At 45.0% G+C, this 106,609-nt stretch carries 97 protein-coding genes and 1 pseudogene; 43 read left to right on the top strand and 55 right to left on the bottom strand.

The annotated features are described in order from the left end of the window. Positions 1-484 (top strand): DUF2807 domain-containing protein (locus ABIX36_RS24425; RefSeq protein ID WP_348084786.1); only part of this gene is annotated, 484 nt, incomplete at its 5' end. A 108-nt stretch (positions 485-592) separates the two neighbouring features. Here ABIX36_RS24425 and ABIX36_RS24420 read toward each other — a convergent pair. Genes ABIX36_RS24420 through ABIX36_RS24400 form a run of 5 tightly spaced genes read right to left on the bottom strand, consistent with a single transcriptional unit; the run spans position 593 to position 5,468 of the window. Then, positions 593-1,612 carry an asparaginase gene (locus ABIX36_RS24420; protein WP_348084785.1) on the bottom strand — a complete coding sequence of 340 codons (1,020 nt, stop codon included), beginning with the start codon at positions 1,610-1,612 and terminating at the stop codon, positions 593-595. Between the two features lie 28 nt (positions 1,613-1,640). Then, positions 1,641-2,408 (bottom strand): TatD family hydrolase, encoded by a 768-nt coding sequence (locus tag ABIX36_RS24415; RefSeq protein WP_348084784.1) that lies wholly within the window; start codon positions 2,406-2,408, stop codon positions 1,641-1,643. A gap of 47 nt (positions 2,409-2,455) precedes the next feature. After that, positions 2,456-3,424 (bottom strand): FKBP-type peptidyl-prolyl cis-trans isomerase, encoded by a 969-nt coding sequence (locus tag ABIX36_RS24410; protein ID WP_348084783.1) that lies wholly within the window; start codon positions 3,422-3,424, stop codon positions 2,456-2,458. A 50-nt stretch (positions 3,425-3,474) separates the two neighbouring features. Continuing rightward, a complete protein-coding gene (locus ABIX36_RS24405; protein WP_348084782.1) occupies positions 3,475-4,449 on the bottom strand; it encodes an FKBP-type peptidyl-prolyl cis-trans isomerase in 975 nt (324 codons plus the stop codon). An 8-nt stretch (positions 4,450-4,457) separates the two neighbouring features. Beyond that, positions 4,458-5,468 (bottom strand): DHH family phosphoesterase, encoded by a 1,011-nt coding sequence (locus tag ABIX36_RS24400; RefSeq protein ID WP_348084781.1) that lies wholly within the window; start codon positions 5,466-5,468, stop codon positions 4,458-4,460. 141 nt (positions 5,469-5,609) lie between these two features. Here ABIX36_RS24400 and ABIX36_RS24395 point away from each other — a divergent pair, with 141 nt between their 5' ends. Beyond that, positions 5,610-6,029 (top strand): nucleoside-diphosphate kinase, encoded by a 420-nt coding sequence (locus tag ABIX36_RS24395; RefSeq protein ID WP_348084780.1) that lies wholly within the window; start codon positions 5,610-5,612, stop codon positions 6,027-6,029. Between the two features lie 134 nt (positions 6,030-6,163). Next, on the top strand, positions 6,164-6,361 hold the full coding sequence (locus tag ABIX36_RS24390; RefSeq protein ID WP_128535409.1) for a hypothetical protein: 198 nt from the start codon (positions 6,164-6,166) through the stop codon (positions 6,359-6,361). Between the two features lies 1 nt (position 6,362). Here the strand turns inward: ABIX36_RS24390 and ABIX36_RS24385 are convergent, their stop codons facing one another. Continuing rightward, a complete protein-coding gene (locus ABIX36_RS24385; RefSeq protein WP_348084779.1) occupies positions 6,363-6,653 on the bottom strand; it encodes a DUF721 domain-containing protein in 291 nt (96 codons plus the stop codon). Then, a complete protein-coding gene (locus tag ABIX36_RS24380; protein WP_348084778.1) occupies positions 6,646-7,746 on the bottom strand; it encodes a DNA replication/repair protein RecF in 1,101 nt (366 codons plus the stop codon). Before ABIX36_RS24380 ends, ABIX36_RS24385 begins: the two co-directional genes overlap by 8 nt. Positions 7,747-8,138: 392 nt before the next feature. Here ABIX36_RS24380 and ABIX36_RS24375 point away from each other — a divergent pair, with 392 nt between their 5' ends. From ABIX36_RS24375 to ytxJ, 3 genes are all read left to right on the top strand, one after another. Then, positions 8,139-8,816, top strand: coding sequence for a tetratricopeptide repeat protein (locus ABIX36_RS24375; protein WP_348084777.1), 678 nt, complete (start codon positions 8,139-8,141; stop codon positions 8,814-8,816). Between the two features lie 235 nt (positions 8,817-9,051). Next, positions 9,052-9,549 carry a 6,7-dimethyl-8-ribityllumazine synthase gene (ribH, locus tag ABIX36_RS24370; RefSeq protein ID WP_348084776.1) on the top strand — a complete coding sequence of 166 codons (498 nt, stop codon included), beginning with the start codon at positions 9,052-9,054 and terminating at the stop codon, positions 9,547-9,549. 243 nt (positions 9,550-9,792) lie between these two features. Further along, positions 9,793-10,122: a bacillithiol system redox-active protein YtxJ gene (gene ytxJ / locus ABIX36_RS24365; RefSeq protein ID WP_348084775.1), complete on the top strand. Its 330-nt coding sequence runs from the start codon at positions 9,793-9,795 to the stop codon at positions 10,120-10,122. 58 nt (positions 10,123-10,180) lie between these two features. Here ytxJ and ABIX36_RS24360 read toward each other — a convergent pair whose 3' ends face one another. Further along, the gene (locus ABIX36_RS24360) at positions 10,181-10,642 is read right to left on the bottom strand and encodes a DUF4265 domain-containing protein (protein ID WP_348084774.1); all 462 of its coding nucleotides are present in this window, start codon (positions 10,640-10,642) and stop codon (positions 10,181-10,183) included. A gap of 110 nt (positions 10,643-10,752) precedes the next feature. On the opposite strand from ABIX36_RS24360, the gene lipA reads away from it, so the two are divergent. Genes lipA through ABIX36_RS24345 form a run of 3 tightly spaced genes read left to right on the top strand, consistent with a single transcriptional unit; the run spans position 10,753 to position 13,069 of the window. Continuing rightward, positions 10,753-11,631 carry a lipoyl synthase gene (gene lipA, locus ABIX36_RS24355; RefSeq protein ID WP_348084773.1) on the top strand — a complete coding sequence of 293 codons (879 nt, stop codon included), beginning with the start codon at positions 10,753-10,755 and terminating at the stop codon, positions 11,629-11,631. Between the two features lie 26 nt (positions 11,632-11,657). After that, a complete protein-coding gene (locus ABIX36_RS24350) occupies positions 11,658-12,209 on the top strand; it encodes a sigma-70 family RNA polymerase sigma factor (protein WP_348084772.1) in 552 nt (183 codons plus the stop codon). 2 nt (positions 12,210-12,211) lie between these two features. Next, a complete protein-coding gene (locus tag ABIX36_RS24345; protein WP_348084771.1) occupies positions 12,212-13,069 on the top strand; it encodes an anti-sigma factor in 858 nt (285 codons plus the stop codon). Positions 13,070-13,288: 219 nt separating this feature from the next. On the opposite strand, the gene ABIX36_RS24340 is transcribed toward ABIX36_RS24345, so the two are convergent. From ABIX36_RS24340 to ABIX36_RS24300, 9 genes are all read right to left on the bottom strand, one after another. Beyond that, the gene (locus ABIX36_RS24340; protein WP_348084770.1) at positions 13,289-14,788 is read right to left on the bottom strand and encodes an NAD(P)H-hydrate dehydratase; all 1,500 of its coding nucleotides are present in this window, start codon (positions 14,786-14,788) and stop codon (positions 13,289-13,291) included. Between the two features lie 44 nt (positions 14,789-14,832). Continuing rightward, entirely contained in the window at positions 14,833-15,090 is a 258-nt protein-coding gene (locus ABIX36_RS24335; protein WP_348084769.1) for a Txe/YoeB family addiction module toxin, read from the bottom strand. Further along, a complete protein-coding gene (locus ABIX36_RS24330) occupies positions 15,087-15,341 on the bottom strand; it encodes a type II toxin-antitoxin system prevent-host-death family antitoxin (RefSeq protein WP_348084768.1) in 255 nt (84 codons plus the stop codon). The genes ABIX36_RS24335 and ABIX36_RS24330 overlap by 4 nt, the downstream gene beginning before the upstream one ends. Before the next feature lie 69 nt (positions 15,342-15,410). Continuing rightward, positions 15,411-18,257, bottom strand: a complete 2,847-nt coding sequence (gene uvrA, locus ABIX36_RS24325; protein WP_348084767.1) for an excinuclease ABC subunit UvrA — start codon at positions 18,255-18,257, stop codon at positions 15,411-15,413. Positions 18,258-18,734: 477 nt separating this feature from the next. After that, on the bottom strand, positions 18,735-19,172 hold the full coding sequence (arr, locus tag ABIX36_RS24320; RefSeq protein WP_348084766.1) for an NAD(+)--rifampin ADP-ribosyltransferase: 438 nt from the start codon (positions 19,170-19,172) through the stop codon (positions 18,735-18,737). Positions 19,173-19,732: 560 nt separating this feature from the next. Beyond that, entirely contained in the window at positions 19,733-20,872 is a 1,140-nt protein-coding gene (locus tag ABIX36_RS24315; RefSeq protein ID WP_348084765.1) for an SIR2 family protein, read from the bottom strand. Positions 20,873-20,900: 28 nt separating this feature from the next. Continuing rightward, positions 20,901-22,145, bottom strand: a complete 1,245-nt coding sequence (locus ABIX36_RS24310) for a hypothetical protein (RefSeq protein WP_348084764.1) — start codon at positions 22,143-22,145, stop codon at positions 20,901-20,903. A 30-nt stretch (positions 22,146-22,175) separates the two neighbouring features. After that, on the bottom strand, positions 22,176-22,580 hold the full coding sequence (locus ABIX36_RS24305; protein ID WP_348084763.1) for a DUF559 domain-containing protein: 405 nt from the start codon (positions 22,578-22,580) through the stop codon (positions 22,176-22,178). Positions 22,581-23,122: 542 nt separating this feature from the next. Next, the gene (locus ABIX36_RS24300; protein WP_348084762.1) at positions 23,123-23,902 is read right to left on the bottom strand and encodes an NUDIX domain-containing protein; all 780 of its coding nucleotides are present in this window, start codon (positions 23,900-23,902) and stop codon (positions 23,123-23,125) included. Positions 23,903-24,025: 123 nt separating this feature from the next. Between ABIX36_RS24300 and ABIX36_RS24295 the strand changes: the two genes are divergently transcribed. Continuing rightward, complete coding sequence (locus ABIX36_RS24295) at positions 24,026-24,400, top strand: hypothetical protein (RefSeq protein WP_348084761.1); 375 nt, start codon at positions 24,026-24,028, stop codon at positions 24,398-24,400. Between the two features lie 174 nt (positions 24,401-24,574). Next, entirely contained in the window at positions 24,575-25,135 is a 561-nt protein-coding gene (efp, locus tag ABIX36_RS24290; protein WP_348084760.1) for an elongation factor P, read from the top strand. Positions 25,136-25,296: 161 nt separating this feature from the next. Here efp and ABIX36_RS24285 read toward each other — a convergent pair whose 3' ends face one another. From ABIX36_RS24285 to ABIX36_RS24270, 4 genes are read right to left on the bottom strand one after another with little or no spacing between them, the layout of a single operon-like run. Continuing rightward, a complete protein-coding gene (locus ABIX36_RS24285) occupies positions 25,297-25,536 on the bottom strand; it encodes an acyl carrier protein (RefSeq protein WP_348084759.1) in 240 nt (79 codons plus the stop codon). A gap of 5 nt (positions 25,537-25,541) precedes the next feature. Then, positions 25,542-27,263, bottom strand: a complete 1,722-nt coding sequence (locus ABIX36_RS24280; protein WP_348084758.1) for an HAD-IIIC family phosphatase — start codon at positions 27,261-27,263, stop codon at positions 25,542-25,544. Positions 27,264-27,279: 16 nt separating this feature from the next. After that, positions 27,280-28,212 (bottom strand): hypothetical protein, encoded by a 933-nt coding sequence (locus tag ABIX36_RS24275; protein WP_348084757.1) that lies wholly within the window; start codon positions 28,210-28,212, stop codon positions 27,280-27,282. 1 nt (position 28,213) lies between these two features. After that, entirely contained in the window at positions 28,214-29,644 is a 1,431-nt protein-coding gene (locus ABIX36_RS24270) for an MBOAT family O-acyltransferase (RefSeq protein WP_348084756.1), read from the bottom strand. Positions 29,645-30,086: 442 nt separating this feature from the next. Between ABIX36_RS24270 and ABIX36_RS24265 the strand changes: the two genes are divergently transcribed. Further along, entirely contained in the window at positions 30,087-31,385 is a 1,299-nt protein-coding gene (locus tag ABIX36_RS24265; RefSeq protein WP_348084755.1) for an esterase-like activity of phytase family protein, read from the top strand. 262 nt (positions 31,386-31,647) lie between these two features. Then, positions 31,648-32,787 carry a sterol desaturase family protein gene (locus ABIX36_RS24260; RefSeq protein ID WP_348084754.1) on the top strand — a complete coding sequence of 380 codons (1,140 nt, stop codon included), beginning with the start codon at positions 31,648-31,650 and terminating at the stop codon, positions 32,785-32,787. Between the two features lie 94 nt (positions 32,788-32,881). Here ABIX36_RS24260 and ABIX36_RS24255 read toward each other — a convergent pair whose 3' ends face one another. Then, positions 32,882-33,679 carry a lytic transglycosylase domain-containing protein gene (locus ABIX36_RS24255; protein ID WP_348084753.1) on the bottom strand — a complete coding sequence of 266 codons (798 nt, stop codon included), beginning with the start codon at positions 33,677-33,679 and terminating at the stop codon, positions 32,882-32,884. 233 nt (positions 33,680-33,912) lie between these two features. Between ABIX36_RS24255 and ABIX36_RS24250 the strand changes: the two genes are divergently transcribed. Beyond that, positions 33,913-35,400, top strand: a complete 1,488-nt coding sequence (locus tag ABIX36_RS24250) for a pseudouridine synthase (RefSeq protein ID WP_348084752.1) — start codon at positions 33,913-33,915, stop codon at positions 35,398-35,400. 230 nt (positions 35,401-35,630) lie between these two features. Next, complete coding sequence (locus tag ABIX36_RS24245) at positions 35,631-36,767, top strand: lactonase family protein (RefSeq protein ID WP_348084751.1); 1,137 nt, start codon at positions 35,631-35,633, stop codon at positions 36,765-36,767. A 156-nt stretch (positions 36,768-36,923) separates the two neighbouring features. Here ABIX36_RS24245 and ABIX36_RS24240 read toward each other — a convergent pair whose 3' ends face one another. From ABIX36_RS24240 to ABIX36_RS24180, 13 genes are all read right to left on the bottom strand, one after another. Then, positions 36,924-37,427: a hypothetical protein gene (locus ABIX36_RS24240; RefSeq protein WP_348084750.1), complete on the bottom strand. Its 504-nt coding sequence runs from the start codon at positions 37,425-37,427 to the stop codon at positions 36,924-36,926. 178 nt (positions 37,428-37,605) lie between these two features. Continuing rightward, on the bottom strand, positions 37,606-37,941 hold the full coding sequence (locus ABIX36_RS24235; protein WP_348084749.1) for a GNAT family N-acetyltransferase: 336 nt from the start codon (positions 37,939-37,941) through the stop codon (positions 37,606-37,608). Further along, complete coding sequence (locus tag ABIX36_RS24230) at positions 37,904-38,113, bottom strand: hypothetical protein (RefSeq protein ID WP_348084748.1); 210 nt, start codon at positions 38,111-38,113, stop codon at positions 37,904-37,906. Before ABIX36_RS24230 ends, ABIX36_RS24235 begins: the two co-directional genes overlap by 38 nt. 229 nt (positions 38,114-38,342) lie before the next feature. After that, the gene (gene bshA, locus ABIX36_RS24225) at positions 38,343-39,485 is read right to left on the bottom strand and encodes an N-acetyl-alpha-D-glucosaminyl L-malate synthase BshA (protein ID WP_348084747.1); all 1,143 of its coding nucleotides are present in this window, start codon (positions 39,483-39,485) and stop codon (positions 38,343-38,345) included. Positions 39,486-39,935: 450 nt separating this feature from the next. Further along, positions 39,936-40,346 carry a hypothetical protein gene (locus ABIX36_RS24220; RefSeq protein ID WP_348084746.1) on the bottom strand — a complete coding sequence of 137 codons (411 nt, stop codon included), beginning with the start codon at positions 40,344-40,346 and terminating at the stop codon, positions 39,936-39,938. Positions 40,347-40,520: 174 nt separating this feature from the next. Then, on the bottom strand, positions 40,521-41,210 hold the full coding sequence (locus ABIX36_RS24215; protein WP_348084745.1) for an SIMPL domain-containing protein: 690 nt from the start codon (positions 41,208-41,210) through the stop codon (positions 40,521-40,523). Positions 41,211-41,414: 204 nt separating this feature from the next. Next, the gene (locus ABIX36_RS24210; protein ID WP_348084744.1) at positions 41,415-41,627 is read right to left on the bottom strand and encodes a hypothetical protein; all 213 of its coding nucleotides are present in this window, start codon (positions 41,625-41,627) and stop codon (positions 41,415-41,417) included. Positions 41,628-41,879: 252 nt separating this feature from the next. Then, positions 41,880-42,635 carry a DUF4846 domain-containing protein gene (locus tag ABIX36_RS24205; RefSeq protein ID WP_348084743.1) on the bottom strand — a complete coding sequence of 252 codons (756 nt, stop codon included), beginning with the start codon at positions 42,633-42,635 and terminating at the stop codon, positions 41,880-41,882. Next, positions 42,632-43,366 (bottom strand): M23 family metallopeptidase, encoded by a 735-nt coding sequence (locus tag ABIX36_RS24200; protein WP_348084742.1) that lies wholly within the window; start codon positions 43,364-43,366, stop codon positions 42,632-42,634. The genes ABIX36_RS24205 and ABIX36_RS24200 overlap by 4 nt, the downstream gene beginning before the upstream one ends. A 79-nt stretch (positions 43,367-43,445) precedes the next feature. Beyond that, the gene (locus ABIX36_RS24195) at positions 43,446-43,934 is read right to left on the bottom strand and encodes an isoprenylcysteine carboxylmethyltransferase family protein (protein ID WP_348084741.1); all 489 of its coding nucleotides are present in this window, start codon (positions 43,932-43,934) and stop codon (positions 43,446-43,448) included. Positions 43,935-43,936: 2 nt separating this feature from the next. Then, positions 43,937-44,992, bottom strand: coding sequence for a 3-oxoacyl-[acyl-carrier-protein] synthase III C-terminal domain-containing protein (locus ABIX36_RS24190; protein WP_348084740.1), 1,056 nt, complete (start codon positions 44,990-44,992; stop codon positions 43,937-43,939). 195 nt (positions 44,993-45,187) lie between these two features. Continuing rightward, on the bottom strand, positions 45,188-45,754 hold the full coding sequence (locus tag ABIX36_RS24185; protein WP_348084739.1) for a hypothetical protein: 567 nt from the start codon (positions 45,752-45,754) through the stop codon (positions 45,188-45,190). After that, entirely contained in the window at positions 45,754-46,317 is a 564-nt protein-coding gene (locus tag ABIX36_RS24180; RefSeq protein ID WP_348084738.1) for a pentapeptide repeat-containing protein, read from the bottom strand. The genes ABIX36_RS24185 and ABIX36_RS24180 overlap by 1 nt, the downstream gene beginning before the upstream one ends. A gap of 694 nt (positions 46,318-47,011) precedes the next feature. Between ABIX36_RS24180 and ABIX36_RS24175 the strand changes: the two genes are divergently transcribed. After that, the gene (locus tag ABIX36_RS24175) at positions 47,012-48,559 is read left to right on the top strand and encodes a serine hydrolase (RefSeq protein WP_348084737.1); all 1,548 of its coding nucleotides are present in this window, start codon (positions 47,012-47,014) and stop codon (positions 48,557-48,559) included. 10 nt (positions 48,560-48,569) lie between these two features. Continuing rightward, the gene (locus ABIX36_RS24170; protein WP_348084736.1) at positions 48,570-49,163 is read left to right on the top strand and encodes a hypothetical protein; all 594 of its coding nucleotides are present in this window, start codon (positions 48,570-48,572) and stop codon (positions 49,161-49,163) included. A 64-nt stretch (positions 49,164-49,227) separates the two neighbouring features. On the opposite strand, the gene ABIX36_RS24165 is transcribed toward ABIX36_RS24170, so the two are convergent. The 5 genes from ABIX36_RS24165 to ABIX36_RS24145 are packed head-to-tail and all read right to left on the bottom strand — an operon-like array spanning position 49,228 to position 55,371. Beyond that, on the bottom strand, positions 49,228-49,749 hold the full coding sequence (locus ABIX36_RS24165) for a hypothetical protein (protein ID WP_348084735.1): 522 nt from the start codon (positions 49,747-49,749) through the stop codon (positions 49,228-49,230). A 52-nt stretch (positions 49,750-49,801) separates the two neighbouring features. Continuing rightward, positions 49,802-53,239 carry a methylmalonyl-CoA mutase family protein gene (locus ABIX36_RS24160; protein ID WP_348084734.1) on the bottom strand — a complete coding sequence of 1,146 codons (3,438 nt, stop codon included), beginning with the start codon at positions 53,237-53,239 and terminating at the stop codon, positions 49,802-49,804. 53 nt (positions 53,240-53,292) lie between these two features. Next, entirely contained in the window at positions 53,293-53,595 is a 303-nt protein-coding gene (locus ABIX36_RS24155) for a hypothetical protein (protein ID WP_348084733.1), read from the bottom strand. After that, the gene (locus ABIX36_RS24150; RefSeq protein ID WP_348084732.1) at positions 53,595-54,386 is read right to left on the bottom strand and encodes an SDR family NAD(P)-dependent oxidoreductase; all 792 of its coding nucleotides are present in this window, start codon (positions 54,384-54,386) and stop codon (positions 53,595-53,597) included. Before ABIX36_RS24150 ends, ABIX36_RS24155 begins: the two co-directional genes overlap by 1 nt. Position 54,387: 1 nt before the next feature. Further along, positions 54,388-55,371 carry an SDR family NAD(P)-dependent oxidoreductase gene (locus tag ABIX36_RS24145; protein WP_348084731.1) on the bottom strand — a complete coding sequence of 328 codons (984 nt, stop codon included), beginning with the start codon at positions 55,369-55,371 and terminating at the stop codon, positions 54,388-54,390. A 287-nt stretch (positions 55,372-55,658) separates the two neighbouring features. Between ABIX36_RS24145 and ABIX36_RS24140 the strand changes: the two genes are divergently transcribed. From ABIX36_RS24140 to ABIX36_RS24105, 8 genes are all read left to right on the top strand, one after another. Next, positions 55,659-55,994: a DUF6616 family protein gene (locus ABIX36_RS24140; RefSeq protein ID WP_128535453.1), complete on the top strand. Its 336-nt coding sequence runs from the start codon at positions 55,659-55,661 to the stop codon at positions 55,992-55,994. Between the two features lie 115 nt (positions 55,995-56,109). Beyond that, positions 56,110-56,667, top strand: a complete 558-nt coding sequence (locus ABIX36_RS24135; protein ID WP_348084730.1) for a hypothetical protein — start codon at positions 56,110-56,112, stop codon at positions 56,665-56,667. Positions 56,668-56,850: 183 nt separating this feature from the next. Continuing rightward, a complete protein-coding gene (locus ABIX36_RS24130; RefSeq protein WP_348084729.1) occupies positions 56,851-59,097 on the top strand; it encodes a CRTAC1 family protein in 2,247 nt (748 codons plus the stop codon). Positions 59,098-59,208: 111 nt separating this feature from the next. After that, complete coding sequence (locus ABIX36_RS24125; RefSeq protein ID WP_348084728.1) at positions 59,209-59,589, top strand: hypothetical protein; 381 nt, start codon at positions 59,209-59,211, stop codon at positions 59,587-59,589. 125 nt (positions 59,590-59,714) lie between these two features. Then, positions 59,715-60,659: a nitrilase family protein gene (locus ABIX36_RS24120; protein WP_348084727.1), complete on the top strand. Its 945-nt coding sequence runs from the start codon at positions 59,715-59,717 to the stop codon at positions 60,657-60,659. A 57-nt stretch (positions 60,660-60,716) separates the two neighbouring features. Further along, positions 60,717-61,223 carry a MarR family transcriptional regulator gene (locus ABIX36_RS24115; RefSeq protein ID WP_191190105.1) on the top strand — a complete coding sequence of 169 codons (507 nt, stop codon included), beginning with the start codon at positions 60,717-60,719 and terminating at the stop codon, positions 61,221-61,223. A 57-nt stretch (positions 61,224-61,280) separates the two neighbouring features. Continuing rightward, positions 61,281-62,192: a hypothetical protein gene (locus tag ABIX36_RS24110; protein ID WP_348084726.1), complete on the top strand. Its 912-nt coding sequence runs from the start codon at positions 61,281-61,283 to the stop codon at positions 62,190-62,192. After that, the gene (locus ABIX36_RS24105; RefSeq protein WP_348084725.1) at positions 62,193-62,693 is read left to right on the top strand and encodes a luciferase family protein; all 501 of its coding nucleotides are present in this window, start codon (positions 62,193-62,195) and stop codon (positions 62,691-62,693) included. It begins immediately after the preceding gene. On the opposite strand, the gene ABIX36_RS24100 is transcribed toward ABIX36_RS24105, so the two are convergent. Beyond that, a complete protein-coding gene (locus ABIX36_RS24100; protein ID WP_348084724.1) occupies positions 62,647-63,645 on the bottom strand; it encodes a diguanylate cyclase in 999 nt (332 codons plus the stop codon). The two genes, ABIX36_RS24105 and ABIX36_RS24100, sit on opposite strands and share 47 nt — an antisense overlap. A gap of 302 nt (positions 63,646-63,947) precedes the next feature. Here ABIX36_RS24100 and ABIX36_RS24095 point away from each other — a divergent pair, with 302 nt between their 5' ends. From ABIX36_RS24095 to ABIX36_RS24080, 4 genes are all read left to right on the top strand, one after another. Next, positions 63,948-65,051, top strand: a complete 1,104-nt coding sequence (locus tag ABIX36_RS24095; protein WP_348084723.1) for a PAS domain-containing sensor histidine kinase — start codon at positions 63,948-63,950, stop codon at positions 65,049-65,051. Between the two features lie 177 nt (positions 65,052-65,228). Then, the gene (locus tag ABIX36_RS24090; RefSeq protein WP_348084722.1) at positions 65,229-66,284 is read left to right on the top strand and encodes an Omp28-related outer membrane protein; all 1,056 of its coding nucleotides are present in this window, start codon (positions 65,229-65,231) and stop codon (positions 66,282-66,284) included. Positions 66,285-66,296: 12 nt separating this feature from the next. Further along, positions 66,297-66,776 carry a TlpA disulfide reductase family protein gene (locus ABIX36_RS24085; RefSeq protein WP_348084721.1) on the top strand — a complete coding sequence of 160 codons (480 nt, stop codon included), beginning with the start codon at positions 66,297-66,299 and terminating at the stop codon, positions 66,774-66,776. Between the two features lie 34 nt (positions 66,777-66,810). Beyond that, positions 66,811-68,382, top strand: coding sequence for a DUF6029 family protein (locus tag ABIX36_RS24080; protein ID WP_348084720.1), 1,572 nt, complete (start codon positions 66,811-66,813; stop codon positions 68,380-68,382). 45 nt (positions 68,383-68,427) lie between these two features. Here the strand turns inward: ABIX36_RS24080 and ABIX36_RS24075 are convergent, their stop codons facing one another. Then, positions 68,428-69,237, bottom strand: coding sequence for a lysophospholipid acyltransferase family protein (locus tag ABIX36_RS24075; protein ID WP_348084719.1), 810 nt, complete (start codon positions 69,235-69,237; stop codon positions 68,428-68,430). A gap of 180 nt (positions 69,238-69,417) precedes the next feature. Here ABIX36_RS24075 and ABIX36_RS24070 point away from each other — a divergent pair, with 180 nt between their 5' ends. Next, on the top strand, positions 69,418-70,626 hold the full coding sequence (locus ABIX36_RS24070) for a hypothetical protein (RefSeq protein WP_348084718.1): 1,209 nt from the start codon (positions 69,418-69,420) through the stop codon (positions 70,624-70,626). Here ABIX36_RS24070 and ABIX36_RS24065 read toward each other — a convergent pair whose 3' ends face one another. From ABIX36_RS24065 to ABIX36_RS24055, 3 genes are read right to left on the bottom strand one after another with little or no spacing between them, the layout of a single operon-like run. Then, complete coding sequence (locus ABIX36_RS24065; protein ID WP_348084717.1) at positions 70,627-71,526, bottom strand: alpha/beta hydrolase; 900 nt, start codon at positions 71,524-71,526, stop codon at positions 70,627-70,629. It lies immediately after the preceding gene. A gap of 6 nt (positions 71,527-71,532) precedes the next feature. Beyond that, positions 71,533-72,027, bottom strand: a complete 495-nt coding sequence (locus ABIX36_RS24060) for an SRPBCC domain-containing protein (protein WP_348084716.1) — start codon at positions 72,025-72,027, stop codon at positions 71,533-71,535. Next, a complete protein-coding gene (locus ABIX36_RS24055; protein WP_348084715.1) occupies positions 72,014-72,355 on the bottom strand; it encodes a metalloregulator ArsR/SmtB family transcription factor in 342 nt (113 codons plus the stop codon). Before ABIX36_RS24055 ends, ABIX36_RS24060 begins: the two co-directional genes overlap by 14 nt. 157 nt (positions 72,356-72,512) lie before the next feature. Here ABIX36_RS24055 and ABIX36_RS24050 point away from each other — a divergent pair, with 157 nt between their 5' ends. Then, positions 72,513-72,686, top strand: a complete 174-nt coding sequence (locus ABIX36_RS24050; RefSeq protein ID WP_348084714.1) for a hypothetical protein — start codon at positions 72,513-72,515, stop codon at positions 72,684-72,686. 58 nt (positions 72,687-72,744) lie between these two features. Here ABIX36_RS24050 and ABIX36_RS24045 read toward each other — a convergent pair whose 3' ends face one another. Continuing rightward, on the bottom strand, positions 72,745-74,415 hold the full coding sequence (locus ABIX36_RS24045) for an ATP-binding protein (RefSeq protein WP_348084713.1): 1,671 nt from the start codon (positions 74,413-74,415) through the stop codon (positions 72,745-72,747). 419 nt (positions 74,416-74,834) lie between these two features. Between ABIX36_RS24045 and ABIX36_RS24040 the strand changes: the two genes are divergently transcribed. Then, positions 74,835-75,224: a DoxX family protein gene (locus ABIX36_RS24040; RefSeq protein WP_348084712.1), complete on the top strand. Its 390-nt coding sequence runs from the start codon at positions 74,835-74,837 to the stop codon at positions 75,222-75,224. 90 nt (positions 75,225-75,314) lie between these two features. On the opposite strand, the gene ABIX36_RS24035 is transcribed toward ABIX36_RS24040, so the two are convergent. Both ABIX36_RS24035 and ABIX36_RS24030 read right to left on the bottom strand, forming a co-directional pair. Next, positions 75,315-76,916, bottom strand: coding sequence for an AGE family epimerase/isomerase (locus ABIX36_RS24035; RefSeq protein ID WP_348084711.1), 1,602 nt, complete (start codon positions 76,914-76,916; stop codon positions 75,315-75,317). 17 nt (positions 76,917-76,933) lie between these two features. Then, entirely contained in the window at positions 76,934-79,432 is a 2,499-nt protein-coding gene (locus ABIX36_RS24030) for a glycoside hydrolase family 9 protein (protein WP_348084710.1), read from the bottom strand. Positions 79,433-79,644: 212 nt separating this feature from the next. On the opposite strand from ABIX36_RS24030, the gene ABIX36_RS24025 reads away from it, so the two are divergent. From ABIX36_RS24025 to ABIX36_RS24010, 4 genes are all read left to right on the top strand, one after another. Beyond that, positions 79,645-80,037, top strand: a complete 393-nt coding sequence (locus ABIX36_RS24025) for a hypothetical protein (protein WP_348084709.1) — start codon at positions 79,645-79,647, stop codon at positions 80,035-80,037. Positions 80,038-80,150: 113 nt separating this feature from the next. After that, positions 80,151-80,606, top strand: coding sequence for a DoxX family membrane protein (locus ABIX36_RS24020; RefSeq protein WP_348084708.1), 456 nt, complete (start codon positions 80,151-80,153; stop codon positions 80,604-80,606). 269 nt (positions 80,607-80,875) lie between these two features. Continuing rightward, positions 80,876-81,043 carry an ROK family protein gene (locus ABIX36_RS24015; protein ID WP_348084707.1) on the top strand — a complete coding sequence of 56 codons (168 nt, stop codon included), beginning with the start codon at positions 80,876-80,878 and terminating at the stop codon, positions 81,041-81,043. 442 nt (positions 81,044-81,485) lie between these two features. Continuing rightward, a complete protein-coding gene (locus tag ABIX36_RS24010) occupies positions 81,486-83,120 on the top strand; it encodes a hypothetical protein (RefSeq protein WP_348084706.1) in 1,635 nt (544 codons plus the stop codon). 324 nt (positions 83,121-83,444) lie between these two features. On the opposite strand, the gene ABIX36_RS24005 is transcribed toward ABIX36_RS24010, so the two are convergent. The 3 genes and pseudogenes from ABIX36_RS24005 to ABIX36_RS23995 form a co-directional block, all read right to left on the bottom strand. Beyond that, complete coding sequence (locus ABIX36_RS24005; protein WP_348084705.1) at positions 83,445-85,481, bottom strand: alginate lyase family protein; 2,037 nt, start codon at positions 85,479-85,481, stop codon at positions 83,445-83,447. Between the two features lie 23 nt (positions 85,482-85,504). Next, a pseudogene (locus ABIX36_RS24000) lies at positions 85,505-85,720 on the bottom strand (family 43 glycosylhydrolase); the annotation flags it as partial. A 70-nt stretch (positions 85,721-85,790) separates the two neighbouring features. Further along, positions 85,791-87,272: a glycosyl hydrolase family 28 protein gene (locus ABIX36_RS23995; protein ID WP_348084704.1), complete on the bottom strand. Its 1,482-nt coding sequence runs from the start codon at positions 87,270-87,272 to the stop codon at positions 85,791-85,793. Between the two features lie 230 nt (positions 87,273-87,502). Here ABIX36_RS23995 and ABIX36_RS23990 point away from each other — a divergent pair, with 230 nt between their 5' ends. The 7 genes from ABIX36_RS23990 to ABIX36_RS23960 all read left to right on the top strand — a co-directional run bounded on the left by ABIX36_RS23990 (position 87,503) and on the right by ABIX36_RS23960 (position 101,676). After that, positions 87,503-89,401: a glycoside hydrolase family 97 catalytic domain-containing protein gene (locus ABIX36_RS23990; protein WP_348084703.1), complete on the top strand. Its 1,899-nt coding sequence runs from the start codon at positions 87,503-87,505 to the stop codon at positions 89,399-89,401. A 59-nt stretch (positions 89,402-89,460) separates the two neighbouring features. Beyond that, positions 89,461-90,525 (top strand): substrate-binding domain-containing protein, encoded by a 1,065-nt coding sequence (locus tag ABIX36_RS23985; RefSeq protein ID WP_348084702.1) that lies wholly within the window; start codon positions 89,461-89,463, stop codon positions 90,523-90,525. 396 nt (positions 90,526-90,921) lie between these two features. Then, on the top strand, positions 90,922-91,068 hold the full coding sequence (locus tag ABIX36_RS23980; RefSeq protein ID WP_348084701.1) for a hypothetical protein: 147 nt from the start codon (positions 90,922-90,924) through the stop codon (positions 91,066-91,068). 54 nt (positions 91,069-91,122) lie between these two features. Beyond that, positions 91,123-95,268 carry a two-component regulator propeller domain-containing protein gene (locus tag ABIX36_RS23975; protein WP_348084700.1) on the top strand — a complete coding sequence of 1,382 codons (4,146 nt, stop codon included), beginning with the start codon at positions 91,123-91,125 and terminating at the stop codon, positions 95,266-95,268. Between the two features lie 242 nt (positions 95,269-95,510). Continuing rightward, positions 95,511-96,092, top strand: coding sequence for a sigma-70 family RNA polymerase sigma factor (locus tag ABIX36_RS23970; protein WP_348084699.1), 582 nt, complete (start codon positions 95,511-95,513; stop codon positions 96,090-96,092). Between the two features lie 460 nt (positions 96,093-96,552). Then, positions 96,553-99,825, top strand: coding sequence for a TonB-dependent receptor (locus tag ABIX36_RS23965; protein ID WP_348084698.1), 3,273 nt, complete (start codon positions 96,553-96,555; stop codon positions 99,823-99,825). Positions 99,826-99,843: 18 nt separating this feature from the next. Beyond that, on the top strand, positions 99,844-101,676 hold the full coding sequence (locus ABIX36_RS23960) for a RagB/SusD family nutrient uptake outer membrane protein (protein ID WP_348084697.1): 1,833 nt from the start codon (positions 99,844-99,846) through the stop codon (positions 101,674-101,676). Positions 101,677-102,328: 652 nt separating this feature from the next. Here ABIX36_RS23960 and ABIX36_RS23955 read toward each other — a convergent pair. The 4 genes from ABIX36_RS23955 to ABIX36_RS23940 form a co-directional block, all read right to left on the bottom strand. Further along, entirely contained in the window at positions 102,329-103,219 is an 891-nt protein-coding gene (locus ABIX36_RS23955; RefSeq protein WP_348084696.1) for a helix-turn-helix transcriptional regulator, read from the bottom strand. Positions 103,220-103,281: 62 nt separating this feature from the next. Continuing rightward, entirely contained in the window at positions 103,282-104,697 is a 1,416-nt protein-coding gene (locus ABIX36_RS23950; RefSeq protein WP_348084695.1) for a coniferyl aldehyde dehydrogenase, read from the bottom strand. Positions 104,698-104,735: 38 nt separating this feature from the next. Next, on the bottom strand, positions 104,736-105,500 hold the full coding sequence (locus tag ABIX36_RS23945; protein WP_348084694.1) for an SDR family NAD(P)-dependent oxidoreductase: 765 nt from the start codon (positions 105,498-105,500) through the stop codon (positions 104,736-104,738). 32 nt (positions 105,501-105,532) lie between these two features. Then, positions 105,533-106,018, bottom strand: coding sequence for a DUF1569 domain-containing protein (locus tag ABIX36_RS23940; protein ID WP_348084693.1), 486 nt, complete (start codon positions 106,016-106,018; stop codon positions 105,533-105,535). Positions 106,019-106,609: the final 591 nt, after the last annotated feature.

The raw sequence follows: 106,609 nt of genomic DNA, 5'->3' as shown, positions 1-106,609 counted from the left end.
CCAGATCAACAAAATAGAGATCCGCGGTAATGTGCAACTGTTCGTATCAGATGGTACTGCCGACCAGGTAAAAGTTTACAACCGTTACTATGCTGAAAGTGCAATGGTTAAAAACGAGAACGGTGTACTGCGCATTGCGTCATACAACGCTAAAACATTAGTGGTTTGGGTTACAGCCGCCGACCTGCGCAGCATCTCTGCTTATGATAATGCCGAAGTAAAATCTTTCGGTAACCTGTCTAAGATAGACCTTGATGTTAACCTGTACAACAATGCTTCAGCAAAACTGAACCTTGACGCTTACAAAGCAAACATCACCGTAAACGACCGCGCTAAAGCGGATGTTACCGGTAACGTGAATGAGTACACATTGGTTCGTGACCAGTCTGCAACCGTTAACAACACCGATTTAGCTGCAACCAGCAAAACAGAAAAAATCACCAACAAGTTTACCCCGGCTAAAGCAGAAATAGCCGTCCTGTAAGTATACTTTTGCAAAAGTTCAACATATATTAAGTCAAAAGCCACCGCGTAAACGGTGGCTTTTTTGCGGATTAACAATAAATATTTTGGTTTGACAGTGGGGAAGGATTTACGACTCCGTTAATTCGCCTCTCAGATCTTTTTCCAAACAGCGTTTCACTTCCAGCGGGTCGTCTATTTCGCCGAGGAGGTACATCATTTTGGTAACTGCCGCTTCAAAGGTCATATCGAATCCGCTGGCTATGCCCATATCTTTGAGCTCCTTACTGGTTTCATAGCGGCCGAGTTCTACGGTTCCCACTTTACATTGGGAAATATCCAGGATAACTTTTCCGGCGTCTATCGCGGCTTTCAGCAGGTCGATGAACCATTGGTCGGTAGTGGTGTTGCCCGCGCCGAAGGTTTCCATTACAATGCCGCGTACATCCGCGCCTAAAATGGTTTCTACCACTTTGGGGCTGATGCCGGGATACAGTTTAAGTACGGCTACATCGCTTACCAGGTTGTTATGCACCTTTAGGGGGCCTTCGCCCGGCTGGCGGATGTCATTCGCGCTGAAACGCAGGTGCACGCCCGATTCGGCCAGGATAGGATAGTTGGGTGAGCGGAACGCCTCGAACTTGGAGGAGTTATATTTAAACGCGCGGTTACCACGGAACAATTTGTAATCAAAATAGATACAAACTTCGGGTACGCGGCTTTTATCGTTCTTTTTGGCTTTGGCAATTTCAATGGCCGTCATCAGGTTTTCCTTGGCATCCGTGCGTACGGCGCTAATGGGCAGCTGCGAACCGGTGAAGATTACGGGCTTATCTAAATTTTGCAGCATAAAACTCAACGCCGATGCGGTGTACGCCATGGTGTCCGAACCGTGCAGAATCACGAAGCCGTCCACCTCGTCGTAGCTGGCTTCTATCAATCCGGCCAACTCGCTCCAAACCTGCGGGTTCATGTTTGATGAATCGATGATCTGCTCGAACGAATGAACCTTAATTTTACAGTTAAGCTTCTCCAATTCGGGCACATTATCCATTATCTGCTCAAAATTGATGGGTACAAGTACTTTGGTTATCGGGTCGGTCATCATACCAATAGTGCCGCCGGTATAGATGATCAGTATTTGGCTCATTGCTCAGGTTTATACTTTTAATAAATAATTATACCCCGAAAATCCGTTTAGAATTTTCGGTGGTGGTGTTTGCCACTTCTTCTACAGTAACTTGATGCAGTTCCGCAACCTTTTGGGCTATGTATGTTAAATAAGAGCTTTCGTTAGGTTTACCTCGGTACGGAACAGGGGTAAGATACGGAGAATCAGTTTCTAAAACGATATGCTTTAGGTCAATTTGCGGTAAGAATTTGTCTAACCCTGCGTTTTTATACGTTACAACGCCGCCTATCCCCAAATAAAAACCGAGGGCAATAACCTTTTGGGCCTGCTCCAGCGTGCCACTAAAGCAGTGGAATATGCCGCGTAAGTGCTCGTCCTGCTCTTGCAGCAGCACTTCGTAAACTTCATCAAAAGCATCGCGGCAATGGATCACTATGGGTAACTTTAACTGTTTGGCCCACTTTATCTGGAGTTTAAAGGCATGAGTTTGCTCTGCCAGCAGGGTTTTATCCCAATAAAGGTCTATCCCTATTTCGCCAATAGCGTACATTTTATGCTGATGAAGTGCAGGTTGCATCAGCATAAGTTGGTGCTCCCAGTCTTCTTTTACCGAGCAGGGGTGCAAACCAAGCATGGCAAAGCAATTGTCGGGGTAAGCTTCCAGCAAGTCGGCTATCAGGGGGATGGAAGCTGCATCAACGTTTGGCAAAAACAGCCGGGTAACATCGTTGTCAAAACAGCGCTGCATCAAGGCCTGCCGTTTTGTATCGATAGTTTCGTAATACAAATGAGTATGCGTATCTGTTAATACCATGCTGCAAAAATAAAAAAGCCTCCGTTTCGGGAGGCGTTTTATGCTTATTAATTTTTCTTTTTTACAATTGGTCGCTTTTTAAGCGGTGTTTTACCTTTAGTGACAGCAGGTTTTACTACCGGATGTTTGCCCGGTGTAATATTAACCATCTCCACATCAAACACCAATGTGCTATACGGCTTTATAATACCACTGCCCTGCTCGCCGTAACCAATGGCCGATGGGATGATGAAGGTCGCTTTCGCGCCTTTGTTAAGCAACTGCAAACCCTCTACCCAGCCGGCAATTAACGGCTGCACACCAAGTACAAATGTAAGCGGTTGGTATGGTTTCCCTTGCTGGTAGGTACCGGCGGCTTTAGCTACTGCTTCAATGCTGGTATCAAACACCTCTTCGGTGGTTAAACGCCCGGCATAGTGTACCGCTAAGGAGTCGCCTTTACGCGCGTAAGGGCCAACACCTGCTTTGGTGATCACATAACGCAGCCCTGATGGGGTAACTTTTGTAACCAGGCCGTGTTTTTTAATGTAGGCATCGCCTTGGGTACCTTCGGCTGCTTTTAATTTAGCAACCCCTGCGTTACGCTCGGCAATCGCATCAGCTAATGTTTGGATCTGTACAATTTTTACGGTGCATAAAATGTTGCCGCCTTTAGCTAAAAAAGCCGGACGCTGTGCATCGTTACCTTTAAAAATGGTATCTACCGGTATTTTCACAATGGCGCTGTCGCCAACGGCCAGTAAAGGCAAAATATCCATCAGGTCACCGGGGTTGCGCGACGGTTGCGCCTGTACTTTAACAGGCTGCCCTATTTTGTAGCTGCTAAAAAGTATCGAATCTTTATCAGTGCGTTGGGTAACGTGGAAGGTAACCACATCGCTCGCTTTAACTTTTTCGCCGGTGTTTGGGGTAAGTATCTGGTACTGTACGCCGCTTGGAAGGGTTTTGAAGCCCTGTGCATTGGCTGTTACTGCGAAACCGGTAAGCAGCAACAATGTATAAATAGCTTTTTTCATAATAAAAAAGCCTTCCGTTTTAAAACGGAAGGCTGTATTGGGGTTAAATATTATCTAAATGTCGGCGGTTGTGGTGCCGCAGGTTTTGGAGCGTTCGGGTTTGCGTGAATAATGTCAACAACTTCTACAGTAAACACGGTAACTGCAAAAGCAGGGATCATTGGCGGCGCGCCTTGTTCGCCCCAACCAAGGTCTGATGGGATCACAAAAGTTGCTTTTGCACCTTTATTTAACAATAGCAAACCTTCGTCCCAGCCTCTTATTACTTTGCCTTCGCCTACTGCAAGGTGCATTGGCGCAAAAGGTCTGCGCGGGTCTGCAGGTTGCTTGGTGTCCTTGGCAATCTGAGCAGCATTCTCTTTCAGGCTGCTATCAAACATTTTACCGTTTAGTAATGTGCCGGTGTAATTTACAACAGCGGTATCGCCTTTTGCAATATTAGCACCTGTACCGGGGGTAGTTATCTGGTAGGTTAGGCCCGATGGTGTAACCTGGGTGGTTAGCTTATTGTCGGCAGCATACTTTTTAATTTTTGCCGGCTCTGCTTTCCTGATCACGTCAGACTGTGCTTTAACAAACTCGGATATACGGCCCTGGAAAACAACTTCGCTAAGGTTTCCACGTGCAATTACTTTATCTACTTTAACATTGTAAATAATGTATTTGCCTTTGACGCCGGGAGGTTTTGGCTGGCCTTTTTTAAATACTGAATCGATGTTCATTTTAAAGGTTGCGCTATCCCCTTCGCTAAGCAACAGGAAACCGGTAGTTATATCACCTTTTTTCTGCTCTTTTGGCATTGGTGCCAATACCGGGCGGCCGGTTTCGTAAGTGCTGTATACAACCGAATCGCCTTCAGTTTTCAATACAAGATTCAGGCTCATAAAATCGCCTGTTTTAATGGTTGGGCCCGATTTATCTACGGTTATATCATATAACAAACCACCTTCGGCCTGTTTAAATCCACCTTTACAACTTGCTAACCCTATAGTTGCAAGCGCGATAAGCATTACATTTTTCCTCATTTTAGTTTTTACTGTATTAATAGTTTTTTATAGTCTGGTAATATTGATTTAAATTTTTGTACTACGGCCTCAAAGCTCTCATTTGATTGCCCGCCGGCCGCGTTGCGATGCCCGCCTCCGTTGAAATATTTTTTACAAATTTCGTTTGCCGGGAACTCTTCTTTGCTTCGTAACGATAGTTTTACCATATCGTTTCGCTCTACGATGAACGCGCCCAGTTTTATACTGGCTATAGATAAGGCATAATTTACGATGCCCTCGGTATCGCCTGTATTAACATCAAACTTAGCAAGATCTGTTTTACTAACGGCAATTATGGCGGTATTGTATTCGGGCAGTATTTCCAGGCAGTTGGCCAGGCAATGCCCTATAAAGCGCAAGCGGTTTTCTGATGCGCTGTTGTATATCAATTCGTGGATGCGCCAGTTTACCGCGCCGCAGTCTATCAGTTCGGCAACTATACGGTGCACATCTGATGTGGTGTTTGGTAAACGGAAGGAGGCGGAATCGGTAAGGATGCCTGTATATAAGCAGGTGGCTACGTCTTTATCTATCAAATCTTTGCGGCCAAGCTCGTTTGCGATGAAGGTGTACACCAGCTGCGCGGTAGCACAAGCCTTAATATCCCAATAACGGTAATCATCAAAATCCTGTGGTTCCAGGTGATGGTCTATCATTACTTTATAGGCACTGCTTGCACCAACAAGTTCGCCCATTTGGTTGATGCGGCTGAGGCTGTTAAAATCGAGGCAGAAAATGATATCCGCGTCTGCAATCAAAACGGCAGCTTCTTCGGTATGCTCGGTGTAGATCATTACTTCTTCGTTACCAGGCATCCAGGTTAAAAAGTCGGGATAATCTGTTGGGGCAATAACAGTAGCGTGGTGCCCAAGTTGTATTAAATAATTATACAACCCTAACGACGACCCCATAGCATCACCATCGGGTTTGTGATGGGTAGTAATAACTATTTTTTGGGGCTGAGCTAAAAGTTCCGTAAGCGAGGCTAAATCCAACATCAATTTTAAAAAGAAGTGCAAAGCTAAATAAATTAATTAAATACAAACAGCTTATTTAGCAGTAAAAGCTTTATGTTTCAGTTGTAAAACGCTATTTTTGCGCCAATTTTAATAATCTAATTAAGAGATTAACTCCAAAAAATGAAAACCAACAGAACATTTACAATGATAAAGCCGGATGCAGTTGCCAACGGCCACATTGGCGCTATTTTAGATCATATCACCAAAGCAGGTTTTAAGATAGTAGCGCTAAAATACACAGCATTAAGCGCGCAAAAAGCCGGCGAATTTTACGCGGTACACAGCGAGCGCGGTTTTTATGCCGACCTGGTAAGCTTTATGTCATCGGGCCCTATCGTTGCGGCTATTTTAGAGAAAGATAACGCTATCGCGGATTTCCGTGCTTTAATTGGCGCTACCGATCCATCTAAAGCTGATAAAGGCACCATCCGTAACCTGTTTGCAAAATCTATCGAGGCAAACGCTGTGCACGGATCTGACTCTGACGAAAACGCTGAAATTGAAGGCAGTTTCTTCTTCTCGGCTTTCGAAAAATTCTAACAACTGGCATACTTCAACCGGCTGTAATACTGTTTATTACAGCCGGTTTATTTTTATTTGACCTTGCTTTGTACAATATTTGTTTTTAACTTTACGTTGTTACTCCAACACGCGCCAGTTAGCAGGTTCCAGTCATGAAAGCATTATTCAAGTACGTTGTATATTCGGTAATAATTGTGACTATTTTATTGGTGTCTCTGGATATTTTCAGATACCATCCCGAAGCGCAATTCGCGTTCATCTTCCCGGGGATCTTTCTTTTAGCTTTCTCGCATATTATGGATGACGCCCTGCGCGGCATCTCCTCTCGCATCCGCTTAGGCCGGAAGTAGTTTACAAAAAAACAATTTCTTCTACCAGTACCGTTTTAGCTTCATCGTTTATTTTGGCAATAATTTGGCTGCGCATCATCACCAGTTCATTTTTTATTACCGATGATTCTATCCGTAAAAAAAGTTTCTTATCCCTGATGAACAGCTCCTTGGTGCGGTTGGCTACCGATTTACCCACCAGGTCGGGCCAGGCGGTTACCACGTGGGTTTCGTCGTACTTACGTTTTATTTTGTAAACATTAAGCATTTGCTCAATAGCTTCCTTAAGCGATTTGTCGTTTGTTTTACGCATCGATGTTTCCCTCCGCTACTTTAAATAATTTTACGTCCACATTTATTGCCTCAAATATATTTTGCACCCGGCTAATGCTGGTATCGGTGATCAGCACCTGCCCAAAATCGTTATTGCTCACCATTTGCATCAGTTTGGTTACCCGGCCCTCATCCAGTTTATCAAATATATCATCTAACAGCAAAAGCGGTTTAAAGCCCTTTTTTTGGGTAAGGAAGGTGTACTGAGCCAGTTTAAGCGCTATCAGAAAAGATTTTTGCTGCCCCTGCGAGCCAAACTTTTTCATGGGCATGCCGTGGATATTAAACTGCAGATCATCCTTATGGATGCCGCTGGTGGTGCGCTCCAATATCCGGTCGCGCTCTATGGTCTTCTTCAGCAGGTTTGCCAGGTTATCATTTAATAACTGCGACTCGTACACCAGTTCCACCTCTTCGGCACCGGCGCTGATGAAGCTATAATGCTGGTTAAAAATAGGGGTGAAGCTTTCCATAAAGGCCCGGCGCTTTTCAAATATGCGGGTACCCGAGGCGGTTAACTGCTCATCCAGCACGGCCAGCAGGTCGGGGTCGTAGCGGCCGGTATCGGCGATCAGCTTCAGCATGGCGTTGCGGTTGGCCAGGAATTTATTGTAGGCGATCAGTTCGTCCAGATAGTGGTTGTCCGTTTGCGAGATCACGTTATCAATAAATTTGCGGCGCTCTTCGCTGCCTTCAATAATAATGCTGATATCATAAGGCGAGATCATTACCAGGGGAAGCAACCCGATATGATCGGCCAGGCGCTGGTAATCTTTTTTATTGCGCTTGAATTGCTTTTTCTGATTGCGTTTTACGCCGCAGGCTACAACCTCTTTGTTCCCGTTCTTCTCAAAAACGCCGTTGATCATAAAAAAATCGGCACCTTGTTTTATCTGCTGGCTATCGATGGGGTTGAAATAGCTTTTACACAGGCTGAGGTAGTGCACGGCATCCAGCAGGTTGGTTTTGCCAGCGCCGTTATTCCCTACAAAAGCATTAACGCCGGTGCTGAGGGTAAGCTCGGCTTCGGTATAATTCTTAAAATTTAAAAAGGAGAGCTGCTGCAGGTACATGGGATGGCAAAATTACGCAATTGGTTCATTAGTTTGGTAGTTCATTTGTTCATTAGTCATTGGTTCATTTGTGGGTGGGTTTGTTAGGTATGGGAGAAATGCGTTAGCGATAGAAGTGGAAAGCCCGTAAACGCAGCGCAGCGAAGTGCGGACTTGGAACGGATAGCGCGGGCCGAAGGCAACGCCATAATAATTGTAAGGAATCGGAATTTTCAGAATTAAAGAATTAACAGAATAATATTACTGAAATTCTGTTAATCTTAAAATTCTGTAAATTCTGATTCAGATAACCCCGCTCATAATCAATTAAATCAACAATTAACTAAGCGAAAATAATTATTTGTTAAAAGTTTTGAAAACCGTAGTTTTGCAAACTTAATTTTTAAATACAAATGTCAGCAACCGAGTTGAAAACAAAGGCTACGCCAGCAAATACCGAAACAGTGAAGAGTGGCAGCTTTGTTCAGGAGAACCAAAAAAGCTTATTATTTATAGCAGGCGCTATCGTGTTAATGGTAGTGATATACATAGCTTACACCAAATTTTACCTGGGCGACAGGGAAGTGAAAGCTGCCAACCAAATACATGTAGCACAAGATTACTGGGCTAAAAAGGAATGGGATAAAGCCATTAAAGGTGCTGATAGCTACCCCGGTTTAGAAAAAATAATTGCTGATTACAGCAACACCAAAACGGCTAACCTTGCTTACTTTTACTTAGGCGTTGCTTACTTAAACAAAGGCGAATACCGCAAAGCGATAGATAATTTTAATAACTACCGCGGTGATGATATGATGGTTGCAGCTGAAGCCTACGGCAACACAGGTGATGCTTATGTTGAATTGAAAGATTACGACAAAGCGGAAACCTACTTCAAAAAAGCGATTGATAAAGCTAACAACCAGTTCCTTTCTCCGGTTTACCTGAAAAAATTAGGTTTGGTTTACGAAGCTAAAAACGACAACAAATCGGCAGCCGATACTTACAAAAAAATAAAAACCGACTATCCAACAAGCACCGAAGCCCAAAGCATCGACGCTTACATTGCACGTACGGAAACAAAGTCGTAATTAGGTTACGAATAGTTAGAAAGGTTTTAAAGGTTGAAAGTGTTGTAAAGGTAAAACCGCAACACTTTCAACCTTTCTTTTTTGGGGAATGTTTTAAAAGTTAAAAAGGTTGAAAACGTTAGAAATCTAGAACGCCCTAACAACCTCTACAACCCTTATAACATTTGTAACCCTTCCAACTTTTTACAACCTTTACAACGTCTACAACCCTTTTAACTTTTCTACAACTAATACCATGTCTTCAGCATTAAAAAACCTTTCAGATTTTTCTACCGCTACCGAGATCCCTTCGGCAGAGGCATTCACCTTTGGTATTGTTGTTGCCGAATGGAATGCCGAAATTACCAATGCCTTATACCAGGGCGCATACAATAGCCTGGTAAAATATGGCGCTAAGGAAAAGAATATTCACAGCTACCCGGTACCCGGCAGCTTTGAGCTCACCAGCGGCGCCGAACTGCTTTTGCAAACCGGTAAATTTGATGCCGTAATATGCCTGGGCTGTGTAATACAAGGTGAAACCCGCCATTTTGATTTTATTTGCAATGCGGTTGCAAATGGCGTAAGCAATGTTGCTATAAAACATTCAAAACCTGTTATATTTGGAGTGCTTACTACCGATAACCAGCAACAAGCTGTGGATAGGGCAGGTGGCAAACACGGCAACAAAGGCGATGAGGCTGCTGTAACTGCCATAAAAATGGCTAAATTGGCTGAAACTTTGCAAGGCTAAAAGCGTATAAAACAGAGTTATTATAAACCCATAGAATGAAAAAGATAGTTTACATAATTGTTATGGCCCTTTTAGTTGGCATCAGCGTATCTTCATGCTCAAACAAATTATGCCCGGCCTACGGCTCTTACCCAAACAGGGGCAGGTAGTTAACAATTGTCATTTTTACCCTAAAGCTTAAAACTTTAAGCAGTTTTACATTGTATTTACTTTAAAGAGAGTTTATACAATTACTTTTGTGCTATGGAATGGATATCGTTGGAGTCGGCAGATCAGCTGAATAACATCAAACAACAGCAGGGTTATAGTTTAATATTTAAGCATAGCACCCGTTGCTCTATCAGTATGATGGCAAAAAGGCGCTTCGAGCTTGATTGGGAAGAACTGCCGGGAGATATGCCCCTTTACTTTTTAGACCTTATTAAACACCGCGATATTTCCGCAAAAATTGCCCAGGATTTTCACGTACATCACGAATCTCCGCAACTGCTGCTGATAAAAGATGGCGAATGTATATTAGATCAATCGCATGGCGGCATCTCGGTAGATGAAACAGTGAGCGTTTTAAATTAGAATCAAGAGACAAGACAAAAAAATATACCCCCTGCAGGTTAATAGCTTACGGGGCTTTTTAATAGGGATAATGCCCATCGGAGAGGCAAGGTTCTGAATAGCCAACAATTTCCTGTTGTTCCAGTTCTTCTAACCTGGCTTTCACAGGGCCATAGTCAACGGCAGCGGGAATGTTCATCGCAAAATAAACGCTATTCATTTTCTCTGACTTACATCCAAGGTCTTTTAACTCATTTCGTACCTGCTCAATATCGGTATCGTCCATTATTACTACTTGAACGGTTGAATTGCCCGATGGAGTAACAGTATGCCGGTAAGTTAACATGGTTTCATCTTCGTCGTACTCAGCAAAAATAATATCATCACAAGCAATTAACGGCGCATATATCGGGATGTTATCGAGCCGGTAAAGCCCCTTTTTCTCATCTACAATAATCGCCCACATGGTTTCTACAGTATCCTCTTCTAAAACATCGCTGTAAAATCGAAATAAAATTTTCTTGTATTCATCTTCTGGCATACACAAAGCTATTACTAAGAGTGAAGAATTACAACAGCCCACTTCCGTCAATCTTCTGTAAGCATTTCAACCCTTAGCACATTTATAACATTTTTAACTAATTTTGCGCTATGATTGATTTGCCTGTAGTGCCCGCTAATCAGCCGCAACGCAAGCCCGATTGGCTTAGAGTTAGGCTCCCCGTGGGGAAAGAATACGCTCATGTACGCGGTTTGGTGGATACCCATAAGCTGCATACCATTTGCGAAAGCGGTAATTGCCCAAATATGGGCGAGTGCTGGGGTGCAGGCACTGCGACATTTATGATATTGGGTAACATTTGTACCCGTAGCTGCTCTTTTTGCGCGGTAGCAACTGGCCGCCCGCTGGCCGTTGATACCGACGAACCCAACCGTGTAGCCAACTCAGTAAAACTGATGCAGGTAAAGCATTGTGTAATTACTTCGGTAGACCGGGATGATTTGAAAGATGGCGGCTCTATTATATGGGCGGAAACCATCAACGCCATCCGCCGCGAAAGCCCGGAGACAACTTTAGAAACTTTACTGCCCGATTTCCGTGGCAATTGGGATAACCTGGCCCGAGTGCTGGAAACCCGGCCGGAGGTAGTATCGCATAACCTGGAAACCGTTCGCCGTTTAACAAAAGAAGTACGCATCCAGGCCAAATACGATAGGAGTTTGGAGGCATTGCGCCATGTATCAGAAACCGGTTTACGAACCAAATCGGGTATTATGCTTGGCCTGGGCGAAAAGGAAGAAGATGTGCTGGAAGCCATGGACGATCTGCTGCAAGCCGGCGTACATATTTTAACGCTTGGCCAGTACCTGCAGCCAACCCGTAACCATCACCCTGTTATTGATTGGATCCATCCCGATCAGTTTGCCAGCTATAAAGAATGGGGATTGAAGAAAGGATTTAGATATGTAGAGAGCGGGCCGCTGGTTCGTTCGTCATATCACGCTGAAAAGCATTTGTTTGAAATGTAATTAATCCTGTCTATCTTTCGCCTCAGTTGAGCAGAAAACGAAAAATATCACTATCAGAGGAGGAGCTTGTATCAGCCCTTCGTAACCGCGAGAAGATCGCGGTAGAAGCGCTATACGATATGTATTCCGCATCGTTGTTTGGTGTGATATCCCGCATTATTATCGATACCCCGGTTGCCGAAGACGTTTTGCAAGAAACTTTCGTGAAAATTTGGAGCTCTTTTTCGGGCTACAGTGCCGAAAAAGGGCGCTTATTTACCTGGATGGTGAATATTGCCCGCAATTTGGCTATCGATAAGATCCGCTCTAAAGATTTTAAAAATCAGGCCAAAAACCATGAGCTTGAAAATAACGTAACTTTCATAGACGAACAAAGAAATACGGTTTACAAGCCCGAGCTGCTTGGTATCAGGGAATTAGTATCTACACTGAAACCCGAACAAAAGTCTATTCTCGATCTCGTGTATTTTAACGGTTACACCCATGTGGAAGCTGCCGAGGAACTTGGCGTGCCTCTGGGGACCATCAAAACACGACTACGGATGGCTATTCTGCAGCTCAGAAAACATTTTAATTGAAAGTGGAAAACATCAAGGAGTATATAGAATCGGGGATATTGGAACTTTATGTTCTGGGGCAATTAAGCCCGGAAGAAAAGTTGCAAGTGGAGGAGATGACCGCTAAGCATACCGCCGTTAAGGCAGAGATAGAGGATATTGAACGTTCGATGGAGTTATTTGCTGAGGAGCACGCCCTGGAGCCCTCAGAAGGTTTAAGGAGCAAGATCATGGGTAGTATGGTCACCAACTTAGGCGACGACAGAACATTTACAAAATCACATACCCGCACCGAAGAGATTTTTGAAGACGACGAACGCGATGCAGATAACGTGGTAATAATGCCGGCAAGGCAAACCACCTTTTTTAAATACGCGTTTGCGGCCTGCCTTACCTTATTGGTAATAAGCGTATATGGTTTGGTTACCATGTATAACAAACTGCAGGATACCAACACACAGCTTACCGCTATGCAGTTGGATAAGCAGAAGATTGCTAACGAGGCAAGCTTTAAGGATAAAGAACTGGATATATACCGCGATACCATTTACCGCGTGTTAAAGCTGAAAGGAACCGCCAAAGCACCTTCTGCAGCCATGACACTGGCTTGGAACACCGTTAACAAGAAAATTATACTGGATATGAAGAGCATTAAACTGCCCGATCATGATAAGCAGCACCAGTACCAGCTTTGGGCATTGTTAGGCGGCAAACCGGTAGACCTGGGTGTGTTTGATGCCGCTAACAGCGTTGATACATCAGGCATGAAAGAAATGAAAGCCATAGCCGCTGCTGATGCATTCGCGGTAACCATCGAACCGATGGGCGGAAGCGTTAACCCAACTATTACAGAAATGGTAGTTTCGGGTGCTTCGAAGTAGTTGAGGCCTATAAAAAAATTAAAAATCCCGATAGCCCAAAAGCACCGGGATTTTTAATTTGTTAAAATTTGTTAAAACTTTAAATAAATTGCACTGTTAAAGTAACTATTATGATTTTCCAACGTCATATACATACTTAGTTTGAAGTATTTAGTTCTTTATAAGATCAGTTAATAGTTAATAAGAAAAAAGGGATGTTTGATACTTACATCCCTTTTTTTATGCCTTTAATTTTGCCATGGTAATTGGCAACTGACTAATCACCTTATGGGGGAGCGTGACATACATCCGGTTTGGCAGGGCCAGTTCGTCGCCGGCTTTCCCGTGAATATAAATTCCTAATATACAGGCGTCCTTCGGCGAATATTTTTGTGCCATCAATGAGGAGATAATACCTGTAAGTACATCGCCCATACCTCCCGTTGCCATAGCGGCATTACCGGTAGAATTGAAACAAAGCTTGCCATCTGGTGTGGCAGTTATGGTGTAGTCGTTTTTAAGAACGATGTTGATATTAAATTCCGCAGCCTTTTCTTTAGCGGTTTGTAGGCGTTGCCACCAGTTGGTATGCGCACCAAAAAGCCTGTCGAACTCTTTCATATGCGGGGTAAGGATGCTACCTGCCGGGAGTTTTTGTAATAAAGTTTTATTGGCCGATAACAAATTGAGCGCATCCGCGTCAACTACAATCGGATTTTTATAATTTTTGAGAACAGCTTTCAGCAACTTCAAAGCAGCGGCATCGGTACCTAAACCGGGTCCGATGGCTATCGAACTGTATTTATCCCAACTTATTTCCGGCACCTTATTATTCGTTCTGGGAGAAGCCATAATTTCGGGCATCGAAGTGTTTAGCGCAACTAAGCCACTCTGCGGGATACAGGCGGTAGTAAGCCCCGCTCCTGCATGTGCGCAGGCGGAGGCAGATAGCAATGCCGCACCCATCGTTTCGTCTTTACCGGCTATAATAAGCGCATGTCCGTAAGTACCCTTGTTGCTGAAATGGTGGCGATGCCTGATCATTTTGCGGGCATCGGATTCTTCCACAAATAAATAAGGGGTATTAATAGAGTTAATGAATGTTTCGCTCAAACCTATCTTTACCACTTCACAGCAATCGATGTACGGTCCCGATTCGGGCAGCAGGAAGTTGATTTTTGGCTGTTGGAAGGTTATGGTGAGATCTGTTTTTAGAATGGCGGCATCTTTAGGTATCTCGCCATCTGTAAAAAAGCCCGTCGGTACATCTACCGCAACTACCGTTTTATTAAGGCTATTGAGGTATTCTACCAGCTTTTTATAATCACCGGCAAGAGGTTTATTTAAGCCACTACCCAGCATAGCATCAATCAGGATATCGCATTTTTCATCGGGGAATGTATCGCCCGACTTTATCTCTGCCAGCTTTATTTTGCCCAGGCGTTTAAGGTTGGCATTAAAATCATCACTCGCCTTATTGCTAAAGCGTATTATTTCAATGTTGATGAGGTTATAACCATGATCATCAAGCAGGCGCGCAATGGCCAGTCCGTCGCCACCGTTATTGCCCGTGCCGCAGTATACCGAAATGCTTTTCCGTTTATCCGGGAAGTGGTTAATAAACCAGCCCACAAAAGCTTTGGACGCGCGCTCTATCAAGTCAACAGAACTAATAAGCTCGTTGGCTATTGTGTAAGCATCCGCTTCGCGAATTTGGGAGGCAACTAAAAGAGGCAGCATATTAGATAAAGGTAGGGGTTTGGGGAATTGTTTTAGGAAGGGGTTTAATAATAATGATACCGACACTGTAAAATCACGATAGCCCCACCATCTATTTGATAAACTATTCTATGCTCTAAGTTGATTCGCCTCGACCACCAGCCGGCAAGATTGTGTCTCAAGGGGTCGGGCTTGCCACTGCCTTCAAACGGTGCTCTTTCTATTTCTTTAACTAAAGAGTTTATCTTTTTAAGAACGGCCTTATCCGTGTTTTGCCAATATAAATAGTCCTCCCATGCCTGGTCAAGAAAAACAATTTTCATTCTTCAATAAGGCTTCTTTCCTTACCTAAACCAGTTTTATAATCTTCAATACCCTGCAACAGGCGCAATGCGTTTTTTGGGCTTTTAAGCAGATAAAAGGTCTCTTCCATGCTTTCATAGTCAGCTTTAGAAAGCACTACCACATCCTCTCCATTTGCACTGGTAACAAAAAGTGGAGTATGACTATTACGCACCTTATCTAAGTAAGATTTGAGCTGCTGCCTAAATGATGTATAAGTGGTAACCTGCATGACGATTGAGTTTTACTAAAGATAAATAGAATAATTTATATGTACAAGTTTATGTACATCCTGATTTCTTTATTTGATCCCCATTTCCTTTTTCAAAAACTGACCGGTAAAGCTTTCTTTTACTTTACACAAACCCTCTGGCGTGCCGCTGTACAATATCTTACCACCGCCCGAACCACCTTCGGGACCGAGATCTATCACGTGGTCAACCGTTTTTATTACGTCGAGGTTATGCTCTATCACCAGTACTGTATTGCCTTTATCAACCAATTGATTGATAACGCCCAATAGTACGTTGATGTCCTCGAAGTGGAGGCCTGTAGTAGGCTCGTCCAGGATATAAAAAGTGTTGCCGGTATCTTTTTTGGAGAGTTCGGTAGCCAGCTTTACGCGTTGCGCCTCACCGCCGGATAGCGTGGTGGAAGATTGCCCGAGCGTGATATACCCCAAGCCCACATCAAACAAGGTTTTTACCTTGCGGTAGATGGCGGGGATATGCTCAAAGAACGGTGTGGCATCCTCAATGCTCATGTCCAGCACATCGCTGATGGATTTGCCGCGATAGCGTACTTCCAGCGTTTCGCGGTTGTAGCGGCGGCCTCCGCATTCTTCGCAGGGCACCTGTACATCCGGCAGAAAGTTCATTTCTATCACCTTTTGCCCGGCACCCTGGCAGGTTTCGCAACGCCCGCCCTTTACATTGAACGAGAAACGACCGGGTTTGTACCCCCTAATCCTCGACTCGGGCAGCGCCACGAACAGGTTACGGATATCCGAGAACACCCCTGTATACGTAGCCGGGTTACTCCTTGGTGTACGCCCAATAGGTGTTTGATCTATCTCAATTACTTTATCTACATTATCCAGCCCCTCAATTTTATCGTAAGGGAGCGGTGTTTTCTTGGCACGGAAGAAATGATGATTCAAGATCGGGTACAACGTCTCCGTGATCAGGCTGGATTTACCACTGCCCGATACGCCGGTTACACCAATCAGTTTCCCCAACGGAAAATCTACCGATACCTTTTTGAGGTTATGCCCGGTAGCTTTTTTAAGGCTCAGGGTTTTGCCATTGCCGTCGCGGCGTTTTGCAGGTATGGCTATTGCCCGCTCGCCGTTAATGTACGATGTAGTGAGTGTATGGCAAGCCATCAGTTCGGCAGGGGTGCCCTGGGCCACAATTTGCCCGCCGTGTACGCCGGCTGCCGGGCCCATGTCTATTACGTGGTCGGCCTCTAATATCATATCTTTATCGTGCTCAACCACCAGTACAGTGTTACCCAGGTCGCGGAGGTTTTTGAGGGCTTTTATCAGGCGCTCATTATCGCGCTGGTGCAAGCCAATACTCGGCTCATCCAAAATGTACATTACGTTCATCAGTTGAGAGCCTATCTGCGTAGCCAACCGGATCCGCTGTGCCTCACCACCCGAGAGTGTTTTTGCGGTACGATCGAGCGTTAAATAACTTAAACCAACATCCAGCAAAAAGCCGATGCGGGCGCGGATCTCTTTTAATATTTCCTTGGCAATAACGTTCTGGCGTTCGCTCAGGCGGTCTTCTAAGCCGTCGTACCACTTGCTGAGGGTTGTGATATCCATGGTGGCCAGTTCGAAGATGTTCTTCTCATCCACCTTAAAATGCAGCGATTCTTTCTTCAACCTCGCGCCATCGCAGGTAGGGCAGGTACGGAGTACGCGGTAGTTCTCCATATCGTCCATCCCCTCGTCGTTGCGGCGTTCCTGCTGCTCTTCCAGCATCCGGATGATCCCATCAAAGGTTATCTGGTAGTTCTGAACGTTCCATTTGTTGTACTCCACAGCTACCGAGATCATATCCGGCGAACCGTTCAGGATGATCTCCAGTTGCTCGCGGGTAAGTTTTTCTATCGGGGTGCTCAGGCTGAACTCATATTTTTTGGCCAGGGCTTTCAGTACCTGGAAGATCCAGGTTTCGCGGAATTCGCCGATGGGGGCAAGGCCGCCGTTCAGGATGCTCAGTTTTGGATTGGGGATAACCGAAGCTTCGTCCACCTCGAAGATGTAGCCCAGGCCGTTACACTTTTCGCAGGCACCATAGGGCGAGTTGAACGAGAAGGTGTTTGGCTGTGGCTCATCGTAAGAAATGCCCGATACCGGGTCCATTAGAAACTTACTGAAGTAAGCCACATTATTATCCTTATCTGAGATACGGATGATGCCCTTGGCTATTTTAAGTGCTTGTTGTACAGATTGGTAAAGGCGTTTGCTATCCGCTTCGCTCACTACCAGGCGGTCTACCACAATGTCAATATCGTGGATCTTATACCGGTCTACCTGCATTTTTGGTTCCACATCGGCAATGGCGCCGTCTATGTAAACTTTCAGGAAACCTTGCTTGCGGATCTGCTCGAACAGTTCGCGGTAGTGGCCTTTACGGGCTTTTACCACGGGCGCCAGGATGTTAACCGGCTGACCGTCAAATTTCTCCATAATGGTACGCAGGATCTGGTCTTCGCTCATGCGCTCCATTTTTTCGCCGGTGGTGTAGCTGTAGGCATCCCCCGCGCGGGCGAAGAGCAGGCGCATAAAATCGTAGATCTCGGTAATGGTACCAACGGTACTGCGCGGGTTTTTGCTGGTGGTTTTTTGCTCAATGGCAATCACTGGACTAAGCCCGCTCACCTTATCCACATCAGGCCGTTCCATGCCGCCCATGAACTGGCGCGAGTAGGCCGAAAACGTTTCCATATAGCGGCGCTGACCCTCGGCGTAGATGGTATCAAAGGCCAGGCTGCTTTTGCCGCTGCCGCTTAAGCCGGTGATAACCACTAGTTTATTGCGCGGGAACGACACATCGATATTTTTGAGGTTATGCACCCGGGCACCGTATACTTCCACTTCGCTTTGTTCGCCCAGGTCTATTGTTTTTTCGCTCATATATACTTTGGAAAACGTATAACCTGCGCCCCTGTTTGCGCGGGCAACGGTTATACTAAAATTTTTGGCAAATATACTTAAAACCCGCGGAGTTTCATACGGTTAGCACCGCCGCGAATAGTGGTTTATTGTAAAATTTTGCGGACCCCGGCAGGGGTGTACCATACAGAATGGGGCACGTAATGCAAAAAGGTGATATGACCGGTGAGGAGGATAACGAAAGTACTTACAGCAGCATTTATGCCACACCAGCCCGGCTTGAACCCTGTCCCGATGCAAATCGGGATGCAAGCCGCCGATAGAAGCGGGCTTTCCGTGCAATCGGGATTATGGGGGTGGGGATTATGGGGGTTAGCTGGAAGCTTATAGCATTTTAGGTCGAAGTTATAAACTTCGACCAGTGGATAGGCTATCGAAAATTACATCGGTCATCTTCCCTTTAACACTAATAAGATAATACCTAACTAACAATTTGAGTTAATTAATAATTTCTGCTCTATGATCTGCTTCAAGAGCTGCCAACTTTTCACGCCATTTTTCAAGCTCTTCAGGTGTTTGCCTCACCCAATCTGTAACCTCACCAACAATTTTTAATGGTGCCTGGCTGCGATAAGAGCGTGTTGGATTGCCCGGGAATTTCTTATCCGTAACGTTCGGGTCATTTTCAAAGCTCCCGGTCGGCTCAACTATATACACACGTTCGCGTCCATCACCTTTAGCCAGGGCGGAGGCAAGTCCCGCCCCATTAATCAAAGCCGTAAAATAAATATGATTCATTGTTATTTCGGGTTTGTAATTCGAGCGGAACCCCGCTGTAAGTAAATCGCCAACTCTCAAATCTGCTTTAGTTCCATGATAAAAGGGCCCCTGGTCCAGAATTTCTGTGCCTTCAGGTATATTGATTTTGCTTTTCATGCCGCCAAAATATGCAGTATAACGGACTATACTTAAGCTTTTTTACTATATTTTTTTTGGCGCAATACTGTCTTTTTTTTGGCGTTATCCTTACAACTTCACTATAAAAGAAAGTTAGTTATTCACTGGGCCCGCCAACTACTTCTTTCCAATAATTTATCTCCAAATCAAGGATACCGTATCAGCTCATAAACTGTAAAGCCACTCCTTACTGAAGAAGATAAGCTCCCATCTGGTGTTGGAATAAATCGGACTGGTGATGCAAGGGGATTACTTCAGTGGAGGATAATGAAAAGCACTTACAGCAGCATTGACGCCCCCGCCAGCCCCGCTTGAACCCTGTCCCGATGCCGATCGGGATCCAAGCCGCCGGTAAAAGCGGGCTTTCCGTGCAATCGGGTTTAGATGGGAGAGGGTGTGCGGAGTGGAGTGGAGAAGTCACGAGTACGCCACGCGCTTGGCCTGCGCTGCATACTCGCGCCAAAGGGGGGCTTGCTTCATTTTAGGTCGAAGTTGGAACTTCGACCAGGGGGGAGATAACACTGACCGCAAATTGACAATTAAACAGCTTTGGTAGCTTTAGCCTCAGTACCAACTTTTGATAATATTGAATTTGCTCCACCAAATGCAAAGCATGCATCAGGAATAGTGTCTCTAAGTTTCAAAGCTTTTTTAACATATTTTTTGAAAGCTTCTTGTGCACCTCTATCAGACTTATAATCAACAATTAATAAGCCTTCAGGATAATCTTGAACTGAACTAATCCAACGTTTGATAAGATCGTTAACATGGTCATCTCTAAAACTGTAACCTACAATATAAAGCTTTGTATATTTTCCATAAGTCGATAAATCTTTAAATACTCTAAAATAATACTCAAAAGGGTATTCATTAATTTTTAATGATTTTCCACCACCAGTTATAATTGCTGGATACAATGACCAGTTTTCCTTATCAATATTGTTATAAATATCATACTTGAAAATGTCTTCACTTCTAAATTTGATCGCTTTATTTCGTTCGAAGTCATAAAATAAGGACAATGAACCATGGAGGTGGTGTAGCTCAATTGTTTTGTCGCTATAATCTTCACCGTATTTATGATTATTAAGCGCGGGGTCAAAATCAAACTTTTCTATGTTAGTCCCCTTAAAAACGTGAGTCGCGGAGCAGAAATCCGTAAAGTTTTCTGATCCGATTTCATCAAGCATTATAGTTTCCGCCAACAAGTCGTAATTCAATGTGAAAACGAATCCTTTATCCGCTCCATTTAATTCCTCACTTAAGAATTTAGTAAACGGTCCCAATTTTTCCTGAATAGCTGTTTTACGGACATTGCCGATTATTAATCCTAATATTTGATATATGTATTTGTTATAAATCGATTTTATAATCTCTCGATGTTGTTCAAGCCTTGGATCCACTAAATTAAATTTGGCGAGGAATTTTTGTCCGACAGCACTCTTTATGAATTGATTGTACTTAACAACACTGTTATAAGCGTCCTCGAGTTTCGAAAAGTTTTCTTCAAAATCATCAAAATTGAGACTCTCGTTACCACCACACAATTCCGTTAGAAATAATTTCTCATCGCCCTCCAGATTTTTAATAAAGCTTTCTGTAATTGCTTTCAACGAAAAAACGGGTGATAAGGCTATAGAAAGCCCATTACCAAAGAGAAATAAAGGAATATTTGGCATATTGATTATAATAAATAAGAGTTGGATATTATTTTTTATTTAGAATAATGTCAGATATTATATATCGTAGTTTATCCTTCAAGTCATACTCAATATCAAGCTCCTCTGCCTTTCGGCACATGTCTAATAGTTTGGCAAAATTTTCGATGTTATTAGCTATTACAGTGCTAAACAAATCTTTAACGGATGTAATCGTTTTGAACGGACTGTTTTTGTTCTCCAACTTAAATACTATTCGCGAACGTAATTCTTCGGGTTTTGATATCATCTTGACTTTCTCTAATTCTTCTATAAATTCATCTGAACTGCGAATTATGCCTTTTGCGCCTTTAATTAACACAAGTGCGTTGTCAACCTTCGTGCTGTGTGTGACCATTAAGTCGTTCTTGTAATCTTTCTTTGGATCGGGATAAATGTAAAACCCTTTAGAGTCCTTAATACCTACTTTAACGATGTTTAAAAACTTTAAGGAAGCGCTCCCTAAGTCATTTGTTGATATTATCGTTGATGAACTAACTTTACCGAAGCCTTTTGCGTCTTTTAAATACTTATCAGCAATTATTAATTCAAGCTTTGATGCGCTTAAGGCCACGCTTGAAATGCCATATGCGTCTCCCTGGTTTTCCTTCATAATACTATGAAATACGAGCATGCCGACTACAAAAGCGAAATCAATCCCATATTCGTTATACTGGTTGACCGAAGTTATGCCTCGGACAAATACCTCTCTCTGGTGCTCAACTAATCGATAACTCCTTAATTTATCTTCTGCGGGTGATGCAGCGGCGAGATTTTTAAAGTGTTCAATATTGTGACGTGCAAGGTCATAGAAATGATCCTTATATAATCGGTTAGCGTACTTCGTCATGTCATACTGTCCCAAAAACGAATTTTTCGCGTCATGGATAGCAAATGCCTCTAAATCATTTAGTTTATCCGAGTTGTATTCATAGTTTTCAAAAACAAATTTAATCGGTACTCCAGAGATGCCATCAACGGGAAGGCCATGTTCTATGAGAGATACATCTTTAATGTACGCCTTAATACCAAAACGTTTAAAATCAGAAAGAATGCTAACGATTTTATTATGAACCACATCAATATAATCTATACTAATATATTCGTCTAAGATTTCCTCAGTTTTGAACGCTTTTGCAATGTTTTCTTTGTAGGGATGGTTATCAAGTAAGGTCATCAATTTGCTTACTTTAATTCTGTTTGTGCTTTCTACACCGTACAGCGGTAATGGCCTTTGATCAAATCTACTTGACATATCTTTGTTTAAATTAGTTGGTTTATCTGTTCACTTACCGAATAGTTGCTGAAAGATGCCAGTAAATCCCTTTTTCGGCTGTCTTTTTAAATTCAACTCCAAAAATTCAGTAATGTAGTCTGCTGTTTCTTCGGCATTCCAATGGATAAGCGAGTTAGGTATTCTTAGTGTAATATACCCTTGTCTGAAAGCATGGAAAGTTCGCTTTAAATCTGCCAATGCCTGGCGGTTATCGTAATTATGGTGCACGCCATCTACCTCGATATGTACTTTGGCTTCTTCAATTACAATGTCTACAGATTTATGGCCATCGTGCTTCTCTAATTCAGCAGGAACACCGTTTTGCTTTAATAAAAAGTACAGTTCGATTGCCTGAGGTGTAGCTTCGTGGTTCCTTATCCATTTTTGATGCTGCATACACAAAGGGACTCCCATATTCTGAGTTGAATAATGGTAAACGTTGCCGGGGATGCGGCAATCACATTCTGCACAATACATAAATTGAATAGGGTTTATAATTGCGTAATCTACCCTTTAATTTCCGTAAAACAACAGGTATAAATACCTGATTTTGTGGGGTTAAAACACGGAGTTTAATGCTGCTGATTGTTTTAACATTGCACAAGCCTAACCCAACTAAACCCGATTGTATGGAAAGCCGGCTTCTATCAGCGGCTTGGAGGGAAAGCGGGGCTGGGGGTACCTATTGCTTCAGGCTTTGCTTTTCATAACGGTAAGATTTGCGTGGTGGCAACCTGTACGCTGAGGTTGCCGCGCTGCGCTCGCAATGACAAGGACGAGATGGGTGGAGATGGGAGTAAACTAATCAGGTAATCTTCAAATCCTATAAATCACGGTTCAGACAAATTATGGTTATTGCATGGCGTTTACCTGTATGCTGAGGTTGCCGCGCTGCGCTCGCAATGACAGGGTGGAGATGGGGCTGTGAGTGCTTCGACAAGCTCTGCATGACAACCCTACACCAGCACCAGGCCTTCTTCGAGGGCTTTTTGGTAGGGGGTGTGGTTAAACTCGTAGTAGGTGGGCGAGCGGTGGCCGCCGATGCTGCGCTTCTCGTTGAGCTTGGTAAGCAGGCCAAGCGCCAGGAGCTTATTGGGGAAATTGGTGGCGTTGAGTTTTTTGCCGGAGAGCACTTCGTACAAAAGCTTGATCTCCTTTAAGGTGAATTTTGGCTGCAACAGGTTTTTACCAATCGGGAAGTGGTACAGGTCTATCCGCATGGATGAGATGGCGGCTTTAACCATTTCGCCATGGTCGAAACCCAGTTCGGGCAGGCTATCTATAGAGAACCAGGCGCTCTCGCTGGAAACAAAATCGGGTTTGGGCTGGGCGTTCACAATATCTGTAATGGCATAAAACCCTACCGAAACGGTTTCGGCCAGCAGCCAGCTATCCGCCTCTATTTTCACACCCAGCAACTCGTTAAACTTATCCTCATCAAATATCCCCGGCGAACTGTTGCGCCCCGGGTTGCCAAAGGTTTTAAATTGTTTGAGGAATAAGTTGCCAAGGCCGGTCCGCTCGGCGGTAACCCTTGCCGCGGCCTCGTCTAAATTTTCGGCGCGTTTTACAAAGCCACCGGGCAGGCACCATTTGGTTATCACTTTGTTTTTGCAGAGCAGCAGCTTCAACTCGCCGTCGTGGTAGCCAAAAATGGCACAGTCTATACTTAAGCCGGGCCGGTAATCTATATAGCCCTTGTTAAAAAAATGCTGTATTTGCTGTAAGGTCTCCATCCACCATAAAGGTGCTGAAAATTTATTTATTAAATTTTAATAAATGATGTAAAATATAACTACCTTCATTTATTAACTTTTAATAATAAGCAACCAATTTAATAACCCAGATTTATAAAAAACATGAGAAAATTCAACTTAGTGCTGGCCGGCTTACTGGCTTTTATGTTCATGGCCACAAAGGTACAAGCGCAAACCGCTCCCAGCTTTTACGCCGGTAAATGGGACGTATTGATAAAAGGCACGCCCAATGGCGATGTGACCCTGCGTTTCACTCTCACCGAAAAAGACGGCAAACTGGATGGCAGCTTTGTGGACCCGGAAAGCAAAAAAGATGTACCGGTAAGCAAAATAGAGGTAGCAGACGGTAAAATAACCATCTTCTTCACCATTTCCACTTACGACGTTAACCTGGCCATGGACAAAGTGGACGACACCCACATTAAAGGCAGCCTGATGGGCATGTTCGATTCCACCGGCGAGCGGGTGAAACCATAAGAAAAGCTTTTTTCATTATACTGATCGTAGGACCGTATCTGGCATTGCCGGGTGCGGTTTTTTGTTGCAGGCAAGCGTTGCGTGCTTTTTTTCAATGCAATAGAACGTATTTTATGATAATGATTTACATAACTTAATCTATCTTCGCAGTCAAAATTTTACAATAGTATTTACATGGCAAAGGCATCTGAAATTAAAGTAGGAAATATTTTACGCTACAACGGCGAATTAGTAATTACCACCGAAGTAATGCACCGTACCCCGGGCAAAGGCGGCGCGTTTTATCTGGATAAGTTTCGTAACATTAAAACCGGGCGAATTGTAGAGGCCCGCCTTGGTACCGACGAGCAGGTGGAAATTTGCCGCGTGGAAACCAACGATTACCAATACCTGTACGAGGAAGGTGATTACCTGGTGATTATGGATAACACCACCTACGATCAGCATAGCATCCCTAAAACATTATTTGGTCCAGCCGTTAAATTCCTGAAAGAGGGCATGAACGTTGTGGTTTCTTTCGAGAGCGAGGAACCTATAATGGCAACCGCACCAAACTTTGTAGAACTGGAAGTTACCTACACCGAGCCTGCCGTAAAAGGCGATACCTCATCGGGTGCATTAAAAAATGCCACTACCGAGAACGGCGTAGAGATAAAAGTTCCCCTGTTTGTAAACCAGGGCGATAAAGTAAAAGTAGATACCCGCACCGGCGACTACGTAGAACGCGTAAAATAAACGCGATCAATTAAAATAGTGAACGGCTATCTGTGCAAACAGGTAGCCGTTTTTTTGTTCTGCAGTTGCAAATCAAAAATCCCAGAAATCGTACAAATCAGCTAAACGGCGAAGCCCTCTTTAACACCTTAAAAAAATAATTAAAAGTTAAAAATCCCGGGTCAGATTTTAGCCGCTACGCTATCAACCAGTTCACCTATATTTTGCCAGCTGTGGATCTCTTTGGCCGCAAAGCGGATCTTGAAGTGCTTTTCTATCCCTACTACCAGCTGGATGTGGTTGAGGGAATCCCAGTCGTCTACGTCGCGGGCGGTGGTGGCATCGGTTAGGGTGATGTCGTCGTTATCCAGTACGTCACGGAAGATATCGGTAACCTGCGCTATAATTTGTTGTCTTTCCACGGTTCTTATTTTTTATCGATGAAACTTTTCTTGTTTTGGTATTGGGCGAGGTTGAGCAGCCAATGGTCGCCATCCGGCTCAAAGCCCAGTTTGCTGTAATGGTCTGCCACCATGCCGTTCTTAGGCGTGGCAAGATACTCGCCTTTTAAATATTTATAACCTTTTTGCTGCGCGAAATTGGCGATGGTGTTCAATGTGAAGTTCTCCATGCCGCGTTTAAGTACCCGGCAGCTCATCAACCAGGTATCTATAAAGAGTGCCTCGGCGCTTTGCTGCTGGAGTATCAGTACGCAAATAAGCCCGTTATTGCCGAACTTATCCTCCAGGGTAAACGAGAAGGTAAAATGATCGGGCGATGCGGCGAGGGTTTCGAGGTCTGCCTCGGTATAGCGTACGGTACGCAGGTTAAACTGGTTACTGCGTTGCGATAGCTGGGCCACGCGCGGCGTATTAAACTTGGTGAACGGCTCCACAACGCTTACCATATCCAGGTTCTGTAAAAAATCATCTTCGTTGGTGAATTTTTCGAACAGGGTTACACGCTGCGCTTCCACCTGGTACTGTTTGGTGCGGGCGGCATCGTCTTCGGTAAACGAAACGGTTTCGAACAGGTTGAGGGTGTAAAGGTATTCGAGGTATTCGGCAGGGTCCTCCGGTAACTCGGGCACGGTGAGCTGCGGAATGTTCTCGCGCACCATGTTCCGTTCGAAGGGGTTATCATCCAGGAACACCATCGAATCGAACCCGATGTTGAGGATACCCTGTATCTTGCGGATGTTATCCACCTTGTTTTCCCAGTTGGCCACAAAAACGGCAATGTCCTCCATTTTCAGCACCATATCCGGGTGGTTTTGGAAGGGCTCCATGGCAACGCTCTCGGTATTCTTGCTGCATACGGCTACTATGATACCCCGGTTCTTCAGCTTTTTTACCCAGTACTGAAACTCGGAGAATGCTTTGCCGATGCCCAATGCGCCTATCTGGATGTTCTCGATGCCATCGTCGCCGATGATGCCGCCCCAGGTGGTGTTATCCAGATCGAGAATAACGCATTTATTGAACTTACCCTGCAAAGCGCTGATGATGCCCAGGGTTTTGTAAGCAATTGGCGCGAGCACCTCAATACTTAAAATCATCTCGGAATTGATATAAACCGATGGCTGGAAAAAGGCGGCTTTGCCCACCAAATTTTGCACCGATGATATATCGCAGATATGGAAATTTGGTACATCTGCGGCGTGCTCCATCAGCAGTACGTTCAGCTTACGTAGTTGGAACAGGAAGGAGGAAGTAACCTTGTTGGCGTAATTGCCAAATACGTTATCGTCTATTTCGGTATAGTTGTAATAGATGAGTTTCACCTTCGGGTCTACAGAGGCAAGGGTATCATACAGGGCTTTTATGCCATTGAGTTCATCGGCAGCAAAAGCGGTGTGGTTCGCCTTAAATTTATTGTATTTGCCCAGCAGTTTGTGTGCCGATTGGAAGATGATAATTACCTCTGCGCCGTACTCGTGCAGTTCGGAAGATGGGTCGGCTACCTGGCGCTCTATTTGGTTAAAATCGGCTTCCCATAGCTGCAGGTTGTAGCCGTATTCGTAGCCGGCACCCTGTATCGCTTTAGCCAGGAACTGGGTAGCGGTATCGCCCAGCAGCGCCACTTTTATGGGCTTTAATGCCGATGCATCTTTCTTGAGGTTGCGTTTCAGGTTGGCAAAATCCTTCATGCTGCAATAATAAGCTTTATTTATGACTGAGGAACTGCTTTAGCCGACCGCCTATTATGCTGCTGTACACAACCGAACCCTCCCGGTTAAGGTGCAATGCGTCGTAATAATACCCTTCGTTGTTAAAGGTGGTATCGCGCAGGTAATTCAGCACCGGCACGTTATTCTCCTTACAAACCTGCATTACATATTGCACGTTGCGGTTTGCCGCTGCATTGATATTTTGATAGATAGGCGAAAAGGTAACCACCAGCGGTACATTCTTAGCCTTGCACAGCTCCACAAATTTTTTGTAGTAGCGTGCAGCAGTGGTATCTACGGCGTCATTCACCAGGTAAGGTTGCAAGCCGCCCTTAAACTGCCCGTGCTTGGCAATGTAGCCATTCTCAGAGTCGTCTTTTTTATAACGGGCTATTGGCAGCAGCTCTACCAGTTCGCTCAGGATAAGCGAATTGTAGGGGTACATTTTGGAGAGCAGCTTATAACGCTCAAACTCGCCGCGCAACAGGCATACCTCGCGGATCTCGGGGTGCGAATCGTAATAGGGCAGCAGTACGTTGAGACGGTCGCGATCTTCGCCGTTCTTAAAACGGAATAATTCGTTGGCGCGGGTATCAAGCACCACTAACTTAGGGTTGTATCGCTCGAGGGCGGCCTTTAAAAGGGCGTAGTGATAATAAATGTAGCTTAAATCGCGCCCGGCATTGTACACCGACAAGTGCAGACTATCGCCAATGATTTTGGTATCGTAATGGTAAGCAGCTTTGGAGGAGCCAAACACCAGCACATCCGCCTTAACGGTGTTGATGATGTTATTGGTGCGGTAATCTGCGCCGTTCTTTTTGGTGAAGAAGAAATGTTTCAGCACGGCACCTATCCCCAGATCCAGCAAAAAGATGGCTATGATGAGGATCGCAAAGCGTTTTAGTATGAGTTTATAATCCGCCATGTTAGAATTTAAAATAGATAAACTGCCCGCCATCAAACACACCAATAAGCACTATGGTTACCAATATAAAGCAATAAGTAGCCATGCGCACGGCTGCCAATTTATGATACAAAAAGTAACTCTTGCCATGGTTTAGATGCACACTTAGGTCATGAGCAAGCAGGATGAATATAGCCACAAGCGAGTAAATGATCACCCCTAAATTATTATCGAACACGAAGAAGCTCCCCTGGAAGGCAAACAGCCGTTTAAATATCAGGAGTGCGTCGCTAAAACTTTGCGCCCTAAAAAACACCCAGGTAAGGCATACATAGATAAACACCAGCAGCATGCTTAGGTTGTTATAAATTATAGCCGGGATAGCCTTGGATAGTTTTTTACGGAATTTTTTGGTGAGAAACTCGTAGGTAACCGCCACGCCATGCAGCAGGCCGTAAACAATGTAGGTCCACCCGGCGCCGTGCCATAGGCCGCTTAGCCCGAAGGTTATCATTAGCGCCAAAACAACGGCGGCTTTACCCCAGTCGCGGTTAGCTATCATGATGGGAGTGAACAGGTAGTCGCTAAACCAGGTGTTGAGCGAGATGTGCCATCTGCGCCAATACTCGGTAACGCTGGTGCTGAAGAAGGGCGTGTTGAAATTCGTCATCAGCTTAAAACCCATAATGCGGGCCGTGCCGAGGGCGATATTGGAGTAGCCGGCAAAATCGGCATAGATCTGGAAAGCGAAAAACAATATGGCCACCAACAGCATCGACGAGCTGTAGGCCCCCGGGTTTTGGTACACGGCGGATACAAATATGGAGAGCCTGTCTGCTACGACCAGCTTCTGGAAAAAGCCCCAAAGGATCATTTTAAAGCCGATGGAGAAATTCTCGTAGGTGAGCTGATGCTTCTCGTAAAACTGGTGCAGCAGGTTTTGCGGGCGTTCTATAGGGCCGGCAACCAGCTGCGGGTAAAACATTACGTAGAGCGAGTAGATGCCGAAATGTTTTTCCGCGCTTTGGTTGCCACGGTACACTTCAATGGTGTAACTCATGGCCTGAAAAGTGTGGAAGCTTAACCCAACCGGCAGTATAATGGATAGGTATGGTACAGCATTGCTCAACCCAAATTCGCCCATGAGCAGGGTAAGGTTCTCGTTTAAAAAATTGAAGTATTTAAAAAATGCCAGTACGCCAATGTTGGCCACCAGTGATATAATGAGGTAGAGTTTCCGCTCGCGCCCCTCCGATTTTTCTATCAGTATCCCCGCGAAATAATCTACAATGATGGTAAAAATGAGGATGAGGATGTAGATGGGGATAAACGTCATGTAGAAGTAGCAGCTGGCGGTCAGCAGCAATATCCAACGGAACTTATGCGGTAAAATAAAGTAAAGCGGCGTAACAACCAGGAAGAATACAACAAAATGCAGCGAGTTGAACAGCATACAACACAATTATGTTAAGGCCGGGGGCAAGGGCAAACGAAGATAAAAAAAAAATTTGAAAGGGGGAGAGGGAGTGTGGATAGTGGTGAGTTGAGAATGGTGAATTTGTTGGAGGAATGGCGCCCTGCCCCCGGGTTGTCATTTCTCGATAGAGCATGGGGGGCAAGAGCCGGGGCGCGAAAGAGAAACTTCGACACCCGGCATTTGGGGTAATTTATGCGGAGATAGCGGGGCGTATAAGGTCTCTCCTCGCCCTGGCGCTCACCCCACCACGGCTCGTTCGAGATGACAAGGTGTTGAGTGGGATGGGAAGTGGTGGCTATGCAAAAAGGGCCGTAAGCGCGGGGGCTCGCGACCATCCCCATAACTTATCCTTAAGTTAATGATCTATTCACACGCCTATCTTTCATTTGCAGATATTTTAAACTGTAAAATTTACCAAATGAAAAGATCTGTACTTGTTTTGCTGGCGCTTACCGCCATGGGCTTCGCAGCCTGCAAAAAAGCTGATAAAGTTACTGTAGACCAACCCATAGTATATCCTGATATGGCCGAGGCTGCCGATCCTGCCCTGCTAATGACAACCACCGCCGGTGTAAAGGTTTACAACGGGGGCTTTGGCTCGGCTGTAGCCGCCGACCCTAACGACTCCGCCGTATTTTACCTGCTTACAGATCGTGGGCCGAACGTTGCCGGCACCGTTGCCAATTCCATCATCATCGGCAAGCCCGATTTTACTCCGGCTATCGGCAAGTTCAGGCTGAAAGACGGTAAACTGATCCTGGAAGCAACAATTAACCTGAAGAACGCCACGGGTGCTAACCTCAACGGTTTGCCAAACCCGGCAGGCAGCGGCGCCACCGGTGAGATACCTTACGACCTTAACGGTGCCTTGCTTACCCCAAGCGCCGACGGATTGGATTCTGAAGGCTTAGTATTGGCCAGCGACGGCTCGTTTTGGGTGAGCGATGAATATGGCCCGCACATTGTGCATTTTGACGCCAGTGGCAAAACCTTAGAGCGCATCAACCCTTTCGGCACAGGTACGGGCGGCCGCACGCTTCCGCTGGTATTTGCAAAACGCAGGCCCAACCGCGGTATGGAAGGACTAACCATCACGCCAGACGGTAAAACACTGGTAGGCATAATGCAATCGCCCATGTATAACCCGGTGAAAGCTTCGGCAACAGGTTCGGTAGTATTGCGTATCCTTACGTTTGATATCGCTACCGGCGCAACAAAACAATACATATACCTGATGGAGGACGCAGGCCTAACGGGTTGCAGCGAAATTTTGGCTTTAAGCGCTACCTCGTTTTTAACCATCGAGCGCGATGGCCTTTACGGCGGTGCACCAACCAGCCCGTCTGCATTTAAAAAGATCTTTAAAATAGATATCAGCGGCGCTACCGATGTATCTGACACGGCTAACGGCGCTACAGGCAAATTATTTGGGGGCAAAACCCCCGAGGAACTGCAAAACGCTGCCGGCATAACCGGGGCAGGCATTGTACCGGTTACTAAAACCCTGGCGCTGAACCTGCTTACCGATCTGCCAAAAGTGTACCCGCACGATAAGGCCGAAGGCATTACGCTATTGAAAGGCAACATCCTGGTGATATCAAACGATGATGATTTTGGCGTTGTGGATAACGGTGCCAGCGGCTTTGCTGCCAAGCTTTTACCAGGCAGCGGTACGGTAGATCATAACCGTTTGTATTTTAAGAAGATAAACCCGTAGCCGATCCACGGAAGATTTTATTCCTAAACCTGATCAAAAAGTCGCCTTCCATTACGGGCGGCTTTTTTTATGCTGATATATTAATTTCACAAGCCTTAGCTAAATTAAAACGCTTGCCGGGAACCTTACTCCTGTGGGTTTATTTTAGCAGTGCTGAATTTCTAACACAGATGTATTACAGATCTTGTTTGCCGCTTTTGGTATATATTAGTTAGATTGTGGCAAAATTCATAGGGGCTAATTATACTGTAATTTTAAAAACATGTCGCAAAGAGAGCGGTTAAAAGTTGGTGAGGGCCAAATAAGCGGGTACATATCTATTTTTTTAGCTGTGTTGGTACTGTTGGGTATTTTTTGTTTTCGTTACCCGGAGCAACTTACCACGCCGGAGTTTAGAGAGATCTATACCAAGGAAAGTATGCAAATGCTAATGGCGGCGGGTATTATAGCCGCGTTCTTTTTTGCCTTGCTTAGCATTATACTTAGCAAAAAGCTTACGCTCGCTTTAATGGGTTCGGCAATTGCCGGGGTTGCCATATTGCTGGGTGCTTTTACCGTACAGGGCCGAAGTGTTGAACGGACCAATTGGCATTTTGGGTTGGATTGGATGTTGCTCGACCTCCTTTTAATGACGGTGATATTTATTCCGTTGGAGTTGTTCTTCCCTAAAAACAAGTTGCAAACCAAGTTTCATGAAGAGTGGCGTACAGACCTGATGTACTTTGTTATCAGTCACTTATTTATCCAGTTTTTTGGCATAGTTACCCAAAAGCCCGCCATACTGTTTTTTGGCTGGATGGGTCTGGATAAAGTGCATTTGTGGGTGCAGGGCCTGCCATTTATTCTCGCGTTATTTCTTGCGTTTTTCACTACAGATCTATTCCAGTACTGGGCGCACCGGTTATTCCATACCCGGGTTTATTTATGGCGTTTTCATTCTATTCACCACTCCACACAAAACATGGATTGGCTTGCCGGTAGCCGCACGCATTTTATGGATATATTTTTTACCAGGGCCATGACCTTTATCCCGCTATACGTGTTAGGTTTTTCTACAATTGTTTTTAACGTTTATATCATCTTTATAGCCATACACGCGGTACTCATACATGCCAATACGCGTGTAAATTTTGGCGTTATCAAATATATCTTCACTACTCCTCAATACCATCACTGGCACCATTGCGAAGACCCAAAGTACTACGGTCATAATTTTGCATCAATCTTCCCTTTCATCGATATGATGTTTGGCACCTATTACCTGCCGGGGAAAGAATGGCCTGAAGGTACGGGAGTGCACGAGGGGAATTATCCAAAAGGCTTTTTAAAGCAATCTGTTTATCCGTTTACCAAAAGCCCTTTCAATAACGATCTGAATATGCAGGAGCGAAGCGACAGATGAGAGCGGTTCAATTCCACATCTGAAAGCAAAAAAGCCGACCCAACTGTGGGACGGCTTTTTGCATGTGCTCCGTAATTTTTTAAGGAATTACTAATTAATTTGATGCTACCAGGTAGGGTATCGGCTTTTGCAGATATCCGTAGTAGTTGCTGTAGCCATACTTGCGTGGCTTGTTGATGATCTCTTTCATGGCAATAAGCTTGTACACGTAACTGCCGGTTTCGCGGTTAAGGCTCATGCGGAAATAGTTATCCTCATTTTGCTTGTTAATAGCGCGGGCCAGTTTAATGCTGCCGTTGTTGTAAGCGGCGGCGGCAAGCGTCCAGCTGTTAAATTCGCCGTACAGTTCTTTAATGTACTTACAGGCCGCGATGGTTGATTTGCGCAGGTTAAGGCGTTCATCTACCCCGTTGCGTACTTTCAAACCGTAGGTGCGTGCGGTGCCCGGCATAAACTGCCATACGCCACGAGCGCCCTTAGGGGATGTGCCTTCGCATAACCCGCTCTCTACCAGTGGAACAAACTTAAAGTCTTCGGGGATACCGTAGGCTTTCAGGATGGGTTCGATGATAGGGAAAAGCTTGTCTGCCTTACTGTGCAGGATGTTCGATTGCACATTGCGAAACCTGTTTTTTGTGATTGATTTTTTCAGTTTAAGGTCTACCCGTTTGTCGTTAACCGGCAATGCCTCGTTAGCGAAACTAAAACCTGCCTCAGCTTCTTCGGTCTTGTAAAATACAAGCGAAGCGGCCATATAAGCTTTAATTTTTGGAGTAGTTTTTGTTAAAAGTACAGGTTCTGTACCGAAGATGTTAAGCGCGGAAATGGTAACCAGCACCAGGATTACGGAGCACGTAATTAAGTGTTTTTTTAGCATTTCGAGTTTACTCATTAATTAAACATTTGGTATGATGTGCTGCAAAGGTATGCTATATAAATCACATTGTCAACCACTTAGTAGGGGGATAGTGTACTGACCGTTTTCCGGAACCGTCTAAAAACGTGCTTTAAACTACTTTAAACAACGTTTTTGCACCCATATAGTTTTTTGATTTTTTTAATTAAAAGCCGGTAAATTTTCGTAATTTTGACCCTCACGCTGCGAAAGCGCAAATTAAAATTAACATGGTATTTAAGAAGCCAAGCGGTAGTCGCGACGACAAGCCAAACAGATCCTCAGCCCGCCCAAAATCAGGCGACGGACCATCAAAACGAACCTCATCTTCATCAGCAGGCAAGCCTTACGGCAGCCGCGGTGCCGACAGTAAGAACCACTACAGTACTGATAAAAGGTCATCAACCAACTCAAAACCATACGCAGACCGTACCGAAGGAGATAGCGAGCGCCCAAAACGCGGCACATCATCCGGTTCGTCATTTAGCGGAGGCGAGAAAAAAGCATTTGTTCCAAAAGGAAGGCCATATAGCGGCCGCCCAACCGGCGACAGCGACCGCCCGAAACGCAGCTTCGGCGGCGACGAGCGCAAAACCTTCACCCCTAAAGACCGCCCATACAGCGGCCGCCCAACAGGCGATAGCGGCGAGGACCGCCCTAAACGTGGTTTAGGCCCCTCATCGTTCCCCAACAAAAAAACATTCGGTAAGGATAAGCCATACGGCAGCCGTACAACCGGCACCGATAGCGACCGCCCAAAACGCAGCTTCGGCGGCGAGGATAAACCAAAGCGTGCCTTTGGCGACACCAGCGGCGAACGCAAGCCATACAACCGTACGCCAAAAACAGGTAGTGCCAGCGGTACAGGTAAAAAAGATTTCGCGAACACTACGTCGGGCTTTAAGAAACGCGATGAGGAACGCCCTGCGACGGACGGACCTACCCGCACCATGCGTGGGCGTAAAAACCCCGCTGCCCCAAAAGCTAAAGACGACGGGCTGATACGCCTTAACCGTTACATTGCCAATGCAGGCATCTGTAGCCGCCGTAAGGCCGATGAACTGATCGCCGCAGGTGTGGTATCGGTAAACGGTGAAGTGATCAGCGAGCTTGGTCATAAAGTTGACCCGATGAAGGACCTGGTACGCTACAACGGCGAGGCTCTTAAGCGCGAGAAAATGGTATACGTACTGCTGAACAAACCAAAGGATTACATTACCACTACCGACGACCCGCAGGAGCGCCGTACCGTAATGCACCTGGTAGAGAAAGCCAGTAAAGAACGTATTTACCCCGTTGGCCGCCTTGACCGTAACACAACCGGTTTATTGCTCATGACCAACGACGGCGACCTTGCCGACAAGCTTTCACACCCACGTAACAGCATCACAAAACTATATAACGTAGAACTGAATAAGGCGCTTAGCCAGGGCGACCTGAACAAGATCTCTTTCGGTTTAGAGCTGGAGGATGGTTTTATAAAGGCCGATAGCATTTCTTACGTAGCCGGTGGTACCAAAAAAGAAGTAGGCATACAGATCCACAGCGGAAAAAACCGCATTGTGCGCCGTATTTTCGAAAGCCTTGATTACGATGTGGTGAAGCTTGACAGGTCGGTTTACGCCAACCTTACCAAGAAAGATCTGCCCCGCGGTCGCTGGAGATTTTTGGATGAGAAAGAAGTGATCCAACTGAAGCATCTGATACAGCTGACGTAAGTTAGTCTTCTGCATTGAATAGATATACAAGGCTCCGATAATGGAGCCTTTTTTGTTGAGGTAGACTTCCCACCGCGTCATTGCGAGGTACGAAGCAATCTCCCGGCTATGCTTAAACGATTTGCATGTTCGCTCGTCCTATGTAGAGATTGCTTCGTACCTCGCAATGACGTGGTAGTTTTATTCTGACAGATTTTATTAACTTGCACACATAAACCAATATTTAACCAATGAAAAACTTCTCGTTAATTGTTGCCATACTATTGCCGATAGCGGCTTTTGCACAGAAACCGAAACCTTTGCCAAAAACGTTCGACCTGGTGGTGGGTACTTATACCAGCGGCACCAGCAAGGGTATCTCTGTTTTCCGCTTTTATGCCGAAACCGGCAGATTGGCCTACCTGAGCCAGATTGACGGCGTGAGCAACCCATCGTACCTCGCCGTATCTGCCGACAATAAATTTGTATACGCCGTTAATGAGAACGACCAGGGCGAGGTAAGCTCCTTCAATTTCGACCCGAAGATGGGGACTTTAAAATTTATCAATAAGCAATCAACCCTTGGCGGCTCGCCGTGCTATGTATCGGTTGATAAAGCCAATAAAAGCCTGTTTGTGGCTAACTACAGCGGTGGTAACATTGCAGTGCTACCTTTAAACGAGGATGGCTCTATAGGCCAGGCGGTGCAAACCATCAAGGACGAAGGTCCATTCGGCCCTAATAAAGAGAGGCAGGAGAAAGCACACGTGCATACTGCTGTGCTTTCTCCCGATGAAAAATATGTTTTTTACACTGATCTGGGTACGGATAAGTTGCACATCACGCGCTACAAAGCCGGTAAATCGAGCCCTTTAACAGGTGTTAAACCTGCATTTGCAGCCATTACACCCGGTGGAGGCCCGCGCCATTTAGATTTTTCGGCAGATAAGAAGCATCTGTACCTAATACAGGAGATGGGCAGCGCCGTTACCATGTTTGATTACAACAACGGCAAGCTTACCGAAAAACAAACCGTTACGCTGCTTAAGGATGGCTTTACCGGCACAACCGGCGCGGCAGATATCCATGTATCGCCAAACGGACTGTTCCTGTACGCCAGTAACCGCGGCGACGCTAATGATATTTCGGTATTTTCTATTAACCAGGAAACCGGCGAACTTACCTTTGTGGACCGTCGCGCCACCAATGGTAAAGCTCCCCGTAATTTCGTTATCGATCCTACGGGAACTTTCCTTATCGTAGCCAATCAAAACAGCGACTCGGTTTATGTATATCGCCTGGATAAAACCACCGGTAAAATGCTGGGCATTGTTTACAAGATAGATATAAGTAAGCCAGTTTGTTTAAAGTTTGCACCGGCGCAATAAGAGTTGAAAGTCGAAAGTAAAAAGTCGAAAGTAAAAAGTTGACTGGATATAAAACAGAAAGCCGAAAGCATTATGCTTTCGGCTTTTCTTGTAAAAGGTGTTTTAACTTTCTGCTCGTTAATAGATTCGGTTAAACTTTAAACCTTCAACTCAATACTACGCTTTCACAAAGGTATAAACAATATACCCTGTGCCGCTGCCTACGGCAACCGGCGACATCAGCGTCATACCGCTATCGCTAACGGTGCCGATGTTAAGGCGGTAACCTTCCTGTACATTTTTGGCCTTATCGCTTTCGTATAATTTTTTAAACTGGAACTGGGTGCCGGTGCTGCCACCTTTATAAACCGACCAGAAAATGGTTTGCGACTGGCCGTTGGTTAAGGTATACACACCATTACCACTGTTGGTGAATTTCCAGGTGCTGCCAACAAATGCGCTTGGCGCAGCCTGGTCGAAAACGTTTTGTACCGCGTTTGGTACAAGGCCATCATAAGTAACGTTGGTAAGCGTCCAGGTGCCAACAAATTTACCGCGCGATACGCTGGTGGCCGATGTTTCGGTAGATGGCGTAGTGGTGGCATTTTGTGGGGTTGAACATGCTGTGAAAACAAAGCTTAGGGCTAAAATAGCAAGGGATGTTTGGAATATCTTTTTCATGGTTTCTTTATATATAATATTATAGCAACATAACACAAATCCTGCCAAAAGGTTACAATTGTAATTTATTATAGTGTGGGTTAAACTGTAAAATACGAAAAGTATGTAATCCCCTGGAGGCCTGAGCTTACCGAAGGCTTGAACGCGAGGCATGTGATGTGCTAATGGTTCGACGGGCTCACCATGACACAAGTGTTTGATAGGCGTATTCCACCTCATCATCCTCCAATTCCGTCGCTTTAATAAAATTGAGCCGGGTAAGTAATTGTACCGCCTTGTGGTTTTGTTTTGTAGTAATGGCCACAACCCGGCTTAGCCCGAAGGTATCCAGGCCAAACTTAACAGCCAATAGTATCGCTTTGCTCATGTAGCCTTTACCCTGGTATTGTGGCAGTAGTACAAAGCCCAACTCGCCGGTGTTGTTGGCAAAGCCATGGTAATAGCCAAGCGTGCCAGTTATTTGGTTTGTGGCGGTATCAACTATGCACCAGTGGAATGGAGTTGCCCGCTGCATAGTCGGCATCTATCCGAGCCTGCATTTCCCTGGCTTCAGTTAAAGTATCAGCGGGTTTACCGTCGTAAAAGAAAATGGCCATAAGCGCCGGTATATCCGCAGGTAAAACTTCGCGTAGCAAAATACCTTCGCCGGTAAGTCGTGGGTATTGGGCGTATGGTGGAAGATTCATGGCGTGATTTTAATTGCGGACTGTGTAAGGAGGCACCTACGGAGCCAGGCACCAATGTGATACTTCTATAAACAAGATACCCCGCTGGGGTGCTAACAACAAGCGGCTCCGTAGGCGCCACCTGTTTAGTGGTTAACAAAAAAATTAAGGCTCCGTAGGTGCCGCCTATAGCGATCTTGAAAATCAATAGGCTGGGTTAATATGCCTCTACGGTTGCTGCAATGATAGTTTACGCCTGCTCCTGTTTGCTCTTCTCTATTATTTCTTTGTAGTAATTTTCGTACTCGGGCAGGATGTTGCTCAACTCAAACTCTTTGGCGCGGGCAAGAGCGTTCTCTTTAAACTGATTTAAACGCTCTTCATCTTCCAATATATAAATGGCGCGCTCTGCCATGCCGACCACGTCGCCAACGTCGCGCAGGAAGCCTGTAACACCTTCTATGTTCAATTCGGGCAAGCCACCAGCGTTGCTGCTGATCACAGGCACCTTGCAGGCCATAGCCTCCAATGCGGCTAAACCAAAGCTTTCTGATACGGATGGCATGAGGAACAGGTCGGATACAGATAATATCTCTTCAATAGCATCCTGTTTGCCCAAAAAGCGCACATGCTCGGCAATGTCTAAATCGCGGGCAAGCCGCTCACAAACCGAACGCTCGCCGCCATCGCCAACCATTAATAATTTGGCTGGGATGGTTTTTACCACTTCGGCAAAGATCTTTATCACATCTTCGGTACGTTTTACCTTACGGAAGTTGGAGGTATGCACCAATACCTTTTCGCCGTTTGGCGCTATAGCTTTTTTAAAGTGGTCTTTTGGCTTAAGGCTGAAACGGGTAAGATCGATAAAGTTGGGGATCACCTTAATGTCCTTCTCTATCTTAAAATATTTATAGGTATCATCTCTCAGGTGGGCCGATACGGCTGTTACGCCGTCGGATTTATTGATGGAGAAGGTAACCACGGGTTTATAGGTGCGGTCTTGCCCAACTAAGGTAATATCGGTACCGTGCAGGGTAGTGATAAAAGGGATATTGATGCCGTAGGTAGCGAGGATCTGCTGGGCCATAAACGCAGCCGATGCATGCGGGATAGCGTAATGTACATGCAGTACATCCAGTTTTTCGAAGCGTACCACATCTACCAAACGGCTGGCCAAAGCGAGCTCATACGGCGGAAAATCGAATAATGGATAGTTAGAAACGGCAACCTCGTGGTAAAACAGGTTTTCCGAAAAAAGATCCAGCCGCGCGGGCTGGTTATAGGTAACGAAATGAACCTGGTGTCCCCTGTCAGCAAGGGCCTTACCTAATTCTGTGGCTACAACCCCGCTACCGCCAAATGTAGGGTAACAAACAATGCCTATCTTCATTTTATGCTGATACGATTTAAGCTGTTATAACTAACGCCACGCCAAATATGTATGAAGATATGAGGTTTGCAGATTGCTGTTATAAAGCGTACAAGTTTAACAGCATTTTATTATAAATGTGTTACCGGCGTGTAAAAGTTTGGAGAGGGGTGTGAGAGGCAAGAATCAAGAGGCAAGAATTAAGACAGGAAGCGAAGAATCAAGAAGTCAAGAGGCAAGAATCAAGAAGGGAAGGGCAGATCAAGAATGAAGACGGGATGTGAAAGGCTAAGAAGCAAGATGTATGAATTCGCGTCATGCTTGTTTCAGCACCTCATCAAACAGGGTCACCACAATGCTAATCGGCCTTGTATTGGCGCGAGCTTTGCATGTGGGGTGCCGATATGCATCGGCATGACGTGTTTTATTTAGCCAGCGCTTGTACCAATGAACTAATGAACCAATAAACGATTACGCCACCCCGGCTACCCAGTTTACGATGGATGCATCCAGTATGCTGTTGATGGCGTTGAGCGCGGCTTTGCTTTTTGATACTTTCTCTACATCTTCCTGGTAAAAAAAGTGGTTTACGCCCAAAACCTTAAGCAATCCGTCTATCCGGGTGTGCTCTTTGTTTTTGTAGCAGCAAATTCTAATATTACGGTAAAAACTGTTGGATTGCAGGCGGCGCAGCACCTTTTCAAGTTCGGGACCCATGTGCTCGTAATCAAATAAAATTACATCGGGCTTCACTTCATGGATAGAGGGGAAGATCGCTGTTTGTACAGAGACCTGGCGCACGGTGTTGTAACCGGCGATCAACGCATCGGGGAAGGCTTTTGGGGCTACCAAAAGCACTTTTTTAGTACGCGAACGAATCATGCTCAAATGAATTGGGGTGCCTAAAGATAAAATGTACTTTTTACATTATCAAGCCGTTGCCCCTATAAAATTCATATTTATTTGAGTATTGATGATTAAATAATGTTAATAAAAGAGCAAAAAAAACGCCGGATGTGAAAATTACATCCGGCGCACTAAAATTATCTTTAAAGGTTATTTTATTTCAAAAACAGCCTGGATCTGGAAGCTCAGTTTTATCTTCTTAAAATCAATATCCGACTCGGGGGCGACATCCGCCATTGCGCTTTTACTCATGTACATTACATTACGCGGCGAGGGGAAGCTGCTGTTATCATTTTCTACAATATTAATGGCTCCGCCCAGCTTATCACCAAGGCCTGCCACTAAAAACGCTGCCTTATCGCGCGCTGCCAAAAGGGCTTTAAGCTTCAGTTCGTTCTTCACCGCGTTTAGCTTGGAGTAATCGTAGCTATCGATATTGGTTGCCTGGATGCCTTTAGGGTCTATCTTACTCAGGATCTGGTCGAATTTGTTCAGATCGCGAAATTTGATGCCATAGGCTTTGCTCGCCAAAAAATCAGGGTTCTTCTTTTTCTCGGTAGCATAATTCCAGGAGGAAAGGCTGTTAACGGTAAAATCTTCCTTGGCTATGCCTGCTTCGGCAACGGCTTTCTCCAGTTGGCTCTCCAGTTGCGAAATGGTTGTTTTCTTTTTACCATCCAGGTATTCTTTCAGGGTGATGGTTACGTTGATGATATCGGGGGTAACCTCCAACTCGGCAATGCCGGTAACTTCTATTTTGCGGCGCAGATCCACGGTTTGCGCAAATGTTGCTGTGATTGTTGATGCAACTAAAACTGCTGCTAATACTAATTTTTTCATGAGGTCTCTTTTGTTGTTATGTGTATGTAGATAGGTTTACGGGGCTAAGGTTTAATATGTAACACGTATAATATATATGTGTTATGTATAACCTGTAACTCCATTGGCCCTGTGGTGTTTTAAATATTTAGAAAGTGTAGCGCATAAAAAAGCCTCCCGGTTACAGGAGGCCTCATAGATAACTATTGATGTTCTTTATTTTTTTTAAACATATTTGCTTTTTTGGCCGGTAACCGCCCGGTCGTCGTCTGTAGAATAGTAGGGCGTGGTGTTAATCTGCTGTTTGTTGTCGCTATTATCGGCGCGGCGGTTACGTATTAAACGCTTACGGCGGCGTTTTAGGACATAGCGCGAACCCCAGTGATCGAATGTGCCCGTTATGGCCATTATGCCGCCAATAACAAATGCTGCGATCATGAAAATAATAAATATGTGGAGCGCCTCTGTGAGCAAATGTCGCATAGTTAAATTCTTTTGGTTACTACCGGTAAGGCAATAGCCGTGCCCGTTTTGGCTAAAAAATTTAAAAAAAGTGCATTGTTATAGGGGAATTGGTAAAGAAACGGCTATACTGTTATAAAAAGGTAATAATAAAGTGTTGGGCCGCAGGGTGGCAATAGTGTATGTTTAACACTACAAATAATGCAAGCGCCACCCTGGTCTCTAAATCTAAAACCTCCGCAGATATTTCTTATCCACCAGCTCGCCGTAAGGGATGTTTGCCGTTTGGCCCAGGGTGAACCATGGGGAATCATTTTGTAATACCTGTATATTTTGCGCGGGCATAAAGCTTTGCGCCAGCAGGAACACTTTTTTATGGGCCGTGTTCTCCGCAACATCCAAAATTATAAAGCAATGCCCCGGCGAACCGCCATGGATAAACACGTCGCCTGCCTTGAGTTCATCGGCGTTGGCAACGGGTTTTAGCTCTTTTTCCAGAGAGAGGGTGCCGGCGTAACTGAACACTAAAGTCATATATCGCATAAAGCTGGCATAGCTGTAATCTTTTTTGGCTTTTGGTACCCAGCGATTGTTGCTGTAGCGATAACCATTGGCATAGTGCTCAAAATCGCATTTAAAGCCGCTGGTGAAGTCAAAGCGGATGGCACGGTAATCCTGCCGCTGAAAAAGGTATTCGGCGCGGAGGCGCATTACGGCGTCGGCACATTGCTGCAGGTCCTGGCTGCCTATGCTCATATCAATAACAGCCGCCGTGTAAGGGTCGGTACGGGCAACATCGCCTGTAAAGGTTTTGGTGTGGGTGCCAGCAGGCAAAAGCGGGAGGTTTTGCAGGTACGCGCCAAAACTGCCGGGCGCTACGGCCACCTGCTGGTAGCCGGCCGGTGTTTTAAAACGCATAGATACCTTATCTGCCGGGGTAAAGCTGATGCAGGCGAATAGGATTATGGCAATAAGGTGTTTCATTTAATGATGGCGGATTTAAGCTGCTTAAAGCTATTAAAAGGAACCGGGATATTATCAACCAATTTAAAAGTAGAGAAATGTAAATGCGTTGGCGAGCGTTTTTTGTAAGCATTTAAGCCGGTGCGGCCAACTTCGGCGATTTTTTGGCCCTGCTTAACATAGTCGCCGGGGTGCACAAAAATGGCGCTGTTATGGGCGTAGTAGGAAAAATAACCAGCATCGGCGTTTAAGCCGGGATGATAGATCCAGATGTATTTGCCGCCCCGCATATCACCAGTTAGATCCCATTGGTTGGTGCAGGCCACTATAATGCCCGGAGCAATGGCCAGTACATTTACGGGCTGGTGGGTGCGGTCGTCCAAGCAATCCTGGTTTTTATCGTTGATGAAAATATCGTGGGCAGGGTGGGCGCCGTGCTTGTTGCCGTCGATATAGTTGAAGCCTTTATCATTATAACCATTTCCGTTTGTGCCGCCGGCCGCGCGGTAGTTATAGCCCTGCAAAGGGAAGATCCACTGCTGCGCAGCGCCGGGTTGGGCCTGAGATAAATAATCTTTTGTTACCTGCTGCACAAACCGACCGATAACCATCTGCGCCTCCTGCTTTTTTACATGGCCTTTTAGCACTTCGTTGTTAAAAGCGTTAAAATCTTTGTATTTACCCGTGTCGGTTTGCGCGAGGGCTGGCAGGGTAAAAAGTATGGCGATAAGGGCGGTTAAGAGCTTCTTCATAAATGGTGATTAAATTTAGGGAGTTTTTATCTGAAACAGAATTTTCAGAATAGTTGCAGCAAATTCTGTTAATTCTGATTCAGACTCCCCAAACCCGCTCTTCTTCCCGTATCCTTACCGTCAGCATTACCGCATTTAACAAGGTAAATACAATTGCCGTGGCGTAAAGGTGAAATACGAGGGGGATAACGATGATCTCGCAGATAACGATGAAATAATTTGGGTGCTTAAACATTTTATAGGGGCCCTTGCGCACGAAAACTGAATTGGGGATACGAAGTATTTTAGTGTTCCAGTATTTGCCTAAGGAGCCTATCGTCCATATTTTAAGGGAGATGAGCAGCAGGAAGATGATGAGCATCAGCAGACTAAACTCGCCGCCGAGGTAAAAGTATTCGGCTATCATGCTGATGATAAATGCCGTGTGCAGTGCTACAATGAATGGGTAATGCGCCTTACCAAATTCTTCGGCACCCTGCGCGCGGGCCCAGGACTCGTTGCGCCTGGCAATAACCAATTCCAACAGGCGCTGCAATATGACGAAGCTGATAAAGAGGATAAAATACATGTTTAGTTTTTCATATCTAATAAAACCATTTCACTGCTAAAACCGGGCCCCATGGCCAGCATCAGTCCGTAACCATCTTCGTAACCTTCGGTCATGAATTTTTCCAGCACGTAGAGCACGGTAACGCTGCTCATGTTGCCGTTTTCGTTCATTACCTGGCGGGTATTGTGGAGGAAATCGCCCTCCACCTGCAAGGCATCCGCATAGGCGTCCAATACCTTTTTGCCACCGGGATGGAACACAAAGTTTTTAATATCCTTCAGTTCCAGGTTCTGTTTGGCCAGGAAGGCATCAATGTCGCCCCGTATGTTCTCGTTGATGAAGGTAGGGATATCTTTGGAGAAGAGTACCTTAAAACCGGTATCTTTAAAATCCCAGCCCATTACCTCCAGCGAATCGTAATAAAGCTTACTGCTGGCTGCCAGGATCCTGATCTTTTCTTCCGTTTTGTGGTTATCACCTTTTACAATAACCGCCGCTATGCCATCGCTAAACAAGCTGCTGCCGATGAAATTACTTTTACTGTAATCGTTTTTAATGAGGGTAAGCGAACATAGCTCTACTGCTACCAGCAAAACCACAGCATCGGGGTTAGCCTTTGCCAGCGTGTTCGCTTTGGCCATGCCGGATACGCCACCGCCACAGCCAAGCCCCCAAACGGGGATGCGGTTGATATGCGGGTTGAGGCGCATTTTGTTGATGATAAGGGCATCGATGCTTGGCGTTGCGAGGCCGGTGGTAGATATAAAGATAAGGTCGGTAACGTCATCTTTGTTTACGCCGGCTTTTGCTAAGGCGCTTTCTATCGCCTGTATGGAATACTCCAGTGCATTGGTAATATAATCATCGTTACGCTGCTCAAAGGTGTTGGGTTCGGCATAGTAAGTGATCGGCTTGCAGAAGTTGCGGGTAACAATCTCTGTATTATCAAAGGCGGGCATCAGGCGGTCTACCTGCGGAAAATGTTCCACAAACAAGGCGCGGGCCTGGGCCTTTACCTCCTGTTGTTTTACTTTATAGGGGAGGCTTACGCCTGATACTGAAGCTATAGATGGCATATAATTGAGGGCGAATGATACAGGTATACTAATAGAATTATAATCTAAATTGTTTCGGGAGGGTGAAATACCCTCGTAACAATTACATACGTAAATAGGTGATTAAGAGTTTAGGGGGTACGGTGAGAGAGGTAGAAGGGTTGCTTCTTAATTCGCAAAGACATAATAGCGAGGACGGGCGAGCTTCAGTTCCCCTTACCTATTTTTATACCAATCGCGCAGGAAGTAGCAAAAAAGCAATAAGCCGGCGGTTAATACGCCCATAAACGGCCACGCTTCGCGTTTATGCCCGGCAAAACTGTATACAATGTGCTGCCTCACTTCCACTTGGCTCGCCCTTTTGCCATACTCCAAGCCCTCCAAACTCAATATTTGGTAAATAGCCGGAGGACTGTAGATGGTTAGGGTATCGCCTTTGCGGAACGCAGTTAAAAGCGCCGGATCGTTATCCTTAACTTCTATTTCGCAGGCTGCGGTGCTGTTATTCAGCACTACCTTTAACGAGTAATTAGGCAATGTTGCCCGTTTATGGTACATGCGGTACGACCCTATAGTAACCCGCCTATCAACCACAACCCCGGTAACCTTATCAAGACAGCTTACCGGGAATAATTGTGCCGCCAATTGCATCAATAACAATAGCCCGATGATAACAATAAACATATCTATCAGGTATTTTCGGCTAAACCTATCACGCGGTAAGGTTTTAAAATCTTTTTTTATGGTTGCTATTAATGCACCGGGTTTTAGGCTATTTAACATTACCCTTCTATTTTTATATCATACCTTGCCAAAAGGCCGGGCAAGCCATGCAGCGAGAAATGGGCTTTTTTGATGGCATTATCATCCGGATCTATAGTAAAATTGTAGGAGGAGCGGAGGTCGGCACCTTTTAATATGGTGCGGCTGAAGAAGGCGCGGTGCAGGTTGCAGTTGATGAATTTGGCGTCGGTTAGATCCGCCTCGGTAAGGTCGGTTTCTATCATGGAGCAATCGGTAAACTTTGCTTTTTTGTTCTTCTTTTGGTAGAAGATGGCATTATCCAAAATACTGCCCTCAAAATGTACCTCGAACAAAAAATCACGCGCCTTGCTAAAGTTTACACCGCTTAGTTTGCAGCGCTTAAACAGCACGTTTTGAAAGCCGGTGTTGCCCACGCTCGCCAGCAGCAGGTTACAATCCTCAAAAGTGCAATCCATAAAAATCAGGCCATCCAGGTAAGCGTTGGCAAAATCGCAACTGATGAATTTGCAATGCTCGTAAGTTTGGGCGGTTTTTAGTTGGGTAGCAGGAATTTTAGTGAAAGTTTGGTCTTCGTAGAGCATAAGGCAAAGATAAGGGTGGCGGTGGGTTTGGCTAAAGGGAAGTTCAATTTTATTAAAGCTGAGGAATATCTTCCACTAACATACATTTTCCTTAAATAAAATCATCGGCTGCTCATTGCCGCAGGGGCTACTTCTTTTTTCTTGATAAAAAAGAAGCAAAAAATCAAGTCAGAGCGGATGCTGCCCCGCCCGCCCTGCCGGTTCTTAACGCTTTTTCTCTCGGTACTTCGCTACGCTCCGTACCCATCGGAAAAAGCTAAACCGGCATTCCCGCCATACGCCCGGCCCGCCCGCTCTGACAGGGCCCGCGCTTCTTTTAACAGCTGCCATTGCTGCGCAGTGCCGTGTCATTACCTTCTGACTGCTTTCGCCCGAAGCTTATCTGCTGACCTGAGGAAAATAACTTACCGAACCCAACGAAGCCCGCTCCTAATCGGCCTTGCCCTGTTCGGTAACCACTGGCTTGCTAAAGCAGAACCTTTCATAGAACAGGGCGCAGCCGAGAGTTTTTTCATTGGTTACTTTCTTTTTAGCTGAAAAAAAGAAAAGTAACATCCACAGGCTTAGCATAACTTACTGCACGTTCCTAACGAAGAACTGAAGAGCAAAAAGCAATAAATATTAGCTAATAGAGAACCGCTGATTTATCATCTCCCTTTCCTATATTTAGCTACTCAACATAAACATTATCACCATGAATCTCCGCCCTATACTTACGCTCGCGTTTTCGGCTTTAATATTAAATGCCACAAAAGCCCAAATGGCCCCGGCAAAAATCGACAGCCTGGCAAACCTGGCGTTAAAAACCTTTGATGTGCCCGGTATGGCCGTGGCTGTGGTTAAGGATGGCAAATTATTGTACGCCAACGGTTACGGGGTGGCATCACTGCGCACGCAAAAAAAAGTGGATGCCAACACGTTATTCGGAATTGCATCAAACAGCAAAGCCTTTACTACCGCCGCTATCGGTATTTTGGTGGATGAGGGCAAACTGAAACTGGACGACAAGGTAACCGACTATATCCCCGAATTTAAAATGTTCGACCCGTATGTTACGGCCGAATTTACTATCCGCGACCTGCTTACTCATCGCAGCGGCCTGGGCCTTGGCGCGGGTGATTTGATGATCTTCCCGGATTCTACGGATTTTACCGTGAAGGATATCATCCACAACCTGCGCTACCTAAAACCTGTGAGCAGTTTCCGCAGCAAGTTTGATTACGATAATCAGCTATACATTGTAGCTGGCGAGGTGATTGCCCGCGTAAGCGGCATGAGCTGGGAGGATTTTATCGAGACCCGCATCATGAAGCCGCTGCAAATGAACGGCAGCTTTGCCTCCTACAGCCGCATTAAAAATACGAAGAATTATATTGATGCCCATGCCGCAGTTGATGGCAAAGTGGTGGTTATCCCCCGCAACACCAGCGAACCTACCAATGCCGCGGGCGGGATCTACAGCAGTGTGCACGACCTGGCTAAATGGGCCGTTATGCAAATGAACGACGGTAAATACGGCGATGCGCTGGCCAAAAATATTTTTAGCAGCACCGTTCATCGCCAAATGTGGTCGGTGCAAACTCCCTTGCCTTCCGGGCCGGGTTCTTACAATACGCATTTTGCCGGTTACGGACTGGGCTGGTTTTTAAATGATGCAAAAGGCTATTTAAAGGTTAGCCATACCGGCGGGTTGGATGGTATGGTAACACAGGTAACGCTTTTCCCTGAGTTGAAATTGGGCATCATCGTGCTCACCAACCAGCAATCGGGCGGGGCGTTTAGCTCCGTTACCAACGAGATCATAGATAGCTACATTGGCGATACCGGTCGCGATTGGGTAAAAGTATACAGTGATAACGAAAAAGCCGGGATGGCCGGCGCGGGCAAAGTAGTAGCCGATGTTTGGCAACAAGTGGAAGAGCAAAAGAAAGCCGCTGTGGATGGCAGTGTGTACGCGGGCACCTACCATGATAACTGGCTGGGCGATGTTGTCATCAGCCAAAAGGACGGGCAGCTTTGGTTTGTATCGAAACGGTCGCCGCACTTATCCGGGCAAATGTTCTATTACAAAGGCAACACCTTTGTGGTGAAATGGAACAAGCGCAGCATGGATGCCAATGCCTTCGCCATGTTCACTACTGATGAGAACGGCAAACCGCTTGGACTAAAAATGAAAGCCATAAGCCCGGCAACAGATTTCAGCTACGATTTTCAGGATCTGGATTTTGTGAAGACGAAGTAGTATTTTAACGATGAAAAAACTTCTTTTTGCCGCATTATTCCTTTCCATAGGTTTTGCCCTTAGGGCGCAATCCACAACTGACGATCAAAAATGGGACAGGCTTATCAGCAGCCTGGAAACGGAAGACTGGGTACCCGCAAATAAATTATCATTATCCATGCTTAACAGTATACCAGCGGCAGACCAAAACGGTAACAAGGCGGCCATTTTGCGGTATATGTATATTCTTTCCGAGTCGGGCTTGATGGACTTGGGCAAGGTAGACAAGCCCGAGGCGCTAAAAAAGGTTATCGGCTTTGTGGGTAAGCCTATTCTTTTACCGGGGCACCCTGTATCTGTAAAACAAAAATTCAACAGTATTACCAGCGCATCTAATGGCGCCGATACCCTATTTGTGACAGCAACCAACCAAAAGGGTACATCTATATTTGCTTTTGAATATATCGTACTAAAAACCAAATGGACGGAAGCCGATCTCAACGCAAACAATGGGAAAGTTTGGCGACTCGGCGGCATCCTCAAATCCATTACTGTAGAAGGCAATATATTTAAAAGGTTTAAGCTGATGATAAACGAGGGCACGGCGGAGGAGCAGCAGCCATAAACACTGGGCAGCTTCGGTTCACATTTTCAGGATCTGGATTTTGCGAAGGTGAAGTAGGGGTTGGTTAGGCAAGTCTCTGTTTTAGGAGTTGGTATAAATTAGCGTATTCCAAATCGCCGATCTCTTTTTTACTTATAGAGAATTGTACCTCTTTTGTATCCTTGTTGGTAATTAGCAATACTTCATTAAAATCAACTACAGATTTTAACAAGCTCCATGCAACTTTTTGGGATTTCTCGTCATCCTCATAGGTTATTCCAAAATCAGAAAAGGTGTAGTTGTAATCGAGTTTGTTTTGTTGGGATCGGTTAGTGTAATTTTTAACAGTTTTAAAATACTTTTTCTTCCTCTGGAAAAAGATTAACCAAGTAAAACTAACAAACAGACAATAGACAGCGCCAATTAGCGTACCCGTTGGAAAAGGAGCCGAATCATCCATATGGATCCCGCCTAAAAGTATAAATACTGCAAGCGCCGAATGAATAAGATAACTGCTTTTGTTTTTATGATACCAGTATTTCCAAACCTGCCTGTGTTTACTTAAAATGTTTTCGGCATTAAATGAGATTGTTATTAGTTTGTCCATGGTTTAGGATATAGCCAAATATATACATTCCGCAGTTTTCGCCCAGCCTTAACTACATATTCCGCCTGTACTGCCCACCAACCTCGTAAAGCGCATGGCTTATTTGCGCCAGACTGCAATATTTGCAAGCTTGCATCAGGCTTTCGAAGATGTTGTCACCGGCTATAGCGCGTTGCTGTAACTCTTTTAACAGCGCAGGCGCTTTATCCTCGTTGCGTTGCTGAAACAGGTGCAGGGCCTCTATCTGGTACTGCTTCTCTTCTTCGGTAGCGCGAATAACTTCTGATGGGATGAGCGTAGGCGAGCCTTTTTTGTTAAGGAAGGTATTTACCCCGATGATGGGGTATTCGCCGGTATGTTTAAGGGTTTCGTAGTAAAGGGATTCTTCCTGGATCTTACTGCGCTGGTACATGGTTTCCATGGCGCCGAGGACTCCACCGCGATCGTTAATGGCTTTAAATTCGGTGAGGACGGCTTGCTCCACCAGGTCGGTTAGTTCTTCTATGATAAAAGCACCCTGTATCGGGTTCTCGTTTTTGGCGAGGCCGAGTTCGCGGTTGATGATAAGTTGGATAGCCATTGCACGACGTACGGACTCTTCCGTAGGCGTGGTGATCGCCTCGTCGTAAGCATTGGTATGCAGTGAATTACAATTATCATATATAGCATACAAGGCCTGCAGCGTGGTGCGAATATCGTTAAAGTCGATCTCCTGCGCATGCAGTGAGCGACCGCTGGTTTGGATATGGTATTTCAGTTTTTGCGACCGGTCGTTACCCTTATACTTATTTTTGATAGCCTTGGCCCAGATGCGCCTTGCTACGCGGCCGATAACGGAATATTCCGGGTCGATACCATTACTAAAGAAGAAGGAAAGGTTAGGAGCAAAGTCGTCTATATGCATTCCCCTGCTGAGGTAGTACTCCACATAAGTAAAACCATTGCTCAGCGTAAAGGCCAACTGTGTTATCGGGTTGGCACCCGCCTCGGCAATGTGGTAGCCGGAGATTGATACTGAATAAAAATTCCGCACTTTTTCCTGAATAAAATATTGCTGGATGTCGCCCATCATCCGCAGGGCAAACTCGGTGCTGAAGATGCAGGTGTTCTGCGCCTGGTCCTCCTTTAAAATATCTGCCTGCACGGTGCCACGCACGGTAGCAATGGCATAGGCGCGGATCTTTTCGTAAACATCAGCGGGGAGGATGAGGTCGCCGGTAAGGCCTAATAGCGTTAAACCTAAACCACTGTTGCCGGTTGGCAGATCCCCCCCCTGGTACTGCGGTCTCACTAACCCTTTATCATCATACAGCTCCCTATACTTCGCTTCTACCAAATGGTGCAACTTGTTCTCGGTGATGTATTTTTCGCATTGCTGGTCGATGGCGGCATTCATGAAAAAGCCAAGCAGCATAGGCGCGGGGCCGTTGATGGTCATGCTTACAGAAGTACTGGCATGGCAAAGGTCGAAACCTGAGTAAAGTTTTTTGGCATCATCCAGCGTGGCGATGCTTACGCCTGAGTTACCTATTTTGCCATATATATCGGGGCGGGTGTGCGGATCTTCTCCGTACAGCGTAACCGAATCAAAGGCGGTAGAAAGCCGGTGCGCCGGTTGCCCGAAGGATACATAATGAAAGCGTTTGTTGGTCCGCTCGGGGCCACCCTCACCGGCAAACATACGGGTGGGGTCTTCGCCTTCGCGCTTTAGCGGGAACACGCCTGCCGCGTATGGGAACTCGCCCGGTACATTTTCGGTAAGCAGCCATCTAAGCACATCACCCCATGCCTCGTATTTAGGCAGGGAGATCTTAGGGATGCTGAGTTGCGAAAGCGAGGTATAATATAAAGGCTGTTTAATTTCCTTATCGCGTACTTTGTAAATAAAATTCTCTGCCTTGTATTTGGCAACGGTTTCCGGCCATTCTTTCAACAGGCGTTTGCAATCGGGGTGGAGGTGGTTTTCGAGGTGGTTATAAATCTCTTGTAGAGACGCGATACTTCGCGTCTTTAACTCTTGTCCGCCCTGCATGGTGGGAGACGCAAAATATTGCGTCTCTACGGTTTTGTTCCCCTCTTGAGAGGGGTTAGGGGTGTGTTTCGCCAATAGGTCGATCGTTCCACTAATCTGAAACAACTGTTGCGCTATCTTACATTGCTCATTCACCCAATCGGTATAAGCGGCACTACTTTCGGCTATCTCTGCAAGGTATCTTATTCTATCCGGCGGGATAATATAGATCTTCTCCGATTCGTCACCTTTCACTTTCAGCTCCTTGCCCTCCAGTAGATCAATGCCTGTTTTATCCTTCACCGTTTTCATGATGGCGGCAAAGAGGGTGTTCATTCCCGGGTCGTTAAACTGTGAGGCCATGGTGCCGTAAACGGGCAGTTCGTCGTCGGCTGCGGTGAACAGCATATGGTTGCGCTTGTATTGCTTGCGCACATCGCGGATGGCATCTAAGGCACCGCGTTTATCGAATTTGTTGAGGGCCACCAGGTCGGCAAAATCCAGCATGTCTATTTTTTCCAGCTGGGTGGCCGCGCCAAATTCCGGCGTCATCACATAGAGGGACAGGTCGCAGTAATCGGTTATCATGGTATCCGATTGGCCTATGCCTGATGTTTCTACGATCACCATATCATAACCGGCCGCTTTGCAAATGTCAATGGCTTCCTGCACGTGTTTGCTTAGCGCCAGGTTGGCCTGCCGTGTAGCCAGCGAGCGCATATAAATACGGGGACTGTTAATGGCGTTCATCCTTATCCTATCGCCAAGTAAGGCACCGCCCGTTTTACGCTTAGACGGATCTACCGAAATAATGGCCAGCGTTTTATCCGTCTCCATTAAAAACCTCCGCACAAATTCATCTACCAACGATGATTTCCCCGAACCGCCCGTGCCGGTAATACCCAGGACAGGGGTAGTAAGTGGTGAATGATGAGTGGTGAGTGGTTGCGGATTGCCCAATTCGGCGGCGGTTATCAGCCGGGCTATTGTGCCTGCATTTAGCTCTTTCGTCTTTTGTCCTTCATCTAAAAGTCCTGGAGTCAAAAAATCACAAGCCTGCATCATATCGTTAATCATCCCCTGCAGGCCCATGGTGCGGCCATCATCGGGCGAGTAGATACGGGTGATACCGTAGGCATGCAGTTCGGCTATCTCATTCGGCAGGAAAACGCCGCCACCGCCGCCAAATATTTTGATATGTTGTGCGCCGCGCTCGTTCAGGAGGTCGCGCATGTATTTAAAGTACTCCACATGGCCGCCCTGGTAGCTGGTGAGGGCAATGCCCTGCACGTCTTCCTGTATAGCGCAGTTTACTACTTCATCAACGCTGCGGTTATGGCCGAGGTGAATTACCTCTGCGCCGGTGCTTTGCAATATGCGGCGCATGATGTTGATGGTAGCATCGTGCCCGTCGAAAAGTGAGGCGGCGGTAACAAAACGAATTTTATACTGAGATTTATACGGAACTATGCTTTCCATGCAGGCGTAATTGGTTCGGTGGTAAAATTAACCAATTTTTACACATGCAAAAGCTATGCTTGCATAATAAAAACACCATGCGCCTCCTCCAGGTCGCCGTATTTTATAATATGGTGTTTCATCAGCACCTGCACTAATACCTCCGGACTAAAGTCGTCGGCAAGATCAAAAGAAGTGCAGCCATTAGCGGTACTTACGGTGCAGATGCCTGTTTCAAACGCAAAGGTAAGCCCGCTAAACTTACCCGAAACCACGGCAATGGTTTCGCTGTCCGGCACCTCAAATGTATTGTGGATGTTGTTGAAAAACCGGCAAAGGTTTTTTACATGGCGGCAGGTGTTTATTGCTCGGATCATCAGCTTTTCAGGATCAGTTTTAAACGGCTTTTGATAATGCTCTCTTTAACAAATGCCGGCAGGATGCTATTTAGCAAGACTAACACGCGGTTAACCGCACCGGGGATGATCTCTTTTTTCCCCTTCAGCATCCCGTCTATGGCTATACGTGCTACGTCTTCGGCTTCCAGGATGGTTGCCCTGGCAATGCCTTTTAGTTTGTTGTTCATTACCAACAGCTCGGGTTTGGTGTTGATGCCGCCCGGACTAAGCAGGCTGATCCGGACATTGCTGCCCGATAATTCGAGCTGTAAACATTTGGTAAAATAACGAATGAAAGATTTGGTGGCCCCGTACACCTGTTTCTTGGGCACCACAAATAATCCGCCCAGGCTACCCACGTTCAGGACGTAAGAGGTTACCGCAGCGTTGGCCTGTTCTAAAAATAATCGCGTTAGCAAAACCGGGGTAATCACATTTAGCTCTATCTGTTTTTTGTAGAATAGGGGGTCCTTATCCTCAAACCAAGACCAGTTTCCCAGTCCTGCGTTGTTGATCAGGATGTTTGCGGCTCCACCGTGCAAATGCAGGTGAACGAAGATCTCCGGGTAACCATCGGTATCGGTAAGGTCCATTTCCAGTTCGTCCACCCTCACGGCAAAATTCTTGCGGAGATAGCTGGCCAACTGCGGCAGGCCCGAGCCGGGCAGCGCTACCAGCATTAAGTTGATGTTACGGCGTGCCAGTTCTATGGCTAAGGATTTGCCCAAGCCTTCGCTGGCACCGGTTATAATTGCGGTTAATTGTTGCATTTTAAGCTTGTTTTAAGTAGTCTACAGTATTTTGCATCGCCCCGCCGAAAGGGGTAATGCGGTAACCCAGTTGCGCGGTTGCTTTTTGGCTGCTGTATTTTTGGTCGAATTTGAGGCGATCGGCAAATTCGGGTAAAAAGAAAGGTGGCAGGCCGGTGAGTTTTGTTTTGAGCCACTCTACGTGGCTATAAAATTTAATAGCCTTTTGCGGCACGCGGATCATACCGTGTTTAATGCCCGATGCACCCCTCACCGCACTAAAGAAACTGTTGAAACTGATATCTTCCCCGCCTAAAATGTAGCGGTTACCCGTAATGCCTTTTTCCATAGCGGCAATGTGCCCTGCTACTACATCGTGCAGGTAGGCATAGTTAGCCACCTGCTCGCCATTGCCGGGGATAACGCGCCACTTGCCTTTGAGGTAGCCGTTCACCATTTTACTTACGGTGTTGCTATCGGTAACCGGCCCCTCGCCAAATACGCGCGATGGGTTTACGGTGACCACATCCAGCCCTTGTTTTACAAATTGCTGCACCTCCAGTTCGGCCAGGTATTTGGTGCATTCGTACGCAATGGGGAAGCCAACTATTCGCGGCTCGTCCTCGCTTAACGGGAAATTAAGCGTTGGCCCCCAAACGCCGCAGGTGCTGGTATAAACCGCCCTTTGCACGCCGGAGTTTGTGGCTGCATTGAGCACGTTGCGGGTGCCGGTAACGTTGGTATCATAAAAAGCATCAGGGTTGCGGCTCCACATTTTGGCGAGGGCGGCGGTATGGTAAACCTGCCCGCAGCCTTGCATGGCTTTTTTAAGGCTATCGGGGTATAAAATATCGCCCTGTACCGCCTCAATATTTTTGTGCTTTATCAAATAAGGATGCGAAGTATTGCGGCAAAGCGCTTTTACGCGGTGACCTTTATTGGCCAGCGCCAGGCAGATTTCGCGCCCTATAAAACCTGTGGCGCCGGTAACAAATATGGTTTTCATACCGGTAATACAACACGAGGGCGGCTTACCCCTATGTGATATCAATCTTTTAACACGATTTAGGGATTGATAGATTAAACAGGATTTTTTTACCGATTTTTTAAGGACGCAATTCGTTTGAACATTACTGGCACTTTTATACGCATATGCAGCAGCTGACTCAATAGCGCAGATGATGTTGGCTGATTATTTCGGCGAACTGCAATAAGTAGTAAATTAATGTGGGTGGTGATGATAAAGCGCTTTAAATCAGTATTATTGTTTTACCAAATATAAAACCCCAGCAAATGAAATTTTACGTAGAAGTATGGTCGGCCAAACAGGCCTGGCGCGATCTGAGTACAGAAGAAAGGGGCGCTTACATGGCCCAGGTTGGCCCCGCTATTCAACAACTGATGGAACAGGGCGTGGAGATAGTTACCTGGAGCGATAACGATATTGATACCGTTGAACGCCTCGGATACGACTTTTTTGCCGTTTGGAAATTCCCTACCGATGAGTTGGCCAAATCATTTGAAGCATTGGTAACAGGTGCGGGCTGGTACAACTATTTCGACCAGTTGAACCTTAAAGGTAATGCCGGCGGGCCCGCCGATATTATTGAAAAGCTGATCAATATTTAACAAAAGTTAAAATTTACAGGCTATTTTAACGCTTGGTTATATTCTTATTTAGAATAATTTTGAATACTGGTAGAAAATAGCCAACTTTAGGCATCTTCTATCTACCTGTGTGTTTTTGAAAAAGCTTACTGCTATATTTTTGCTGGCCATCCTGTTGTTCAACATCGGGGGGCATTTGCTTTTTCATCAATATTTTACTTACAGGTGCGATAAATTCTTTAGCCAGCAGGTAGCCCAGAACCGCTACAATTTGCATGATCTTACCGAAGTAAAGATCCCCGTTAACCTGCCAAACCTTGGCGACGATGCGGAATACCAGGATGTAACCGGGCAAATAAATTTTGAGAGCAGCAGTTACAACTATGTAAAAATGAAGCTCACCAAAACGGCCATGTACCTCCTGTGCGTGCCCAATTACGAAACCACCAGGCTTTCGGGCCAAAATATCATCGAGGCCCGGGGTATGAAGGATATACCCGTCCCCAAAAAAAATCATGTGCCTTTTGGCAAGCTTGTGCTTATTGTTTATAGCCATCAGAACCTGCAGTACCGGTTTGCCACACCAATTATTACCACCTTTAAAAAAATACACCTGTACACACAGCTGCAGATCTCCAACTCCAGCATTGAAGGCCCCGGGCAACCACCGGATGGCCGTAGCATCCTTTCCTGAATTTATTTGGTATTAGCCGTTTCGCATAGCCGGGTTTACAATGCATAGCCATTGCCGGGTATACTCAACGCGTAAAACACACAATCCCAATTTTCTTAACCGGCAACCCGAAAGGCTGCTGATATTAACACGATGCCGCTGCGGGTCCATTTACCGGCTTGCAGCATAAGATGTATTACCCAAATGAAAAACAATATTAAATATATAGGCGCAGGCGTACTGTTTATAGCCATGCTTGTGGCCATCATTGCGTTCAGCCGCCGCTCTAACTCACATCAGGATATGGTGACTTTGCTGGCCAACCTGTCTAAAGAGAACTACAACATAAAAAATTCCTTTTGCCCCGAGGTAAAACTCGATTCGCTCGATTCTATTTTAACAGTTGGCCGCCCCGGCGGTAATTTAGATGTACTGTATTCCAAGGCAGAGTTATCGCTGGAGGTTGGCAAGGAACAGCAAGCTGTTGATGCGTACAAATATTTACTGCAGAATGTAGATTATATGGCGCTGAGCGAAATGATGCCCTTTGCCGGCATAGCCTACATGCGCCTGGGCGAACGGACCAATTGTATGTTTAACCACAGTGGTTCGTCGTGCATATTTCCCATAAAGGGCGATGGCGTTCACCGGCTGCAAGCGGGGGCGAAAAAGGCAATTGAAATTTACGAAGCGGTTCTAAAAGCCGACCCGCGCGACCTGCAATCGCGCTGGCTGCTCAACATCGCTTACATGACGCTGGGCCAATACCCTAAAAGTGTGCCGGCGCAGTTTTTGATCCCGGGACTCGACTCCGATACAACCGAAAAGGTAAAGCCTTTTACCGATGTGGCGGAAGGATTGGGGCTAAATGTTAATGGCCGTGCGGGCGGTGTAATAACTGATGATTTTAATAACGATGGCTATATAGATATCGTAACATCAGGTTGGGACCTACGAGACCCGATGCATTACTTTCAGAATAACCGTAACGGCACCTTTAGCGACGTTACCGAACAGTCTGGGCTCACTGGTATAACCGGCGGGCTTAACATCCAGCAAACTGATTACAACAACGACGGCAACATTGATATTTTTGTGTTGCGCGGCGCGTGGCTTGTCGGCGGTTTTGGCAATCAGCCGCCCTCGCTTTTACGAAATAATGGCGATGGTACCTTCACCGACGTGACTACAGAAAGCGGGTTGCTGTATTACCACCCCACCCAGGCAGCTACCTGGGCCGATTTTAATAACGACGGTTGGCTGGATGTATTTATAGGGGCCGAGGACCTGCCGGTGATGGATTACGGGGGGCGACATAGATGTATGCTGTATCTTAACAACCAAAACGGAACGTTTACCGAGGTGGCCGAACTGGCGCATTGCAACCTGGAGGGCTATGTAAAGGGCGTTACCTCTGCCGACTACAATAAGGATGGCTGGCCGGATATTTTCTTATCCACCATGGACGGTAAAAAGCACCTGCTTAAAAATAAAACCGAAGCCGGTGGCCCGATGGCATTTGAGGAAACTACTGCAGGAGCCGGGCTTGCCGGTAATAAAGAACGCAGCTTTACCACTTGGTTTTTTGATTTTGACAACGACGGTTGGCAGGACATCATAGTGGCCGATTATAATTTTACTACTACCCTTGGCCATTATTCGGCGGCCAAAGCTTTGGGCCAACCTGTTCCGCTGGCTGGAAACATGTTTTTATATCATAACGATCATAACGGGAAGTTTACCGATGTTACGGTAAAGACCGGGCTAGATAAAGTAGTGTTTAGCATGGGTGGTAATTTTGGCGATATTGATAATGATGGGTATCCCGATATGTACCTGGGCACGGGGAATCCCGATTTTAAATCACTGGTGCCGAATAAACTGTTCCGTAATGTGGGAGGGAAGCGATTTGCCGATGTTACTACCTCATCGCGCCTGGGTAATTTGCAAAAGGGCCACGGGGTTGCCTTCGCCGATTTCAGGAACACCGGCGTGCAGGATATTTACGCCGAGATGGGTGGCGCCTACAAAGGCGATTCGTACACCAGCTCGTTGTACCTTAACCCGGGGCAAAGCAACAACAACTGCATAAGCCTGAAACTGGAAGGAGTAAAAGCCAACAAAGCAGCCATCGGCAGCCATATTAAACTATCCTTTACCGAAAACGGCATAAAGCGCAGCGTTTATAAAGATGTAAACTCGGGCGGCAGCTTTGGCTCTTCGCCTTTACAGCAGGAAATAGGTATTGGCCAGGCCGGGATGATAGATGAACTGGAAATAACCTGGGCCGGCAGTCAAACGGTGCAGCGGTTTAGGAATGTAAAACCTAACCAGTTTTTGCAGATAACGGAGGGCGACGCGCATTTAAAGGTAAAACAGCTGGCAGAACTCATTTTTAAAAATAAGAAAGGAGTGGCCATATGCATGCCTTTAACGGCAGATCTTAAATGATGATAACCTGCTTATAGCTAAACTATTAACTTAATATTTGGCTTATTTTAATATTATTAAAACTAAAAACTAATTTTATAACTTATTAAAAAATACTTAAATCTATAAATCATGAAAAAAATAATGTTGATGTGCTGCCTGTTCTTAGGCTTAACAGTAGCGGCTAATGCACAAAGCCGCCCGGGCACTACAGATCCCGTTGAAAAGGCAAAGGAATTGCAACAGCAGTTAAAATTAACCGATGGGCAAACCGCCAAAATTGCGGCTATTTACACCGAATCGGCACAAAAATTTGATAAAATTAAAGTGGCCCATAAAGGTAATAATGATAAAATGCTGGTTGCTATCCGCCCATTGCGCGCGGCTACCGTTAAAAAAATTAAAGCTGTTTTAACTACTGCCCAGGTTGCCAAATACGAAAAAATGGTAAGTGGTAAAGATAAAGCAAGCCCCGGCTGGAGCGATGGCTGGAGCTCTACCGCTTCAAATTAATTTTTGCGAAAGCATATGATGGAGAGCCGTTTCATAGCAATATGAAGCGGCTTTTTTGTTTACGCCGCTGGCTTAAACTATCTGCATCTTGCTACATTTGTGCATAACCATAAGCCATGCAGCCCATGAAAATTGCTACAGCCCAGTTCGAGAATAAAAGCGGAGATAAAGCCTATAACCTCTCTGTAATAAAACAGTTAACCGCCAAAGCGGCTGCCGAAGGAGCCGATGTAATTACTTTTCACGAATGCAGTGTTACAGGTTATAGCTTCGCAAGGCACCTTACCCGCAACCAGCTTTTTGATATATGCGAAGCTATACCTGACGGCCCGAGCGTAAAGGAATTGACGGCCTATGCTGCTGAATATGATATTGCCATATTGGCCGGCTTATTTGAGCGCGATGCCGTAGGGGATATTTACAAGGCTTATATATGTGTGGATAAGAACGGCCTGGTTGCTAAGCACCGCAAACTGCACCCCTTCATCAACCCGCATATAAAACCGGGAAATACCTATACTGTTTTTGAGATTTTGGGGTGGACATGCGGCATCCTTATCTGTTACGATAACAACATTATAGAGAACGTAAGGGCAGCAGCATTGTTGGGCGCCGATATCCTTTTTATGCCGCACGTAACCATGTGTACGCCATCTACCCGGCCCGGAGCCGGGTTTGTGAATGCCGAATTGTGGAAAGACAAGGAAGCGAACAAGCAAATTTTACGCGAAGAGTTTACCGGCCTGAAAGGGCGCGCCTGGCTAATGAAATGGCTGCCGGCCCGCGCTTATGATAACGCCATTTATGCCGTGTTCTCCAACCCGATAGGGATGGACGATGATCAGCTGAAGAACGGCTGCTCGATGATCCTCGATCCTTACGGCGATATCATTGCCGAATGTACCAGCCTGGATAATGAGATAGCTATTGCAGAACTAAGCGCCGAAGCTTTAACAAAAGCCGGTGGTTACCGGTACCGCAAAGCACGCCGGCCGGATCTTTATCGCGACATTATTGGCCAGCCGCACCAAAGCGAGCAAAAGGTGGTTTGGCTGAATACGGAAGAGTAAAGACTAAATTAACTTTCAAAATATTTTGAAAATTAAAAAACATATTTATATTTGTATATGCAATTACCAGAGGCAAAAGGCAAGTTTATAGAGGCGTGGGGTAAATTAGGATCGGAGTGGGGGATAAACCGCACCATGGCCCAGGTGCATGCCCTGCTGTTGGTGAGCCCCAACGAGCTCACTACCGAGGAGATCATGGAGGAACTGAAGATCTCTCGTGGCAACGCCAACATGACCCTGCGCGACCTCATCAGCTGGGGACTGGTAGAAAAGCAGCATAAGGCCGGCGAGCGTAAAGAGTATTTTTATGCCGATAAAGATACCTGGAACATTGCACGGCAGGTAGCAAAAGAACGCCGCAAACGCGAATTGGACCCCATCATTAAAATTTTGGATGAGCTAAGCAAAGTGGAAGGCGATAGCAAGGACGAAGCATTTAAAACTTTTAATAAATCGGTTACCGATATTAATAAGCTGGCCAAAAACGTAGATAAAACTTTAGAGACCATGCTGAAAGCAGAAGAAAACTGGTTCTGGAAATCCATCTTCAAGATGTTCAAATAATTTTTTTGAATATATATTTCAAATATTACTGAAAATTTAATTATAACCTTATCGCACATGAAAAAATTATTTACGCCAAAGGTTAACGGGTACCTGGTTGCGAACGCTGTTGGCTTCGCTATCATAGGTATCTCTAAATACCTTTCAGGGCCGGGCAGCAGCGGTGTGCTAATTTATTCGGAATTTATAATTGTGCCTTTTCTGGTCGGCATTATCAGCGCCTGGTTTTGGCGCGACGACGAAATAGGCAGCATGGTTTTGGTGTCGCGATGCGTTGCGAATTGCTTCGTGGCTATCGTATTAAGTGCGTTGTTTTTAAGGGAAGGCGCCATTTGCCTTATTATTGTATCCCCACTGTTATGGACGTTTATTGTGGCCGGCTGCTTCACGGGCCGCGCCATGTTCAGGCGGAATAACAATACCCTTAACGCGAGTGTTTTAGCGATGCTGCTGGTTTTATTTGTGATCGATTCAACCTCGGTACACCATTACGAAAACATGGTTGCCGATCGCGTTGTTATCAATGCTCCGGTGAGCAGGGTTTGGAAAAATGTGGTGGCTTACAAACGCAATGCCTCGCCCGATAAATACTGGCTGTTTAAAGTAGGTATGCCCAGCCCGGTAGAATCTACCACCGAAGGCTACTACGTTGGTGCCAAACGGAAATGCATTTTCAGCAACGGGTATGTGTTTGATGAGAAGATAGTAGTGTACGAGGAGAATAAAAACCTCACCTTCGATATCACCGGACAACCGCGCGACCCGGAGATAATGGGCCATATCGATATCCTTCGCGGGCAGTTTTTATTGCGGGATAACGGCGATAACACCACCACCGTTATTGGCAACAGTTGGTACCGGCTGTACGTTTTCCCGGTTTGGTATTACGATATCTGGGCGAAAAGTGTCACCCGTAATGTACATTTGAGGGTAATGGAGCATATTAAACAAATAAGCGAGGCGCAATAAATGTTCAGGTTTGTAAGCCAATATTTAAACTTTTTAAAACCGGTGCCGGGCGCCGCGCTGGTGTTTGATGCCTGGCTGCGGATAGCGACTCTTTTTACCCACCCGGAGGTATCCCGCTATATCGATCACATAGAAAGCGAGGTTTGCGGTTGGCATAATATCCGCGTAAGTATTCACAAATACGGCGGCCTGCAGTTTAATTACGCATCGCGCCAGCTTGGGCACATTCACGGTAACGGCCTGTTGGATATGCTTTTCACAAGGGAAATAAAACAACAGTTAATGACTGTGGATGAACGCATTAAGCATCATCATGTTTTTAAGAACAACGGCTGGATAAGCTTTTATATCGAAACCGAAGCAGATGCTGCGTATGTGATTGAGTTATTCAAGATGGCGTACGAAGGATGCAGGAATAAGGAAAACGCGAAGCCGTATGCTGCTTCGCCGCTCGTTAGTAACCCTTCCTTTTTTCCTCCATTTCACCTACAAACGTGGTAAGTTCTTTGATAAAACCATCCAGCGATTGCGCTGACCTTTTAAGGAAAATGATCATCTTTTTTAGCTGGAACGGTGAATTAATAAAACCACCGATAATGCTTGTGATGCCTAATATATTAGCGACAGGCTGGCGCACCTTGTGCGAGGTGATAAACATCATTTCCTCCATGCTCTTGATGTAATCCTTTAAATATTCTTCGGCTTTTTTTAGTTCCTGGTAAGCCGATGCAAGTTCTTCGGCGCGTTTTTCTTTTTCTTCGTTTTGGTAAATAAGCTCTTTATTGGCGATGATGAGTTCCGCCGCCCGTGCCTCCTTTTGTTCATTTTGATAGGCGAGTTCTTTATTGGCTACTATTAGTTCTGCCGCCCGTTTTTCTTTCTCGTTGTTCTGAAATACAAGCTCCTGGTTGGCAACAATGAGTTCTTCGGCACGTTTGCTTTTTTCATCGTGCTGGTAAGCGAGTTCTTTGTTGGCAATAGCAAGCTCTGCCGCCCGCGCCTCTTTTTCGTCGTTTTGGTAAGCAAGTTCTTTGTTAGCCACAATTAACTCCGCCGCGCGCGCTTCTTTTTCGTCGTTTTGGTAGGCAAGCTCTTTATTGGCGATGATCAGTTCGGCAGCCCGTGCCTCCTTTTGTTCATTTTGATAGGCGAGTTCTTTATTGGCCACTATTAGTTCTGCCGCCCGTTTTTCTTTCTCGTTATTTTGGAAAACAAGTTCGTAGTTGGCCACAATGAGTTCTTCGGCGCGTTTGCTTTTTTCATCGTGTTGGTAAGCAAGTTCTTTATTAGCCACAATGAGTTCTGCCGCCCGTTTTTCTTTTTCTTCGTTCTGGTAAGCGAGTTCCTTATTGGCAATGATGAGCTCGGCAGCGCGTTTTTCCTTTTCTTTATTTTGAAAGTCAAGTGCCTCAATGGCGCTTATTAATTCATCAGACGTATTCGTTTTATCCATTTTGTATCGGCTCGGGTTAAATGTACTTGCGTACAGAAATAGAATGTATTATTGTGTCAATAAAGGCAGGCTTTTACTGTAGCGAAGGGAAAGAATGCCTTTTAATAACAAAGAAGTAAATATATAGCAATTATGGGTAATACTATACGGCATGTATACTTTGCAACTAAAAATATTAAAATGATTATTTTATAACTGTTAGGATAAATTTACCGTATTAGTGAGCGGGTATTATAACTATTAGTTTTAGAATTTGTTTTTTATCCGGTGCTTCACCCTTGTTAATACTTAAACTTGCACTCATGTTAGCTCCTGTTTTTAATTCTGCCGGTAAAGAACCCAATAATTACAACCTCGAGCTTTTCTTTGAGCTCTCGCCCGATCTTTTATGCATAGCCGGCTACGATGGTTTTTTTAAGCGCATCAACCCAACGGTAGCTAACACGTTAGGGTATAGCAATGAAGAATTGTTTGCCAGCCCCATCAACTCGTTTGTACATCCCGATGATCAGCAATTGACAGCCAGCAGCCGGCAAAATCTTACCAAAAATATGCCGCTGCTAAACTTCGAGAACAGGTACCTCACCAAGGCAGGCGAAGTGGTTTGGCTGTCGTGGACATCGATGCCGATAGAGAACGAGCAAGTGGTTTTTGCCATCGCCAAAAACATCACCCATAAAAAGAAACAGGAAGAGGCACGTAATACCGAAATAGCTAACCTTACCCGCACTAACAACGACCTGAAGCAGCTAACCTACGCTACCTCGCATGATCTTCGCTCGCCGGTTGGTAATTTACTATCGGTGTTTAGCCTGCTGGATACCAATAAAATTAAGGACCCCGAAACCCTGGAATTTATTGAGATGCTTAAAACAGCGACAGATAGCCTGAAGAACACACTGAATGGCTACATGGATGCCTTAAGCAAAAATAATGTTTTAAACGTAGCGTTAGAAGCCTTGGATCTTAACGAATGCCTTAGTGTGGTGCTGTTATCATTACGATCGTTTTTAAAGGACTCGAGGGCGGTGATAGACGTGGATTTTTCTGAGTTACCCACTGTGAAGTTTAACAGGGTTTACCTGGAAAGCGTTTTCCTAAACCTGATTACCAATTCGGTAAAGTATGCGCAGCCCGATAGCGTGCCAGTAATCATTATCCGCTCACATCGCCGTAATGGTATCAGCGAAGTGATTTATACCGATCAGGGACAAGGGTTTGATATGGAAAAAGTACAGGACCGACTATTCGGTTTTAACCAAACATTTCATAACGATAAAAATGTCGACAGCAAGGGTGTTGGACTGTATTTAGTTTACAACCACATTACCAGCCTCGGCGGCCACATCACTATTGATAGCGAAGTGAACAAAGGTGCCCGGTTCAATATCTCCTTTAGGGACTAAAAGCTTTTGTAAAAAACAATACCCGCTATCCTTTCTCCTTCTCTGCACAATGCCCGGTAAATTCTTCATTTAAGAAGCACCTACATTACCTCTTTTGTGCGCCGGCAATAAAAACCGTAAAAAGCTGTAAGGTTTCTCCCCGATTACCTACCAACGGGTAAACCAAACAATTGCATCATGAAGAAGCTGTTACCCCATCTGTTGATTGTGCTTTCCATAGTAATTTTTGCATCCTGCGGAAAAGACAATAGTTCAAACGACGCGGTAGGCGTTGTGCCTGCCACACCTCAAAGCCTTACCATCACCGCTGATAAAACGCGCATCGCTGCCGATGGGGTAGAGCAGGCCACATTTACGGTAAAAGATGCAAACAATTTGGATGTTACCTCAACTACGTCGTTCTTAATAAACGGACAGGAAATTCAGATGAATAGCTTTGCTACCAGCTTACCGGGCAGCTACCAGGTAAAAGCCCGGAACGGAGCGCTGTCTTCGCCGGTGATCAACATCATTGCAGAAAGTGGTACCGCGCCTATATTTACCCAAAAAACAATAGCCGAATTTTTTACCGGCACCTGGTGTGGTATATGCCCGGGTACACTGATACCGCTGGATGATTATATCGCTAACAATCCATCAACTATTATGATAGGCATACACGGCCCAAAAGGCAGCGACGACCCTTTTCAATACGAATACGACCCCCAGTTGCGCAGCAAATTTAATGTGAATGGCGTGCCCACGGTTTTGTTGAACCGGAATGGCTTTTGGGATGGAAACACTTCCAAACTCGATGCACTGGCCAGCAACAAGGCGCCCCTGGGGATTGGTATAGCTACAAGTATCAGTGGCAGCAAAATAGCCGTGAAAACCAGCATCCGGTTTGGCTCAACTATCACCGCCCCTTTAAAGCTGGTAGTAATGCTGGTTGAAGATAACGTGCCCTATAACCAAACCAACTACGGGCATTTTAACCTGCCTAACCCCATTAAAGGCTTCATTCACCATAATATTTTAAGAAGCACCGCTACCGATATTTTTGGCGATAGCATGCCCGTAGCACAGCAAACAAAGGATAACGTTTGGCAAAAAGATTTTGTAATAGATGCAGCAGGCTACCAGATAGCACGGACCCGCATCGTTGCATTTGTGCTTTATGACAGTGCCGCAAGCAGCAGTAGGGGTGTTTTAAACGCCCAGGTGGTTAACGCCGGCCAAACCGAAAACTATTAAACCAATTATACCATGTATAAACTGCTTACAGTACTCATAATATGCTTTACCCTGCCCTGCATGGCGCAAAGCGAATTGCCTTCCGTAAAAATAAAGGCGCTATCCGGTAAAGAGGTAGCTTTTAATACACTGCTTGCCCAAGGTGACACAGCTACTATAGTTAGTTTTTGGGCTACATGGTGCCTGCCCTGCATTACCGAACTGGAGACCATAAATGATGACCTGCCCGGGCTGAAAAAAGCTACCCCTTTTAAATTTCTGGCCATATCTGTTGACGATGCACGCACAACAGCCAAGGTACGGTCGTTCGCTGCGGGTAAAGGATGGGATTTTGATTTTTATACCGATGCTAACGGTGATTTAAAAAGAGCGCTTAATATCAACGATATCCCTTATGTGATGATCATCAAAAAGGGCATAATAGTTTACCAGCATACCGGCTACGTACCCGGTAACGAAGAGGAACTTTATGATAAGTTAAAGAGCCTTTGATCTGTAGCCAATCCACCTAACCAAATCTGCATTCATGAAAAAAATTTATGGCGTACTGCTGCTTACTTGTTTTTGCCGCTTAGCCCAAGCGCAACTGCCGGATGTTGGCGGCCATTTAAGCGGAAGCTTTGAATCGTACACGCAATTTTACCAGCCCGATAAAAAGATAAACGCTGTTTTACCGCAGGATAGGGTTGGCTCCAATAATTATCTCAAGCTTGATTATAATATTGGTGCATTCTCGGCCGGGTTGCAATATGAGGCGTACTTGCCTTCTATAGCCGGCTATCCCTATGATATTAAAAAGAGCAAGCTCATCAATCGGTATTTTAAATACGCGTCAAAAAATTTCTCGATACAGGTGGGCGATTTTTACGATCAGTTTGGTAGCGGGCTCATATTTCGTGCCTATGAAAACCGGCAAATAGGGATCAATAACGCCGTGGAAGGGGTGCACATCGCCGTTAAGCCCTTTCCTTTTCTTAATCTGAAAGCCCTTTATGGTAACCAGCGCAAGGTTTTTGAGCGCGCCAACTCGATAGTACGGGGAATAGATGGCGAAATTGATTTTTCCAAAATCGGCTCGTTTCTCAACGACAGCACCCGCTTATCGGGAGGGTTCAGCTTTGTGAGCCGTTACCAGGAATACACCGGCCCCGATCCCGAAATAAACGCTACGGTGAATGCTATCTCGGGCCGGCTGGGTGTCAGCGGCCCAACCGCCTCGCTCGATGTAGAATACGTACAAAAAGGCAGCGACCCAAGCGTAAGCAACAATAACGATAAAACAACCGGCAAGGCTTTGCTAATAAACGGCACTTATGCCAAAAATAATTTTGGTGCAAACCTTACCCTCCGCAGTATTGAGAATCTCGACTTTAGGGGCGAGCGGGGCGAAACGGGCACATCGGTACCGGTGAACTTTATACCGGCACTAACCAGGCAACACGATTATTTGACCACAAACATCTACGTTTACGCGGCCCAGGCCTTTGCCGAAACCGGCGGTCAGCTCGATTTATTTTATACCATAAAAGGCGACGCGGGCAAGCCATCTCGCATAGCTATTAATGTTGCCCATTACCGGGGACTTAATGATAATGATGATCTTTTTAGCCCCGGCAAGCAAACCTATTACAACGATGCCAGTATCGACTGGCGCAAAACCTGGAGCAAAACCTTCAGCACCAACCTGTCTTATTATAATATATTTTATAACAAAAGCGTGGTGGAGGGTGGCCTGCACGATAATGTGAAAGCAAATATTGTAGTATTGAGCGCGCTGTATAAGTACGCTAAAAGAAGATCTATCCGGTACGAGATCCAAAACCTGTTTACCAAACAGGATGACGGCAACTGGTTTGCATCGGTATTGGAGTTAGGTTTTGCCCCCAAGTATTCGGTTTACCTAAGCGATCTGTATAACTATGGCGTAACCAAAATACATTATCCAAATTTAGGCGGTAGCTATACGAACGGCGGCAGCCGTTTTTCGTTAAGTTATGGGCGGCAGCGCGCCGGGTTGTTCTGCGTAGGTGGTATTTGCCGGTATGTACCTGCGGCAACAGGCATTACGGCCACACTAACCACAACATTCAGCAAATAAAATATTTAGCGTATTGTCGATGACAGGAGCGGCAATTTTTGCCGTTTACTTTAACCCGCTACCCATCGCATAGGTTTTTTCGCGCAAGTAGCTTAGTGTAGTGCCGTTGCTATGGTGCTCTGCTACTTCCCCCGGAAGTATAGGCGGTCCTATTTTAACGTATAATTTATGCCCCCGTTTGTTAAACAGCTGCGAAAAAAGCATAATGGTTTGTAGCGAAGGGTGTATAAACCTTGCCAGGCTAAACAGCAGGCCATTATTGCCATGGAAATATACCGGGAGGATGGGTTGGTTTGCTTTCGCGATGATTTTGCCTACTACCGGGTGCCATTCCTTATCGGTTATCTGATTTTTCTTGAAGCAGTACGATGAAACCTCCCCTGCCGGGAAAATAGCTACCGGCACGCCTTCTTTTAATACTTTAAGCGTGGTTTTCAATCCGCTGATACTGGAAGCATCTTTTATGTTTTCAAAAGGATTTACAGCGATAATATGATCGGCAAGGTTGGGGACCTTCTTTAACAAAAAATTACCCATGAACAGGGTTTCGGGGCGTTTTTTCGCCAGGATGCTTAACAGGGCCAGCGACTCGATAGCACCATACGGATGATTGGCCACTGTAATAAATGCGCCATCTGTAGGGATGCGGGCGAGTGCCTCATTATCAATAATGATGGTAACCCCTAATATTTTAAGCAGGTGATCTGCGAACGCTACGCCTTTTAAAGCCCTGGCATTTTCCATCATGCTGTTAAAAGCGTCGATTTTTAGCGTGTTCATTAAAAATGAAGAGAGCAGGGGAAGGCCATTAATGCCGGCTGCCTTAGAAAAGTCTGCTTTAGAAATGGCCGTCATAGTTACCTGAGTTATCCTGCAAAAGTATTTAACAGATGTTAACTGAAAGTATCAATACTATTAAGTTGGATTACAGTACGGATTTAGTGTTTTAATTATGGCTGAATAATTTAAGTGTTAATTGTTTGTTATTATTAAGTTAATTCTGTGTAAATTTAAACTACCAATTATAAATCTAAATTGTACCGTCTTACTAAAACATATTTCACCTGCCTGGTGGTTTTTACCCTGTGCTGTTTAAATGCACGGGCGGACGAACAGCGGATATGCTTTGAATTTTATAACGGTACTTTCAACAGCCAGATAGACAAGGCGCTGATATTGGATGTGCCGGCGCAATTATCCCAGACAGCGGTAAAAGATTTTTATAAACAACTCAACGCAGGCAATTACCAACCGGTTATAGATTCGTTAACCGCCTACAAAAACCGATACGAACTAAACGACTGGTTGTATTACCAGCTCATCCGCAAAACGGCGCAGCAAATAAGCCCCAAAGCCGATAACTACGGGCGGTATACTTTATATAAATGGTTCCTGCTGGCAAAAAGCGGGTACGATGCCCGGCTGGCACTAACCGGCGATAAAAAGATCATATTTTATGTGCTGAACGATGAGGATATATCAGATATCCCCTCATTTAAGGTGGACGGTGAAAAATACATGTGCCTTAACTACCACGATTACACTAAGGCCGATATGAACCAGGATCCCCCAGTGCCTGTAGCCGTAAGCATCCCCGAAGCAAAAAAAGCTTTCTCCTATAAAGTTACCCGAATGCCAAATTTTAAGGCAGGCGACTACCAGGAAAAAGAACTGCAATTTACTTATCACCATAAGGTTTACTATTTCAACATTAAACTGAACCCTGATGTAGAAACCATTTTTATGAATTACCCGGGCGTTGATTTTGAAAGCTACTTTAATATCCCGCTGAGTAAGGAAACGTATAGTTCGCTTATCCCGCTACTGAAACAAAATTTGAAAGGCATGAACCAAAAGAAGGGGGTTGACTATCTGATGTATTTTACCCGATATGCTTTCTTATACGAAAATGACGAAGAGAATTACGGTAAGGAAAAACGCCTCTCGCCGGAGGAAACCCTTTTTGCCAAGTACAGTGATTGTGACGACCGCGCCGCTTTGTTTTTTTACCTCGTAAAAGAAATTTACAACCTGCCCATGATAGCCCTGCTGTACCCAACCCATATTACAATGGCGGTGCAATTTAGCAAGCCGGTAGGCAGCCCAATTGTTTATAAAGGCAATACCTACTCGGTTTGCGAGCCTACCCCGCAGCGCGAAGACCTGCGCATTGGGCAGCTATCTGCCAAGCTAAAAAATATCCCCTACGAGGTAGTTTACCAGTACGTGCCGCAGGTGAAATAATTACTCTTTCGCATCCAAAAATTCTTCTACCACGGCTACTGTTAGCTCGGGTACTTTGCTGCCTTTTTTTCCATTTACCAATTCGCCCAGGTACTCGCCATGCCCGCCTGGGAATACAGCCAATTTGGCGCCATGTATCAGGCAGGTTATTTCTATGGCATGTTCGGGCGGTGCAACATCGGCGTCGCCGGTGATAATAAGCGTGGGCACCTTTATAGCGCGGATAGCATCATCGGACCAGTCTTTAAATTGCTGCATCCGGTGGAGCGATTTATCGTGCATGTTTTGCAACGCCTGTGGGTCGGGGTTAATGGAACGGAACTCATCTTTATACTGTTGCGGCATATCCTTAAAGCTTGCCTTGCTCATAAAATTCCAAAACCAGGGTTGGGCACCTTCGCGTTTTGTAAATGCAGAGGCTACTACAATTTTGCGCGTAAGCTGCGGGTAGCTCATAGCTATTTGCAGCGTGGTATGCCCGCCATTGCTAAAGCCCATAAAATCGACCTGTTTAATGCCCAGTTGTTTTAGCAATTCGGCCACATCGGCGGCATCCTGTTCAAAAGAGTATGGGGCATCGCGGTCGCTGGTATGGCCGTTGCCTTGCAGTTCCACAGCAATTACCTGCCTGTGTTGCGCAAAAAGTGGCAGCGTGCGCCCAAATGTAGTGCGGATGGTAGAACCACCGCCATGGATCGATACAAGCGGCATACCCTTGCCGTGGATCTCGTAATACATTTTAATACCGTTAACATTTTTGTATTCGCTAATACTGTCAGTTTTCATGGTGGTAATGTTTTGCGTTGAAGTTTTATTGCTTACGGTATCGCCACAGGCGCACATAAAAGAGGCTATTACTATTAGGCAAATTGCCTGCTGTATCTTGCTTATTGTTTTCATGAGCGATCAGGCTTTGGCTGTTAAATCATCTAAATTGCTAAACATCTGCAACCAGCTTTGGTAAGCACCCGTTTGTTTCGCCAATTCTTCTGATACGGTTTGGTGCAGCGTGAAGCTGCATTTAGCGCCAATAGCTTTAAAAGTTACCGTGGTGATGATGACTCCGGGCCATTTTTCGTCCTTGCCCGAGTCTGCCAGGCGATTGCCATCCGAATCGGTAATGTACATCGAAAATACCAACTTCTCGGGGAAAACAACCTCCAGGTATTCGCCCTTGCACCAGCAATCGCCATAAGTGGGGTTATGGATGCAGGTTTGAAAAGTACCGCCCGGTGTTACGTCCATCGAAAATATATCAATGGTGCAGCCGTCTGGCGCGTACCAGTGTTTCAATTGTTCGGGGTCGGTCCATGCTTTAAAAACCAGTTCGCGCGGGGCATCGCATAGGTGGCTTATCCAAACCTCTTTTGGTTTGGTTTCGGTGTTTCTACTTTGTTCCATCAGTTGTAGGTTTTGCTTGTATCTGACTTAAATAATTATCCAGCGCGGTAAAGCGGCTGGCCCATAGTTTTTTCGATTCGGCCACCCAATCGGCTACTTCGGTTAGCTGATCCAGTTTGGCTTCGCAGTAACGTTCACGACCTTGCTTGCGGATGGTGACCAGTCCGCACTCTGTTAAAATTTTAATGTGGTTGGATACCGCCTGCCGGCTGATATCGAATGTTTCGGCCACAGCATTCAAATTCATGGCCTCTGCCGCTATACGACTGATGATCTGCCTGCGGGTGGGGTCGGCAATAGCCTGGAAAACGTCTCTTCTAACAATCATATGCAATTATATGGTTGCAAATATAAATGCAATCATATGATTGCGCAAGTGTTAATTTAATTTTTTAGTTATCGGCAAATAACAATATATCAGGCAGTAGCTGTATAATGGCAGCCTGGCTAATTTAGCTGCGGTGGTTAATCATTATAATCATATTGTGGTAAGCCCAGCAAATACAAATTTGGATGCTAAGCTTAACGGCAGCGGTCGCGGGCAAAGCCTGCGATTAAGCGTAGCGCAACAGAATGCTATAGTGGCTTTTTTGGGAACACTTAGCGGCAAGGATGTTTATACCAATAAAAAATGGGGAAACCCGTTTTTGACTAATTAGCAGCCGCCGCAGCTTATCGCGATTATACTTTTTTACTGAGTGTTCGCGCGTGAGTTAATTAATTAATGGCTGGTTGGGTAGCTATATTTTGTTCTAAGGGCAGGTAAAAATAAAAGCTGCTGCCTTTACCCGGTTCGCTTTCTATGGAAAACCTGCCGTTATGCTTTTTTATAATTTCTGATGCGATATAAAGACCAAGACCTACACCCTGGTAATGCATGGCTGTTTTACTCACCCGGTAAAAGCGTTTAAATAACTGATCGATATCCTCTTTTGCTATACCTATTCCAAAATCCTGCACTATTACTACTATTTGGCCGGCTTCTACCTCGGCTTTTACTATTATTAATGATGAATTTGGAGAATATTTAATGGCATTGTTTAGGAGGTTAACCATAACCTGCTCTATCCGGAACTGGTCGCCCATGTAGCGGATATCAATATCATTTTCCAGTAGTATCTGGTGTTGATGTGAGGTTTGCTGCACATTAAAAATACTGTTAACCAGCGCATCCGAAAAATTGAACGCGGTGATGTTCAGGTCTATTTGTCCGGAGTTGATCTTGGTAACATCCAGCAGGTCTTCTATTAACCGTTCCAACCGTTTTATGCTGTGGCCGGCATTTAATATAAAGGCGTAACTTTTATCGGTTTTGTTGGCCGTTTTTTCCAGCAGCTGGTTTATGGCTTTTATACTTGTGAGGGGTGTTTTAAATTCGTGGCTTACAATATTAAAAAACTCGTCTTTTTTTGCTTCCGCTTCTGCCCGCCTCTCTTTTTCCCTTGCCTGTAACAATAATTCGGTATCAGCAATGATCAGTTCCTGCGCCCGCTTTTCTTTTTCCTCATTCTGAAAAATCAGTTCGGTATTGGCAATAACTAACTCAGCGGCCCTTTTTTCTTTTTCCTGGTTTTGAAAGATCAGCTCAGCGTTAGCTATGATAAGTTCAGCTGCTCTTCTTTCCTTCTCCTGGTTCTGAAAAACAAGTTCGTTGTTTGCTATAATTAATTCGGCAGCCCGCTTTTCCTTTTCTTCGTTCTGAAAGGCAAGCTCGTTGTTGGCTATAATGAGTTCGGCGGCCCGTTTTTCTTTTTCCTGGTTTTGAAAAACCAGCTCAGAATTTGCTATAATTAATTCGGCAGCCCGCTTTTCCTTTTCTTCATTCTGAAAGGCAAGCTCGTTGTTGGCTATGATGAGTTCGGCAGCTCGTTTCTCTTTTTCCTGGTTTTGAAAAACCAGCTCGGTATTGGCAACTATCAATTCAGCAGCGCGTTTTTCCTTCTCCTGGTTTTGGAATATTAATTCGGTATTTGCTAATAGCAACTCAGCGGCCCGTTTTTCCTTTTCCCGGTTTTGCAAATTCAGCTGCGCGTAAGCAATAGCCAGTTCAGTAGCGCGTTTTTCTTTTTCTTCGTTTTGAAAGAGCAATTCAATATTGGCGATAACGAGCTCTGCTGCGCGTTTTTCTTTTTCTTCGTATAAAAGATCAAGTTTTTTATTGGCGGAGATGAGTTCTTTTGCACGCTTTAGCTTTTCGGAATTTTGAAAGTCGAGTTCAATGTTGGCGATGACCAGTTCGTTTGCCCGCCTTATTTTTTCCTCGTTTTGGAGGTCGAGTTCGATGTTGGCAAGGATCAGTTCTGCAGTGAGTTTCGCTTTTTCCTGGTTTTGAAGAACTAACTCACGATTAGCAAAGATCAATTCATCCGATAGGTCTCTTTTATCCATAATTGGGGCCGACTGCTGTCGTTTAAGGTGCGCTAATCCCCGTCCGAACGGAAAGATGCAAATTATGGTAAGTGATTTTGAGCTTGCTACACTTAAAAAGACCGGATTTACACAAGGTACTAAAAAATCAGGCTATGTGCGGTTATTTAATTTATATAAAAACGACGAGCCATAAAATGGGAGCATTTTATGGCTCCTCCGGGCACAGTTCTTAGCCCGGGCGCAATCAGCATTTTACTATTACGATATGCCCCCTTTTACCACTATATCAACGGCGCCTGTAATTTGTTACCCCACCCCCTGTTTTTAAATTTTTTAATTAGGTGTTTTTCAGTGCATTTATACACCCTATTATGTCGCATTCGTACCTTTGCGATGTGGTTTTATGATGGTAATTTTACTCAACAAAATTTAAAACCATGACTGAAACTAAATCAACCTCAAAAGCCGCCATCATAGCGGGCTGGATCATCAGCGGATTAATTATCCTCTTTTACCTGTTCGATGCAATTGGTAAAATTGTTAAGGAAAAGCATTCGGTAGACGGCAGCGTTGCGCTTGGCTGGCCGATAGAACACATACCCACCATTGGCTTTATATTATTGATTTGTACTATCCTTTACGCTATCCCGCGTACGTCGGTATTGGGTGCGGTTCTTATCACGGGCTACCTGGGCGGTGCGGTAGCTGTTATGATGCGCACTCCCGGCCAGCCATACCTTTTCCCATTTTTATTTGGAGGGTTAACATGGGCAGGCGTCTACTTCCGCAATGCAAAGCTGCAGGCGCTGGTAAAAGGTATTGCGTAAAAATCAACTATATAATGAAAGCCTGCGACTATTGATTCGCAGGCTTTTTGTGATTGAAATTTAGGTTCTCAGATCTTTAATGTCAATTGTTCAATTTTTTAATGATGCCGCTTTGGATTCATTTTCCTCCAGGTCAACTGCTTTAATAGATAGCTTGCCTTTTGGCCAGGCTTGCCCGGCAATGGGCTGCCAATGTGTTAACGGTGTAAAAGCCATGCGTTGCCCATTGCAATAAATATTGTATCCCGCAAGCCCGGCGTTATCGTGTGCGACTTTCCAGGCAAGTTGTTTGTGTATGCCTTTGCCTGTGGCGGTAAATTTTTGCGGAATGGAAGGCGCCGTATGGTCGGGCTGCAAGCGGTTGGTGCAATTGATAAAGGCACGCAGAACGTGGTAGGTACCCTTCCAGATCTGGCCTTTAAGGGCCGGCTTGTAATTGGGTTGTTTATCAATCCCGCCCTGGTACCAATCGCCATGTTCGTGGTCTATCAGGTTGGTTTGCACGTAATTCCAAAGCTTGTAAAACTTTTGGCCGTATTGCAGGCTGTCTTTCGGGTACATATCGTCGAACATTAATAAGGTGTTCAACCCTTCGGCCTGTGCCCACCAGTTTTTGGTTTCGGCAATAATAGTGATGCCTGCTTTATCCTTAAAGTAATAACCTTCGTCGTAAAAACCACCGGTAGCGTTATCCCAGCCGTTTTTCAGCGCGTGATCAAGCATACGTTTGGCAACCGTGTGGGTGGTGACATCATTTTTCAGGCCCAGCAGGTGTGAAGCTTCCAGCATCAGGTAAGCGGTTTCCACATCGTGCCCGAAGGACACATGGTCCAATCCGCGGTGACTCAATATATAGGTTTCCGATGAATCGCGGTGGTTAACCGGCGTCCAGTCCGGCTGAAAGAACAGGGTGAGGTTACCTTTGGGCGTAACTATTTTATCGCGAATCAGGAACAGCATTTCCTGCAGACGTTCCTTTAATAACTTATCCGGCCAAACACGGTACAGCTCGGTAAAAGCCTCCAGCAGGTGGATGGATGTGTTTTGGTCTTTATAGCCCGTTTCGGCACGGGATGGGGTAGCGGCGGTACGTTTTATCGGCGTGCCATCCAGCTGCATGTGCTGGTAGTAGCCTTTGTAAACCGGGTCGTGGCTGTGTTGCTCCAGCCAGAGGAATTGTTTTATAGCCAGGTTCAGCGCGCTGGTGTCGCCGCTTTGGTGATAATAAGCCGCTATGGCATACAAAGCAAAAGAGTTTCCGTAAGCTTCCTTTGGAGCAAAGCCGCCGCTTTTTGGTTTACCCTGCCTGTCGGTATAGGTATAAAAGCCACCGTATTGCTTATCCCACAAAACATTCTTTAAAAATTGAAAACCCTGCGCTGCGCCCATACTGTAATACTTAACAGACGAATATAGCTCTGCCGCCCGGGCATTGCTCCAAACGTGGCGGGCCTGCGTTACGATCATTTTGTCCTGCGCGCCCTGTGGTTTAAATTCGAACGTGAACGTACTTAAGAAGCCGCCGTAAGTCGTGTCGATAGCCGCCGGGTACCAGGGCTTCAGCAATTCATCTACCATTGATCGTTTCATTTCGCCATAAACCTGCTTGCGGGTATTAGCGACAGGAGATTGCGCATGTGTGCCGCCGCAAATCAGTAAGGAAATTATGGTTGTATAGAAGATATTTTTCACGTGGGAATGGATATCAATTATTTTTTATTTAGAACATGATCCGCCGCCAGCACCAGGAACAGGTAATCAGCTGTACCTCCGCCTAATACGTACTCGCCCTGTTGCCATAAAAAAGGCCAGCTCAAAAGTTCCGGAAAATCGGGGCGGATCAAAGCCGTGCCCGATGTACTGCCGCCCGGTATGTACGACCAATCTGCCCGGTTAAAGCCATAAGCTGTAGTCATAGATTTTGCCCCAACGCCGGATACGAAAGAAGATGTGTTAGAACCCGGGTGGCAACCCAAAATAAAATTGATGGAGTTGAGCATGTACTCGTCGCTAAAGATCTGCGGGAAGCTGGCGTATAAGAAATATTGCTTGTACCCAAAGTTTTGGATCCCCCAGCCGGCACCCCAGATGTTTGGTTCGTACGGTACACCATACGGGGTTTTTAGGCCCTGCTGCTGTATGTTGGCATACATTTTTTTAACGGCTGCGGTAATCGCCTCGGTGTAGGCAGGGTCGTTCACAGCTTTTAGCGTGCGGCCTACCATCCAGCCGGTGTTATCGATGCGCTGGGCTATCATATCCTTGTTCTTCACCAGGAAATCGGCATACTTTTTATCTCCTGTGGTAAGCAAAAGTTCTACTGCAAGCGGCACAAAACGGGCAATATTTTTGTCGTTGGTTTTATTCCATACCTCGGTAGCAATCTGCAGGCATTGGGTAGCCAGGGTATCATTATAGCCTTTCATCACCCTGCTGGCGGCGGCTAAAGCCACGGCAGTTTGCAAGGTGCGGCCGGTATTTTCTTCGGTGAAAACCCAGCGGTCGTCTGCAGGGGCAGGTTTATTTAAAATAGGGTCGATGTTTGTGCCGCCGGTTTTGTAAGGGATGTTATCGGTAAGGTTGGCGGCATCTCCCAATAAAACATACTGGCGGATGGTAGGCTCGATAATACCCCGGTAGGACCTGCCCATGGCCTGGTAGCCTCCGGTAATGGTCAACAGTCCATGCTCTATCTGTTGCAGCATGTCTGGTTTGCCATCAGGTTGCTGTATCTCTACGAGGTGGTTGTTTTGGTCGATAGTGGTGTTATCATAATCTACGTGGAACTGCTCGTACGCCAACGTAAGCCCGTGAACGGTTTCGGCCTGAGATTCTACGCGGATATCAAAATCACCGGCATCATGCCAGGCTCCACGATTAAGAAAAGGCACATTGTCGCCCGGCTTAAACTTAGTAAGGGTAGAGTGGCCCTGGATATAACCGTCGAAATGATTAGAGTCGATAGGTGCCATGCGGGCATCATCCATGTGGCATAGCCCGTGCCATACCCGATACTTGTCGTTCACGCGCATGTGGCACATTTGCGCCGGTAAAAAGTACTCCAGCGTAGGCTGCCAAACATTATTGGTAAAAACCTTGCTGCCTATCTGGAAAGGGCTGGTTTGGTAATTGCCGCATTTAACTACGTACATCCCCGGTTTTTTTACCGACGAAAAATCGAAGCGGAGGTAATGATAACGCAAAAAGTTACCCCATTCGGCAGGGATCTGTTTTATGGTAGTTTCCAGGCCACCATTCTCTTTTACGCGCAGTAAAGAAACCTGCTGTTTTTGCTTGTCGTTCTTATCCAGTTCTATTACCGCTATTTTTTGCTGATCGGGGTGGTAACCAACCTGCGATACCTGTACCACCGGCGGCGATAGCCAGCCTTTTATGGCATTTGGTGTAACCAACCATTCGATAGCGCCTTTTGCGGCCCCCTTAGCAATCAACGATCGCACCACAAACCAGCCGTTATTGTGCTTACTACGGCCATCCAGCAGTTGCAGTTTATCGCTCTTCAGGTTTTCTATTACCATGCGTTGCGCGTCAGATTCGGGCGCTATAATGAGTTTTTTACCACTCGCGATGGCTTCGGTCTCCAATACCCCCTCTTTATCTTTCAGCATCTGGCTGTTTGATTGCTGCGGGAAAATGCCGAACTGTTCATCGGCATAAAACGATTTGCCGAAGAGGATGCCCGGATACAATTCTATATTAAAGCCAACTTTACCTACCCAGGCATCGGGCAGGGGTTTATCCAGATCGATGATGATCTTAAAGGCATTGCCAACCGGCAGCACGCGGATATTATAAGCGAAGTTCAGGTCGGGGTAAATGATAGGGTTAAAACCCTTGCGGTTTATCTCGGGGTTGGGGTACTCCATGCGTACGCTTATCTCGTGCGTGGCTTTGTTCACCACGCGCTTGCCTACCTTGGGTATGGGCGACCATTGCCCCGGCGTAGGCTCCAGCCGCAGATCGCCATTGGTGGCCGTGCGCTGGCCGTTTTGGATAATGCCCACACCGCCCTGGTGTCCTTCGGGATAAAAATCGTGTGCCAGCATTACGTTTACGCCGCCATATTCCAGGTATTCCAGGCTGTTTAACACCATGCCCGGTTTTTTGACGGTAGATTGCGCTTTTGTTTGATGGACGGCTGTAAAGCACAGCAGGCCTGCGGCAATTAGGGTAAGTTTAATTTTCATAGCAATTTAGGAGTGGCCGGATTTGGATGTTTTTTGGCCACGGTAAAAGTAGCCTATGACTAAACTGCCCTGTAATACTATTTGATCAATTTTATACAAATTATGTTAACCGGCTAAACCGTTATTCGCGGCAGATATTTAAAACTGCTGTACTATTTGAAAATATGCTTCTAATTGCCAATTTTTGATAGGATAAATTAACCCCAGCCTCCGTGAAAATTACCGTTTTAATATCCCGCATCCTGCTTGGCTTTTTGTACCTCGTGTTCGGGCTCGATTACTTCCTGCATTTTATACCTTATCAACCGGCGCATACCGGGGTAACGGGTGCTTTCGTAGCCGGACTAAAAGGCGTTGGGTATTTTTATCCCATGATGAAGGCGATACAAATAGCGGCGGGCCTGGCGCTTATGTTTAACCGTTACGCGCCGTTTGCCGCTGTGGTGGTTTTCCCCATCAGCTTAAATGTTTTGCTGTTCCATACCATTTTAGTGCCGTCGGGGTGGCTGATGGGCGTGTTTTTGTTTGTGCCGAATATTCTTTTAGGATTTGGTTACCGCAAGTATTACAGCGGTATGTTCACCGCGAAAGCGGTTGTTAAATAGGTATACCTGTAGATTGTTTGCCCTTGTTGATTTTGACCATTCGAAGCGTTTTTTAAGTGGAAGTGCAGCAATAAAATAGCTAACTTTACTTATACCACATTAAATAAACCCCCATGAAACCACTGCTCAAATTTGAAGCCTGGGGTAACAGGCATCACCCCAAATTACTCGATCTGGTTAGAATGTTACTGGGACTGTTCCTGGTTATGAAAGGGTCTATTTTTTTTACAAAGTATGCTTTCTTACGAGACATTATCATGGAATCGGGCAGCCTTTCTAAGTCTCCTGATCTGGTTGCCTTTTTAATTAACTACGTTACTTATGTACACATTGTAGGCGGCGTATTGATATTTATTGGCCTTTATACACGATTGGCCGCGTTGCTGCAACTACCAATCGTGTTCGGTGCCATTTTTTTCATCAATATCCTTTCAAGCTTTGTCAATTCCGAATTATGGTTGTCGGTACTGGTGATGGCGCTCTTAATGTTATTTGTGTTGATAGGTTCCGGCCCGCTTTCGTTAGACTATTTTATTAATCGGTTCTCGTTTCACGACGAGGAGCATTGATCTTATTAAAACAGACTGTTATTCTCCCGAAGCGAGATATATCTTGGGCAGCGATATACATGAACAGCATAATCCTACCCGGATGATAAAAGATCGTACCCAGTTCATAGTGCTCCATTCTGATACCGTTTTTTTAAGCAGGCTACATCAGTTAGCTGAGCCATTTCTACCTGCCAGATGAAGTGTATCATCTGTACTCTGTTGGTGTGTAGAAGTTACTGGTCGCGCGCTTTTGAAAGATTGTGTAATAGCCTGCTAAGTAGACTCGTATGGCCGGCATAGGCATCAGTTGTGGCGGGCCGCTAAGCGGTAAACGGGAGCTCGTCCTGTCGCCGCCAAAACTGCCCGGCTGGGACAATATCCCCATTGTACAAATGGCGGAGAACTGGTTTAAGCGGCGTGTGCTCATGCAAAACGATGCCAATGCAAGTACATGATAGGCAGTGGTATACTTGCAGCGCCGTTAACAGAAAAAATGGACGAAAGAAAAGTTTACCTGCCTGCCGGTATTGGATATTACTTTAACACCAACCAAAATATGAAGGTGGCAAAACTTATACGATTAAACCAAGCCTTACTCAATTTCCAATTTTTATAAAAGAAGATACTATATCGCCATTGGCAAACCTGTTGAACATGTTACACCCGATACTAAGTTTTAGATCACCTGTTTCGTTTACGGCAATCATAAAACGGCAGGTTCATTATTTGAAGATAATGGAGTAACCTTTAATTATGAAAAGGAAATTATAACTTGGTCTCCCTATCATGGGACAAAAATAGAGGGGCAATAAAACGCAGGAGGTTCATTTAAAGGTACAAGGTATGCCATAAAAAAATGGCGGGTTATAAACTGAAAAAGCATTACAAATATAAACTATGTTAAGACGCAATTTTATTAAATTATCGGCTGCGGGATTTGCCGCAGTTATGTACAGCAGGTTAACCTATGCAGCAGGTAATGGCGTTTCGTTGATTAATAAGCCGGATGAAGCCTGGGCACAGGTAGGCGGCCAGTGGGTAAAACTCACCAGTAAGGGCAGTTCTGTTTTTACTTACCAGGACATCAAAGTAGAGGTTAAAGCAAGCGGAAATGCGCAGGCCGTATATATACAATCGCCCCTGGCAGAACTGCATGCGGTGAAATTTGAGTGGAAATACCAAACCGCGGCATATGCAAAGATTTTAGGCGACCACTGGGAGCGTACCTATGGCGACCTTGCATGGAAAACACCCGAAGCTGACACCAAAAACCCTTGGTATGTATTGTTGCATGACGATAAACGAACCGCCTGCTTTGGCGTAAAAACTGCTTGCAATACTATTTGCTGGTGGGAAGTTAAATCCAATGCTGTAGAGCTTTATATGGATACCCGTTCGGGTGGTGTAGGTGTAAAACTTGGCCAGCGTACCCTGCATGCTGCCGATATTGTAACAGGTATGAGCGCGGCAGGCCAAACGCCATATGCAACCCTCACCAATTTTTGCAAAGTAATGTGCGCTAAACCACGTTTGCCAAAACAACCCGTTTACGGTATTAATGATTGGTATGTGGTTTATGGCAAAAACTCTTATCAAACCATAAAAGATCAAACTACGGCGATGACGGAATTGGTTGTGGATACCAATAATCGCCCTTTTTCGGTAATTGATGATGGCTGGCAGCAAGCCGACGACTTTTCAATTGTGAATGATAAGTTTAATGACATGCACAAAATGGCTGATGAAATAAAAAGGCTTGGGATGCGCCCCGGTTTATGGACACGCCCTTTAATTGCCCGCAAGGATGACAGTAAAACCCTGCTTGCTTCAAAAATACCAGGCCGCAGTCAGGAGGATGAATTGATACTTGACCCCACCATTCCTGAAAATTTAGCGAGGGTAACCCGTAATATCTCGTTGTACAAACAATGGGGTTACAACCTTGTAAAACACGATTACAGCACCTTCGATATTTTTGGAAAATGGGGTTTTCAGATGAAAAGCGAATTCACCACCCCGGGTTGGAAACTCCACGATCAGACTAAAACTAACGCAGAGGTTATTAACGCGCTCTACCGCGTAATAAGGGAGGCGGCAGGCGATATGTATATTATAGGCTGCAATACCATGAGCCATCTGGCTGCCGGTATATTTGAGCTTAACCGTATTGGCGATGATACCAGCGGTAAAGAATGGGCGCGCACAAAAAAGATGGGCGTAAATACATTAGGTTTCCGCATGCCGCAAAACAATACATTTTATGCTGCCGATGGCGATTGCGTGGGCTTAACAAAAGATGTTGCATGGGGTAAAAACAAACAGTGGCTACAGTTGCTGGCAGAAAGCGGCTCGCCGCTATTTATATCGGCCGAGCTGGACTTTTTGGATACAGAAAAAAAAGACACCATTAAACAAGCTTTTGCTAACGCCGCTAAAGTGCAACCCAATGGCGAACCGCTCGATTGGCTAACAAATCAATTCCCGGAAAAATGGATGTTGAATGGCCGGGAAGTGGTGTTTAAATGGGAATAACATGAAAGAGCATTTAAGGGAGAAAGAAATATCTGACCATTCGTGGTAAATTCCCGGCAGCTGGACATCCATGCGCCTTTTATTGCGAATGATAGAGTCTTTGACTATCGCCTAAAAGCCTGCGATCATTTTATTTTCAGGCTTTTAGTTTGATTTGATATTGAAAAAGCGGAAGGGAGGGATTCCAAACATGGCTTGCTTTAATTAGGGTACTGTAAAAGCACCGTCTATCTTGCAGATCTGGTATGATATGAACCTTTTCTTTAGCAGATCGTGAGCATCGCATAACAAATCCCACCGTTTGATTTCCCCAGGTTTCGTTGTTCAGCGAAGTGAGAATTTGATTTCGGTATCAATTAGTCCCGTGCCGGAAGCTGCTATGATCCCAATTAACGGTTTCCGCTTGAATGTAAAAGTAATACTTCCTAAATCCAGCCAATGTAAGCTATCGGTTGAGTAGCTTCCGTTAAATCTGTTACCCTTCCGTGATAATTTGAGCCATATAGGCCCGGTCATCCTTCCAAAAGTAACAAATGGAGCCTGCAATTCAACATCGGGAGCGGCCTTCAGCAACGCACCCTGATAACCGCGGGACAAAAATTGTAGTCCCCATTTAGGCTCTTCCGGTGCTAAAGTGCTAATAGGCCGTAACAATAGGGTAACAGCGGCTGCATTGCCGTGTGTGCCATCTCTGAAGGTTAAACCAAATTGCGTTGTTTGCGCGCTAAATTGCGGAACATATTTTATCACCAGCTCATTGGGATGGTTCAGCGGCAGGTAAAGAAGGGTAGCATGGTCAACCAGGCTGTCTACACCTATCCCTACGGCATTGATGTTTACAAATGATTCATCGAATGAAGCTGTGCCGCGCCTTTTACCGGTAGAATAGATTAGCTTTGGTAATGCGTTATTGGTAGTTAACCCACTATCAAGATCGGTTACTTTCCAACCAAAAGGCAGCCCCGCATAAATACTTATGGGAACAGAAAATTGCCCTTGCCCATTTTTGTTTACGGCGTTTATTGTATAGTAATACAACCTTCCGCGGTGTACTAAATTGTCAATAAATTCAGTAGCCGTTACTTTATTGGCAATTACCTTGAAAGGCCCGTGAGGGTTTACTGCTCTTTTAATGCTGTAATAATCTGCGTTGATTATTTTTGGCCAGCTTAGTTGGTTACCTGTACCCTTTCCTGCTATAATTATACCTGCCGGGCGATAAGGCGGTGTGGCTATTGTGCTGTCCGGAGCGTCCCTTGTGTATAAAATTGTGCCGAAACCGATGTGGTCTGCACCGGGAGAACCCTGTTTTTCGGGCCTTATACTTTTTGCCGCTTTTGCCGTAAAAGGTGCAGAAAGGCCGCGCCTGTGTACGTAATGATTATAAACTTGCTCGTATATTGCTCTTAGGTTTCCGCGGCCCTCGGTAGAGATAGTGCGGTGCAAATATTTCCCGGTCCTGTCAATGGTAGGCGTAAATACAACATCATACCCTAAATTGTATTGGGCCGTATACTCAAAACCTTTCAAAAGAAGGTTGTTTTGCAGCGAATAAAGGTCAATGCCTTGTTGCCAGGCCATTTCGCAGCAATCGGCTAAATGGGCAATGCCCAATTGCGTGTGGCTTTGGTCTCGGCCGCTTTCCTGGCATTGTCCGTTTTGATTTATAATGTAATTAGTGAGGCGGCCGTTGCCAACGCCGCATTGGTAATAGTTTAAGGCATTGTTAAACATAGCCCGGTCGTTACAAAAAATTGCAATGGCCATAACGGTCTTTAATGCAGCGCCGTCCCAGTTGCCATTTGCAAAGGGGGCGTACTCTTTAATAATGGGGTAAATTACCAATTGGAAATGCTGCCCGGTAATTTTGGTATAGTTTTCAGTCCAGCCGGATTTTGTATATCGTAACAATTCCGCAGCATTTACCATTTTAAAGGGGCCAAGCCCGGCCATTAAAACGGCATCCCTCCCGGTTATGGTTTTAAGTGTGCTTGCCCATGCCCTAATGATCTCTATAGCTTTTTTGGCATACCTTGGTTCGTCCGTAAGTGCCCACATTAACGCGTTTTGGTAGGCTGCATTCGCGTCGCTGTCATAAATTGACTGCCCGATTGTTGGGTTTCTGCCGACTGTGGGTAGCGGACCTTTCAAAACGTAGGTGAATTGAGACTGCGGATGCGTACGGAGTTCTTCAAACCCTGCTTTGGTAACCGGATCATTGGCAGCGAGCGCTTTTTTGATACGGGCAAGGTCTACGGAGCCGGTAAGCAGGCCGGGGTGTACAAAATCCTGTGAGCGGGATTCTACGCAAAGGAAGAGCAAGATTAAAACAAGAATCGCTTTAGATATATTAATTTTCATTTTATAAATGTTGAGGGGCTTTTACTTGTAATTTTCCAGTTTACTATGTCTGTTGATTCCAGGATTGGAAGGCCCGGCATGCAATTAAAACTCAATGCTGTCATATAATATTTGTTGCCCACCCGTATAGCGTCGGGGTCTGAGTAATCCTCATGCAGCACCGGGTTTCGGTACTCCCCATTGGAAAGGTCAGGCACCCAGGTTTTCGACAGTGATTGTGCAAAAAGCAGGAATAGCATTGCCGGTAGTATTTGGTCATACTTTTAAAGACTGTAATCATAGATTATCGGGGTGGGTAGGTATCATTTCTTAGTTTGTTGCTATAAACTTTAAACCTTCTACATGCTCCCCAATAAATATGTTGGCCATATCTCCGGTTTTATAAAAGCCCGGTTTACCTTTCATGGTATCGTATACCAGCGTACCGTTAACCTTCAGGTTTTCAAACACAATGTTTTTTATAGCATGGCTGCTGTCATACCCGCAAATAACAGACATATTAGCGTGCGTGCCATTGTATGAAACATTTTTAAACAGCACGTTATCAATACCCGCACCGGCCGATGTGTTATATTTATGGTTGTACATAACCCTAAGGTTAAATAGCTGGCCTTTTCTGATGTCTTCGATATCAATATTTTCAAAACTCACATTTTTGATATAGTTACTGTCGCCTGCATTAATAGCAATGCAGCCCTGGTAATCGAGTTGATTTTCGTGCTGGTCCAGAACAGTGATATTACGAAACTTAATATTTTGAAGCGTATCCGGATTATCTGAATCCCCGTGGGTGCCTATCAGTAAGGGGTGGGCCACATCTGCCCACAGCGTAGCATTTTCAACGGTAATATTGGAGGTATTTCCATAATATTGCCATCGATGCCCGTAAATTGCGATGCAATCGTCGGAGTTTCGCATGAATATATTTTTTATAGATACATCCTTGCTACAAAAAATATCTATACCGTCTGCATTACCTTTTGAACTGAACGCCTTGAAATCGCTTATACTAACTTGTTTAGATTGCCCTATCATGGCCGAATAGCCGACCGGTAAAACGGTAATTCCACTTATACTAACATTCTCGCTAAAATTAACCAGAAGTTGATCGTTCCTTAGCTTTGGCTGTTGCGCCCCTGGTTTTATTTCGGCAGTATCTTTACTTACCAAAAGTTGCGTAAGGATTCCCCGGCCACATATTTTAACGTTTTTTATATGGTCCATTGTGAAACCACCCTCAACTATAGCACCACCTGCAATGTAAATAGTTTGATTGGCGGCAACGTTTACCCTGCCAACATTATGAATGCCCGGCCCATAATATAGTACATCGGCATCGCCTTGTTTGGGGGGATCTTGCTCTATGGTATTCGCGAAAATCTGAAGGTTTTCAAAAATATCGCCATTGATCTCCAGTGATATGTATTGAGATGCCTTCATTGTAAAGCTGATAAAATCCCTGTTTATCTTTGGGACTATGCCGTAAGCGGAGGGCCTCACCCTGGCATTTTTTACTGCCTTGTTGTTTACTTTAACCCTTACCGTCACACTATCAGCACAGTCGAAATAAGTGAACGATGTTTTCTTTAATACGTGCTGTGCATCAAGCTTGAAGGCAACATCTGCATTATAAATGCCGGTATTCTGCCATTTTCCGGCGTTTTGGCGCACCTGTACTTCGTATGCCTGGCTAATTATTTTGCAATCTGGCTGCGGGTAGGTAATTAACTGGGCGAAAGAATACCTGCTGAATAGGAAAAAGAGTATAAATAGGGCGTAAGTTTTTGTCATGAGAATGATTATATATTCAATGACTGCGTTACCGGTAGTTTATACTCCTTTAATATGTTCTTTTTGCTTTACAAAGGCGCTTAAGCTGTTATACGTTTGCGATTTTGGGTTTACCGGCCAGCCAGTTCACTGAAGATGAGCGAGTTTTTTATGGCATAAGCAATAAAAAATATACCGGTTATGAGTATAATTCAATTTTGGGTTTGTCTTTTTAACCTAACCAGAACATTATGTTTTTTTTGTACGGGCACCCGCTAACATTTTCCAGGCATTTGGTGCTTATCGCCATTTTTACATTTACGGTCGCCACAAAGCTTTGGGCACAGCAACCTATTACAAAGATCCGGTCGCCCAACGGGCAAACCGAAACTCAACTGCTTATTGATAATGGGGGCAAGGTTTACTACAGATTAATGTGCGGGAAGCAACTAATTATCGACAAGTCGCGATTGGGGATAATCACCGACGGACCGGCTATGGATAGCCTTATTACCGTATTTTCGATGGATAAGAAAATGGTAAAAGATAAGTTTGCATGGCCACTTGGTGAAAATGCATCCATCGAAAACCACTACAACGAAGTTATACTGCATTGCGGTAATAACACAGGCCGGTTTGATCTGATTGTTCGTTTATTTAACGGCAGTATGGCCTTTAGGTATACCTTCCATCAGCTGCCACAGCGGCCCGTTAGGTTAAAAGCTGAATTGACTCAATTTAACATGGCCGGTGATTACCATATTTATCAATATCACGAAGAATCCGAATTTCATCGCGTAGCAGTAGATTCGCTTAGCGGCACAAGTGATTTACCATCAACTTTGGTTAGCGGTACATCAAATTTTATTAGTATAGGTGAGGCGGATAACCGTAATTATTCAAAATGTGTATTGGTACGGGGCAGCAGGCCCAATAGCCTTAATTTGAATTTCTACACCGATACAATTTACAGAAACCGGCAAATATTTTCAATTAATAAGGATACATTAATTACATTTCAGGATAGCCTTATTACGCCTTGGCGTACCGTTAGCTATAGTAAAAGTGCCATTGGCCTCCATCAATTTAGCGAGTTAAATTTAAAGCTTGTGCAACCACTTGCCAATGAAAAGATACGGGATGTTAAGCCCGGAAAAGTTTTCAGGGTGCCAATTTCAACACAAGGCGCATTAGACGGTATCGATTTTGCATCTAAAATGAATTTTCAATATATCCTGGTTGATGCCGGATGGTATGGCGCGGAGTTTCGCACCACATCAGACCCCACTAAGGCGCTCCCAAGTTTTAACATCTCTTCCATAGTTGCCCACGCACGTGAGAAAGATATCGGCGTAATATTATACGTAAATTATGTAGGGTTGAAAGCCAGGATAGATACAATCTTACCACTTTATAAAAAGTGGGGCATAAGTGGCCTTAAATTCGGTTTTGTTGATGGCGGCACCCAAAAAGGGCTGGCATGGCTTGATACGGCAATGAAAAAGGCCAACGATTATGGGTTTGTATTGAACGTTCACGACCATTACAAGCCTACCGGGCTTAGCCGCCGGTATCCCTTTGTCCTCAGTTCCGAAGGCATCCGTGGGGACGAAAACAGCCCCGATGCATTTCATAATATGGTGCTGCCATTTACGCGATTCCTTGCAGGCCCGGCAGACTTTACCTTTTGTTACCCGAATGATGTAAATGCATACAGCAAAAATGTGAAGGTGAGCAAGGCCCAGCAACTGGCACTTACAGTTGTTTATTTCGATCCGCTTCAGGCTATATTCTGGTATGGGCGCTCACAAGATTACACCAATGAAACCGATATTGACTTTTTTAAGCACGTGCCAACAGTTTGGGATGAAAGCATTTACACAGCCGGTGAAATTGGTAAAGGTGTTACCGTAGCAAGGCTCAAAGGTGCTAACTGGTATATAGGTAGCGCGGCCGGGCTTCAGCCATGGCAGGCACAGTTTCGCTTAAACTTTCTTGAGAAAGGCAAGCGCTATATAGCAACAATATATGAAGACGATGGCAAAGGCGGTATCCGTAAAAGGTACATTGACATAAAATATAACCAAATATTTAACATCAGCCTAAACGGTAGTGGCGGACAAGCTGTAATCATAAGGCCTGTTAATTAATTCTCAACGGCCCCTACAAGGCAGTATAAACTCAGCTCTTATTTGTCAGATGTATTAAAATGAAAAAAAGACTCGCCATTAAGGATATTGCAGCGGCGTTAAATGTTTCCGAAGCTTCGGTATCCATGGTTCTGAACGGAAAGGCCAGGCAAAATGGGATTAGCCTGCGGCTGGAAGAAAAGATTATGACCTTTGTAAAAGAGGTGGGTTACCAGCCCAACCGGCTGGCAGTAGGGCTACGGACCGGGAAAAGCAAAACGATAGGAATGATTGTTGAAGATATCAGCGACCCATTTTTCTCAGCCATTGCCCGAGTGATAGAAGGAAATATTTATCGGTACGGCTACCGCCTCATTTACGGCAGTTCAGAAAATTCAACAGAGATTGCTGCTGATTTACTGCAAACTTTTAAAAATTACCAGGTTGATGGTTATATACTGGCCCCAACCCCGGGTATTGAAGAGGCAGTTTCTGAAATTATAAAAGAAGAGTGCCCGGTGATTTTTTTCGACCGCGCACTGGGCGATTTGCCTTGCTCAAAAGTATTGGTTGATAATTTCCGTGGAAGCGAAGCGGCTGTTTTGCACCTGGTGGAGAATAATTACAGAAATATTGCGATGGTTACCCTGTTGTCAACACAAAATCAAATGACAGAAAGGGTAGGTGGCTACTGTGCCGCATTACAGTCAAAAGGGCTACCTACGCTGATAAAGGAAATACAATATCAGGAAGATAAGGATAAAACTATACTTCAAATAAAAAACATGCTTAAAGGAAAGCAAGAAACTGATGCATTGTTTTTTGCCACCAATTATCTTGCATTAAGCGGATTGGAAGCGATAAAAGAGCTTGGAATGGTGGTGGGCAAGGATATTGGCGTGGTAGTTTTTGATGATATTAATAATTTTTCATTGTTCAGCCCGGCCATAACAGCAGTTGCGCAGCCAATCAGAGAAATTGGGCTCCAGGTAACTAAAATACTGATAGAACAGTTAAAGGATGGTCACATGATCGATTCTCAGAATATTATGCTAAAAACTAAACTGAATATCAGGCAGTCGTCTGCTCCGATAGGTAGGAACATGCCGCCGGAAAAAAATAAGGCAGAAAAAAAATCAAAATAAAGAGTATAAAAGAATGCCTGAAGTGTCTTAATAATATATTCTTTATAAGCGGCCTTTAGGTTGTATAGTATTGATGTTATTGGTTAAAAAGGCTTCTTGTAATTGGGAAGCCTTTTTTTAATTTCTAAATAGAACTGAATACCGGGTGAAACTAGTCCTTACTTAAGTTCAGTTGAAAAAGCAATTAATGGCTATGCTTTTGAGTATTACAAATACACCCCTATGCCTTTTAGTATAAAGGGGCCTGGCAAGAAAGTGCAGCTGGTTGAACGAGGCAATATGTGCACTATATTTGTGATATATTAGGCATTGATTGCCCGCTGATTATATGTTGTTTTGTTATATTTTTGTTTGGGTTTAAATATTGTAAAGCGAAGGATGTTATCATTAATACGGATGGGAAAAGATAATAAAGACACCGATATTCCGGGCCTTTTTAAAATAAAAAAGCCTAAGGTTGATGGCCAGCAAATTAAAGATAGCTGGAATTCAATTTTGAAGCGGATAAACAACGGCCCCAAGAAGGGCAGTACAGGCCATTAACATTATATTATCAGCATATATATAACTGTTGATGATTAATAAAGATCTTAACTGTTGAACAACGGCAATCTTAGGGTAAAGGCAAAAATTTTCTCTGGGCTCACTATGCCTTTCGGGCGGTTTTTTATTATAAGCCTGGCCTTGCTTTGTTTCCATTGCAGCGAAGCCATTGCCATACCGGGCACATTACCCCATATAGGCCGGATAGGACTTAAAGAAGGGCTTTCTAATTCCGAAATCAGGTGCATTTTTCAGGATAGGCGCGGCTTTTTATGGTTTGGTACCTATGATGGTTTGAACCGTTTCGACGGTTACGACTTTAAGGCATACAGAAACCAACCGGAAGACTTATCATCCATTATTCATAGCTATGTTAATTGCATTGCAGAAGATTCTCAGCGTAATCTGTGGGTTGGTACCAGGCAGGGCGTGAGTTTGCTTAATCCTTTAACAGAGAAATTCTCGCCGGTGTATGTCCTTAAACCCGGTGGGAAACAATATCAGCTTACCAATTATGTAAAGGATATTAAGGCCGATGATAATGGCAACATTTACGTAGCCTCGCAAAATGGGGGATTAGTAATTTTTGATAAAGGCAGCCGGGCAGGGCAGCCAGTGCCGGTAATAATCAATAAAATCACCGCGTTCGATTATACTGTAGATGCGTTTTTAATACTGCCTGGCAATAAAACTTATCTGCTAATAAGAAATTTAGGGCTTTGCGAGTACAATGTTAAGCTGAAAAAAATCCTTGTACTCAATAGTACCATCGTTGCAGGAACTTGCCTGTACCCGGATAATGGTAACCTATGGCTGGGCACCTTTACAGGCCTGTATCATTTTAATTTCCAATCGGGCAAGTACGATCGCGTTTTAAATGAGGTGAATGCCGGTTTAAGATCCGGCCGGATTACGGCTTTGCAGTTGATGCCCGACAGTAGCTTATGGATTGGTACTGATGGCGGAGGTGTTGAAATACTGGATAAAAGCCGTACCGGGGTAAGCCACCTTGCTGCCGGGAACAACGAGCATGGGCTATCCAGCGACGCTGTTTATGCTTTGTTGCTCGATAAAAACGGACGAAAGTGGGTAGGGACACTACGCGGAGGAATTAATGTTATTGACGATGTTAAGGACAGGTTTCAAAACCTTAGCCACGACCCGCTGAACCCCAATAGCCTGATAAGCAATTTTGTAAAATCACTTCTCGAAGACAGGGACGGAAAGCTGTGGGTTGGCACAGATGGCGGCGGGCTAAGTATTTTGGACCGAAACACCTGGCAGTTTACCAACTTTCGGCAGAACCCCAGGCTTCCGGGTGCTTTAAGCTCCAATTTTGTTACCAGCATAGTTCAGGATAATAGTGGCAGGGTGTGGATTGCAACCTATGGTGGCGGAATAAACCTTTACCAACCCAATCAAAAGCGGTTTAAAGCTTACCGGGGACTCAATACTGCGGGTAAGGAAACCCATATTATTTTCTGGAGTTTGTATATCGACAGTTCTGGAAAGCTTTGGGCCAGTGGGCTACAAGGCGGGCTTTTTCTTTATAACCCCGGTACTGATCAGTTTCAACTGTACAGCGAAAAGTTATTGAATATATTGGCAATGTGCGAAGACGGGTTGGGGAATCTGTGGGCAGGGAATTTTGAAGGGCTTTATAAAATTGACTCGAAAAGTAAGCAGTTCAAGTTCTATAATATAGGTAAACCGGTGCGGGCCATTCACAATGGCACAAACGGGAACCTTTGGCTGGGCACCGAAGCGGGGTTAATGAATTTTGACCCGGCCGGTGGCAAAGTAATAAAGCAATTTACAACCAGGGCCGGGCTTAGCAATAATAACGTTTTGGCTATAGAAGAAGACCGTACCAACAAGCTTTGGCTTAGTACTTACAATGGCCTTTGCCGTTTTGACCCAAAACAAGAATCTTTCACTAATTTTTTTCAAAGTGATGGATTGGCAAATAAGGAGTTTAACTTCAACGCATCCCTCAAATTGAGGAACGGCCAATTGGCATTTGGGGGAATTAACGGGCTTTCGTTGTTTTATCCCGGGCAACTTGTGCCGCTGTTGAATGAACCCGTAATAGCGCTTACAGATGTCAGAATAAACGGGAATGCACTTGATGCCGAGCCCGATTATATAAACGCTAATAATGAAAATGAGCTTGTTTCGCTTACGGTGCCTTTTAAAAAGGCATCGTTTTCATTTCGTTATGCCGCTATTGAGTTTACAGCAGAAGACCGCATCAGATACCGTTATAGGTTAGAGGGGGCTGACAAGGGATGGGTAGATGCCGGCAATCAACGGAGTATATTTTATACACGGCTAAGCCCGGGAAAGTATATTTTACGAATTAACTGCACTAACCCTGAAGGGCAATGGATAACGAAAGAACTGAGGTTACGCATTTTGGTGTTGCCGCCATGGTATGCCACAATATGGGCCTTTGCATCCTACATATCGGTTATTCTCGGGCTTATATACTGGTATCTTCGTAACAGGTTCCTCAAAACAAGGCTTAAGTATGAAATAAGGCTGGCGAATGCGGAGGCCGTATATCAGCGTAACCTGCAGGAGAAAGAAAAGGAACTGAATGAACGCCGGATAGAATTTTTTACGGGGGTTTCTCACGAGTTTCGCACTCCGCTATCGCTCATTATTAACCCCATACGTGACCTGTTAGCAAAAAGCGCTCCTGCAGAACGCCTGGAACTGAATTACATTTACCGTAATTCCAAGAGGTTGTTGAGCCTGGTTGACCAGCTTTTGCTCTTCAGGAAGGCCGATGCGGTTTCTGATGCGTTGCATATTGCGCCAATGGATATTGTTTTGGTTTGCAAAGAGGTTTATCTGTGCTTTGTACAACAGGCAAAACTTTCCGGTATTATTTTGGAACTCAATGCACCTGCGGACCCCGTTATCATCTATGGTGATCGCGAAAAAATCGAAATTATTTTGTTCAATGTAATTTCCAATGCCATTAAATATACTCCCGCCGGCAAAGTGGTTGCCGTTGAACTGATAACCAATTTTGAAACTGTAGCGGTTAAAGTTGTAGATAATGGGCCGGGGATGCCGGATGAAGTTGCGGCGCATGTATTTGAAAAATTCTACAGGTCGGCAAAGCAAGGGCAGCAAGGCGGTTTTGGCATCGGCTTGTACCTGGCGCAGCAATTTACGCACCGCCACCACGGGAAACTTTATTTTGACAGCACGCCGGGCATTGGCACAACCTTTTATTTGCAACTTTTACGGGGCACCGGGCATTTTCCGGGCTTAGTTGTTTCTGAAATGGTTGATATTGTTTCGCCATTAATTGATGAATTGGCAAAAGGGGACGACAATGTTGAAGTTATTAATACAATTGATGATTCCCGATTTGGAGCCGGGGGGATTATTACCGATAAAAAAACGATTCTCATTATTGATGATGATGCAGAGATGAGAAGGTATATCCGATCTGTACTGATCAAGACCTACGTAATTTATGAGGCCGAAAACGGGGAAGCCGGTTTGGTAAAAGCCAGGGATAAACAACCCGGTATGATTATTTGCGATGTAATGATGCCCGGCCTAAATGGCATAGAAGTTTGCCAAAATATAAAAAAAGACCAGCAGCTTAGCTTTATCCCGATGATTTTACTCACCGCAAGTTCGTCGCCGGAGAATAAGATAATGGGGTTGGAAAGCGGTGCCGACGATTATATTCAAAAACCGTTTGAAACGGATGTGCTGGTTGCCCGCATTGCTAACCTGCTACAAACCCGCGATAATCTTCAACATTATTTCTTTAATACAATCACGCTTAAGTCTGCTAATGTGGCTATTTCAGATGAGTATAAGCAATTCCTGGAGAATTGTATTGTTATTGTGGAGCGGCATATCATGGACGAAAACTTTTCTATCAAGGTGCTCGCTTCTGAAGTTGGCATGAGCCATTCCAACTTGTACAGAAAAGTTAAGTCTTTATCGGGCCATACTATCAACAGCTTCATACGCTACATCAGGCTCAGGAAAGCTGCTGAACTATTGGTTCAGTCTGATATGAACGTAAATGAAGTAGCGTTCGAAACCGGATTCAGCAGCATAAAATACTTCCGCAATCAATTTTTTAAACTGTTTGGTACCAACCCATCTGACTTCCTAAAACAGAAAAGGCCGGTATTTAAAAAGAGATTTAATTTAAGTAATTGATTTTTAATGAATTAATTTGCTTTTAAGGCACCTTAATCCATTTAGGTATTTCTTTAAATGTCGAATTTGAGCCTCATAAATGGCTAATTTGTGCCCCTTTGCAGTAGTTTAAACCCCTCATATTAGCTTTTATAAACCAATTATTAAGCCCTTGGCAATAGCGCCTTAATCGATTTTGTAAATCATCGGTAAGACGCTCTTATCTGCGAGGCCTTACATAAAATAAAAGTTGTTGAGCCAATATGAACAATTGTAGCCTGTTAGCCCAGTGGTGGGAAGAAACCCTTGCGGGAGATGTGAGATCGTTTAGTCGTATCCACGACGAACTTTATTCGGGATTGTATTACTACCTGTTTAAAATAGTGAAAGACGAAGATGTTGCCCGGGATGTTTTACAGGACCTTTTTGTGAAATTTTGGGAACGCAGGGAGAAGCTTGGGCTAATAGTAAATGTTAAATACTATTTTTTCAAATCGGCCCGCTCTATGGCCATTAACTATTTAAAAATGTACAAGCCTGAATTATTAGACCTGCAAAAGCATCGGGAAGTTGATTTGGGCTTCTCCTCTGAAGATATTATTGTAAGTAAGGAAGCCGGGCTGGAAACGCAAAAGCGGCTTGCAATGGCACTTAATATGCTTCCAAAACGGCAGAAAGAAATGATTTTTCTGCGGTACTTCGACGATTGGGGGTACGATCAGATTGCTGAAGTAACCGGGTTACAATATCAATCAGTAGTAAACCATGTTCATCGTGGTATAAACCAACTTCGGCTTACGCTTTCTGAAAGTAAAAGTGTTATGCAAATCGAACTGGCGATCTAAAAATGCCAGGAATGCACTTCCAGAGTGCGCAATAGGTTCCTGGTCTGTAGTTACGGTGGAAGCATATCTAACGAACTTAAAAAGCAGCGACCTTGCAGGAAGCCCGGTTTCTGCCGATGCACCATTCCTTTTAGAATATTAATAGCCTTGCCGCATTTGGCAGGGCTTTTTTTGTGGCTAATTAGTTATAAAAAATAGCCTAAACCCGAAAAAATAGAATTTACCGGTTTGCACCTGAGCCCGCACTACTAAAAAATAAATTCAATTGAAAATGCCCTCAAATTGAGTATCTGCAGCATTTTCTCATGTCCTTATAATAACATCGCTTCTACAGCAGCTTAACTAACCGGTAGGCTGAAATAGCGACCGTTTAACGATAGAATTTAATAATTATAAACCAAACCAAAATTTTATGAATGTTCTTTACGAAACAAAACACTGGATACGGCGGCTCTTAGCTATGCTTGTCCTAAGTGCTTGCTGGATGGCCGCTTCCGCACAGGAAAAGCCGGTTACCGGTAAAATTATTAATGCAAATACAGGGGAGGCGGTAATTGGCGCTACTGTACTGGCAGTCGGCACTTCCAATGGCGTAGCAGCAGACCTCAACGGTTCATTTAAAATTAATGTACCGGCTAATGCACAATTGCAGTTTAAAAGCATTGGTTATTTATCTGTCACATTAGCTGCGGACCCTGACAAACCAATGATGATTCGTTTGATGCCGGACAATAAAGGCCTTGACGAGGTTGTGGTAGTGGGGTACGGAAAGCAAAAACGGGCCACCGTTTCGGGGGCTGTCGCAACAGTTTCCTCAAAGGTTTTCCAGGACCGCGGGCCAATCAATAATCCCCTTCAGTCGCTACAGGGACAGGTGCCGGGTGTAACAGTTACAAGAAGCTCGGCTCAGCCGGGTAGAGAGAACTGGAACTTTCAGATACGTGGAGCCACATCTACCAACGGGCAGGACCCTCTTATTGTACTGGATGGTGTAGCATTGGTGAGTAATGCAGAACTTAACTCGATCAACCCTAATGATATCGACAATATATCTGTCTTAAAGGATGCCTCTGCTTCAATTTATGGGGCCAGGGCTGCTTTTGGTGTTGTTTTAATTACCACTAAAAAGGCAAAGGCCGGTAAAATGAACATCCAGTACAATGCCACTTTTTCACAAAAGAAACTGGGGCTTCAACCCATTCTGATCAGCAGTAGGCAATGGGGCGAAAGTTTAAAGGAGGCGCTTACAAACGATAATTATGGCGTTGCGCCAACTTCGTTTTTATGGTACCAACTTGCCGACCTGGCAACCCACCCACCAGAGTCGGGATATATTGATATAACACGCCTGCCGGGCTACGCAGGTTCTGCTAATGGTGTGCTATACAATGGAGTACCTTTACCCTCGTTTGGTGATGTGAAAGATTTTACATTTTTTGATACCAACATGCAAAAGATACTGTGGGGAAATGCAAACTCCACGCAGCACGATCTGAGTTTTTCCGGTAATACCGACAACAGCAGTTACCGGGTGTCGCTTGGGTACCTGAATGACGGCAGCCAGCTTAAATGGGGGACCAACGGAAATCAACGATATAACCTTCGGCTGAACCATAGCTATAAATTTAGCGACCGCGTTAACCTCGAAACTAATATCTCGCTGGAGCGAAATAATATTCAGCAACCAACCTTGTATTCATATGGGGGCTACAGTGCACTGAGCAACTACGCGCAACCCGGAATGCCGGCGTTTACTTCTCAGGGGCAGCCTTACGCATGGGGCACCGTTTATAGCGCACCGGCACTACTTCAATATGGCGGTGCAAACAGGGAAGTTAACAGCAGGGCTTTATTGAATTCTACCTTTACCTACAATTTTGCCAAGCATTTAACTTTTACGGCAGTTACGGGGTACCATACATGGTATCAGGACAGCCGCATACAACAAAAGCAGGTACAGTTTTATAATTATGCCGGTGATCTTTTGATTCAAACCAACCCAATTGCCGGGAGTTCTGGTAGTAATGGCACATTTTATAACCGCGCCAATATAACCGAACCATATTATAACCTTGCAGGCAGGGTATCTTACGATAACGTGTTTAGCGATAAACATGCGGTGGGGATAATGCTGGGTAGTTCTTACGAACGTGACGAGTACAATGCTTTTAGCACCCGCACGTATAACCTTGGCAATGATGATATCCCATCGTTAGGAACAGGGCTCACAAGCACTACTGCGGGCTTCATTACCAACGGCGAAACCCAAAGCCACTATGCGTTGGGCTCATATTATGGCCGTGCTACATATACTTACAACAACAAGTTTAATTTGGAAGTTCAGGGCAGATACGACGGTTCATCTAAATTTATTGCAGACAGGCGGTGGAAAATATTTGGTTCGGTGCTTGGTTCGTGGCTTATATCAGAGGAATCGTTCGTCAAAAACTTAAATGTATTCTCTAACCTTAAACTGCGGGCCAGCTACGGCTCTACCGGAAACCAGGGGGGAATTGGCCTATACGACTATATTCAATCGCTTTCTGTAACTACCAACGGCGCGTTGCTTGGCGCTAACCCGGTAACCTCGGTAAATACTACCGGTAACTTGGTGTCGCTTAACAGAACATGGGAAACAGTCTTAAAAAAGAATATCGCAATTGATTTCGGCATATTAAATGACCGCCTTTCAGGTTCATTCGACGTATACAGAAATTCAAACAACAACATGTTGCTTGGGCAGCTTTATCCGGGCGTACTTGGCACCGGTGCACCGGCACAAAATATAGGTACACTACGCACCTGGGGTTGGGAGGGTAGCCTTACCTGGAAATCAAAAATTGGTAAAGTGAACTATTCTTTAACGGGAACGATGTTCGATAACCAAAACAAACTTGTTCATTATGGTGGCGCAAACGTAATTGGCGCGGGCTACAATGCTACCGTAGAAGGTTATCCCCTGGGCTCTTATTTTGGGTTGCAATACGGCGGCAGGCTTCAAACACAAGCCGAGGTTGATGCCTACAACACCAAGTATGCGCCCACCGGCAGCGCCAATAATATAGGGCTGCCAATACCCGCAGCACTCGCAAACCCGGCAGGGCAAATGAGCGGATTGCGCCCCGGCGATAATTCTTATGTAGATGTAAACAGCGATGGTAAACTAAGTATTGGCGGCACCACGGCCGATAAGGGCGACCTGGTTTACCTTGGTTCTGATAACCCGAGATACAGTTTTGGCTTTAACATTGGCTTGCAGTGGAACGGCTTCGATTTCTACTCCATCTTTCAGGGTGTAGGCAAAAGGGACATATTACGTACCGGTTCCATTGCAAACTTTAGCATTCCGTTTACAACTATTAACCAGGGCCAAACCACTTCTTACCTGGGCAACGTTTGGTCGCCTGAGAATCCGGATGCATATTTTCCAAACCTGCATTCCGCTCAAAATAATGGCATAAACAATTATAACTATCAGGCATCCAGCTGGCGGTTACAAAACGGTGCTTACCTGCGGTTAAAAAATGTTGTGCTGGGTTACACTATTCCTAAAAAGCTGATCGAACGTACACGCATTATTAAAGGCCTTCGGGTTTATTTCTCTGGCAGCGATTTGTGGGAGATTACGAATATCCATGACGGATGGGACCCCGAAGTAACCAGGACTGTTACCGGCAATGAGCGGTATCCATTTTACCGTTACATCACAGTAGGTGCAAACGTTACCTTTTAATTAAAAAGAAGATATCAAATGAAAGCGAATTATATTAAACTTATCTCGGCGGTTACTATTGCCATGGGCATTTCGATAATGTCTTGTAACAAGGCGCTGAACCTTAAGCCGCTGGACCAATTGTCTGAAGCAGCATACTTTAAAACACCGGCCGACTTTAAGGCATTTGCCAATCAGTATTATGGCTACCTTAAAAACTTTACTACCATAAACGGCCTTGTGGATAACCCCCATTCCGACGGGCGATCTGACCTTAATGGTGGCGGTGGCGTGTTTGGGTCCGGTACTAATATTGTGCCGATCACCGAAGGTAACCTTGGTAATTCGGGCAACTGGAATGTTGACTACGGGCGTATAAGGGCAACAAATTACCTGCTCGATAAGGCTGCTGCGTACGCCAGGCCAACCGAAATTGCCCAGTATGTAGCCGAGGCAAAATTCTTTAGGGCATATGTGTACTTTGACCTGTTGCAACAGTATGGCGGCGTACCGCTGATAAGTAAACCACTTGACCTGTCGTCGCCCGAGCTTTTTGGTGCGCGCGCCTCCAGGGATGAAATTGTAGATTTCATTATCGCTGATCTTCAGGAAGCTATTCCTTCATTACCGGTGTCTTTAGCACCCAGTTCGGCAGAATTTGGGAGAGTGACGCAAGTTGCAGCACAGGCTTTTTTGGGCAGAGTAACCCTTTACGAAGGTACTTGGCAAAAATTCAGGTCGGGAGATGCGGCGCGATATAATACATTGTTTGATAAATCAATTACGGCGAGTTCTGCGGTTATGGCAAGCGGCCAGTATGCGCTATTTGGTACCCCTGCATCCAACGCTTTGGGCGGAAACAGTACCTTGTTGGGAGATTCATGCCTTAAATATTTGTTCTTATTGGAAAATATCAAATCTAACCCTGCCGGCCTCACTAAAACGGCCAATCACGAGTATATTTTGGCAACCCGTTACGATGACGTATTAAAACCAATTGGTGTATTTGTAAGCCGTGGAACAACAGCAACGGCGCTGAGCCAAAAGTTTGTAAATATGTTCCCGTGTAAAGACGGCTTACCTGTTGAAAAATCTCCCTTATTCGGGGGCTTTCAAACCTATCTTTCTGAATTTCAGAACAGGGATAACCGATTAAAATATACCGTGAAAATAACTAACCAGTATTATTGGTACGGTATTAACGGACGCGTAAACTGGACGGGCGATGCAACTGACAGGTCCAATTCAACCGGGCCGGCAAAGCCATTTGGTTATGGCAATCAAAAGTGGGTATCTGAACGGCAATTGGTTGATGGAAGAGAATCTGAAGATTATCCGGTGATACGATATGCGGAGGTATTATTGAATTACGCTGAAGCTGTATTTGAGAAGAATAATACCATTACTGATGCAGAACTTAATAAATCTTTGAATTTGGTAAGGCTGCGCTGTAATGCTGCCAATGGTATGCCCGGGTTATCTAACGGGTTGGTGGGAGCTAATAACCTGGATATGCGGACGGAGATACGAAGAGAAAGAACGATTGAGTTATATGATGAAGACTTTCGTTTTGACGACATTAAACGCTGGCATAGCGCTGCTGTAGAACTGGTTACCAATATTGGAGGCACCGCTTACGGTAACACACCTGGTTTTGTAAGCCCATGGCCGGTTTCTTATAAATATACAGGCACACAAGCACAGCTTGGCCCCAATCCGGTATTGCCAATTCCAACAAATGCAAAAGATGCGAATGGCAACCTGATCATTGATCAAACAGCAAGGCTATTCACTGAAAAAAACTATTTGTATCCAATTCCGGCACAGCAGTTAACCTTAAATTCTAAATTAATTCAAAATCCCGGTTGGTAAAAATTTAACAAATAGGTTGCCTGTTACCAATGGTTAATTGGGCGTTGCAACCTAATAGGATTATAGTTACAACATTGGCCCCGGTAATAATGTCTATAGGATGTTATTGCCGGGGCCTTTTATGGCTGCGATTATAGCACCCAATAAAAGTAAACACATATTAATCAAAAAAGCCAAACATCGCGAAGTGTTTTATGGTTGACCCGGGGGGGAATAGTGCCGCTGAAAAAATGCTTCAGGGAAGCGACGCAGGTTGCTATTTGGCATTGCAGAATTATAACGTTTGTTAAAACTGGAGTTTTGCATCGCTGCAACAAGGGATAGACAGAGCAAGTAAAATATCAGGGAATGATTTGGGTAAAATAGGAATGATTAGTTACTAGAGCACTTATTTTGATCTTTTGCAACAACAGTTCCTCCCCAAAGTGAACCCGGATTGAGGCGAACAGAATACAGTGCAAGTATCGGAAAATTGGGTACCCATTTTAGTTCATCAAGGCCTTTTGGCGTATTCGGATCCCGGTTTAATCCAGGGCGTTTGGAATAGAATGCCTCGTATTCAAAACATTGGTCAGTAGTTCTTCTTTTTGTGCCATAGGGGAAATTTACCACCGCCGCTTGCGCCGGTTATTGGTGCATTTTTCATGATCGTTTATTTATTTATATAATGAGTTTTGTAAGATGTTGGCGACATGCCCGTTTCTCTTTTAAAAAGTCTGGAAAAGTAGGACATATTCTCAAAGCCCAAAGCGTACGCAATTTCAGACACCGCTTTGTCGTTTGCCATCAACCTGTTCTTCGCTTCATTGATCAGCGCTAAATGGATCAGGTCCTGGGCGGTTCTGCCGGTTTCAATTTTCAGCAGATCGGTAAGATAGCGCCGGGAAGTATGCAATTGATCGGCCAGGTAAGCTACACTTGGTAACCCCTTATCAAGCGATCCGCTTTCAATATAGTGGTGTAAAATCCTGTTAAATTCGGTTACGGTTTTTCCTGACAATTGTTTACGGTTGATGAACTGCCTTTTATAAAATCTTTCTGCAAATTTCAGCATCGAGTTAACGCTGGCTAAAATGATCTCGCGGCTAAACTCGTCTTCATTATTATTGTATTCCAGCTCTATTGTGTTAAATATATTCCAGATGGCTTTCTCTTCCCTTGGTGCCAGGTGTAAAGCTTCATTCGTCTCGTAATCAAAGAAGGAGTACTTTTGGATCTCCTGGTGCAAGGTATGGCCATTAAAAAAGTCTTCATGCAAAAACAAGATATACCCGTCCTCTTCAAATTCTAAATTCTTCATTTCAACTACCTGTCGTGGCTTCAGGAACACCATCGAGCCCTTTTCGTGGTCGAGTTTCGTTCGCCCGTAGATCATAAAACCCGCCTTTACCCGCTTTAAGCCGATCATGTAGCAATCACTGGTAAACTCCGGTTGGTTTACTACCATGTTATCCTGTATCCTGATTAAAGCAATCAGTGGATGCTCGGGCGGTTCCATACCATTGGCAAGCGCCATTTCACTAATAGATTTAAAGTGTTGCATAGTAGGCTAATTTAAGATGATCAATATAACAAGATATAATCTAAAGTATGTAATGGGGGGCATTACCGAAGAAAGAACCTGATAAGTTTATCAGTAAGACTTCCAAAGGGGGCATGCAGAAGATCCATACCATTCCAGCGACCCTGCTCATATATGCCCTTGGCATGACTCAGAGTGCGGAAGCCCTCTATGCCATGATACTGCCCCATGCCGCTTTCTCCCACTCCTCCAAAGGGGAGATCGTCCTGGGCTATGTGTGAGAATGTTCCATTGATGGTAACATTGCCAGAGGTTGTGCGACTCAACACTTTTCGCTTATCGTCATTATCGTTGCCAAAATAGTAGAGTGCCAGTGGCCTTGGTCGTCCATTTACATAATCAATTGCATCATCAATAGAACGGTAAGAAAGTATCGGCAATATAGGGCCAAAGATCTCCTCATGTGCGATCTTCATATCATCGGTTACGCCCAGCACAATGGTTGGAGGCATTGTGTGCGGCCGGCTCAATGCATTACCAGGGTTATTACCAACTTCAAAAACCTTTGCGCCATGTGTGCTGGCATCGTTCAGTAATTCCTTCAATATAGCATATTGTTGTTCGTTCACAATCGAAGTATAGTCTATACCTGTCGGGCCGTCCGGGTAAGCGGTTTTTACGCCCTTGTCATAAGCTTTGATGAAGGCATCAATTTCGGTTTCGTGTACCAGCGCATAATCAGGGGCTATACATGTTTGCCCGCTACTGAGCAATTTCCCATATACAATACGGGATACAGCCTTTTCCAGCGGATACCCTTTAGCAATAATGACTGGAGATTTGCCGCCCAGTTCCAGTGTAACAGGCACGAGGTTCGCACTTACCGCCTTCATTACAGAGCGCCCTACTGATGTACTGCCGGTGAATATAAGATGGTCCAAATGCAATTTAGAAAATGCTGCACCATCGCTATTTACAAGAGTCACTTGCTCCTCCGGAAAAATATCCTTAAACATTGCTTCGATCACTGCATTAGTTGCAGGTGTAAACTTCGACGGCTTAAGGATTACCCGGTTGCCCGCAGCAATTGCAGTTACAACAGGCATCAATGACAAATTAATTGGGTAATTCCAAGGTGATATTACACCAACTACGCCAAGCGGCTGGTATTCCACACGGGCTTTGCCAAGCCGCATGTGTAATGCTACATGGCGCCTTGTTGGCCGCATGAATTTGCGAAGATGGCGATCCAGGTATTTAATACCTTCAATCACACCTAAGATCTCTACGATATCTGTCTCGTGTCGTGAGCGATGGCCAAAATCAGCATTGATCGCGTCTTCGATTTCTTTTCTCCTCGCGATCAGTGCTGCTTTAAACTTTTTCAGATCAGCCCTGCGCTGTTCAAGGCTGGGTGCACCGTCACGCAAAAAGGCATTTCGCTGACTATGGAGAATATTGCTGAGTTGATCAGCATCCGTTGTTATGGTGGTAGTCATATGGTTTAATTTTTCAATGCGTGACTAAATGCGATCTGTTATTTGAGCAACTTTGCGTTTTTCGCAGTATTAATTAGTCCGTATGCCATTTTAGGAGCAATCCGGTTGATCAGGTAAACCAACTTTGTATCACCCACACGTATGGTAAACTGATTCTTTTTAATACCTGCGATCAGCGCATTGATCAGTTTTTCCGGAGGAATTCCTTTGGCTTCCAGGTTTTCTGTCATGCTTGTTGCTACTACGGGGGGCAATAGTTCAAATACCTTAACCCGGCTGTTCAGTATATCTAAATGATTTCTTAACGATACTGTATAAAATCGCATTGCCGCTTTGCTGGCAGAGTAGGTTGGGGCAAGATTGAACGGAACATAGCTTAGTACAGATGATGTATTAATTATTGCGCCTTCTTTTCTTGATTTCAACATTTCGATAAAAATGTTTGTCAAGCGAATTACTCCGAGATAATTAATATTGATCTCGTTTTCGGCTGCTTCAAAATGTTTAGCATTTGCTATACCTAAATTGAGCGGGCCGCTCATTACACCGGCATTATTGTATAAAATATCAATCCCTCCAAGTTCCTTAACCTTATCGAAAAGTAATTGTGCATCTTTAGCATCAGCCACATCACTTTGTATCGCAGTTATAGCCGGATACAATTTTTTGACAGCATCTAATTTTGCCTGGTTTCTACCCGTGATAATTACTTTGGCTCCATTGGCCAGAAACCGTTTTGTTGCTTCCAGTCCGATACCTGCGGCACCACCTGTGATCAATATTGTTTTTCCTTTTATTTCCATTTTTTTATAATTTAAAAATTGATTGATAATGTTTATACACCAAATTGGTTTAAATGATAGTCAATATGCATTGTCAGCAACCTGCCCCACTGGTTATAATTTAAATGCCCAAAGGCCACGTGCGGTCCCCAACTTGCAGTGCTTTTACTATTGCAGGCCTTACCAATTATTTCAAGTAGCAGGCTCTTTTCATGCTCAAAATCAAAATGTTTATCAAGGGGTATTTTAAATCCAACCGGCATACTTAGCCCTTTGGGCATTTGCGGAAGGATGTCTACCAGAAGCCATTTAAATACGGTTTTTGTTAAAAAAGTACTTTCATCGGGTAAAGTAAAATAACCGGTAGAACTTCCACAGGCCAAATTTAGGTGGTGTAACATTTGATCGGGAGCCATAGTACCCCATTCCCTGCGTGATTGCGGGGTAAGCCGGTTTATCCGCTCCGTAAATATTGCCTGCATTTTAGGGGTAAAGAAATCTTTACTGCTGACAAATTTTTGTTCTGCTTTTTGCGACATTTAGATTTGTTATCGATGATACAAATCTAAAAAGTTGAAAACTTTTCCATTAACACAAAAGGAGTAAAGACTAACACAAAAAAACAATGCTGGATGCAGTGTTCTTTTTTTGCTGCAGGTAGATCTCCACTCTTTACCGTCAACGCCGATCACCATCTCTGAACGTTTCAATTTTTTAACATCCACGTAAGCAAGCCCGGTGTAGCTGGATATCCCGGAATGCTTGACCATGCGATTCCGTGCGCATTAGATCAATAAATTGTGTTGTTGAATAATAATTTCAAATCTTTTAATCAGCCGGTTAGTACGGTCAAAGTGTAACGGAACACCCTGAACTCTTTTCCGAAACGCAGTGATCAATGGCTTCGGAATATCCAGGTAATAATTCCCACGCGTTGGAAAGTCGGAAGGAATTGCCACTTTTATCCCGTTAATTACGGATTTATCTTACTTTTATGCTATGTTAGTGTACCGGCTTGCTAAGGGCCAGGTTCCTGATTTCGAAGACTCAACTAAACTTTAATGCGTGTAAAATTTTATATTGCCGTTTCATTGTTGTTTTTTGCTTACACAAAAAACTTTGCGCAAAAC

Source organism: Mucilaginibacter sp., from assembly GCF_039925265.1.
GTDB lineage: Bacteria > Bacteroidota > Bacteroidia > Sphingobacteriales > Sphingobacteriaceae > Mucilaginibacter.
This window is presented reverse-complemented; position numbering and strand designations above follow the sequence as displayed.

Bases quoted from the DNA above. Each gene is read 5' to 3' on its own strand.
- ABIX36_RS24130 (WP_348084729.1), top strand. From the start codon at position 56,851: ATGAAAAACAATATTAAATATATAGGCGCAGGCGTACTGTTTATAGCC.
- ABIX36_RS24410 (WP_348084783.1), bottom strand. From the start codon at position 3,424: ATGAAAAAAGCTATTTATACATTGTTGCTGCTTACCGGTTTCGCAGTA.
- arr (WP_348084766.1), bottom strand. From the start codon at position 19,172: ATGAAAAGCAAAATCAATATACCTGAAGGCACAGAAATTCTGGACCAG.
- ABIX36_RS24245 (WP_348084751.1), top strand. From the start codon at position 35,631: ATGAAAAACTTCTCGTTAATTGTTGCCATACTATTGCCGATAGCGGCT.
- ABIX36_RS23955 (WP_348084696.1), bottom strand. From the start codon at position 103,219: ATGCAACACTTTAAATCTATTAGTGAAATGGCGCTTGCCAATGGTATG.
- ABIX36_RS24400 (WP_348084781.1), bottom strand. From the start codon at position 5,468: ATGTTGGATTTAGCCTCGCTTACGGAACTTTTAGCTCAGCCCCAAAAA.
- ABIX36_RS24170 (WP_348084736.1), top strand. From the start codon at position 48,570: ATGAAAAAACTTCTTTTTGCCGCATTATTCCTTTCCATAGGTTTTGCC.
- ABIX36_RS24015 (WP_348084707.1), top strand. From the start codon at position 80,876: ATGGCCGGCATAGGCATCAGTTGTGGCGGGCCGCTAAGCGGTAAACGG.
- ABIX36_RS24295 (WP_348084761.1), top strand. From the start codon at position 24,026: ATGAGAAAATTCAACTTAGTGCTGGCCGGCTTACTGGCTTTTATGTTC.
- ABIX36_RS24115 (WP_191190105.1), top strand. From the start codon at position 60,717: ATGCAATTACCAGAGGCAAAAGGCAAGTTTATAGAGGCGTGGGGTAAA.
- ABIX36_RS24020 (WP_348084708.1), top strand. From the start codon at position 80,151: ATGAAACCACTGCTCAAATTTGAAGCCTGGGGTAACAGGCATCACCCC.
- ABIX36_RS24125 (WP_348084728.1), top strand. From the start codon at position 59,209: ATGAAAAAAATAATGTTGATGTGCTGCCTGTTCTTAGGCTTAACAGTA.
- ABIX36_RS24250 (WP_348084752.1), top strand. From the start codon at position 33,913: ATGGTATTTAAGAAGCCAAGCGGTAGTCGCGACGACAAGCCAAACAGA.
- lipA (WP_348084773.1), top strand. From the start codon at position 10,753: ATGATTGATTTGCCTGTAGTGCCCGCTAATCAGCCGCAACGCAAGCCC.
- ABIX36_RS24085 (WP_348084721.1), top strand. From the start codon at position 66,297: ATGTATAAACTGCTTACAGTACTCATAATATGCTTTACCCTGCCCTGC.
- ABIX36_RS24075 (WP_348084719.1), bottom strand. From the start codon at position 69,237: ATGACGGCCATTTCTAAAGCAGACTTTTCTAAGGCAGCCGGCATTAAT.
- ABIX36_RS24405 (WP_348084782.1), bottom strand. From the start codon at position 4,449: ATGAGGAAAAATGTAATGCTTATCGCGCTTGCAACTATAGGGTTAGCA.
- ABIX36_RS23945 (WP_348084694.1), bottom strand. From the start codon at position 105,500: ATGGAAATAAAAGGAAAAACAATATTGATCACAGGTGGTGCCGCAGGT.
- ABIX36_RS24385 (WP_348084779.1), bottom strand. From the start codon at position 6,653: ATGCGTAAAACAAACGACAAATCGCTTAAGGAAGCTATTGAGCAAATG.
- ABIX36_RS24310 (WP_348084764.1), bottom strand. From the start codon at position 22,145: ATGTCAAGTAGATTTGATCAAAGGCCATTACCGCTGTACGGTGTAGAA.
- ABIX36_RS24145 (WP_348084731.1), bottom strand. From the start codon at position 55,371: ATGAAAACCATATTTGTTACCGGCGCCACAGGTTTTATAGGGCGCGAA.
- ABIX36_RS24395 (WP_348084780.1), top strand. From the start codon at position 5,610: ATGAAAACCAACAGAACATTTACAATGATAAAGCCGGATGCAGTTGCC.
- ABIX36_RS24390 (WP_128535409.1), top strand. From the start codon at position 6,164: ATGAAAGCATTATTCAAGTACGTTGTATATTCGGTAATAATTGTGACT.
- ABIX36_RS24210 (WP_348084744.1), bottom strand. From the start codon at position 41,627: ATGATCGCAGCATTTGTTATTGGCGGCATAATGGCCATAACGGGCACA.
- ribH (WP_348084776.1), top strand. From the start codon at position 9,052: ATGTCTTCAGCATTAAAAAACCTTTCAGATTTTTCTACCGCTACCGAG.
- ABIX36_RS24080 (WP_348084720.1), top strand. From the start codon at position 66,811: ATGAAAAAAATTTATGGCGTACTGCTGCTTACTTGTTTTTGCCGCTTA.
- ABIX36_RS24230 (WP_348084748.1), bottom strand. From the start codon at position 38,113: ATGAATCTTCCACCATACGCCCAATACCCACGACTTACCGGCGAAGGT.
- ABIX36_RS24110 (WP_348084726.1), top strand. From the start codon at position 61,281: ATGAAAAAATTATTTACGCCAAAGGTTAACGGGTACCTGGTTGCGAAC.
- ABIX36_RS24275 (WP_348084757.1), bottom strand. From the start codon at position 28,212: ATGGCGGATTATAAACTCATACTAAAACGCTTTGCGATCCTCATCATA.
- ABIX36_RS23950 (WP_348084695.1), bottom strand. From the start codon at position 104,697: ATGACTACCACCATAACAACGGATGCTGATCAACTCAGCAATATTCTC.
- ytxJ (WP_348084775.1), top strand. From the start codon at position 9,793: ATGGAATGGATATCGTTGGAGTCGGCAGATCAGCTGAATAACATCAAA.
- ABIX36_RS24305 (WP_348084763.1), bottom strand. From the start codon at position 22,580: ATGGGAGTCCCTTTGTGTATGCAGCATCAAAAATGGATAAGGAACCAC.
- ABIX36_RS23960 (WP_348084697.1), top strand. From the start codon at position 99,844: ATGAAAGCGAATTATATTAAACTTATCTCGGCGGTTACTATTGCCATG.
- ABIX36_RS24100 (WP_348084724.1), bottom strand. From the start codon at position 63,645: ATGGATAAAACGAATACGTCTGATGAATTAATAAGCGCCATTGAGGCA.
- ABIX36_RS24185 (WP_348084739.1), bottom strand. From the start codon at position 45,754: ATGTTAAATAGCCTAAAACCCGGTGCATTAATAGCAACCATAAAAAAA.
- ABIX36_RS24055 (WP_348084715.1), bottom strand. From the start codon at position 72,355: ATGATTGTTAGAAGAGACGTTTTCCAGGCTATTGCCGACCCCACCCGC.
- ABIX36_RS23985 (WP_348084702.1), top strand. From the start codon at position 89,461: ATGAAAAAAAGACTCGCCATTAAGGATATTGCAGCGGCGTTAAATGTT.
- ABIX36_RS24420 (WP_348084785.1), bottom strand. From the start codon at position 1,612: ATGAGCCAAATACTGATCATCTATACCGGCGGCACTATTGGTATGATG.
- ABIX36_RS24105 (WP_348084725.1), top strand. From the start codon at position 62,193: ATGTTCAGGTTTGTAAGCCAATATTTAAACTTTTTAAAACCGGTGCCG.
- ABIX36_RS24155 (WP_348084733.1), bottom strand. From the start codon at position 53,595: ATGATCCGAGCAATAAACACCTGCCGCCATGTAAAAAACCTTTGCCGG.
- ABIX36_RS23965 (WP_348084698.1), top strand. From the start codon at position 96,553: ATGCTTGTCCTAAGTGCTTGCTGGATGGCCGCTTCCGCACAGGAAAAG.
- ABIX36_RS24315 (WP_348084765.1), bottom strand. From the start codon at position 20,872: ATGCCAAATATTCCTTTATTTCTCTTTGGTAATGGGCTTTCTATAGCC.
- ABIX36_RS23970 (WP_348084699.1), top strand. From the start codon at position 95,511: ATGAACAATTGTAGCCTGTTAGCCCAGTGGTGGGAAGAAACCCTTGCG.
- ABIX36_RS24120 (WP_348084727.1), top strand. From the start codon at position 59,715: ATGAAAATTGCTACAGCCCAGTTCGAGAATAAAAGCGGAGATAAAGCC.
- ABIX36_RS24200 (WP_348084742.1), bottom strand. From the start codon at position 43,366: ATGAAGAAGCTCTTAACCGCCCTTATCGCCATACTTTTTACCCTGCCA.
- ABIX36_RS24415 (WP_348084784.1), bottom strand. From the start codon at position 2,408: ATGGTATTAACAGATACGCATACTCATTTGTATTACGAAACTATCGAT.
- ABIX36_RS24330 (WP_348084768.1), bottom strand. From the start codon at position 15,341: ATGCAGGTTACCACTTATACATCATTTAGGCAGCAGCTCAAATCTTAC.
- ABIX36_RS24040 (WP_348084712.1), top strand. From the start codon at position 74,835: ATGACTGAAACTAAATCAACCTCAAAAGCCGCCATCATAGCGGGCTGG.
- ABIX36_RS24045 (WP_348084713.1), bottom strand. From the start codon at position 74,415: ATGGATAAAAGAGACCTATCGGATGAATTGATCTTTGCTAATCGTGAG.
- ABIX36_RS24160 (WP_348084734.1), bottom strand. From the start codon at position 53,239: ATGGAAAGCATAGTTCCGTATAAATCTCAGTATAAAATTCGTTTTGTT.
- ABIX36_RS24255 (WP_348084753.1), bottom strand. From the start codon at position 33,679: ATGAGTAAACTCGAAATGCTAAAAAAACACTTAATTACGTGCTCCGTA.
- ABIX36_RS24180 (WP_348084738.1), bottom strand. From the start codon at position 46,317: ATGCTCTACGAAGACCAAACTTTCACTAAAATTCCTGCTACCCAACTA.
- ABIX36_RS23990 (WP_348084703.1), top strand. From the start codon at position 87,503: ATGTTTTTTTTGTACGGGCACCCGCTAACATTTTCCAGGCATTTGGTG.
- ABIX36_RS24205 (WP_348084743.1), bottom strand. From the start codon at position 42,635: ATGAAACACCTTATTGCCATAATCCTATTCGCCTGCATCAGCTTTACC.
- ABIX36_RS24165 (WP_348084735.1), bottom strand. From the start codon at position 49,749: ATGGACAAACTAATAACAATCTCATTTAATGCCGAAAACATTTTAAGT.
- ABIX36_RS24065 (WP_348084717.1), bottom strand. From the start codon at position 71,526: ATGAAAACAATAAGCAAGATACAGCAGGCAATTTGCCTAATAGTAATA.
- ABIX36_RS24190 (WP_348084740.1), bottom strand. From the start codon at position 44,992: ATGCCATCTATAGCTTCAGTATCAGGCGTAAGCCTCCCCTATAAAGTA.
- ABIX36_RS23980 (WP_348084701.1), top strand. From the start codon at position 90,922: ATGGGAAAAGATAATAAAGACACCGATATTCCGGGCCTTTTTAAAATA.
- ABIX36_RS24375 (WP_348084777.1), top strand. From the start codon at position 8,139: ATGTCAGCAACCGAGTTGAAAACAAAGGCTACGCCAGCAAATACCGAA.
- ABIX36_RS24260 (WP_348084754.1), top strand. From the start codon at position 31,648: ATGTCGCAAAGAGAGCGGTTAAAAGTTGGTGAGGGCCAAATAAGCGGG.
- ABIX36_RS24280 (WP_348084758.1), bottom strand. From the start codon at position 27,263: ATGAAGGATTTTGCCAACCTGAAACGCAACCTCAAGAAAGATGCATCG.
- ABIX36_RS24175 (WP_348084737.1), top strand. From the start codon at position 47,012: ATGAATCTCCGCCCTATACTTACGCTCGCGTTTTCGGCTTTAATATTA.
- ABIX36_RS24005 (WP_348084705.1), bottom strand. From the start codon at position 85,481: ATGAAAATTAATATATCTAAAGCGATTCTTGTTTTAATCTTGCTCTTC.
- ABIX36_RS24270 (WP_348084756.1), bottom strand. From the start codon at position 29,644: ATGCTGTTCAACTCGCTGCATTTTGTTGTATTCTTCCTGGTTGTTACG.
- ABIX36_RS24140 (WP_128535453.1), top strand. From the start codon at position 55,659: ATGAAATTTTACGTAGAAGTATGGTCGGCCAAACAGGCCTGGCGCGAT.
- ABIX36_RS24095 (WP_348084723.1), top strand. From the start codon at position 63,948: ATGTTAGCTCCTGTTTTTAATTCTGCCGGTAAAGAACCCAATAATTAC.
- ABIX36_RS24380 (WP_348084778.1), bottom strand. From the start codon at position 7,746: ATGTACCTGCAGCAGCTCTCCTTTTTAAATTTTAAGAATTATACCGAA.
- ABIX36_RS24060 (WP_348084716.1), bottom strand. From the start codon at position 72,027: ATGGAACAAAGTAGAAACACCGAAACCAAACCAAAAGAGGTTTGGATA.
- ABIX36_RS24340 (WP_348084770.1), bottom strand. From the start codon at position 14,788: ATGCTGCCTCTTTTAGTTGCCTCCCAAATTCGCGAAGCGGATGCTTAC.
- bshA (WP_348084747.1), bottom strand. From the start codon at position 39,485: ATGAAGATAGGCATTGTTTGTTACCCTACATTTGGCGGTAGCGGGGTT.
- ABIX36_RS24335 (WP_348084769.1), bottom strand. From the start codon at position 15,090: ATGAAAATTGTTTTTCTTGACCAGGCATGGGAGGACTATTTATATTGG.
- ABIX36_RS24030 (WP_348084710.1), bottom strand. From the start codon at position 79,432: ATGAAAATTAAACTTACCCTAATTGCCGCAGGCCTGCTGTGCTTTACA.
- ABIX36_RS24150 (WP_348084732.1), bottom strand. From the start codon at position 54,386: ATGCAACAATTAACCGCAATTATAACCGGTGCCAGCGAAGGCTTGGGC.
- efp (WP_348084760.1), top strand. From the start codon at position 24,575: ATGGCAAAGGCATCTGAAATTAAAGTAGGAAATATTTTACGCTACAAC.
- ABIX36_RS24010 (WP_348084706.1), top strand. From the start codon at position 81,486: ATGTTAAGACGCAATTTTATTAAATTATCGGCTGCGGGATTTGCCGCA.
- ABIX36_RS24360 (WP_348084774.1), bottom strand. From the start codon at position 10,642: ATGCCAGAAGATGAATACAAGAAAATTTTATTTCGATTTTACAGCGAT.
- ABIX36_RS24090 (WP_348084722.1), top strand. From the start codon at position 65,229: ATGAAGAAGCTGTTACCCCATCTGTTGATTGTGCTTTCCATAGTAATT.
- ABIX36_RS24195 (WP_348084741.1), bottom strand. From the start codon at position 43,934: ATGTATTTTATCCTCTTTATCAGCTTCGTCATATTGCAGCGCCTGTTG.
- ABIX36_RS24265 (WP_348084755.1), top strand. From the start codon at position 30,087: ATGAAAAGATCTGTACTTGTTTTGCTGGCGCTTACCGCCATGGGCTTC.
- ABIX36_RS24215 (WP_348084745.1), bottom strand. From the start codon at position 41,210: ATGAAAAAATTAGTATTAGCAGCAGTTTTAGTTGCATCAACAATCACA.
- uvrA (WP_348084767.1), bottom strand. From the start codon at position 18,257: ATGAGCGAAAAAACAATAGACCTGGGCGAACAAAGCGAAGTGGAAGTA.
- ABIX36_RS23995 (WP_348084704.1), bottom strand. From the start codon at position 87,272: ATGACAAAAACTTACGCCCTATTTATACTCTTTTTCCTATTCAGCAGG.
- ABIX36_RS24300 (WP_348084762.1), bottom strand. From the start codon at position 23,902: ATGGAGACCTTACAGCAAATACAGCATTTTTTTAACAAGGGCTATATA.
- ABIX36_RS24235 (WP_348084749.1), bottom strand. From the start codon at position 37,941: ATGCAGCGGGCAACTCCATTCCACTGGTGCATAGTTGATACCGCCACA.
- ABIX36_RS24240 (WP_348084750.1), bottom strand. From the start codon at position 37,427: ATGAAAAAGATATTCCAAACATCCCTTGCTATTTTAGCCCTAAGCTTT.
- ABIX36_RS24220 (WP_348084746.1), bottom strand. From the start codon at position 40,346: ATGATTCGTTCGCGTACTAAAAAAGTGCTTTTGGTAGCCCCAAAAGCC.
- ABIX36_RS23940 (WP_348084693.1), bottom strand. From the start codon at position 106,018: ATGTCGCAAAAAGCAGAACAAAAATTTGTCAGCAGTAAAGATTTCTTT.